Genomic DNA, 92,725 nt, shown 5'->3' on the forward strand with positions numbered 1-92,725 from the left:
TTGTACGGTGGTGTGAGAGGACGGAGGCCGTGAGGCCTCCTCCTACTCGATTGGTGTCGCTAGTTCAATGAGAGTGAGCGGAAGGAAGAGTAGAATGAATCTCAGAGACAAAAAAGACCGCACGAGGCGGTCTTTATAAAAGTGAGTGTAGGGCTCTTTAACTACAAACCTAATTACAGAACCATGGCTGCAATCCAACCGAATACGATCAGTGGGATGTTGTAGTGCAGGAATGTTGGAACTACGGTTTCCCATACGTGCTCGTGTTGACCATCAGCATTTAGACCAGACGTTGGACCTAATGTTGAGTCAGAAGCCGGAGAGCCCGCATCACCAAGTGCAGCAGCTGTACCTACTAGAGCGATTGTTGCCATTGGCGAGAAGCCAAATGCTGCTGCTAATGGAACGTAGATAGTTGCAAGGATTGGAATCGTAGAGAACGAAGAACCAATGCCCATAGTAACCAATAGACCAACAATTAGCATAAGTAGTGCTGCTAGAGGCTTGTTGTCGCCAATGCTTGTTGAAAGTGCTTCAACCAGAGATTCAACGCCACCTGTTTGCTTCATAACTGCCGCGAAACCTGCTGCTGCAATCATGATGAAACCGATCATTGCCATCATGTGAACGCCCTTGGTGAAGACATCTTGTGTCTCTTTCCAAGCAATAACGCCACCGAAGGTAAATACCATGAAACCCGCTAGAGCACCGATGATCATAGAGCCAGTCGATAGTTGAACTGTTAGCGCTGCTACGATACCAGCTGCTGCTACTAGGATGTGCTTCTTGTTGATCTCTTTCACTTCTGTTGAAACAACAGTGTGAGAGGTTTCTTTGTATTGGCGAGGCTTACGGTAAGTAAAGAATACTGCAGTAAGAAGACCGAAGATCATGCCCGCAGCGGGTAACAACATCGCCATTGGCACTTGGCTTGCTACTACGTTTTCAAGACCATTGTCGTGAAGGTTTTTAAGCAGAATGTTGTTTAGGAAGATGCCACCAAAACCAATCGGTAGCACCATGTAAGGTGTAATCAGACCAAAAGTAAGTACACACGCAACTAGACGGCGGTCTAGGTTCATTTTTGCGAATACGCCTAGTAGAGGTGGGATTAAGATTGGGATGAAGGCGATATGTACTGGAATCACGTTTTGCGAAGACATGGTCACTAAGATCAACGACGCAAGCATGCCGTATTTAAGACCAGTCGATGCCGCACTGTTCTCTTTGCCGTGAATGCGTTTGATAACACTTTGAGCAAGGAGATCTGTGATACCAGAACGTGAGATAGCAACAGCGAATGTACCAAGCATAGCGTAGCTAAGTGCAATCGTTGCACCGCCGCCTAATCCACTTTCGAAAGCCGCGACTGCGTCGTTCAAGCTCATACCAGAGGCTACGCCACCGATAATTGCACTGAACGTCAGAGCAACGACTACGTTTACGCGCATCAAAGCTAAAACAAGCATGATGCAAACTGAAATTACAACAGGATTCATATTATTCTCGGGATGTTGTGTTTTTTATGAAGGCAATACGAAAAAACGTTTACCGACTCTATTTTTTATTCTTCGTCAACAAGAGGCCAACCACCAAGGGCTTTCCATTTGTTTACAATGCCGCAAAATAACTCTGTGGTTTTTTGCGTATCATACAAAGCAGAGTGTGCTTCTTTGTTGTCAAATTCCATCCCTGCAGTGCGGCAAGCTTTAGCCAAAACGGTTTGACCGTAGGCAAGACCACTAAGAGCTGCAGTGTCAAAAGTAGCAAATGGATGGAAAGGGACGCGTTTAAGCTTACAGCGCTCACTTGCCGCATTAACGAAGTTCAAATCGAATGTAGCGTTGTGAGCAACCATGATTGCGCGACTGCAATCTGAAGCTTTTTGTTCTTTTCTCACTAGCTTGTAGATTTCTTTAAGGGCTTCTTGTTCCGACACAGCACCACGTAATGGGCTAAATGGGTCTTTAATTCCGTTAAAGTCTAATGCTGCCTGCTCTATATTTGCGCCTTCAAAAGGCTCAATGTGAAAATGAAGCGTTGATGCAGGGTGCAGATCTCCGTTCTCATCCATTTTTAATGTAATGGCACAGATTTCTAATAATGCATCGGTTTCAGCGTTAAACCCTGCGGTTTCCACGTCGATGACCACTGGAAAATAGCCGCGAAAGCGTTTTTTTAGGGTCAGAGCTTCGTTTTCTACAGTCATGTTAGCCCAAATAAGTGTGATTAAGGCTGCATTATTGCAGATAATAGCAGTGATAAAAACTAGGGAAGGGCAATAAATCTTAAATTACCCAACCCATTACGGCTTGATAATTGCATATTTAAACGTGAGAGAAAAATGCGGCAATTGGCTGCATTGTTAAACGAATTGCTTAAGAGATACTCCACTTTATGAAGAAACAACTCATAACAGGTTCAATGCTATTTTCGCTACTTGTGTCGTCATCGGTCATGGCACAAGAAAAGCGTTACGGAGCATCTCCTCAACAGTCGACATGGGAGATGGTAGCCAACACGCCACTTGAATGTCGCTTGGTCCACCCAATTCCAAACTTTGGTGATGCTGAGTTCTCATCTCGCGCGAGTAAAAAAATCATTTTGGACTTTGAGCTTAAAATGCGCCGTCCAATGGGTGCGACGCGCAATGTAAGCTTGATCTCTATGCCGCCACCTTGGCGTCCGGGTGAAAGTGCTGATCGTATGACAACCATTAAGTTCTTCCAGCAATTTGACGGCTATGTCGGCGGTCAAACAGCTTGGGGCATCTTGAGTGAGTTGGAGAAAGGGCGTTATCCGACATTCAGCTACCAAGAGTGGCAGAGCCGAGATCAACGTATCGAAGTGTCGTTGTCGTCGGTGTTGTTCCAAGAAAAATACAATGTGTTCAGTGACTGTGTTGCTAACCTGCTGCCTTACAGCTTTGAAGATATCTCTTTCACTATTTTGCATTACGACCGCAACAGCGACCAGCTGAACAAGTCGTCGCGCAAAAGGCTGAGCCAGATTGCCGATTACGTTCGCTATAACCAAGACATCGACCTTGTGTTGGTGGCAACGTACACCGACTCTGTCGACAGCAAAGGGATTAGCCAAAACCTTTCAGAGCGCAGAGCAGAATCGTTAAGAGAGTACTTCAAATCTCTAGGCCTGCCAGAAGATCGTATCCAAGTGCAAGGCTATGGCAAGCGTCGTCCGATTGCGGACAATAACTCGCCAATTGGTAAAGATAAGAACCGACGTGTTGTGATCTCTTTAGGTCGCACACAGGTTTAAGCTAAACAACAGCTTGTTTTGAAATGACAAAGCCCGTCTAGATGACGGGCTTTTTTATGTTTTAAATTTGGAGTCGTTGTTTTAACGGAACTTGTTTAATTCAAGCGGAAGCGGGCGATCATTTCACAGTTGGTCGCGGTATCGATCTTTTCCACCATAGAGGCAATTTTAGGGTTTGGGTGGCGTTTCATGAAATCGATCAGCGCTTTCTTACAGCAACCAATAGAATCGATAAAGCTTGAACATTGAGTATTAGGGCACTGAGGGATCAGTGTGAGTACCTTTTCAGAAGCCAGTTGAAGATACTTGAGCTCGTATTCAGTGTCGCCAGCCCAACGCCAGAATTGAGCAAGATTGTGGCAAGAAATCACCGAGATCAGTAAGCGTTCATCGGCTTGAATATCGGTGCGTTCTGTAATTTCTTCACTTAAGTTCAAAGCCTGCTGATAATGAAGAATACTTCGTACAGGATCGTCGAGCTGCAATGCAGTATCGGCAAGTAACGTGTGTTTTTCCCATTCGCTAATCATTGTATTACCTCACTAATCAATAGGTGGTTAATTTAAATGATAATCATTATCATGTAAAGTTTCATCAATGAGATTGTTAAGAATAATTGGTAAAGAATATCGATTATGGTGAGAGTGATAAAAAAGAAGCGAGCATAGTGCTCGCTTCGTTTTTCATTTCTTCAGGCGTTCAAACCCAACTTCTCAAAGAGGTTAAGGAATTAACCTTCTAGACCTGCGCTTGCTTGTTTGTTCTGAATCAGCTCAATCATGTAGCCATCAGGATCTTTCACGAACGCAATGTGTGTAGAGCCGCCTTTAACCGGACCCGCTTCTCGCGTTACGTTGCCGCCAGCTGCTTTAATCGCATCACACGTTGTGTAGATGTCATCAACACCGATAGCAACGTGACCAAAAGCAGAGCCAAGATCGTATTCCGTGGTGCCCCAGTTGTAAGTCAGCTCAATCACTGCGCCTTGAGATTCGTCGCCAAAGCCAACGAAAGCCAGTGTGTATTCGTACTCTTTGTTTTCGTTCTTACGTAATAGCTGCATGCCCATTACATTGGTGTAGAACTCGATAGACTTGTCTAGATCACCCACGCGTAGCATGGTGTGTAAAATACGACCGTTTGACATGATTTGCTCCTAGCTTGTTATTGGTTGTTTCTTTTAAAGCACTATATATGAGCAAGCTCATAAGCAACACCAAAGAGATGATGAGTTTGGTCATATTTTCTTATTCTCATCATCTATCTTACTCTCCCCCTCTGCCTTTTTTCTTATTTGTATTACAATAAATTAAAGAGAGACGGCCTTATTAATTTGTCAGTCACTAGCGCTTAATTCGCAGTTTTGCATAAATAGTAAGTTTGAGTGTTGGTCTTTTTTGTAATGGCCAAGAATGGCCTTGGTTGTTGAATTGTGACTTATATCTCCATCTTGTTGCTGATTTCCTTTCGTTTTTACAATTGGCATCTAACTTTCCATTTTATCAATTTATGATTACGCCAACATATCCCTGTTTATAGAAAGGTTATTCCGATGTTTTACTTCGTTATTAAGGAATTTTCGATAAAATACGCCGATAACTAATGATTTTTACGAAAGTGAAAAGGGTGTCTATTTTTTGTGCTTATCTTTTTTAAACAATAGTTTGGGCTTGTATTGTTTGTTTTATGTTTGATGTTTGATGTGGTTGTGTTTTCAAAGTAGTTGTCAAGTGTGTATCAAGTGTATCTTTTGCGATCTTTGCTAAATAGACAATCCTTACTATATAGTTTTTCAAGCGCACCAAATCGACTAAATATTCACTTTTGATTTGTGCGATTTTTCTATCATATAAGAATAAGTATTATTTTATTACATTAGCCTCGGCGTGAGGCATTGATGTGGAGTACTCAAATGACGAGTAAATGGTTTACACAACAAAGTTCAGATGTTTTAAACGAACTGAACGCAGATCAAACGACAGGTTTATCAACTTCTGAAGCGGATGCACGCTTAGAGAAGCACGGCACTAACGAACTGACTGCACAAGAGTCAGCTTCTGCGTGGGAACTGTATATTCATCAATATAAAAACCCACTGATTTTTATTCTAGCTGTTGGTGCAATCGTTTCTTGGTCTACTGGCCACGCGATTGATGCTATTGCTATTGCAGTGATTATCCTTATCAATACTGGTATCGCGTTCTGGCAAGAATTTAAAGCTCAGAAAGGGATGGAAGCGCTAAAAGAAATGGCAGCTCCAGAAGCCGAAGTGATGCGCGATGGTAAATGGATCAGTGTTCCAGCTAAAACCCTCGTTCCTGGTGACATCATCAAAATTAATACTGGCGATATTCTGCCTGCTGATGTTCGTATTCTTGAGTCAAACCGTCTGACGGTAGATGAGGCTGCACTGACCGGTGAATCTGAGCCAGTGAATAAGCAGTCTGAACGCCTTGAAGATGAGACCCTTGGTCTTGGCGATCAGAAAAACATGGGCTTCATGACAACAATCGTGACTACAGGTACAGGCCTTGCTGTGGTAACAAGCACAGGTATGCAAACTGAAGTTGGTCACATCGCTGATATGATGAACCAAACGGAAGAGACGAAAACACCAATGCAAGAGCGTATGGACACCATCGCACTCGCATTATTGGTTGTTGCTCTTGTGGTTGTTGCTATTGTTTGTGCTATCGGTGTTTACCACGGTATGCCATGGTTAGAAATCCTAACAACAGGTATCTCTTTATCGGTTGCCGCTATTCCTGAAGGTTTACCAACGGTGGTTACTATCGTATTAACGATGGGCTCGACTAAGATGGTTAAGAATAATGCTTTGGCTAAACAGCTAGCAGCAATCGAAACGCTTGGTTCTACAACCGTTATCTGTTCAGATAAAACCGGTACGCTAACACAAAACCAAATGCAGGTGATGAAAGCGTACGATGTGTCTGGTCGTTACTGGGATGTGTCAGGTAAAGGTTTTGATCCTAAGGGTGAATTCATTACCAAAGGTCACAATGTCGAAGCGACAAACAGCCCTGCAATGATGAAAGGTCTTGTTGTTGCAACGCTTTGTAACGATGCTGAATATGTAAATGCTGATGGTAAATGGACGGTTCGTGGCAACCCGACAGAAGGTGCACTAATTGTTGCAGCTGCAAAAGCAGGTCTTAAACAAGATGAAATGCTATCAACGGGTGGCTACTCAATCGTTAAGAAGTTCCCGTTCGATTCTGGTCGTAAGATGGCTTCTGTTATCGTTCGTGACCCACAAGGTAAGCACTTCCTAGCATTGAAAGGTGCGCCAGATGTTGTTCTTGGTAAATCAACCAGCTTCATGGTTGACGGTGGTTTCGTACCAACGGTTGGCTGTGAAGTTTCAGGCAACTTGGCTCTCGATACCGCACCGTCTCAAGAGCTTCATTTAAACTTTGAAGCGGCAATCCAAACCTTTGGTGGTGATGCTCTGCGTACACTTGCCGTTGGTTTCCGTGAATTAAAAGAAGAAGAGCTTGAGTTAGATTTCCCTGAGCTTGAAAAAGACGTCAGCATCCTGGGTATCTATGGCATCATGGATCCACCACGCCCAGAAGTACGCGATGCAGTAAATAGCTGTTATAGCGCTGGTGTTCGTACGGTAATGATTACCGGTGACCACGCAGTCACGGCAGCAGCGATTGCTCGTGAAATCGGAATCATCCGTAGCGAAGACGATCTAGTGGTAACGGGTGCTGAGCTTGACCAAATGGATGACGAGAAGCTGTTGTCTATCTGTTCTCAGGTTGCAGTATTTGCCCGTGTTACTCCAGAGCACAAGCTGCGTATCGTAAAAGCGCAGCAAGAGAACAATGAAGTTGCCTCTATGACCGGTGACGGCGTGAACGATGCGCCAGCACTGCGTCGTGCAGACATTGGTGTTGCGATGGGTATTACAGGTACGTCTGTTGCGAAAGACTCAGGTGACCTTATCCTGTTGGATGACAACTTCAGTACTATCGTGAAGGCGGTACGTCAGGGTCGTCAAATTTTCGATAACCTACGTAAGTTTATCCGCCAAGCACTTACAGCGAACGTGGGTGAGGTTTCGGTAATCCTATTTGCATTCCTACTCATGGGACCAGATGTAGTACTTCCGCTAACTCCACTAATGATTTTATGGGTTAACCTCGTTTCTGATGGTCTACCAGCACTCGCACTCGGTGTTGAGCCAGAAGAGAAAGATCTCATGGAGCGTAAGCCAGGCAAACGTGACCAAGGCTTCTTCTCTAATGGTCTAGGCGCTCGTATCCTAACTCGTGGTCTCGCATTAGGTGGTCTAAGCTTTGTGACATTCTCTTACGCACTCGACGGTGGTTACAGTGCTCAATACGCACAAACCGTTGCGTTTTTAACACTGATCTTTGCTCAACTTTGGAGCTTGTTCGATGCACGTACGTTTACAACGATTTATCGTAAGAATCCGTTCACTAACCACTACCTACTTGGTGCGGTGGCAGTATCGGCTATCTTGTCTTTAAGCGTTGTGTACACAAGCTTCGGTCAGTTGGTATTCAGCACAGAAGCGCTAGAGTTTAATCACTTAATATCGTTAATCTTCATTGCAGCAGTACCAACATTTGTTCTATCTGCTATCAAAGAAGTGACTAAAGTGGAGTTTATCTAAGACAGACTTCTTAGCTAAATAATTGAATCCCGCCATAAAAGGCGGGATTTTTTATGCCTGTTGTCTTGGGAACGCAGAATTAGAAGTGAAAACTTATGTAGAGGCGGATTCTAGAGAGTGGCAATAAAAAAGCAGCGCTTTAAGCGCTGCCGTATTGATTAATCGTTGTGAACGGAAAGACTAATCTTCGCTCTTTTCTTTGAATTCACAGAGGTCTTCAATGATACAGCTGCCACAGCGTGGTTTACGTGCGACACAGGTGTAACGTCCATGAAGAATGAGCCAATGGTGGACATCCAGTTTGAATTCTTTTGGGATAACTTTAAGTAGTTTTGCTTCGACATCGTCGACGGTTTTACCCATCGCTAGCTTAGTGCGGTTTGATACACGATAGATGTGAGTATCAACGGCAATGGTTGGCCAACCGAATGCGGTATTTAACACTACGTTTGCTGTTTTACGACCGACACCTGGAAGGGCTTCTAATGCAGCGCGATCTTCCGGTACTTCACCATTATGTAGGTCAAGCAGCATACGACACGTTTTGATGGTGTTTTCTGCTTTTGAGTTAAATAGGCCGATGGTCTTGATATACTCTTTTAAGCCATCAACACCTAGGTCGAAAATTGCTTGCGGAGTGTTGGCTAAAGGGTACAGCTTATCCGTCGCCTTGTTCACGCTGACATCGGTTGCTTGTGCAGACAATAGAACGGCAATCAGCAGCTCGAATGGGCTGTTCCAGTTAAGCTCAGTCTCTGGCTTTGGATTGTTTTCTCTTAAACGCTCAAGTATTTCTACTCGTTTTACATTGTTCATAGCGACATTACTTTCAAATAGTTAGGGCATGAAGCTTGGATTGCTTCTGCTTTATCATCGGTTACGCGCTCTTATGAGCGTCATTATTATGTGTACTTGGTCAACCTATTTACCTGATGAGCGGTTGAGCTACTCAGCAGGGTTTAAGCTACCGTAACTTATTAGGCATTGGTAACGCGAGCGCGTTCAATGACTGGTTTTTCTTGTTTTGGTTGTCTAGATTTTGCTTGGTTATCGATGATATTTTTCAAAGCAATTAAGAAACCAACACCAATGAAGGCACCCGGTGGAAGCAGGGCTAACAAGAAGCTGTTATCAAATTGGAATATCTGGATTCGTAACACCGAAGCCCAGTCACCAAGCAGCAGGTCTGCGCCATCAAATAGGGTCCCGTTACCAATAATCTCACGCATCGCACCTAACACGACCAATACTGATGTCATGCCTAGACCCATCCAGAAACCATCTTGAGCCGCTGGTAGCACTTCATTTTTTGAAGCGAAGGCTTCCGCACGACCAATGATGATGCAGTTGGTTACGATCAGCGGGATGAAGATACCCAAAGAGAGGTAAAGCCCATAGGCGTAAGCGTTCATCAGCAATTGAACACAGGTTACTAGCGAGGCAATGATCATTACGAATACTGGGATACGTACTTCTTTTGGCACATGATTACGAACCAAAGAAACAGAAACGTTTGAGCCGACCAGTACAAGCAAGGTAGCAATGCCTAGCCCAAGTGCGTTAGTGACTGTTGACGATACAGCCAGCAGCGGACATAACCCAAGAAGTTGCACTAGGGCAGGGTTATTGGCCCACATGCCATTTTTGATCAATGTTTTATGGTCACTCATTATTCACCACCACAATTTAGAGGTTGAGCAAGCAATGCTTGGTTGTTTTGGTTAACGTACTGGACCGCTTGTTTGACTGACTTCACGACTGCTCTTGGCGTGATAGTAGCGCCAGTAAACTGGTCAAAATCACCACCGTCTTTACGAACCTTCCAACGGTCTAGATTAGAATCCGTCACTTGCTTACCTGCAAACGAAAGAATCCAATCACTCACACGCAGATCAATCTTATCACCCAAGCCCGGAGTCTCTTGGTGAGAAAGCACGCGAGTACCTAAAATAGTACCGTCAGTTTTCATTCCAACAATGACTTTAATCGCGCCATTGTAGCCGTCTGGTGCAATCGCTTCGATCGCAATCGCGCTTGGCTCACCATTAAGCTTAGCAATGTAAGCCGGCATCGCTTGCTCAGTACCAAGCTCTTCTGCTTGAACCAAAGTACAAGACGAAAACAGCTCGTTGTCGTGCTGATCGTGTGGGATCACTTGGTTAAGAACAGACAGTAACTGAGCCTGTTCTTGTTGTTTGATCTGATCTTTGGTCAGGTAGTGAGTTACCGCGACCAAACCCGTCGAAGCACACGCAAAAATCGCGAGTACAAGGCCGTTTTTCTTAATTGCATTTAGCATGGTATCCGCTCCCTTAGTGACCGTATGTGCGAGGTTTGGTGTAGTAGTCAATCAGTGGAACACACATGTTGGCTAACAATACAGCAAACGCCACGCCATCAGGGAAACCACCCCAACTGCGGATGATAAAGACTAAACCGCCGATCAGAGCGCCAAACACTAAGCGACCTTTGACTGTCGTGGATGCTGAAACTGGGTCGGTTGCAATAAAGAATGCACCAAGCATAGTCGCGCCAGACAGAAGGTGAATGGTTGGAGAAGCGGTTTCACCAGGAGTGAGCACTAAGAACACTAAGCTAAACAGAGTAAGACTGCCGATGAAAGCCACAGGGATATACCATTGAATAACACGTTGCTTAATCAGCACTAAACCGCCGATTAGGTAAGCAAGGTTTACCCACTCCCAGCCTACGCCAGCTAACCAACTAAATTGAGGTTGAGATAGTGCTTCTGAGGCAGTATTGCCTGCCGTTAATGCCGTTTTGAATGCATCAAGCGGCGTCGCCATTGTGGTGCCATCAATCCCTAAACGAGCTTGTTGTAGAGATAAGCCTTCATTATTGAAGCCAGTAAAGATCATCAAGAATGAGTCCACAAAACTGGTTGCTTCAGCGGTTAAGCTAGCTGGAGCATTCCAACTGGTCATCTGAACTGGGAACGAGATCAGCAAAACAACGTAAGCGACCATCGCTGGGTTAAATGGGTTTTGCCCAAGTCCGCCGTATAGGTGTTTCGCGATGACAATTGCGAAGAACATACCTATCACTAGAATCCACCACGGAGAGTGTGGAGGAATCGCGACACTCAGTAGCCAAGCGGTGACAACAGCACTGTAGTCACGTAGCGCCATCACTGGCGGGCGCTTTCTTAGCAGCATGATTGCTGCTTCAAAGGTAATCGCAAGTGCGATAGCAAATACTAACTGGATGAGCGTACCCCATCCGAAGAAGTAGGTTTGAGCTAGTAGACCTGGCAATGCACAAATAGCGACCCATTTCATCAGATCTGGGGTGCTTCTACGACTGTGTGCGTGCGGTGAGCTGGCGATAAAGAAGGCCACTACTCTTTCTCCTCATTATTCTTTTTATCTAGCTCTTGCTGTGCTTTTCTTGCTTTAGCACGAGCAATCGCGGCAGCAACAGCTGCTTTTTTAGGATCGACTGGTTCTTGTTGAGTTTCAGCTTCAACTTCAATCACTGGCTCAGGAGTTTCTGCTGTTTCGTCTTGCTTAGCCTGCTGTGCTTTCTTGGCTTTAGCACGAGCAATCGCGGCGGCAACTGCAGCTTTCTTAGGATCGACTGACTCTTGTTGAGTTTCAGCTTCCACTTCAACCACTGGCTCAGGAGTTTCTGCCGTTTCGTCTTGCTTAGCTTGTTGAGCTTTCTTCGCTTTAGCACGAGCAATCGCAGCAGCGACGGCAGCTTTCTTAGGGTCGACTTGCTCCGATTGAGTCTCGGTTTCAACTTCAACCACTGGTTCAGATGTTTCTGCTTGCTTCGCTTGCTGGGCTTTTTTGGCTTTAGCACGAGCGATAGCGGCAGTAACAGCATCTTTCTTGGCATCGCCGGATTTTTCAGCAGGAGCTTCAGCAGCAGATTCAGCTTGTTGAGCTTTCTTGGCTTTAGCACGAGCAATGGCCGCAGCGACAGCATCTTTCTTAGCATCGCCAGAGCTTTCAACAGGAGCATCCGAAGCAGATTCCGCTTGCTGTGCTTTCTTCGCTTTAGCGCGAGCAATCGCAGCAGCAACGGCGTCTTTCTTTGTATCGCCTGAGCTTTCAGCTGGAGCGTCGGAAGCAGATTCCGCTTGCTGTGCTTTCTTCGCTTTAGCGCGAGCAATCGCAGCAGCAACGGCGTCTTTCTTTGTATCGCCTGAGCTTTCAGCTGGAGCGTCGGAAGTAGATTCAGCTTGTTGAACTTTCTTGGCTTTAGCACGTGCAATGGCCGCAGCGACAGCATCTTTCTTAGCATCGCCAGAGCTTTCTGCCGGAGCCTCAGAAGCTGATTCAGCTTGTTGAGCTTTCTTCGCTTTAGCGCGAGCAATCGCAGCAGCAACGGCGTCTTTCTTCGTATCGCCTGAGCTTTCTGCAGGAGTATCCGTTGCTGCTTGTTGTGCCTTGCGCTCTCTCGCTTGACGCTTGCGCTCTTCACGCAGTTTAGACATTTCAGAGTTGTCTGGTTCAGCGCCTTCCGCTTTTTGAGCTGCAGCTTGTTTCGCTTTTGCCTTCGCAATAGCGGCAGCAACCGCAGGTTTCACTGCTGGTTCTTCATTCGGAGCCTGATCCGCAGCGGCTTTTTGTGCTTTAACACGAGCAATCGCAGCAGCAATAGCATCATCTCCGCCGGATGTTTTCATATCTTTACGGCGGTTATCTGCGGCTTTTTTAAAGCGGTTTTCACGTTCGGCTTTATCACGCTCCATACGAGCGTTCTTCTCTTCAAAACGAATCTTGGCGCGTTCTGCAGCAGCGGCTTCATCTTTTCGAGTTTTGATTTCAGCTTTTGCTTGGCGATAGTACTGAACAAGAGGGATTTCGCTTGGGCAGACAAATGCACATGCACCACATTCAATACAGTCTTTAATATTTAGCTCTTCACACTTATCCAACTCGTTGGCTTTGGCGTGCCATTGCAGTTGTTGAGGAAGTAGAGACGCAGGGCAAGCTTCAGCACATGCGCTGCAACGGATACATTCCATCTCGTAAGTGCTTGGTGAGATCTCACGACGCGTTGGCGCCAAAATACAGTTCGACGTTTTGGTGATTGGCACATTGGCATGCGGCAAGGTAAAGCCCATCATCGGGCCGCCCAAAATTAAACGCGGCAGTTTTTTATCTGCTTTGTAGCCAAACTCTTCAAGTAACTCATGTACTGGTGTGCCTAATAGCGCCCAAACGTTACGAGGTTGCTTAAAGGTTTTACCGGTTAATGTCACAACGCGGTTAACCACAGGTTCGCCGTCAATTACCGCTCGCTTAATCGAGTAAAGAGAGCCGACGTTCTGAACCAAAACACCAATGTCTGCAGGAATGCCGCCAGCTGGAACCTCTTTGTTGGTGAGGATCTTGATAAGTTGCTTCTCACCACCAGAAGGGTATTTGGTTGGGATAACGCGAATGACGATATCTTTGTCTTTCGCTGCAATCTCAAGTGCTTTTATCGCATCTGGTTTGTTGTCTTCAATGCCGATAACCGTCAGCTTTGGTTGAAGAATGTGTTCAACCACTTCGATGCCGTTTAATACTTCGTCGGCATGTTCTTGAAGCAACTTGTCATCAGAGGTGATGTAAGGTTCACATTCCGCAGCGTTGACGATCAAAATGTCGGTACGACCTAAGCCTGATTGAAGCTTCTTAGCCGTAGGGAAACCTGCGCCGCCCATGCCTGAAATACCAGCTTGGCGAATCACATCAAGCAGTTCGTCAGAAGTCTTTGTCGAAAAATCTTCAACTGGATTTTTTTCAATCCAAGTGTCTAGGCCATCAGGTTTAATAACCACGCATATTTCGCTCAAGCCTGAAGGGTGAGCGGTAGTTCGCGGTTCGATAGCGGTAATCACACCCGATGTTGGTGCGTGTACTGGCAAAGTAAAACCTGTGTCTAAGGCCGTAAGTTGCTGACCTTTTAACACAGTGTCGCCAGCAGCAACCAATAGGTTCCCCGGCTTACCGATGTGCTGTTTCACAGGAAGAACGATTTCTTCTGGAAGCCTTGCATGGACGATATCAGTAGTATTCGACTGTTTCTTGTTTTCAGCAGGGTGCACGCCACCAGGGAAGTTCCAAATAGAGCCCGTGCGAATTTGTTCAATTAAAGAGATCATACTAACCCTATGCTTTAGGCTCTGACGCAGTCGCATCAGTCGCTTGGTTAGTGATATCAGTAACAGGGATGATGTTCATCTGCCATTTCCAATTTTCAGTCGTTGTTGCCACTGGAATCATTTCAATACAGTCAGTAGGGCACGGTGCGACACATAGATCACAACCTGTACATTCATCTTTAATTACTGTGTGCAGTGCCTTGGTGCCACCAACAATGGCGTCAACAGGGCAGGCTTGAATACACTTGGTACAGCCGATACACATATCTTCGTGAATGAAGGCAACGGTTTTTACTTTGTTATCTAAGTCATGAGCGGAGTCTTCAACTTCTACGCCCATTAAATCTGCTAGCTTCTCAATGGTTGCTTGGCCGCCCGGAGGACATTTGTTGATCTTGTCTCCGTTAGCGATCGCCTCTGCGTATGGGCGACAGCCAGGGTAGCCACACTGGCCACATTGAGTTTGCGGTAAAATGGTGTCGATTTGATCGACGATAGGATCAGCTTCAACTTTAAAACGGATAGAAGCAAAGCCCAAAATAGCGCCAAAAACAGCGGCTAAAACGGCTAGCGCAATGATCGCAATTAAAATGGTACTCATGCTTATTTCACCAACCCAGTAAAGCCCATAAATGCCAGAGACATTAGGCCAGCTGTGATCATCGCAATCGATGCGCCTTTAAATGGCATTGGAACATCAGCAACCGCAATACGTTCACGCATCGCAGCAAATAGGATCAATACAAGAGAGAAACCAACCGCTGCGCCGAAACCATAGATGATCGACTGAATGAAGTTGTGGTTTTCATTGATGTTCAGAAGTGCCACACCTAATACCGCACAGTTGGTGGTGATAAGAGGTAGGAAGATACCCAGCAGGCGATAAAGAGTCGGGCTGGTTTTGTGAACCACCATTTCCGTAAATTGAACAACCACCGCGATAACCAAGATGAAACTCATGGTACGCAGATATTCAATACCCAGAGGGGTAAGGATGTAGGTTTCTACTAGGTATGCAGAGACTGACGCTAACGTTAGAACGAAAGTCGTCGCGAGGCCCATGCCAATCGCAGTCTCCAGTTTCTTGGAGACTCCCATGAAAGGACATAGCCCTAAAAACTTCACTAGCACAAAGTTATTGACCAGCACTGTGCCAACCAACAACAAAAGGTATTCGGTCATAATGGATTAATTCTTGAGATTCCGATCCCGATATTATCCTGCTTTGCTTACCTAATAACAACCAAGGATCACTAGGGATTTAGACACTTGGTGAAAAAATCAACGGGTAACCGTTTGATTAAGATGGATCAGGTTAAGTATAGGTGGGTATTTGCGGGGAATGAAAAATAAGATTAACTCAATGATAACTCATCGAATCAATCCTATTTTCTTTGTTGTAAAAAGTGTCGAGGAACGAAATGACTTAGTCTTTATGAACCTGAGCTTTCTCAATTAATGTTTCGAACAGAGGCTCTGCGCACCAAAATTGGCATAAATAGCTTATGTTCCGTGTGTTCTTTTGGCTCGTCACTTGTGAGTTGCAGAGATAGCTTAACCGCTTGATTAGCCATGACTTGAATTGGGTAACGAATGGTGGTCAATCGAGGGTAGATGAAGCGAGCAATGTGGCCGTCATCAAACCCAATAACTGATATATCTTCTGGAATACGAACGCCATTTTCTTGTAATAACGCCAAACAGCCTGCTGCCATGTAGTCGTTATACGTTGCAATGGCTGTGATATCTGTGTTTTTTGCCATTAAGTTAACCATGGCTTGCTCACCGCCTAGCTCGTCAGGTTCACCATATTCGATGTACTCATCGTTCGATTCAATACCGTGATCTTTTAATGCATCCAAATAGCCGCCTAAGCGGTCGTGAGCATCTTCAATATCGTGACTCGAGCAGATGTAGCCAATGTGTTTGTGGCCGTTTTTAATCAAATACTCAGTCGCGATGTAAGAGCCGCGGCGGTTGTCGAGAGCAATACAGCGGTTTTCGATATCGGGAACAATGCGATTGATCAGCACCAAGCCGGGCACTTCATTCGCTAGCTTAACCAATTCTTCGTCGCTAATGCCTTTGCTATGAACCACAAGTGATTCGCAGCGGCTGTTGATCAGCAAGTTAATCGCATTGCGCTCTTTGGTTGCGTCATGATACCCACTGCCAATCAGTAACTGTTTTTCTTGCTCACTTGCCACGGTATCAATAGCTTTGATCATCGAGCCGAAGAACGGGGCAGAAACATCATTAACCAGTACACCAATCGCGTTTGAAGATTTGCTGACCAATGCACGGGCGTTGGCATTTGGGCGATAACCGAGTTTTTCCATAGCGGCTTTTACCGCCGCAATTGCGGTTTCACTGGTGTGAGGTGCATTGTTGATTACTCGAGAGGTGGTCGCGATTGATACGCCTGCTTCCTTCGCAACATCTTTAATGGTAGCCATTCCGCTCTCTTATTCTGAATATAATGCTGTGTGCTGGTGGTTGGACATTTAACAACGGATAGTTAGCCAATTCAAATACTAAACATCAAATATGACGAGGTTTGATGGTTTATTTTTGGTTGGCTGATTAGTTTGAAAATAAAAAGCCAAGCTCTAGATTTGAGCTTGGCTTTTGAGTCACATTGGCGTGTGAGCTGTTGTCGCGTGAAGTAAGGTAATCACAGGTAACCCAAAGTAATAGGGAACCAAGTGGCTTTAGAGCAAACCACTTGGCCCGAATCTACTTACGATGCGCTTGTTAGCGTAACCTGATAACGATATTGATTGTCGGTGAGTTGAAACTCTTGGTGAACACTTGGACTCCAAGAATCATCACCACCAACGCCCATATGTTGGTTATCTACGCGTACATAGATTTTCTCTTCACGAGTCAGGTCATTGGTATGCTTAGCATCCGTTAATTGTTGCTGGCTGTACTGACTCACACTGAATGAAAAATCGCCTTCGATCCCGATATTTCCAACATTCAAGTTTTTGGTTCCGCAACGTAAACCGCTATCGGTTGGGAATATATACGGCGTGTGCATCTGATCCAGTGTCTGACTGTGTAAACCGAATCGAGCAGCAGCCAAACGGTCTGGATAGTTTTCAAAAGGACCTAATCCCTGCCACGAAACCGGAGTTTCATTGGCTGTTTCGATGGGTAAAGGCAGCTCCATTTCAAGGCCAATGCGCGGCATCGGTGGTAAGTGATCGGCTAAAGTGACATCAACCGCGATATTCATTTCACCTAAGTTATTTAAGGTGTATTGCCATTTTGTAATCGCTTGGATTTGGCCATTAAATTGGTAGGCGAATACTGACGTCACTTGTACTGAGTCTGCGAGTGCTTGCACGACACAACTTGTACACTGACGTTCCCATTGACCAATGCCTGCAAGTTCCCAGCGACAAGCCCATGCATTTGGGTCGATGTTGTCTATCTCACTGATACCAATATCGTTATCAAGTGGCGCGCGATAGAAGTTATCGACAGGTGCCTTGATAACTTGCGGTTGCCCATCAACGATCCAGTGGGTCAACAATCCACTCTCTGTATCCCATTGCCATTGATGTGTTTCATCTAGGCTAGACACGACGACTTTATTGTCTTGCTGATGTAACTGGGGAGCCAAAGCATTTGCCGTGATCGGGAGTTGCAAGCCAGCATGGTTACGTAAAGCAAATTGCTCCGTCGCACAAACATGGCCTTCTTCTGCCCACTTGGTTGAATGAGTCAGAGTAATATCGGTGTTGAGATGATATTCGGCTTGTGCTTTTGGTGTGAAAGCGAGGTCAATTACCAGCTCTTGTTTACTATCTTCAGCAACGGATAAGACTTGTTGCCCTGATTGAATCACGATGCCATTTTCGAGCAATTGCCAGCGTAAGATTTCATTGTCAGTCGCTCGGAACAGGTTTTCATTGGTTACCGTTAGGCGGCATTGATCTTCAGTTTGCTCTGCTAACGTCACATTGATCATTCTCTGGCAGTATTTCGCCTCTTCCAAGGTCGGGTGTACGCTGCGATCTGGGAAGATCAAACCGTTGATGCAGAACTGACGGTCGTTGATGACATCGCCAAAGTCTCCACCGTAGGCCCAGAAGTGTTCACCGTTTTCATCCCATTGGCTTAGTCCTTGGTCAACCCAATCCCAGATGAAACCGCCTTGTAGGCGAGGATATTCTCGGAATGCATCCCAGTAATCATTAAAGCTACCCAAACTGTTACCCATTGCGTGTGCGTATTCACAAAGAATAAGCGGGCGTTGCTCGTTAGGCAGAGAAACCCATTTCTTGATAGACCATTTTGGAACGGCATCGTCTTCGATAGTGCTGTTAACGCGTGCGTACATTGGCGCAATGATATCGGTCGCTGTGGTATTTGAACCACCGCCTTCATACTGTACCGGGCGAGAAGGGTCGTACTGTTTCGACCAAGCATACATCGCATTGTGGCTGCTGCCGTGCCCTGACTCGTTGCCCAAAGACCAGATGATGATAGAAGGGTGGTTCTTATCACGCATGACCATTTGCGTATAGCGACTCATATAAGCGTGTGCCCATTGCGGATCCGCAGACAAGCGATTCATAGGCTGCATGCCATGGGTCTCGATGTTCGCTTCATCACACACATATAAACCGTATTCGTCACACAGCTCGTACCATCGTGGGTGGTTAGGGTAGTGAGCGGTGCGCACAGCATTGAAGTTGTACTGCTTCATTAGACAGATATCGCGGATCATGTCTTCTTCTGTCATCACATGCCCCAACTCTGGGTGATGCTCATGACGGTTGACGCCGCGAATCAATAGCGGTTTGCCGTTTAGCTTTAGCTGACCGTCTGTCATTTCGACTTTACGGAATCCAACTTGATAAGCTTCACTTTCTATGTGGTTACCTTGCCTATCAAGCAATGACACGACAATTCGGTAAAGGTTAGGAACTTCTGCGCTCCATTTCTTCGGATCTCGAACATGAAGAGTTTGGAATACCACATCATCGTAGGTGCCACGCTCGTCAATTCGTCGATTATGAGGGCGATCGATAAGCGGTTCAGTCACCGCGTTTTCACCGTCAAACAGTTGAACCTGAACTTTGTAAGTGTCTGGTGCCGTAATTTTGGTGACAATAGACAGTGAACCATCGCGATAGCATGCGTCTAAGTCCGGCGTAACGAACACATCTTCAATGCACTGCTTTGGTTTAGCTAGTAAGGTCACATCACGGAAAATACCGCTTAGCCACCACATATCTTGGTCTTCTAAATAGCTACCATCACACCAACGTATCACCATGACAGAAAGCGTATTGTCGCCAACAGTTAGATACTGAGTTAAGTCGAACTCGGCAGGTAAGCGGCTATCTTGGCTGTAACCAACCCAATTGCCATTACACCAAAGATGAAAAGCGGAATTGACGCCATCAAAGATAATACGTTGGGTGTTCTTTAGGTCATTTTTAGTCAACGTAATTTGAGTGCGGTAACAACCGGTTGGGTTTTCTGCCGGTACAAACGGTGGGTTCACTTCAAATGGGTATTTTACGTTGGCGTAGATAGGTTTATCGTAGCCTTGCATTTGCCAGTTCGATGGTACGGTAATCTCGTCCCATTGTGAGTCATTGAAACTTGTTTCGATAAATTCACCGTCAACTTGTTCAGGTGCATCAAAGTATTTGAACTTCCATTGTCCATTAAGAGATTTACGTTGTGACTCAATGCCGTCTCGAGCGTGCTTAAGGTTGCGGTAGCTTGATAATGGGCTGTGCGCATTAAGGCAGTGGATATTCACAGACTGTGGGTTTTCCCAATCGCGTCTTTGGATGATGTTTGAAAATGCCTTCATGGTATTCCTACTCTTAAAGTGTTCAATATTGGTAATAATTCTATTAAGTCATCGGTCTTTTAAGCCGTGATGACCGTTATCAAATCGTTGGTTATGCGTATTGTTCTGTTGGCTTATTCAGCTATTCAGCGAGCTGTTTTAATAAATAATCTTTTGCTTCGGGTATGCCCTGTTCGGCCGCTTGATTAGCAATAAATGCAGCTTGTTTGATGTCATTGTTGTTTAGGGCTTGGTCAATGTCTTTTTGGATATTCAGCCATTGCGCCTTTTGATTGGTTTCAATTGTCTGATTTGATGGTTGAGAAACTTGCTTTGAACCTAAGGTTTCGGGTTCATTGTCGGATGAAACACCAAGCTCAGCCAATAGAGTCAAAACCGCACTGTTTGTTGATTTGCTCGCCGTAACATCAATGACACCTACGTTGCTCAACGTCGCAGTCAACGGCAGTTGCTTATTGCCAATAATCTGCTGAGATTCTGAATACAGATCTTCAGGATGAATTCGATTGATGGCGCTATCTAACTTAGTGCTATCGGCGCTGACCACAATAAATTGCGCGTTGTCTCGTTGAGGTTCGAGTGCAATTGATGCTTCAATTCTTTCTAACCCTTGCATCGCTGTCGGGTAGTAAGTGAAGTCGTTAGTACTGTATTGACCAAGCAGTCGCCATTGTTTGTCAAAGACATAAATAGACGGTGCGAATAGCGCATCATTTTTAATGTATGAACGAATGAGTAAGGACAGCGATTCTGTCGTGTCACTGATTTGGTACGCGATGGTCGGAAAGCGTTGGCTATCCGCTTGTGTATTGTCATTTAACAATGAAGAGGAAAGGGTCGGTAAATGACCGTCCATAATCACTTGTTGGTGGAATGGAACAGACAATTGCGTCATTGGCAGCGCACTTAGCTGAGAGCAGCATGCACTCTCATTGAAATCAGTATTAAGTTCCTTTTCAGGTATTCCGCTGCATGCGCTAACTGTGAGTGCCGCGACAATGATCACCAATGATTTTAATTTCATCTGATTGTTACCTTAGTAAAGGGGAAAACATCGGCTTTCCCCGTTAAATTGCTATTCCAGTGTTGAGCGTCAATTCGTTGATTGAACAGACGCTCGGGTGTGGTGGTTTACCACCAAGTCTCTACGTTGAAACCAAAGGTAATCTCGTCAACAGTCTCGGCATTGATGCTTGTTGCCGTTCCATAAGTCTCGTTACCACGATCCCATTCGTTGTTGGATTCAGAGTACGTCGCAAAAATACGAATAGATGGACGAGCCCATACCCCTTTTCCAGCTTGGAACATTTGAGCCACGGTCACTTTATACATATCGTTGGTGCCCGAGCCGTTTTGAGCTTCTACCGTTTCGTAACCCACCTCTAATGCTGTCGACATGTAATCTGTCCAAGCATATTGAGGACGAGCTCCGACACTGAACCACTTCTCACCATCGTTGTTATCTAGGTTTTTGTCTTGATAAGCGATGGAGTACATCACTTGAACATCTTCACTGATATTCAAGTCACCGTGGTTAAATAGGCGCCAGCTAGAACCATCGTGTTCCACACCCGTGCTGTATTTTCTGTTTGATCCACCTTCAGCACTCATTAATCCACCTGCCAACGCATCGGTACCATATTGGAAGGCCAAGGTGTTTGAACCGTAGTTCCAAGCTTGACGGTAAAGAGCAGAGAGCATTGCGCCAGAAGTAGTAATGTCTTTATCGTCGTAGCTTGAGTTCTGCGTGGTTACGTAGTTTAGGCCGAGTGTTAGGTCTGCTGTTTCACTTAGCTCAATGCCACTTAAGCGGGCATCGATGTTATGAAGGCTGCGTCCATCGTCACTTGAAGAGTTTGGTGCCATCCAAGCTAAATGAGCATCAGCAAAGCCGAGATCCCAATCTTCAATACCAAGACCGGTGCTGGATGTATCCCAGTACTTCACATCTATCATGTGGACTTCGTGGCGACGGTAAAAACGTTCACCTGCCCAAATTTTTGCGTTGGGTTGGCCGTCGATAAGCCCATGGCCTGCTGACCAAAGCTGAATCGTACTCACGTCTCCCCAGCTATCTCCACTGCCTAGATAAATCGTGGTGTCAAAATAGGCGTCATTGTCACGCCATACATCGGCTTTCACTCCCGCTTCCCACCAATTTAGTTCATTACCTAAACGGTAGTTACCGTAACCTTGGCCCGCTCGAATAACGTCGTTGCGTTCTCCTTTGCCGTCGTTATGTTGGTCATTATCGGTGTAGATGTTGCCCCATTTTGCATAACCAAAATACGTTACGTTCTCCACTGCAGCGAAGCTGACTAATGGGGCGAGGGACAGAGTGAATCCTAATGCTTTGACTAGCATTTTTTGTTTCATGAAGTGTCTCCATTATTTTTTATTTATGGATATTTTTATGTTTGAGTCCTAACTCGAGCGAGAGTGTAAATAAACTTTGGAAACGTTTTCATGATGAAGTTGGCATTTTTATGCTATTGATGGGTTTGTGATTATTTTGTGTGATTTTGATCTGATTATTGGGCTTGTATAGGTGTTTTTACGCTAGGTTTTGTGATTTTAAAGTGGAATCGTTTTCTTTACTCAGTGCTATGCGGTGGTTTAGAGGGAGTGATTATGCTGTTGGTTGTCTTGGAATTTGAGGTGAAGCGGGTTTGAGGTACTTTGAGTGTCGGGTTGTTCGAGGGCTTTGAGGAAAAGCAGCCCAGTTAATGATAACTGGGCTCGTGAGACAAGGAAGTAAGTATCAAAGCAAATGCAGCAGCAAGGCTACAAGCATCGTGTTCTGTACCGTCAAGCTGGAATGTAAAAGTTAGGACCCAGAGAGACACTTCATTGATGTACTCGAAGATCTAAGAATACGAGTGTGATGTGATCAGTTCAAGAGGAAATGTATTTTAGCCTATGTGTTAATGGGCACTTTGATTTAATGTACTGAATTTAAAAGATTAAATTGCCATTAATTATCGTTTTATATTGCTTTATTTAGAGTGGAAAGTTCAATTCTACCTAGAGGTAGGCAATATGAGATGGAATGGTGGTCAATCTAAATCTTTGAATTAGGAGCTATTTACCAAAGTTATCAGTCTTGAATATTTACTGGAAACGTTTTCATGATTTCGAGTTTGATCACAGAAACTCTGGGCTTAATAATTATGATACGGGGTAATTAAACGCGTTAAGGTTAAAAAAATGACGAATAAATCCCTAATTGATATTACCGGTCAACACTCGCAACTGATTGTAGAACTTGGCGATTTTGCCGAAATTCTTCATTGGGGAGCTCCCGTTCGTGGTGATTTAGCTAGCTTCCGTGTTTCTCTTGAAAGACCGGTTCCATACGGCCGCCTTGATAATGATGTTGCTATGTCTCTGAGCCCAGAGCTCGGGCGCGGTGTTTTCAGCAGTCCGGCATTAGAAGGGCACCGAGACGGATTGGACTGGGCGCCTGTTTTCTCTATTACGGATGTTCAACAAACACCATCTAGCCTAATCATTGAGAGTGAAGATATACGTGCAGGCTTACGTTTAACAACCGAGTTATGCCTCGATAAACATGATGTTGTGAAATCTCGTCACACCTTAACCAACGTTAAAGCCGGCCTTTATCAGGTGAACCGTCTCGCCAATACTTTGCCATTACCAGCAAGAGCTAATGAGTTGATGACGTACTACGGCCGCTGGGTACATGAGTTCCAAACGGTGCGTCAACCCTTACAGCAAGGGGGCTATCAGCAAGAAAATCGTCGCGGAAGAACGTCTCATGAACATTATCCAGCGATGGTTGTCGGTACCGCTAACTTTAATGAAATGGCAGGTGATGTGTGGGGGATTCACTTCGCTTGGAGTGGTAACCACAGACTGCGCGCGGATGTAAAAGCAGACGGTCGTCGCTACGTGCAAGCGGAAGTTATTTATCTACCGGGTGAGATTACATTGGATGAAGGTGAAAGCTTAACGACACCTTGGTTATATGCCAGTTTCAGTTCGGAAGGCTTAAATGGAATGAGCCATCAGTTCCACTCCCATGTGCGTTGTTCCATCTTGCCGGAGTCTTTCGCACAAAAGCCTCGACCTATCCATCTTAATACTTGGGAAGGCATCTATTTTGACCATGATCCTGATTATATTATGTCGATGGCTAGCCAAGCCGCGGATATGGGAGTAGAGCGTTTTATCATTGACGATGGCTGGTTCAAAGGGCGCTGCGGAGACAAGGCTGCGCTAGGGGATTGGTTCTTAGATGAAGAAAAATACCCAAATGGTTTAGATCCGATAGTTGAGCACGTTAATCAGTTGGGTATGGAGTTTGGATTGTGGTTCGAACCTGAGATGATCAATAAGGATTCTGACTTATACCGAGCCCATCCAGACTGGTTGCTTGCGGTTGACGGCTATGACCAACCAACGGGTCGTAATCAATATGTTATCGATCTTCAGAATCAACAAGCATTCGACTTTTTGTTTGAGCGTCTTGACCACTTCTTAAGTCAGTACAACATTGCTTACATTAAGTGGGATATGAACCGAGAAGTTGTACAACCTGCGCATCTAGGCAGGGCTGCGGCTCATCAACAAACCGCTCGTTATTATGAGTTGGTCGATAAAGTCCGAGAGAAGCACCCAATGGTTGATATTGAATCGTGTGCGGCTGGTGGTGGTCGTATCGATTTTGAGGTTCTTAAGCGTACGCAACGTTTTTGGGCGTCTGATAACAATGACGCGCTGGAAAGACAAACGATTCAGCGTGGGATGAGTTACTTCTTCCCCCCTGAGGTAATGGGAAGCCATATTGGTGCGAGCCACTGCCACAGCACTCGTCGTCGTCATAGTATTGAGTTTCGTGGTCTAACAGCACTGTTTGGTCATATGGGGATTGAATTAGATCCTGTGAAAGAAGTGCAAGAAGAGAAGCAGGGCTTTGAACACTACATCAAGCTACATAAGATGCTGCGCCCGTTACTGCATAGCGGGAGAACTTGGCGAGTTCCAACGGACGATAGTGCCCATCAAATCCATGCGGTCGTCTCCGAAGATGTGTCAGAAGCTGTGGTGATGATTGCACAGCTTGCGATGCCAACCAATTCATTGAGTGGTCATTTGCGTATACCTGGGCTAGATCCACAAAGTTTATACAAGGTATCTGTGATTGATAAACCGTCAAATTACGATGATATTGTGAATTATCAACCGCCATGGACAGAGTCTTGCTGTGAATTATCAGGTGCTTGGTGTGCCGAGGTGGGGCTAACGATGCCAATACTTGACGCAGAAACAGCGATGCTGATTAAGTTTGAACGTATCGAGTAAGTTTTAGCATAGGCTTTATATTTGATGAACCGCGTAGGTGAAATTACGCGGTTTTTTATTGCCTTTAATAAGCCGTCATGAACTATCAAATCAATTTGATGTGCCCGTATAGATTGGAGAACTGTAGGTATTCCCAGCGTGATACTGTACTTATGTAATCGTTCTCATGCGTTACTTCACACAATGAACTGTTTTGAGCACTTTAATTAGCGATATTCTCTATCAATTCGAGGGTTTTATTGTTCGATCTCTCACTTTGGATATTTGACTGAAAACGTTTCCATGGAGTGGTTGTTGATCACAGTATCTGTTCGTTGGAATGGTTACATTAGCATCGGACTTGATACTTGAGTGTTTTAAGAAGCGACCACAGAGTGGCTCTAAAACAGAACTTGAGTGGATAAATTATTATAAATAAAAGGTAAGCGTTTCAACGTCTGTTAGGAGATGAAGTTACGCGCCTGAAGGAAATACTATGTCTGATCAAATTACTCTACAAACCAAATTATCGTATGGACTTGGGGCTTTAGGTAAAGACTTTGCCTGTGCTCCAATCTACATCTTCTTAATGTTTTACTTCACCGATGTTGCTGGGCTGTCAGCGGCATTTGTGGGTACTATCTTTTTGGCCGCGCGCATTGTCGACGCGGTGACCGACCCAATGATGGGCGTTATCGTTGATAACACACGCTCTAAGTTTGGTAAATTCCGTCCTTGGATAGTGATTGGAACCCTGTTAAATGCTGTAGTGCTTGTTGGTCTTTTTAGTACGCATATGTTTGAAGGCACTACGTTATACATTTATGCAGCGGCTGCTTATATTCTGTGGGGCCTTACGTACACTATTATGGACATTCCATATTGGTCTTTGATTCCTGCACTATCGAGCTCTCGTCAAGAACGTGAAAAGCTGGTTGTTTGGCCACGATTATTTGCTAGCTTGGCGTGGTTTATTACGGGTACTTACGGGCTACATATTGTCGGTAAACTGGGTGACGGCGACCAAGGACAAGGTTTCTTCAACGTTGCTATGTTGATTGCTGTGCTGTTCGTGATGAGTGCATTCTTGATTGCTCGCAACGTAAAAGAAAAATCGGCACCAGCAAATGCGAAACCAGCTGAGCGTTTCAGCTTTAAAGATGTAATGGTTATCATTGGTAAGAATGACCAACTAAAAGCACTTATTGGTACCGTATTGTCGTTCCAAATAGCAAACTTGTTGGTGGGTGGTTTTGCGATTTACTACTTCTCTTACGCTTTAGGCAACGCTGACTTGTTCCCCGTTTATATGATGGTGGCAGGTATCGCTGAAGTTGCAGGCGTATTCTTGTTCCCTCGTATTGCATCAGTGTTACCACGCAAGCACCTATGGGTTATCGCTTGTGGCTTCCCAGTGCTGTCTTGTATCACTCTACTTATCATGGGCTTTATCGCTCCAGGTAACGCGATTCTAATCGGTATCGCAGGTGCTGCAATCAAGTTTGGTGTGGGTATCGCTAATGCACTGCAAACTGTAATGCTTGCCGATGTTGTTGATTACGGTGAACACAAAACAGGTCGTCGCAGTGAGAGTGTTATCTTCTCTGTTCAAACGATGCTTGTTAAGTTTGCAGGCGCGGCTGGTGGTTTTATTGTTGGTATGGGCTTGTCTGTGGTGGGTTATGTACCAAACGTGGAACAGTCTGACAGCACTATCATGGGGCTGCAGTTTATGATGGTAGGTTTACCAGCGATTCTAATGACGGTAAGTGCTCTTGTTTATAAGCGCTACTACCACCTGCATGAAGGATTTGATCAAGACCAAGCCGGTAAAGAGACTCAGACTCATGTTGTTACAGCAGAAGCATAACCGCTAAAACGACGTCTCATCTAGAATAACGCTCAGTTTAGTCACTAAGCCCAAACGCCTCCTTGTGAGGCGTTTTTTTATGGATGTGAGTTAATCAAAGCTGTGCCTGTAGGGCTTTTGTTTCGACTAAAACGCAAAAAGCCGCATCGAATGATGCGGCTTCTTTAAATTTGGCTCCCCTTGCAAGACTTGAACTTGCGACATACGGATTAACAGTCCGCCGTTCTACCAACTGAACTAAAGGGGAATTGCTTGTTAGCGACGCGAATTCTAATAATTGTCCGAATTTCTGTCAATAAAAAATATCAGAAAAAAGTAAGATAAAAAACTTTACTTTCTTGAACACCTTATTGGATTTAGCTTTGCTTTAGTTATCCACCAAAATTGTGGATAAGTGTGTGTGTGAAACTTTAACAACAATCATTGGGATAAATCGAAAAATGTAAAAATCTTATCTAAGTCAATGTATTTAAAAGGTTTATATCAAAATATCGCGATTGTATAACTTTTGTAGATTATAAACCGAACAGTAAAACAAGCGGTATTTTTAGATTTTTTGGGGAAAAGTAGTGGATTAAAAATCGAGTAATTTAGCTGAAGAGATCTTGCAGGGGCACGGATAATACCAAGTTCTAAAAATAAAAGCTATAACTGATATCTGATCTTAAGATGCATTTCTCTAGATAATAGTTGCAACGACACTCCACCTAGAGTGACAATGACCTGATTAAAAAAACAGTATGGAAATGGCGACCTATGAGCAAACTCTTTGACTTGGTATCGGACTACAGCCCGTCCGGTGACCAGCCGACGGCGATAACCAAATTATTAGATGGACTAGATTCTGGTTTGGCACATCAAACTCTATTAGGGGTAACGGGCTCTGGTAAAACCTTTACCCTTGCCAACGTCATTTCCCAATCTCAAAGACCTGCGATCCTATTAGCGCCTAACAAGACATTGGCGGCTCAACTTTACGGTGAGATGAAATCTTTCTTTCCAAACAATGCCGTTGAGTATTTCGTTTCTTACTATGATTACTACCAACCTGAAGCCTACGTTCCAACCACGGACACGTTCATCGAGAAAGATGCGTCTGTGAACGCTCATATTGAACAGATGAGGCTCTCGGCAACCAAAGCCTTACTAGAACGAAAAGACGCCATCATTGTGGCTTCTGTGTCGGCGATATACGGTCTTGGTGACCCTAAGTCGTATTTGAAGATGATGCTTCACTTGAGTCGTGGTGAGGTGATGGATCAGCGTGATATTTTGCGTCGATTGGCTGAGCTGCAATATTCAAGAAACGATGTCGCCTTTGAACGTGGTCAGTTCCGTGTTCGTGGTGAGGTGATTGATATCTTTCCGGCTGAATCTGACCAAGATGCGGTTCGAATTGAGATGTTCGATGACGAAGTGGACTGCATTAGTATTTTTGATCCTCTGACTGGTGCGGTGAAACAAAGAGACTTGCCGCGCTTTACGGTTTATCCAAAAACTCACTATGTAACGCCAAGAGAAAAAATCCTTGAGGCGATTGAGAACATCAAGGACGAACTGCGCGATCGTGCTCAATACTTAAAAGACAACAATAAGCTTTTGGAAGAGCAGCGTATCTCTCAAAGAACTCAGTTTGATATTGAGATGATGACTGAGCTTGGCTTCTGTTCCGGTATCGAAAACTATTCACGATACTTGAGCGGCCGTGCGGAAGGGGAAGCGCCGCCAACGTTATTTGACTACCTGCCTGATGATGGTTTGCTGATCATCGATGAGTCACACGTGACTGTGCCGCAAATTGGTGCGATGTATAAAGGTGACCGTTCTCGTAAAGAAACCTTGGTCGAGTTTGGTTTTAGACTGCCTTCTGCATTGGATAACCGTCCAATGAAGTTTGAAGAATTTGAGTCTATAGCTCCACAAACGATTTTTGTGTCGGCAACGCCGGGTAATTACGAGATTGAAAAATCCGATGGCGAGATTGCTGATCAAGTGGTGCGTCCTACTGGCTTGTTAGACCCGATCATTGAAGTAAGACCGGTCGCGACTCAGGTGGATGACTTGCTGTCTGAAATCAGAATCCGTTCAGTGAAAGAAGAGCGTGTTTTGGTTACCACGTTGACCAAGAGAATGGCAGAAGACTTAACCGAATACCTAAGTGAGCACGGCGTTAAAGTGCGTTACTTGCACTCGGATATCGATACCGTTGAGCGTGTAGAGATCATCCGAGACCTACGTTTGGGCAAGTTCGATGTGTTAGTGGGCATTAACTTACTTCGTGAAGGTTTGGATATGCCTGAAGTGTCGCTGGTGGCGATTCTTGATGCAGATAAAGAGGGCTTCTTGCGTTCTGAGCGTTCTCTGATTCAAACCATTGGTCGTGCTGCTCGTAACTTGGAAGGTCGAGCAATCCTTTATGGTGATTCGATTACTAAGTCGATGAGAAAAGCGATTGATGAAACCGATCGTCGTCGCGAGAAACAGCAAGCCTACAACGAAGAGCAAGGCATCACACCGCAAGCGTTGAAACGCAATATCAAAGACATTATGGAACTGGGTGATCTAACCAAGTCGAAGCAGCAGCGCCAATCGAAACAAGTTCCACTATCTAAGGTGGCAGAGCCTTCTGAAAGTTATGCAGTACTTACGCCGCAACAGCTTGATAAAGAGATCAGCAAGCTAGAATCTGCGATGTATCAGCATGCTCAGAATCTGGAATTTGAATTGGCCGCACAGAAGCGTGATGAAATTGATCAGTTAAGAAAGCAGTTTATTACCAACAGCTAATCTCACTTTTCGCTCGAGAATTGATCCCCCTCAACACAAGAATTGAGAGTGTTTCAGACAAAAAAACAGCCAGTAGTAAATGTTCTACTGGCTTACGTTTGTGAACAATCGGTCCACTAACAACGTCAGTTGGCTAGGTGACCCGAAGGTCATTTATACCGTTGCATCGTTCGTGCCAGATAGATAAAACATTGATTGTTTGAAGCAAGTAAAAAAACACACTACAAATACTGTGGCTAATTTGCATAATGCAAAGCGGAATGCGACTATAATAAGAAATGCAAATTATAAATGGCTAGGATATGCAATCAAAAACGCTAGATAACAAATCGAAGTATTTGTTGATGGTAGAGGATACCGCTTCGGTAGCAGCTTTATATCGCTCGTATCTTACACCGCTCGAAATTGATATCAACATTGTCGGCACTGGCCGCGATGCAATCGAGAGTTTGAATCATCGAATCCCAGACCTTATTTTATTAGATCTACGTCTGCCTGATATGACGGGTATGGACGTACTATTTGCTGTAAAACAAAAATACCCTGAAGTTCCAGTTATCTTCATGACGGCTCACGGCTCTATCGATACCGCTGTAGAAGCGATGCGTCATGGCTCTCAAGATTTCCTTATCAAACCGTGTGAAGCCGACCGACTCCGTATTACGGTGAATAATGCGATCCGCAAAGCCACCAAACTTAAAAATAGCTCGGAACACCCGGGAAACCAGAACTACCAAGGTTTTATCGGCAGCAGCCAAACCATGCAGCAGGTTTACCGAACTATCGATTCTGCTGCATCGAGTAAGGCGAGCATTTTCATTACTGGTGAAAGTGGTACCGGTAAAGAGGTATGTGCAGAAGCCATTCATGCGGCGAGTAAGCGTGGCGATAAGCCGTTCATCGCGATTAACTGTGCCGCTATCCCTAAAGACCTGATTGAAAGTGAGCTGTTTGGCCACGTTAAAGGTGCCTTTACCGGTGCTGCGACCGATCGCCAAGGTGCTGCTGAGCTTGCTGATGGTGGAACACTGTTCCTTGATGAACTGTGCGAAATGGACTTAGAGCTGCAAACCAAGCTGCTGCGCTTTATCCAAACCGGTACTTTCCAAAAAGTCGGCTCTTCGAAGATGAAGAGTGTCGACGTTCGTTTTGTGTGTGCGACCAACCGTGACCCTTGGAAAGAAGTACAAGAAGGTCGCTTTAGAGAAGATTTATACTATCGTTTATACGTGATTCCATTGCACTTGCCGCCATTGCGTGAGCGTGGTGAAGATGTCATCGAGATCGCGTATTCTCTGCTAGGCTATATGTCGGTCGAGGAGGGGAAGGCGTTTGTACGTTTTGCTCAGGAAGTACTTGATCGCTTTAATCAATATGAGTGGCCGGGTAACGTTCGTCAGCTACAAAACGTGTTGCGGAACGTGGTGGTTTTGAATAACGGCAAAGAGATTACTCTCAACATGCTTCCACCACCGTTGAACCAACCGATTGAAAACAGTCTGCGATTGAAAGAGAAGCAGAATGAAGACATCACGGTAAAAGATATTTTCCCATTGTGGATCACTGAGAAAACGGCTATCGAGCAGGCCATTAAAGCGTGTGATGGCAACATCCCTCGTGCGGCAGGTTTCTTAGATGTCAGTCCATCGACGATATACCGTAAGTTGCAAACGTGGAATGCGAAGCAGTAATCAACAAACAATAAGAAAATAATAATGACGAAAGTATTAAATCAGCAAAAAGTTGATGAGCTTGCCGGCGAAATAGGCCAAGAGAATGTCCCGGTTTTACTGGAAATCTTCTTAGGTGAGTTGAAAGGCTACTACGAACATCTAGAGATAAATAAAGCGTCGGATACGTCTAAGTACTTGGCTGATATAAGCCATGCACTTAAGAGCAGCGCAGCAAGTTTTGGTGCGGATTCTTTGTGTAGTTTTGCGATTAGCTTAGACGCAAAAGTGAAGCAAGCATTGCCTGTAACCGAGATTGATTTCCAAGATATGCAAGAGCTCCTGTTATCAACGTACACTGAATATCAGCAGTTGATGACGGATCTCTAAAGCGGCTAGTTATTAAAAAAGGAGCATGATGCTCCTTTTTTGTTTTTACTGGTCTCTGTCGTATAGCCTAAGCGACAAGCATTAAGCCAGTTGACCCCTAATCGCTTGTTGGAGTTTTAAACGGTCGTGTCGCCAATCTCGGTTAGGAGAGGCAAGATCAGTGGTCACACAATTCCATTGCCCTTCTAATTCAGGGTGTGGTTCATTGCCCAGTACAATGTCTATCTTTCTTGCCTTACAGGTACGTTCACACCACTCCAATTGTTCTTGAAGCGTCATTTTTCCTGCAGGGCCGTGTTCTGGCGAAAGGTTTTCAACAAAGATAACTTTTGCCTTGGTATTTTCCGCGATTGCTTTGCCAATTTCTGGCAGTAGCAGCGGGGGCATCACACTGGTTAAAAAGCTTCCTGGTCCAAGGACAATGCAGTCTGCTTGCTCAACTGCAGCAACAGCTTCTTTGGTTGCCGGTACTTCTGGAGATAAGTCCATCATGCGCAGCTTTTCTGTCATGTCATCAACGTTGGTTTCGCCAGTTACCCAACGACCGTCCATTGATAAAGCCGTTAGATCAGAAGGGTGCTCGGTCATTGGGACGATATTGACATCGACTTTGAGCATATTTCGAATTAGGTTAATTGCTTCCAATGGGCGAACGGAAAGGTTGTCTAACGCCGTTAGCATTAGGTTACCTAAGTTGTGACCATCGAGTTCACCTTGGCCGCGAAAGCGGTATTCGAACATCATCGAACTGATTGAAGGTTCTGTGATTAATTGGTTGATACAGTTACGAGTATCTCCCCAAGCGATACCACCTTGGCAGTCTCGAATTCGTCCGGTGGAACCACCATTATCTGTCGTTGCAACAATGCCAGTTGCGTTGTTACCAAAGTCTTTTAATGCAGCTAACATGCGACCTAAGCCATGGCCACCGCCGATTGCTACGACTTTCTTTGAAGAGTAAATATTCATTTATTGTTCTTGTTAGGTTATTACCAACTATAATTTAGGTTAAATGCTTCTCGCTATATACTCAACAAGAGTTATTTTGAGCGTTTGATACGTTTTTTTTGCCGATGTGACCCGTTTTTTACCATCAGAGCTAGATTCACGTACAAATATTAAGTATTTTATTACTCAGCTACTGCGCGTGTGAATATAACGCTCAGTTGCCATAACTCCGAGCTCTCGCATGCTAAGTCGCACAGTGGTATTTGCTGTACCGATACGCATCAAGAGCCAGTGACATGTTGTCACAAGGGCTTAATTGGAAATGATTATGCCTCCCGTGTTTGGAAAGGTGTTCCGTGGCGCAACAATTCGAAGATAGATTCCATCGCAAGTTTTATTACTTGCGCTTGTCGGTTACAGACGTCTGTAACTTTAAATGTACTTACTGCTTACCAGATGGTTACAAACCGTCAGGGCAAAAAAACTCGTCTTTTTTAAGTGTTCCCGAGATCAAACGCGTTGTTAAAGCGTTTGCAGATTGTGGTACCTCAAAGATCCGCATTACAGGCGGAGAGCCGAGTCTGCGTAAAGACTTTCCTGAAATCATACATACCGTTGCTTCTACTCCAGGCATCGAAAAAGTAGCCACCACAACGAATGGCTACCGCATGGAGAAACAAGTAGGGCAATGGCGTGATGCTGGTTTAACCCATATAAACGTGAGCGTGGATAGTTTAGATTCGCGCATGTTCCATCAGATCACTGGTGAGAATAAGTTTACTGAGGTTATGCGAGGCATTGATAAAGCGTTTGAGGTTGGCTTTGAACAAGTCAAAGTCAACGTCGTATTAATGAAAGACCTCAATAGTCAGGAATTACCAGCCTTCCTTAATTGGATCAAAGACAAACCTATTCAATTACGTTTTATCGAGCTGATGAAAACCGGCGAGATGGACGAGTTGTTCGATAAACATCATGTGTCTGGCGTTGCGATTCGCAACCAGCTTATTGCTAATGGTTGGCTGTTAAAAGTCAAAGCCGTTAACGATGGCCCGGCGCAAGTGTTTGTCCACCCAGACTACAAGGGTGAAATCGGTTTGATCATGCCTTACGAGAAAGACTTTTGTGAGAGTTGTAACCGACTGCGCGTTTCTGCGACCGGTAAACTTCACTTATGTCTGTTTGGCGACCATGGTGTTGAACTGAGAGATCTGATTCAAGAAGATCAACAAGAGCAAGAACTCATTGATCGAATTCAGGCTCAGCTTCAAACCAAGTCCGTTAGCCACTTCTTACACGATGGCAACAGCGGCATGACTCCAAACTTGGCGTCAATCGGCGGTTAACCCGCTACACACTCTAAAGCATTTTATCGCTCAGCTTCTTCAGGCTGGGCGAATCAGTCTAATGAAAAATTTATATAGGTGAACAAATGGGTCACGCAGAAAGCAAATTCCAAGCAGCAAACATCGCAGTACTAACGGTTTCAGATACTCGTACAGAAGAAAACGACACTTCAGGCGGTTACCTAGCAGAGCATGCTAAAGAAGCGGGTCACAACGTGGTTGATAAGCAAATCGTTATTGATGACATGTACAAGATCCGTGCGATCGTATCTAAATGGATCGCTGATGAAAGCGTACAAGCTATCATGATCACGGGTGGTACTGGTTTCACTTCTCGTGACAGCACGCCTGAAGCGCTTAAGCCACTGTTCGACAAAGAAGTAGAAGGCTTTGGTGAGCTATTCCGTCAAGTATCTTACGAAGAGATCGGTACTTCGACAATTCAATCTCGTGCGATTGCGGGTTTTGCTAACCACACGGTTATCTTTGCGATGCCAGGTTCTACAGGCGCTTGCCGCACCGGTTGGACTAAGATCATCAAGCAACAGATGGATGCTAGCCACCGTCCTTGCAACTTCATGCCACATCTTTCTGTATAAGGCGGTTTGAGCATGAGCCAATTTACACACATTAACGCGTCTGGCGAAGCAAACATGGTCGATGTATCGGCTAAAGCGGAAACGGTACGTGAAGCGAGAGCGGAAGCTTTCGTACAAATGTCTGCTGAAACGCTAGAGCTGATTGTTTCTGGTAGCCACCATAAAGGTGATGTTTTCGCAACGGCACGTATTGCGGGTATTCAAGCGGCGAAGAAAACTTGGGATCTGATTCCACTGTGTCACCCTCTACTATTAACTAAAGTAGAAGTGCAGCTTGAAGCTATCGAGTCTGAAAACAAGGTACGCATCGAATCTGTTTGTAAGCTTGCGGGTAAGACAGGCGTAGAGATGGAAGCGCTAACGGCTGCTTCTGTTGCTGCGCTGACGATTTACGATATGTGTAAAGCTGTTCAGAAAGACATCGTTATCGAGAACGTACGCCTGTTAGAGAAGACGGGTGGTAAATCAGGGCACTTTAAGGTGGAATCATGATTACTGTACTTTTCTTTGCTCAAACTCGTGAACTTGTTGGTGTGGACAGCGTTGAAGTTGATGCACAGTTCAAGACGATTGAAGCGATTCGCAGCCACCTTGTAGCACAAGAAGGTAAATGGGATATCGCTTTGGAAGAGGGCAAGCTTCTAGCTGCGCTTAACCAATCTATTGTGCCTTTGACTACTGAAGTGAAAGACGGCGATGAAGTGGCATTCTTCCCACCAGTGACCGGAGGCTAAGCATGGATCCAAGAGTATTAGTGACAGCTGAGGATTTCTATGTAGGCGACGAATACGACTACTTGGCTCAAGGTACAGCTGCCGGAGCGATTGTGACGTTCGTTGGTAAAGTGCGCGACATGAACCTTGGCGACAATGTGATAGGTTTGTCTCTGGAGCACTACCCGGGTATGACAGAGAAATCACTGAGCGAGATCTGTGATCAAGCTGAGGCACGCTGGCCAATCCAAAAGATGCGAGTTATCCATCGTGTTGGTGACCTAGATATCGGTGACCAGATTGTTTACGTTGGTGTATCCAGTGCACACCGCGGTGCGGCCTTTGAAGCCTGTGAATTCGTTATGGACTTCCTGAAAACCAAGGCTCCCTTTTGGAAAAAGGAACGCACGACCGAAACGACGCGTTGGGTTGATTCTCGTGATTCAGACACGAAAGCAGCGGAACGCTGGGAGAAGTAATTTCTCTTAAAGTGATGTTGCTTCAGCATTTACTCATTTGTATATGAGACAGTTAAAAACCGACCACTTAGGTCGGTTTTTTTGTACCTGCTATAAATCTATTTATAGATAATCATTGATTTGATAAATGATAATTCATTGTGGTTGCATATAAATTCAGCGCGTAATTTTGTCTTAATTGGTGCATTGGATAACCCGGTTTGGTGCAGAGCATTATGCTGTCTTGTATAAAGTGATTATCCTCACAAATAGTGTAGACGGTTTAGGTGATATGTGATGTGCAATTAGATTTCATGTGGCATTAATGTTAATTTGCCGACAGTGTTCTAGCATAAGATGCTAAATAAAAGTATCAATTCAGATACATCAACACTAAAGGCTGTTTTTTAATAAATCCCTATGTGTAATTCACTATTCATTAGGTTTTTATTAGAGATTTACACTATGACCTTGAGTAATTCGGAGAATTATCCGATTTTTTGCGACTTGTTTATGGCAAATTACTTCAATGGTTGATAGTGTGTGCCTCAATCTTTGTAAGGTTTTAGATTTTTATGCTTAAATTTTGAGCTAAATAAATCTAAATCACTGCCGTTCAGTGAACTTAGCAAAGAAGTCATGGATGCAATACGTAAAACTTGGAGTTTATTAAATGTACAAGAATAAAATCACTCAGGCCCTTCTTCTAGGTGCTGGTTTGGCAGTGGCTGCCACTTCTACTTTTTCTATCGCTGCTGAAGTTCCAGCAGGCACAGAACTAGCAAAAGCTCAGGAACTTGTTCGCGGTAACGGTACTGAAGTTGCAACTATCGACCCACACAAATCTCAAGGTGTACCAGAATCTCACGTAATTCGTGATCTTCTAGAAGGTCTAGTGAACCAAGACGGCGACGGCAACACTATCCCTGGTGTTGCGGAAAGCTGGGAAACGACAGACAACAAAACATTCACTTTCCACCTACGCAAAGACGCAAAATGGTCTAACGGCGATCCTGTAACAGCTCAAGATTTTGTATACAGCTGGCAACGTGCAGTTGATCCTGCAACGGCTTCTCCATACGCTTGGTACATGGAATACACCAAGATGGCGAATGCGAAAGATATCGTAGCGGGTAAGAAAGACAAGAGTGAACTAGGCGTTAAAGCAGTGGATGCAAACACTCTAGTTGTTGAATTAGAAACAGCGGTACCATACTTCGTAATGATGATGGGCCACACAACAATGAAGCCAGTACACCAGGCAACTGTTGAAAAATACGGTGACCAGTGGACTAAGCCAGAGCACTTTGTTGGCAACGGTGCATTCTCTGTTGATAAATGGGTTGTTAACGAGCGTCTAGTACTCAAGCGTAACGAACAGTACTGGGACAACGATAAAACAGTTCTTAACAAAGTAACGTTCCTACCAATCGAAAACCAAGTAGCGGAAATGAACCGTTTCCTATCTGGTGAAATCGATTTCACAAACGAACTTCCAACTGAGCACTTCAAGCGTCTTCAAAAAGAGTACGCAGAAGATGTATCTGTAGCGGGTAACCTATGTACTTACTACTACATCTTCAATACGAAGAAAGCACCATTTGATGATGTTCGTGTTCGTCAAGCAATCTCTTACGCGATCGACCGTGATATCGTAACAGGTGCTATCCTAGCGCAAGGTCAAAAACCTGCGTATTTCCTAACGCCTGAAATCACAGCTGGCTTCGATCCTGAGCTACCTGCTTACGGCAAGATGTCTCAGAAAGAGCGTAACGCAGAAGCGGAACGTCTTCTTGAAGAAGCGGGTTACGGTAAAGACAACCCACTTAAATTCAACCTGCTTTACAACACTTCAGAGAACCACAAGAAGATTGCTGTAGCGCTAGGTTCTATGTGGAAGAAAACACTGGGTCTTTCTGTAACACTTGAGAACCAAGAGTGGAAAACGTACCTATCTTCTAAAGATTCTGGTGACTTCGAAGTAGCACGTGCTGGTTGGTGTGGTGACTACAATGAAGCGTCTTCGTTCCTAACGCTAATGAAGAGTAACAACACTACCGGTGGTGTTCACTACGACAGCGCGGCTTACGACCAGATCATCGATAAAGCACTTAACTCAACTTCAGAAGAAGAGCGTAAAGCACTTTACCTAGAAGCTGAGGCGCTAATGGCAAACGACATGCCAATCGCTCCTATCTACCAATACGTTAAATCTCGTCTACTTAACCCGCATGTTGGTGGTTTCCCAATCAACAACGCGGAAGACAAGATCTTCTCGAAAGACCTATACATCAAAGCTCAATAATAAGCTTCGATTCTAAAAAGTTAATATAACTATAACGATACAGGCACTACATGCGCAGGGCGCGCATGTAGCGTCTTTCTAATTTTAATTGTCACAGACTGAAAGAGTGAGTTTATGCTTAAATTCATTATGAAACGGATATTTGAAGCGATTCCAACCATGTTGGTGTTGATCACTATATCTTTCTTTCTCATGCGTTTCGCACCGGGTAACCCGTTTTCAAGCGAACGTCCATTACCGCCAGAAGTTATGGCTAACATCGAAGCTAAATACGGCTTAGATAAACCAGTATTTGAACAATACACCACGTATTTGACAAATATCTTACAAGGTGACTTCGGCCCCTCGTTTAAGTACCAAGATTACACAGTAAATGAGCTGATCGCGGTTGCACTTCCAGTATCTGCGAAGGTAGGTTTCGTTGCCTTTATCTTCACACTATTGATGGGGGTCACTGTCGGGACGATTGCTGCCTTGAAGCACAACACCTGGGTCGACTACACCATAATGTCGACCGCCATGCTCGGGGTGGTAATGCCATCTTTCGTGTTGGCACCGGCGCTTATTTACCTTTTCTCCCTGCACTGGAACATATTCCCAGCAGGTGGTTGGCATGGCGGTACATTCATGTACATCGTGCTGCCTGTTATCGCGATGTCTCTTCTTTACGTAGCAACCTTTGCTCGTATTACTCGCGGTAGCATGATTGAAACGCTAAACAGTAACTTTATCCGAACTGCGCGTGCAAAAGGTCTAAGCTACCGTTATATCATTCTAAAACATGCACTTAAGCCAGCAATGCTACCTGTTGTTTCTTACATGGGACCTGCGTTCGTAGGTATCATCACAGGTTCAGTTGTTGTTGAAACCATCTTCGGCCTACCAGGTATCGGTAAGCTGTTTGTTAACGCCGCGTTTAACCGTGACTACTCGCTAGTAATGGGTGTAACCATCTTGATTGGTTTCCTATTCATCTTGTTCAACGCAATCGTTGATATTTTGCTAGCGCTTATTGACCCGAAAATTCGCTACTAACAGGGACGCATGGTTATGTTGAAGAAAAAAGAAAATTTAGAAGCGATCGAAAAGTTCTCTGAGAGCTTAGAGATTGAAGGTCGTAGTTTGTGGCAGGACGCGCGCATTCGTTTCATGCGAAACAAAGCTGCGATGGTGAGTCTGTTCATTCTTACGCTTATGGTACTGGCAGTTATCTTCTTACCAATGCTGGCTCAGTACACTTATGATGATACTGACTGGTACGCAATGCACGTTGGTCCGAATGCGGATCACTGGTTTGGTACCGATAGCTTAGGTCGTGATTTGTACGTTCGTACTCTTGTCGGTGGCCGCATCTCATTGATGGTTGGTGTGATGGGTGCCTTCGTAGCGGTACTGATTGGTACGCTTTACGGTGCAGCTTCAGGCTTCATCGGCGGTCGTACTGACCGAGTGATGATGCGTATCCTAGAGATCTTGTACGCAGTGCCATTCATGTTCCTAGTAATCGTACTGGTAACGTTCTTTGGTCGTAACATCGTCCTAATCTTCGTTGCTATTGGTGCGATTGCTTGGCTAGATATGGCGCGTATTGTACGTGGTCAAACGTTGAGCCTACGTAGTAAAGAGTTCATTGAAGCTGCACACGTATGTGGTGTAAGCAAATGGAAGATCATTACACGTCACATCGTACCGAACGTACTGGGTATCGTAGCGGTTTACTCTACGTTGCTTATTCCAAGCATGATCCTTACAGAATCATTCTTATCTTTCCTTGGTCTTGGTGTTCAAGAGCCTATGACAAGCTGGGGCGCATTGCTTCAAGAAGGTTCGCAAACAATGGAAGTTGCAATCTGGCAATTGACATTCCCTGCGGCATTCATGGTAGTTACGCTGTTCTGCTTTAACTACGTAGGTGATGGTCTGCGCGACGCGCTTGATCCAAAAGACAGATAACGAAATAGCAATTAAAAGCTATAAAAGATTAAGGAAGCAATAATGAGCTTATTAGATGTCAAAGATCTGCGCGTCGAATTTACCACACAAGATGGTATCGTAACCGCAGTAAACGACTTGAACTTCTCACTTAACCAAGGCGAAACGCTGGGTATTGTTGGTGAGTCGGGTTCAGGTAAATCACAAACGGTATTTGCACTGATGGGGCTGCTGGCTAAGAACGGCATCATCTCAGGCAGTGCAAAGTTTGAAGGCAATGAAATCCTCAACCTGCCTGAAAAAGCGCTGAACAAGGTTCGTGCTGAACAGATCGCAATGATCTTCCAAGATCCAATGACGTCACTGAACCCTTACATGAAAGTAAGTGATCAGTTGATGGAAGTACTTATGCTGCACAAAGGCATGGGTAAAGCAGAGGCGTTTGAAGAATCAGTACGCATGCTTGAAGCGGTTAAAATCCCTGAAGCACGTAAGCGTATCACCATGTACCCACACGAATTTTCTGGCGGTATGCGTCAGCGTGTGATGATCGCAATGGCACTGCTGTGTCGTCCTAAATTACTTATCGCTGATGAACCAACAACGGCACTGGATGTAACCATTCAAGCGCAAATCATGGAATTGCTGAACGAACTTAAAGATGAGTTCAATACGGCAATCATCATGATCACCCATGACTTGGGTGTTGTTGCTGGCTCATGTGACAAAGTACTTGTGATGTACGCGGGTCGTACAATGGAGTACGGCACGGTTGATGAAATCTTCTACGAGCCAAGCCACCCATATGCGGAAGGCCTGCTTAAAGCGATTCCTCGTTTGGATACCGAAGGTGAAATTCTACCGACGATTCCAGGTAACCCACCTAACTTACTTCGCCTACCAACAGGTTGTCCTTACCAAGACCGTTGTCACCGTGTAATGGACCGTTGTAAGCAAGAAGCACCGATTTTGCAGCCATTTGCTAAAGACCGTCAGCGTGCTTGTTTTTCAGATTGGGAGACTTGGACAAAATGAGTAAAGAATTACTATTAGATATTAAAGACCTGAAAGTTCACTTTAGCATTGCAGCTAAGTCTGCTTGGCCTTGGGCAAAACCATCAAACCTTAAAGCGGTTGATGGTGTTGATGTTCACCTTTACGAAGGAGAGACTCTGGGTGTAGTAGGTGAGTCTGGTTGTGGTAAGTCGACTTTTGCCCGTGCGATTATCGGCTTGGTTGAAGCGACTGAAGGTCAAGTGATGTGGTTAGGTCAAGACCTAACTAAGATGCAGGAAGTGAAGCGTCGTGAGACTCGTAAAGAGATTCAGATGATCTTCCAAGACCCGCTAGCATCGCTTAACCCACGTATGTCAGTAGGCGATATTATTGCTGAGCCTCTAGAGACTTTCTTCCCTGAACTTTCTAAACAAGAAGTGAAGGACAGAGTTAAAGAGATGATGGCAAAGGTTGGTCTACTACCCAACGTAATCAACCGTTACCCTCATGAATTCTCTGGTGGTCAGTGTCAGCGTATTGGTATTGCACGTGCGCTTATCTTGAAACCTAAGATGATCATCTGTGATGAACCTGTTTCTGCACTGGATGTATCTATCCAAGCTCAAGTAGTTAACCTTCTGAAGGAGCTACAAAAAGAGCTAGGTTTGTCTTTGGTATTCATCGCGCACGATTTGTCGGTTGTTAAACACATCTCTGATCGCGTATTGGTGATGTACCTAGGTAATGCGGTAGAACTTGGCGAATCAGATGCATTGTTCTCTGATCCTAAGCACCCATACACCAAAGCGTTGATGTCTGCAGTTCCAATTCCAGACCCACGCTTAGAGCGCAGCAAAACCATTCAGATGTTGGAAGGTGATCTCCCATCGCCAATCAATCCGCCATCAGGTTGTGTGTTCCGTACTCGTTGCCCACAAGCAACAGAGGCGTGTGCGCAAACTAAGCCAACGATTCAAGGCGATGACGTTCACGCAGTATCTTGCTTGCACGTACAAGTCTAGAGCCTATTTAAAACGGTTCAGCCTGTGACAGGCTTAAGCGCGACTAGTTATTAGAGTCGCGCTTTTTTTGTCTTAGGCTTATTGGTTCGCTCAACAAGCTTCATCAAAATATTCGAACAACTAAGCCAACTTCTTCTAGTTTTGAAAAAGTTGGCTTTTTTTATACTAGAGAAAAGTTTCGATGACAGAGGTTTGGATATGGGTAAGTTAGTTGAAGGTGTTTGGCACGATGTGTGGTACGACACCAAAGAAAGCGGTGGTAAGTTTGTTCGTGAAGATGCGGGCTTTCGTCACTGGATAGAGAACAAACCGGGCGCGCAGTTTGAGCCTGAAAGCGGCCGTTATCACTTATACGTATCATTGGCTTGCCCTTGGGCGCACCGAACCCTTATCTTCCGTGAGCTGAAAGACCTAACCGATCACATTGACGTGACGGTTGTTTGCCCAGACATGATGAGTGAAGGTTGGCAAATGGGGTTACCTGAACCTCTATTTGGCCATACCCGCATGCACCAAATCTACACTCAAGCCAAGCCTGACTACTCGGGTAGAGTAACGGTACCTGTGCTGTGGGATAAGAAAACCAACACCATTGTGAGTAACGAGTCGTCTGAAATCATTCGCATGTTTAACTCAGAGTTTAACGAGCTAACGGGTAACACCGATGATTACTACCCGTGGGAGTTGTCCAAGAAGATTGATGAGTGGAATGATTATATCTACCCAAACATCAACAACGGCGTATACCGAACCGGCTTTGCGACAACACAAGAAGCCTACGAAGAGGCGTATGAAGCGTTATTTGAAGCGTTAGATAAAGTGGATGCGCATCTTAGTGAGAAACGTTATTTAGCGGGAGAGCAGATTACTGAAGCGGATTGGCGGTTGTTCACGACCTTGGTTCGATTCGATGCTGTGTATGTGGGTCACTTCAAGTGTAACAAGCAACGAATTGCGGATTACAAACATATCCAAGGTTATCTAAAAGAGCTCTATCAAATAGAGGGTATTAAAGAGACGACGGATTTCTACCACATCAAGCGCCACTACTATTACAGCCATACGGGTATCAACCCGACTCAAGTGGTGCCTAAAGGGCCTGATCTGGATTTAGATTCGCCTCACGGACGTGGTTAGAATCATTAATTAATCCGCTTTTCTTCAGGCGTAAAAAAACCCTAGATAAACATCTAGGGTTTTTGCTTTCTGAAAAAGAAAATTAGTTAACTACTTTTTCTTCAGCTTGCGCAGCTTGGTCTGCTTGGATAGCCGTTAGAGCTACTGTGTAAACGATATCGTCTACTAGAGCGCCACGAGACAAGTCATTTACTGGCTTGCGCATACCTTGAAGCATTGGACCGATAGATACTAGATCTGCTGAACGCTGTACAGCTTTGTAAGTCGTGTTACCCGTGTTTAAGTCTGGGAATACGAATACTGTCGCTTTACCTGCAACTGGAGAGTTAGGCGCTTTAGAAGCGGCTACGTTTTCCATGATTGCTGCATCGTACTGTAGAGGACCGTCGATCACTAGATCAGGACGCTTCTCTTGAGCAAGTTTCGTTGCTTCACGTACTTTATCTACGTCTGCACCCTTACCAGATTCACCAGTAGAGTAAGAGATCATAGCAACGCGTGGGTCGATACCGAATGCCGCAGCAGAATCTGCAGATTGGATAGCGATTTCAGCAAGCTGTTCAGCTGTTGGATCTGGGTTGATCGCACAGTCACCGTATACAAGAACTTGATCAGGCAGAAGCATGAAGAAGATCGAAGATACGATAGAAGCATCAGGAGCAGTCTTGATGATCTGGAACGGAGGAACGATAGTGTTCGCCGTTGTGTGAACAGCACCAGAAACTAGGCCGTCAACTTCGCCAGCTTCAAGCATCATAGTACCTAGGAATACTGAATCTTCTAGCTTCTCACGAGCAACAACTTCAGTCATACCTTTAGCGCCACGAAGTTCTACTAGACGAGCTACGTAGTTTTCGCGAACTGATGCAGAATCGATGATCTCAACGCCAGCGCCAAGCTCAACACCTTGCTGCGCTGCAACGCGACGGATTTCTTCAGGGTTACCTAGAAGTACACACGTTGCGATACCGCGCTCAGCACAGATAGCCGCAGCTTTAACTGTACGTGGCTCATCACCTTCAGGAAGAACGATGCGCTTAGCCGCTTTACGAGCAAATTCAGTTAGCTGGTAACGGAATGCTGGTGGGCTTAGACGACGGATGCCTTGAGTACCTTCAGATAGAGAATCAATCCAAGGGCCATCAATGTGGCTTGCAACGTGATCGTTAACGAACTCGATACGCTCTTTATCGTCTGCAGGAACTTCTAGGTTGAAGCTCTGTAGGTTTAGAGATGTCTGCCAAGTGTTACCTTGAGCCTTGAAGATCGGTAGACCTGAAGCGAATGCTGGTGCACAAAGGTTAGCAATGCTTTCTGGAATGTCGTAACCGCCAGTAAGCAGGATTGCGCCAATCTCAACACCGTTTTTCGCAGCAAGAGCCGCAGCAACGATAACGTCAGGACGGTCTGCAGAAGTTACTAGCAGTGAGCCTGGTTTGAAGTGCTCAATCATGTGCGGTAGAGAACGTGCACAGAAAGTGATGCTCTTAATACGACGAGTTGAGATTTCACCTTCGTTAACGATTTCAGCGTTAAGGTGCTTAGCCATATCAACCGCACGAGTTGCGATTAGATCGATGCTCCATGGCACGCAGCCAAGAACACGGATAGGGCTAGAGTTGAAGATTTGCATTACTTCAAGGTTCGCTTGCTGAGCGCTGTCTGCATCATCAAAGATTTCAGATAGGTCAGGGCGAGTACGGCCAGCCTCATCAACAGGAGCGTTAAGCTTGTTGATGATTACGCCTTTGATGTTTTTGTTCTTAGTACCGCCGAAGTTAGAACATGCTACTTCTATACGCTCTTTAAGCTGCGTAGGGTTGTCAGTACCAGGAGTCGCAACGAATACGATCTCCGCGCCAAGTGTTTTTGCGATTTCCGCGTTCACTTGGTTAGCAAATGGGTGCTTACGAGTAGGTACTAGACCTTCGATTAGCGTAACTTCTGCGTCTTTGTTGATCTTGTTGTATTGCTCAACAACAGACTCAAGAAGCTCGTCCATTTTTTCGCTACCGATCAAAGCTTCAGCTTTAGTCATTGCGATTGGCTCACCAATCTTAATGTCGCTGTTTGCGCTGATGATAGTAGACGTTAGATCTGGTTGGTTACCACCGCTGCGAGGCTGAGCGATTGGCTTGTAGAAAGAAACACTTACGCCCTTACGCTCCATAGCGCGAAGAACACCCATGCTAACACTAGTAAGACCAACACCAGCGCTTGTAGGGATAAGCATAATAGTACGTGACATTGACGAACACCTTTGACTATTGGAAATAAAAAAAGCTCAACTGCTATTCCCACCGATATTTAAATTGGGGTAGGAATAGAAGTTGAGCCCCATTTTCTTGATATGAAAAACTGACTAGCTTCGAATGAAGCTAGTCAGGAAAATCAATTAAAGACCTGCTAGTTTCGCAGTGTCTTCAGCAATTACTAGCTCTTCGTTAGTAGAGATAACCATTGCAGGGATACGGCTGTTAGCTGTAGTGATAGTACCTTCGCCGCCGAAACGAGCTTTAAGGTTAGCTTCACCGTCAACTTCGATGCCGAAGATGCCTAGGCGGTTAAGAACCATTTCACGGATTGGGCCAGAGTTCTCGCCGATGCCGCCAGTGAAAGTGATTGCGTCTAGACGACCTTCTAGAGTTGCAGTGTAGCCAGCAACGTACTTAGCTAGACGGTGACAGAACACGTCCATTGCACGAGTTGCTTCTTCTTTCTCACCGTAGTTGTCTTCAACGAAACGACAGTCAGAAGTCACTTCAGTTAGACCCGCTAGGCCAGACTCTTTAGTTAGCATGTTGTTGATTTCTTCAACAGAGTAACCAAGAGCGTCGTGTAGGTGGAAGATGATCGCAGGATCTAGGTCACCACAACGAGTACCCATTACTAGACCTTCAAGAGGAGTAAGACCCATAGAAGTATCTACAGATTGACCGTTCTTGATAGCACATACAGAAGCGCCGTTACCTAGGTGACAGTTGATGATGTTAACTTCTTCAACTGGCTTGTTTAGTAGGCCTGCAACTTCACGAGTGATGAATAGGTGAGAGGTACCGTGCATGCCGTAACGACGGATGCCGTGCTCTTTGTACAGGTTGTACGGTAGAGCGTATAGGTAAGACTCAGAAGGCATTGTTTGGTGGAACGCAGTGTCAAAAACAGCAACGTTTTGTAGACCAGGGAAGTTCTGTTGAGCTGCTTCGATACCGATAAGGTGAGCTGGGTTGTGAAGAGGTGCGAAAGTCGCAGCATCTTGAATACCCTTAAGAACTTCATCAGTGATAAGTGCAGAAGAAGTGAACTGCTCGCCACCGTGTACGATACGGTGACCGATAGCGCCAAGGTTAGCTTTAAGCTCAGGCTTAGAAGCAAGAATAGTTTCTACCATGAAAGATAGTGCTTCTACGTGAGCTGCGCCCGCGCCTAGTTGTGCTTCATGCTTGCCATCAAGTTTCCACTTCATACGAGCTTCTGGAAGACCTAGACACTCAGCAAGACCAGTTAGGTGCTCTGCACCTGTTTCTGCATCAACAACAGCGAATTTAAGAGAAGAACTACCACAGTTTAAAACTAAAACTAGCTTAGACATTAATGACTACCTGTTTATTTTTCTGATCGAAATCAGTTAAGGATGAAAATTAATCTCAAGAATAGTCGAAGCACATAGGCTTGCGTACTAACCTTGGTCAAAAAAACGTTAATTTCCGTATAAAGTGAAAGCGCTCTTTATCAAAAAGAGGCTTGTGCATTCCTTGCAGAAGTCTTCCCAAAGTTGCTTAAATTGTAAATAAGGGCAACAATGAGATTGAGGTCTGCAAATAATAGCGATATTGTGCAAATATAACAAAAAAATTTGAAAGAATATTATTTTTCGTCAAATTTTTGTGTTTTTAGTTGATGGTTTCAACTTTTTTTTAATGGGAGACTCATATGAGCAATAGAGTTGGTTTAGCTAGTAGTTTAAAAGATGGCCAAAAGTACATGGATCTCTGGCCCGTCCGAAAAGAGTTAAACGCGATCTTCCCAGAACAGCGCATTATTAAAGCGACGCGTTTTGGCGTGAAAGTGATGCCTGCGATTGCCGCTATTAGTGTTCTTACACAAATGGTTTTTAATAATTACCAAGCGATGCCACAGGCTGTGGTTATGGCTTTGTTTGCAATCAGCTTGCCGCTTCAAGGCATGTGGTGGTTGGGCAATCGCTCAAATACACAACTTCCGCCGGCGCTAGTATCGTGGTACCGCGAACTGCATGAAAAGATCACTGAAACGGGTTTTGCGTTAGAGCCTATGAAGCCGCGCCCTCGCTATAAAGAATTGGCAATCATTTTAAATCGTGCCTTTCGTCAGTTAGATAAATCCTCAATGGAGCGTTGGTTCTAAAGAATCCCAGCTCTCCCTCTTGTCTGAGAACAACTATTCATCTTCTATAGCTTGTTCTCAGATTTGCTCCTCTTTTTGTTACCTCGCTTACTTTCCGTTTAGCTTACCTGTCCTTATTCACTTGGTTTCTTACCTTCCTCCGAAGTCAATATAACCTTTCTCACATAACTCGAGCCTTGTTGCATTTTTGTTAAATATCACTTCAAGTTATCAATGGTTACTGGTAATAATGTCAATAGTGATTTTGATGTTGTTCTCTTTGAGCGAGTAATGACGGGTAGAGCTTGATTCAGGGAGCGATAATGAGTTCTGTAAGAAAGGTATTGGCAGCGGTTTTAAGTTGCTTGATGTTGCTATGGACTGGCAATGCAATGGCAAACGTTGCCAAAGTGTCGGTTTCACAAGTTGTTGACCATCCAGATCTGAATGCGACACGTTTAGGGCTTCTTGAAGGATTGAGAGCCAATGGTTATGAACCCGGTAAGAACTTAGAATTCTCCTATGAAATGGCGAATGGTAACCCGGCTCAGGCAGCCAAGATTGCCAGAGAGCTCGTCAGTGAAAATCCACATGTACTTGTTGGTATCGCGACACCGACTTCACAAGCCTTAGTGTCGGCGACTCGCTCGATTCCTATCGTGTTTACCGCGGTTACGGATCCTATCGGCGCTAGGCTCGTTAAACAATTAGAAAAGCCGGGGCGTAATGTCACGGGGCTTTCTGACTTATCTCCGATCACTCAGCATGTGTCATTAATCAAAGAACTGCTCCCTGAAGCTAATTCAATCGGTGTAGTTTACAACCCAGCAGAAGCAAATGCCGTTGCGTTAGTTGGGTTATTGAGAAAGGCAACTCGAGATTTCGGTTATACACTTCACACCGAAAAAGCGCTGACTGTTGACGATGTCGAAGCAAAAGCAGAATCCATTGCTAAGAAGTCCGATGTTATCTATGCCTTGACCGATAATACGGTTGCAAGCGGCATGGAGGGTCTTATCAAAGCGGCTAACCATGCAGATACGCCAGTCGTCGCAGGCGCCACATCTTATGTCGGAAAGGGAGCGATTGCTGGTTTAGGTCTAGATTATTATGATGTTGGGGTTCAGACCGCGGATTATGTCGCAGCCATTCTGGAAGGACAGAAGCCCGGGAAGTTGAGTGTCAAAACTGCGCAGAGCTCTCAGCTGGTGGTCAACCTAGATGCTGCTCGTGAGCTTGGCGTGACAGTGCCTCAATCTGTGATTGAGCGTGCGGTCATTAGCCGGTGAATTGAGTTTGGTGTTAGGTGAGCTAATAGGCCATAAGTCATATTATTAACAGCATTGAAATGGGCTCAGATAACAAACTCACCTGCTCTATATGTTGGCGCTTCTCTATTTTATTCATTTGTAAGCGGTTATTTGACCGTTAGGTGTGTCGTTAATATCAATTTACATTATTTTACGTCGAGCGAATTGCCGATTAATGTAATAATATTAATGGGGAGAATGAAAATAGCTGAACGCTAAGAGCACATTATATGAAAGTAAATAGGCACTTTAGCCTAACCTTTGTTTTCGGGTTTCCCGCTGTGATCGCCGCGATGTTACTTGGCCTAATAGGAAAGAATCATTTTGACGCGGTAGAAAAAGATATCAGTAGTGAGTTTCATCGTATTGAAGATGTGTTCAAAAGAACCACAAAAGTGGCGACAGCCCTAGACTACAGCTTCTCCAACTATTATAAATCAGGAAACCCTCTCTTTCTTGATCACAACAAACATGTTGTGGATGGTCTTTGCCAAATCTGGCCTATTGATGTATTGCTACTTGCCGACGGTAAAACCTCAGACATTCCCTCTGTCGATATCGACTATATGCTAATTGGTCAAGAGTCTCTTTGTTCTGAAAGCAGTGATAGTTATAAGAGCGCGTCAGAAAAAATAGCGTTAGCTCCTATTCTTTCATTTTTATCCCAGCTTGATGAATACCATGCCGGCGTGCACTTTATTGATACGAGCGGCTATGTGATCTCTTCACCTGAAGGTTTTGCCAAAGGGCTGAGCAAAGAGTTACTCTCGACCATAAAGAGTCGTCCTTATTGGCAGAAAACAGCCAACAACCCTGACCAACTTACCCTTTCAGGCCCTGGTTATCGTTTTGATTCCCTTGACCGTATAATCAGTATGACGATCCCTGTATTCCATAAAGGCGTTCACCAAGGGATGCTGTCGGTGGATATTAATGCTGACAAGCTGCTCGCAAACTCGAATGAGCATCTTGCAGGTCGGATCGATATCATTGATACCACTTTAGCGACTCCGGTAGATTCTGCGGCTTTTTATCACGAGATCAAACTGGATGGTGTCTCGTCTCACCATGCGATGTATTACAAATTAGACATCGCGAAAGAGGTTGAGCACTTTTTCGTCTACGAGAAAGACAGTCTTATTGTTGCCATCATTGTGTATCTGTTCTCAGTAACCATCTTCTTCTACGTCAATTCCAATATTGAACGTGGTTACTTCAAAGATCTCGCAGCCAAAGACCCTATGACAGGGTTATTGAATCGTCGTGGCTTAGAAGCGTTCTGGCGTAGTGTAGAGCACGATCAACTGTTTGCATTAACCGTCTTCGATATTGATGATTTTAAGTCAATTAACGACACCTACGGCCACGATAAGGGGGATGATGTGATTCGTTATATGTCGCGTCAGATCAGCAACAGTATTCGAAGCAGTGACGTTGCTGCACGGTTTGGCGGTGAAGAGTTTGTCGTTTATATGAAAGGCGAAGATCGTGAAACTTTGATGAGAACATTAGAGCGAGTGAAGAATGCGATTTGTTCCACTTCAGCCGACATTATTCCAAATGGATTTACGGTGTCTGGCGGTGTCTGCATTGTTGAAACTGAGCAAAGTAAACTTAACTTCGATGAGATATTTAAGTACGCCGATGAAAAGCTGTACGTGGCTAAGACGACGGGCAAAGACCGTCTTAAATTTTAACCACGTTATTGAATCGATGCTTTGTATGAAAATGAAAATGAAAATGAAAGAGGGAAGAGCGAACGTGTCTACCAAGCAAAGCTTATTTGCACCGGTAAACACGTTTGTAGCGTTGGGTATTTAACCCTAAACATAATCTTAAACAGGTTGGCGGCGTTCTTCTTGATAACGCTGAAGGCGTTCTACAATCGGTGGCGCCTTTTTGAAAGTACGAATTTCTTTAAACAGTTCGTTCGCTTCAGGGTAGCCTTTACTTAGATAAACAAACCACTGCTTCACTCTATTGGGGTAGTACATGCCTTTGTCCCCTTTAATTTGAAACTCTGAATAGCGCAGCAAAAGTTCAATGACTTTATCCCACGGCATTTTCTGGTGGTTGTGCTTAACGACGTTACCAAGGTTTGGAATATTGAAAGCACCACGGCAGACCATTAATGAATCGACGCCTGTTGCTTCTATGCAATCTTGACCATCTTGATAGTTCCAGATCTCCCCATTAGCAATTAACGGCAGAGATGTTTTTTCTCTTATTTGATTGATGAAGTCCCATTTGATTTCGCTGGCTTTATAGCCGCCAACTTTGGTTCTTGCATGCACGGTGAGTTCGTCAGCTTTGGCTTGTTCTATGGCATCGACGATTTCAAAGCACTCTTCCGGATGCTCCCAACCTAATCGAATCTTTGCGGACACAGGAATGTGTGCCGGTACCGCTTCTCGACAGGCGTTCACCACTTGATAGATGAGCTCTGGCTCTTTTAGCAATGAAGCGCCACCATTACTTTTGTTGACCGCTTTTGCTGGGCAACCAAAATTAAGATCGATCCCTTTCGCGCCTAAGCTAGCAGCTTGAAAAGCATTCTCGGCCATCCAATTTGGGTGTTGCCCTAGAAGTTGGAGATGGATTGGCACACCAGCCATGGTCTGAGAGCCTTGATGTAGCTCAGGGCAAATACGGTGGAACACATGCGGGGGAAGAAGTTGATCTACGACGCGCACAAACTCTGTCACACAGAGATCGTAATCATTAATCTCTGTGAGAATTTCACGCATTAGGTGGTCTAGAACGCCCTCCATAGGGCCAAGTATTACGCGCATGTTGCTTTACCAAAACTGAATGAACCGAATAATTCGAGGCGTGATTGTACGGTGTGCTTACAGAATTGTCACTATGAGTGTGGTGCATGTCTTAATGATGGTTTCGTCTCTTAATAGCGACATCTTTGGGAGGATGGCGTTATAATATCGAAAATGCCCAATATCCAGAGCTTTCATGACATATCAATTATTAAGCCTACCAGAATCAATCACTGACATTACTCCGCAGTTTATGGAAGGTGCAATCCTTGCCTCTAACTTAGCGACCAAACCACTCGATCCAGAAGAGTGGCTGGTTATCGTTGCGCCTGAAGCGGGTAAAGAGCTGGTAACAACGGTGACAGAACAGATTAATCGCCAGCACAACCTGATTCAGCGTAATGAATACCTATTAACAGACGTACTGGCTGAAGGTGACTTTAACGAACAGTTCGCTGATTTTTCTGAAGGCTTCATGATGGTTTGGCCAACAGTGGAAGAGCAGTGGCAGAGCGTGACAGTCGCGGATGGTACTCTGCGCATGTTGCAAGCGCTCTTAACCACCTTGATGCTTGCGATTGATGAAGAGCAAACTCAACAACAAATGATCGCTGCAGGGCTTACTAACCCACCATCGCTTGCCGATTTAGTGGGTCAAGTCGATCTGATGATCTCAGAAGTGGCAATGGCAGCGGATGAAGCTATGTTGGGCAATAAGTCCCAGAGCGTGAACCCGTTTAAAGACATTGGTCGAAACGACCTTTGCCCTTGTGAAAGCGGCAAGAAGTTTAAACAATGCTGCGGTAAAAGCAGCTAATCACGGCTTGTTGAGCAACTTAGTTTGTGTGAATAACAGACTCTCTTAATATGTTCAAAAGCTTAAGTAATAAAAAAGTCGACCTCGTGGTCGACTTTTTTGTTGTCCAAGTGTCAACGGCTTACTGCAAGTCCTTTTTCGACTTCACAAATTGAGAAATAACCACAATACCGAAAGCAACCAAGTTACCTGCAAAGATAATTACTAGCCACTGAGGCATAGAAAGATCGAAGAACTGCCACACAACCTTGCTGCAATCGCCGTAAGCCTCAAACATCCACGGAGCCCATTGGTTTAAAGGCGCCCAGCTAGGGAAGGTTACGAATAAGTCGCAGGTTGCGAAAGGGGACGGATTGAACTGGTAATCGACGTGCTCTAAAGCAAGCATCAAACCTTTGTATGCGCCAAATCCCCAGCTAGCAAGGCCTAACCAGCGTGATATTGGGTTATTCGGGGCAATCGCACCAATCATGGCGGCAACACCGATAGCGAGCATAGCAACGCGCTCATAGATACACATCACGCAAGGACCAAGCATCATCACGTGTTGGAAGAAGAGAGCGCACGCTTCAAAAAAGACAATAAAAGCCAGCAGTAAAAGCCAAGATAAACGTCCCTTAGAGAAGTCTTTGATCATTGCTAAAAAGTTCACGAATTGAATCCTGTCTATAAAATAAAAAAGCCCTGATTACTCAGAGCTTTTTATCTTGGATAAGTTTCCTAATCAACTAATATTTTTGATTAGTTAGTTATAGTTATTTTGGTTTGCGACACAGTGTTTAGCTTAGTGACCACCAGAGATAACTGGAGCAACGACTTCACCAGTGCGTTGAATGATCCAACCTGCGTCGTAGAACCATGCTGTCATTGGCTCTACGAAGAACACAATGCCTGCTAGGCCAACCAGTGCCAATACGATGGTGTATGGCAACGCCATGATAACCATGCGACCGTAAGACAATCTAATTAACGGAGCAAGTGCTGATGTTAATAGGAATAGGAATGCAGCCTGGCCGTTTGGCGTTGCAACAGAAGGTAGGTTAGTACCAGTGTTGATAGCAACAGCAAGTAGGTCGAACTGATCACGAGTGATGATGCCTTCAACCAGTGCAGTTTTCACTTCGTTAATGTAAACCGTACCGACGAACACGTTATCTGAAACCATCGACAAAATACCGTTGGCAATATAGAAGAGTGCGAGCTGTGCGCCTTTATCTTCAACGTGAAGTACTGCATCGATGACTGGCTTAAATAGAGCTTGGTCGATGATCACAGCAACAACAGCGAAGAAAACGGCAAGAAGTGCAGTAAATGGCAGCGCTTCTTCAAAGGCTTTACCCATAGAGTGTTCTTCAATAACACCCGTAAATGCTGTAGCTAAGATGATCACAGACAGGCCAATCAAACCTACTTCAGCAACGTGAAGTGCAAGGCCGACGATAAGCCAAACTGCGATTGCACTTTGAACCCATAGTTTTGCTACGTCTTGCTTTGTGCGGTTTGCACGTTCTTTGTTGTCAAACTCAACTAAGATTTGGCGAACATTCATTGGTAGTTGAGCACCGTAACCAAACACTTTGAATTTCTCGACAAGTGTACAAGTTAAAATACCGCAGAAGAAAACAGGTAGTGTTACTGGCAGCATACGGATGATAAATTCACCGAACTCCCAACCTGCTTGCTTAGCAATTACCAAGTTTTGTGGTTCTCCTACCATGGTCATTACACCACCCAGTGCTGTACCCACACCAGCGTGCATTAGCAGTGAACGTAGGAAAGCACGGTAGTTTTCTAGGTCATCACGAGTTAGCTCTGAGATCTCTTCATCATGAGTATGATCGTGCGAAGACGTTGTGCCCTTGCCTGATGCAACCTTGTGGTAGATAGAGTAGAAGCCGACCGCAACGCTAATAACTACGGCGATTACTGTTAGTGCATCTAGGAATGCTGATAAGAAAGCGGCAGCAACACAGAAGGCAACGGAGAGTAAAATTTTAGATTGGATGCCAAGCAAGATCTTCGTGAAAATGAACAAAAGCAGTTCTTTCATGAAGTAAATGCCAGCAACCATGAATACGAGCAAGAGTAATACAGGAAGGTTTGCTTGCAGCTCGTGATAAACCATTTCTGGTTTGGTCATGCCAATGGCGACTGCTTGAATAGCTAATAGACCACCCGGTTGAAGTGGGTAGCATTTGAGAGCCATAGCTAGAGTGAAAATAAACTCAACCACCAATAGCCAGCCCGCAACAAATGGGTCAACTAGGAAGAAAACAAACGGGTTGATGATTAAAAAGGAAATGATGGCAAGTTTATACCAATCAGGAGCTTTACCAAGGAAGTTCTTGATAAAAGCGTTTCCGAGAGACATCGGCATGTTAATACTCTTTTATGTTGATTATGAATAGACAAGCAATACAACATTTTGAGAATCGAGCTATAGAAATTGTTAAAAACTATGACTAACAGTGACTTAGAAAAACTACATTCCATGTAATGTTCTGTGGTCTTGCCAAGTCACTCCCTTAGAAACTCAAGCACTGCTTATTTTTGAGCGCAACTTTACTCTTAGATAACATTTAGTCAACAGGAAAAGCCCTGTAGCCCTAAAAATACCTCTTTTTTGTTGAGAAACGCGATCAAAGTAGCGCAAGCATACCACTTAAAATGTGATAAAAACCGACTAGAATCAATATTTCAGCGAAATGATTGAAAATTACAGAATAACGACGGCTTATATATGATTATTACAACTTAATATTGCAAATTAATAGCTTTAAAAATATGACCAATCCCATTGATTTTAAAGAAAAATTGTTGTGTTAACGGTTTGTTTAAATGGTGGTTTAGAGTCGCTTGCTTTACAAACCTGAGGTGCAAACGTGTGCTGAACTTTAGAGTTATAACTCTAACGGTGTTTAGGGTGAGTAAAATTTTTGAGGGTGTTTCCGCTAGGTGTGAACTAGTGGTATGATGAGTAAATTAGAACAGAATAATTAAATTGGATTGAAGTGTAGATGGTCATTAAGGCGAAGAGCCCGGCAGGATTTGCAGAGAAGTATATCATTGAAAGTATTTGGAATGGCCGTTTCCCTCCAGGTTCTATCTTGCCCGCAGAGCGTGAGCTTTCTGAGCTGATTGGTGTTACACGTACTACGCTTCGTGAAGTACTACAACGTCTTGCTCGTGATGGTTGGTTGACAATCCAACATGGCAAACCAACTAAAGTTAACCAGTTTATGGAAACCTCAGGTCTTCATATCCTTGATACGCTAATGACGTTGGACGTTGATAACGCAAGCAAAATGGTAGAAGACCTGCTTGCTGCTCGTACTAATATCAGCCCGATCTTTATGCGTTATGCATTCAAAGCAAACAAAGAAGCTTCAGAGCGTACTATCAGTAACGTGATTGAATCTTGTGAAGCGCTACTTGCGGCACCAACTTGGGATGAGTTCCTAGAATCGTCGCCATACGCTGACAAGATCAAACAAGCGGTAAAAGAAGATTCAGAAAAAGATGAAGCGAAACGTCAGACGATCTTAATCGCGAAGACTTTCAACTTCTATGATTACATGCTTTTCCAACGTTTGGCATTCCACTCAGGCAACCAGATTTACGGCCTGATCTTTAACGGTGTGCGTAAACTTTATGACCGTATCGGTAGCTACTACTTCTCTAACCCAGAAGCACGACGTTTAGCGATGGACTTTTATAAAGAGTTGTTCATTATCTGTGAAAGTGGCGAGCGCGAAACTTTGCCATTAGTGATTCGTAACTACGGTATCGCAAGTGCACAAGTTTGGAATGAAATGAAAACGACATTGCCGACGAACTTCACTGAAGACGACAGCTAAGGCATAGGTTTACTATTGTTGTTCCTGTTTAGTCAGTGACGTAAAGAAAACGAAAAAGCGGCGAGATAATTCAATTATCTTGCCGCTTTTTATTTATCTGTCGTTACTAGAAAATTATCAGTGGGTCAGTTACTTACCTATGACGAGTAATTTATCTATGTGTAGCAACTTAAAATTTATCTAGGAGTAGTAACTTAACCCGCAAACTCTTCTGAGTCTGGACGGTTGGTAAATTGCACACCGTTTAGAAAATCGCAAAGTAGTTGGTCTTCACACACTTTGTAGTTTTTGTTTTCTGGCTTGCGGAAGTAAGCGCCGATTTCGTACTTGCTCAAGCTAATGCCAACCACTTCTAGTACGTCCAAAACATCTTCTGCTTTCATGTTTAATGCGATACGAAGCTTCATGAAGATCATGTTGTTCGTCAGTGCAACTTCAGGTTTAGGTTGCTCGCCTTCTTTTTTGCCACGCTTAAGGTTGATGAAACCATTTAGGAATACCGCTAACTCTTTATCTTTCATCTTAGAGCATGACTTGTCGTTGTCATCTTTTAGCCAGTTAATCACTTGGTCATGAGCAACAGTCACATCAGCTTGTTCGATAGCTTTGATGATTTGTGCATTTTTAAGGTTTAGTGCGTGTTGAATACGACGCAAGATTTCGTTGTTAGTCACTGGGGATTCCTAAAAAGGGTTTTAGAGTAAAGAGGTGTTGGTTTAGCCTATTTTTGTCGACGAACCAATTTCTACTCTACATAGCATAGTTGACGGCGACTCTAACAGAGAACGCTAATTTTCGGTAGATATAAAAAATCCCCAATGCTGATTAACTCTTTCAAGTCAAAAATGCATTAGGGATTTAGTGATGGGTGCTTGTTATCTGACTGGAGTCAGAATTACATTACACGCATACCAGGTTGAGCACCTTCGTGTGGCTCAAGGATCCATAGGTCGCTGCCGCCAGGGCCCGCTGCTAGGATCATGCCTTCAGACATACCAAACTTCATCTTACGAGGTTTTAGGTTTGCTACCATTACAGTTAGCTTGCCTTCTAGCTCTTCAGGTTTGTATGCTGATTTGATACCAGAGAATACTTGGCGAGTCTCACCACCGATGTCTAGTTGGAACTTCAGTAGTTTGTTCGCTTTTGGTACTTCTTCACAAGAGATGATACGAGCGATACGCATGTCTACTGCTGCAAAGGCATCGAACTCAATCTCGTCTGCGATTGGCTCTTTGTCTAGCTCAGTTTGGCTTGCTTGCTCTTTTTCAGTTTCTGCTTTTTCTTTCGCTGCTGCTTCAGCGGCTGCATCTTCTTTAGAAGACTCAACCATTGCTTCCACTTTCTTAGGGTCAATGCGGTTGAATAGCGCTTTGAACTTAGTGATCTCGTGATCAGTTAGCGGAGTAGCAATCGCTTCCCACGTTAGCTCTTCGTTTAGGAAAGCTTCAGTGCGAGCTGCAAGCTCTGGCATCACTGGTTTCAGGTAAGCCATCAGTACGCGGAATAGGTTAATACCTACAGAAGAAACTTGTTGAAGCTCAGCTTCTTTGCCTTCTTCTTTTGCAAGAACCCAAGGTGCTTTTTCGTCGATGTACTGGTTAGCTTTATCCGCTAGTGTAGTGATTTCACGGATAGCACGGCTGAATTCACGAGTTTCGTATAGCTCACCGATACGCTCAGCAGCAGCAACGAATTCGTTGTATAGCTCAGGCTCTGCAAATTCAGCAGCTAGCTTGCCTTCAAAACGCTTAGTAATGAAGCCAGCGTTACGAGAAGCTAGGTTAACAATCTTGTTTACTACGTCAGCGTTTACACGTTGAGTGAAGTCTTCAAGGTTAAGATCTAAGTCATCGATGCGGCTGTTTAGTTTCGCAGCGTAGTAGTAACGTAGACACTCAGGGTCTAGGTGGTTTAGGTACGTGCTTGCTTTGATGAATGTGCCTTTCGACTTAGACATCTTCGCACCGTTCACTGTTACGTAGCCGTGTACGAATACGTTGTTTGGCTTACGGAAACCTGCGCCGTCTAGCATTGCTGGCCAGAATAGGCTGTGGAAGTAAACAATGTCTTTACCGATGAAGTGGTAAAGCTCAGTTGTGCTGTCTTTCTTCCAGTATTCATCGAAGTTTAGATCGTCACGTTTGTCACATAGGTTCTTGAAAGAAGCCATGTAGCCAACAGGTGCGTCTAGCCATACGTAGAAGAACTTGTCTTTTTCGCCTGGGATTTCAAAGCCGAAGTAAGGTGCATCACGTGAGATATCCCACTGTTGCAGACCAGACTCAAACCATTCCTGCATTTTGTTTGCAGTTTCATTCTGTAGAGAGCCAGAACGAGTCCACTCTTTAAGCATGCTTTCGAACTGAGGTAGGTCGAAGAAGAAGTGCTCAGAGTCTTTCATTACTGGAGTTGCGCCAGAAACCGCTGATTTAGGGTTAATTAGCTCAGTTGGGCTGTATGTCTCACCACAGTTATCACAGTTATCACCATACTGGTCTTCTGCTTTACACTTAGGGCAAGTACCTTTTACGAAGCGGTCTGGCAGGAACATCTCTTTCTCAGGATCGAAAAGCTGAGAAATAGTGCGGCTAGAAATGAAGCCGTTCTTTTTAAGTTCTAAGTAGATGTGAGAAGCCAGTTCACGGTTCTCTTCGCTGTGTGTGCTGTGGTAGTTATCAAAGCTGATATCAAAGCCAGCGAAGTCTTTTTGGTGCTCTTCACTAACAGCAGCGATCATCTCTTCTGGCGTGATACCCATCTGTTGAGCTTTAAGCATAATTGGCGTGCCGTGAGCATCGTCAGCACAGATGAAGTTTACAGTGTTGCCACGTAGACGCTGGTATCGAACCCAGATATCAGCTTGGATATGCTCAAGCATATGGCCAAGGTGAATAGAGCCGTTAGCGTACGGAAGCGCACAAGTTACCAAAAGTTGTCTTGGATCAGTTGCCATACTTAATAATTCGCTTTTTTGATAGGTATAAATTTGAGAGGTAATACTACTTTATAACGTGTGATACGCCAAGGTATCAGACTAAGGATTCCCCTAGTTTTTTAGGGGTTCAGTCTTCATCTCGTGGGTGATAGCATAAATAAAAAAAGGAGTCCGAATGCGTAACTTTACTTCTAAGCAAGATTTCTGTTCATGGTTGAATGAGTTCGAGTCACCAATCCTCATCCCAGAGTGGGCGCTACACCAAAATATTGTATCGGTTGATCCGCGTGGATCATTTGTTATCACCTTACCTTTTGCCGCTAATCAGCTTGCGGTTGAATTGGAACAGTGGATTCACTCTCAGATTGAACAACAGCTTGTTAGCGCTTTTCAGTTTGAAGTGAAGGTGAAGCCGTCTGCGTTAGAAACCACGGTTGCGACACCATTGAAGGGGGTGAAGAACATCATCGCCGTGACATCTGCAAAGGGTGGGGTGGGTAAATCGACCACTTCAGTCAACCTTGCTTTGGCTTTATCTAAGTCTGGTTCAAAAGTGGGTTTGTTGGATGCGGATATCTATGGTCCTTCTGTACCTATGATGCTTGGCCAATTAGATGCGAAACCAGAAGTCCAGAATAACAAGTGGATGATGCCAATCGAAGCGCACGGTATTTTCACTCACTCTATCGGTTATCTTGTGTCGAAAGATGACGCTGCGATTTGGCGCGGTCCAATGGCGGCCAAGGCTTTAGGTCAGCTTGTTAACGAAACCGTATGGCCAGAGTTGGATTATCTAGTTATTGATATGCCACCGGGCACGGGCGATATTCAGCTGACGTTATCGCAACAGATCCCAGTGACCGGGGCTGTAGTGGTGACCACTCCTCAAGATTTGGCGCTAGCGGATGCACGTAAAGGCGTAGCGATGTTTGATAAGGTGAGTGTGCCAGTCGCAGGCTTAGTTGAAAACATGAGCTATCATATTTGTAGTCACTGTGGTGAGAAAGAGCATATCTTTGGTGCTGGTGGTGCCGAAGCTATGTCAGAAGAGTTTTACCTCGATATTTTGGCACAGATCCCTCTTCATATTGATGTGCGAGAAGATATCGATGCAGGTTGCCCGACGGTGATTCGTCGTCCAGATAGTGAACATACACGTCACTACTTAGAGCTTGCAGAGAATGTGGCTGCGAAGATGTTCTGGACCGGCAAGGCGAGACCAGAAGCGATTAACTTTTCTTTGGTTGAATAGCGAAAGATAATCAAAAAGTTGTGTTAATCATATTGGATTAGATAAATAGCGGTTGGATTTAGGCTGATAGCCATTGGGGTTGTGCAAATAGTTGTAGGCAAGTTATTTGAAAGCAAACGATTGCATTCATTAAATGCATTGATATCATCAATTTGACTGCAATTAGCTAAAATGGCGACTAGAATCTATGTGCTTTAGCCCCTATAATCAGGCGGTTTATCTCTTCCCACCACCAAACCATATCGGGTGCAAAATTAATGTCTGATAATAATCAATGTGTCATCGTAGGTATCGCTGGCGCTTCAGCTTCAGGAAAAAGTCTGATTGCTAGTACAATTTATAATGAATTGCGCGAAAAAGTAGGCGACCATCAAATTGGTGTTATCACGGAAGATTGCTATTACAGCGACCAAAGCCACTTGAGTATGGAAGAGCGTGTTAAAACTAACTACGATCACCCAAATGCACTAGATCATGATCTTTTATGTGAACATCTACAGCAGCTAATGAGTGGCAACGCCGTAGAAGTTCCTGAATACAGCTACACAGAGCACACACGTACTTCTGAAACGACTACACTTACTCCAAAGAAAGTGATCATTTTAGAGGGTATTCTGCTTCTAACAGACCCGCGTCTTCGTAAACTAATGCACGCAAGTGTGTTTATGGATACACCATTAGACATCTGTCTATTACGCCGTGTTAAGCGTGATGTAGAAGAGCGTGGTCGTACAATGGACACTGTACTTAAGCAATACCAAGAAACAGTACGTCCAATGTTCATGCAGTTTATCGAGCCTTCAAAACAACATGCAGACATCATCGTTCCTCGTGGTGGTAAAAACCGTATTGCGATTGATGTGCTAAAAGCGCACATTGCGAAGTTGTTGAAGTCTTAATCGAATAAAATTTTGCCTAAGTGACTCACTTAGCTTTATTTTTTACCGAATCAGTGGCACTTTTATAGTGCCACTTTCTTTTGGAATCTAAGCAAGGAATATGCGGATGAAGAAACTACTCATTTTCATAGCTGTACCAGTGTTTGTTGTCGTTGCAGCAATTCTGGCACTAGTGCTGTTAGTGAATCCCAACCAATTTAAGCCATTAATTGTCGAACAAGCCCAAAAACACACAGGCCTAGAGCTAGTGATCGAGGGTGATATCAGCTGGCAATTCTTCCCATCCATTGGCTTTGAACTTGGTCAAACTGAATTACGCAACCCTGAAGGTTTTACGCAACCTAACCTATTTAAGGTTGATACCGTTGGCGTTGACGTTTCGGTTACTCCGCTATTTAGCAACCAACTAGAGATCGGCAACATTACTCTAGATGGTGCAGAATTCTATTTAGAAACGCTTAAAGATGGTCGCAAGAACATTGATGCACTAACGCAAGCGTCAGCGCCTCAAGAATCTGAGCCTGCAGCAGGCACAAGTTCTGAATCAGCGCCTGCCCCTCAAGAGCAAACTACCACAGACGCATCGGGTTGGACGATCAACCTTGCAGGCGTAACTGTATCAAACGCATTGTTTGAAATGGACGACAAGCAAGCGGGTTCATTCACTAAGCTATACGATGTGTCTTTGAATCTTTCTGAGTTTGCCGTTGATACATGGACAACCGCGACATTTGCGGCTTCTGGTGAGAACAATCAACAGAAGTTCTCTGCACAAGGCAGTGCAGAATTCAAATTAGCTGAAGGCTTTGCAAGTTACGCACTTCGTAATATCGACTTAAACGCTAAGTTCAATGATCCAGCGACGTCGATTGAGTCAGCAAAAATTGGCTTGAATACGTTTGAGTTCGATAAGGTAAACCAACTGACTTACGCTGTAATCGGTAATGCAGCTGGCCTTGACCTTGATCTTAAAGGTGGCGGTGAACTTACTGTTGATAGCGCGATTTCAAAAGTAACGCTGAACAAGTTAACGTTAGACTCAACATTCAAAGGCGACACGCTTCCTCAGTCTCCAATGAAAGTCGACATGCTGTCTGACTTAAGCTTCGATCTTAACAAGAGCCACCTGAGCTTTGTGTTAGAGAAGCTACAAGCTAACGCTATTGCATTAGACGGTAAAGCAGACGTAATCCTATCTGAAATACCAAAGGTTCGTTTCTCTCTTCATAGCCCGAATATTGATTTAGATGAATTCTTAGGCTTAGGCAATACAACAGAAACAGCGAGCACAGCGCCTTCTGGTTCTGCTGGTGGTTCAACGTCAAGTTCTGGTAGTTCAGATCCAGCTAAAGAAGTGGAACCTGATCTGTCGGCTCTGAAAACGTTAGACGTGAAAGGTGACATCACGATTGATAAGTTCAAGGCGAACAACGCGAAGATGCAGAATGTTAAAACCGCATTTTCGGTTAACCGTGGTATCGCAGAGCTAACCTCATTCACCTCGAATCTTTACCAAGGTTCTATTTCTGCTACTGCAAAGTTAGACGCTCGTAAAACACCAGCGACTTACACGGCTAAGAAGAAAATCAAAGGCGTGAAAGTACAACCGTTACTGGTTGATGTTGCAGATAACGATATGCTGGAAGGTACCGGTAATATTGATGTCAACGTGAAAGGTAAGAGTCTAACTCCGACGGGTATCAAGAAAAACCTAGTCGGTACTATCGCGATTAACTTTGAAGATGGTGCAGTTAACGGCATCAACGTAGCTCAACTGATTCGAGAAAACTACGCTAAGATCAAGGGCGAGAAAGTTGAAAGCACAAATGAAGCTCAAAAAACGGACTTCAGTGCAATGAAAGCGACACTGAAGGTCGACAAAGGTTGGGTTTCAACGAACGACTTATCGGCACAGTCACCACTGCTACGCGTGACAGGTCAAGGTAAAGCAAACTTCATTAATGAAACGGTCGACTTCCTTGTACGTACATCGATTGTTGGTTCGCTTGAAGGTCAGGGCGGTAAGAACATTGATGACCTGAAAGATGTGACTATCCCAATTAAGGTAACAGGTCAGTGGGCAGCCCCGAAATTTGCACTTGTTTTTGATGATGTATTGAAACAGAAAGCACAGAAAGAAATTGATCGTGGTTTAGAAAAGTTAGACGAAAAGTACGGTGACAAGATCAAAGATGAGAAAACAAGAGACGCAGTAAACGGTCTACTAAAAGGTTTGTTTAACTAGTCTTCATCTCATTTAAAAATGAACAAAGCGCCACTCCTGTTGTAGGAATGGCGCTTTTTATTTTTGGCTCGATAATACTCAAGAGAGATTCCCTATGACACTCGTCCCTCGCTCTAGGGAATGACGATAGGCCGTCGTCCTTTGTTCAAGAGCGTAACGGCCTAGTGGTCGTCATCCTCGAGAGGGAAGAATGACCGAGTCGGGGATCTCTGGTTGAAGGTGATTACCAGTCAACGCCTTGTAGCGCTTTAACACCAGATTCAAAAGCGTGTTTCACATTGCGAACTTCAGATACTGTATCTGCTATCTCAGTAAGAGTACGGTGCGCGCCACGACCTGTAATGATGACAGACTGCATCTTCGGGCGGTTATTCAACGCCTCAACCACTTCATCGAGTTCGATGTAACCGTAGCTAACCATGTAAGTCAGTTCATCAAACAGAATCACATCGATCGACTCATCAGCCAGCATGCGTTGGCACTCTTTCCATACACGCTGCGCAGCTTCAATATCTTGCGCTTTGTTCTGAGTTTCCCAAGTAAAGCCTGTGCCCATGACTTGGAACTCGACATCAAGCTTTTGCAGAACGTTTTTTTCGCCGTTATCCCAGGTACCTTTAACAAACTGAGCAACGGCGCATTTCTTACCATGACCAACTGCACGTGTAATCGTACCAAAACCGGATGTTGATTTACCTTTACCGTTCCCCGTGATGACCAGCAATAGGCCTTTTACTTCTTGTGCTGCAGCGACACGTGCATCGACTTGTTCTTTTACTTTCTGTTGTCTTGCTTTGTGGCGTTGTTCTTTGTTGTCTTCAGTCGACATAACAAATCCTTTTAAGTTGTGATTGCGTCTATCATAGCCTAACTTAACGATAGCAAAAACCATCGGAAGAACAGGTGATTAGGGATGAAAAAGATACTCGTAGTTTGTATGGGGAATATTTGCCGCTCGCCAACAGGTGAAGCGGTGCTAAGGAAGAAAGCGCAACAGCTGGATATTGATGTTGTGGTCGACTCTGCGGGGACGATTGGTTTTCATCAAGGCAACCCGCCAGACTCGCGATCCAAATCTGCAGGAGAGAAGCGAGGCTACAGCTTTAAGGGGATTACTTCTCGTAAAGTGGTAGATAATGACTTCGAAGAATTTGACCTGATACTCGCGGCCGATAGGGCGAATTTAGACGACTTAATGAGCCAATGCCCAGTTCACCTCCAATACAAGCTCGCATTATTTTTGAGTTTTGGAGAGTCACAATATCAAGAGATCCCCGATCCGTATTATGGTGAGGGAAATGGTTTTGAATTGGTGTTGGATTTAATCGAAGAGTCTAGCGAAGCGATACTGCGTTCGATGTAGTGTAGGAACAATGTACGTCGTTTTGTTATCAGCGTAAGGGCTGACCGAGAGGTATAAAAAAGGCCGACATTGAATGTCGGCCTCTCTAAATCTAACTTAAAGCTACAGCTAAGATTACTTAGACATTACTTTGTAGATTGGGTCTTCTGCAACGTTCGCTTCAACTAAGCTACCTGCTTTGTGCAGCATAGCAACACAGTCTTGGCTTAGGTGGCGAAGGTGAAGTGTTTTACCTAGCGCCGCGTAACGGTCAGCAATCGTGTCGATCGCTTCAATTGCAGAGTGGTCAGTCACGCGTGAGTTTGCGAAATCAACGATTACATCTTGTGGATCGTTGTATGCGTCAAACAACTCTAGGAAGTTAGCCGTTGAACCAAAGAAGATTGGGCCGTTAACTTTGTACTCTTTTGAGCCTTCAGCGTTTACTGATGTATCTGCGTAGATGTGTTTAGCATGTTGCCAAGCAAACATTAGCGCAGAAGCGACAACACCAACACCTACTGCCACAGCAAGATCAGTCAGTACTGTTACTACGGTAACAAGAACGATAACGAAGAAGTCTTGTTTAGGAACGCGACGCGCAAGCTTGAAGGTTGCCCATTCAAATGTGCCGATAACAACCATGAACATTACGCCCACAAGTGCTGCTAGAGGAATCATTTCAATCAGTGCAGAACCGAACAGGATGAACATCAGTAGTGCAACTGCGGCGACGATACCTGAAAGACGACCACGACCACCTGAGTTTACGTTGATCATCGATTGACCGATCATCGCACAACCACCCATCGCACCGAATACAGAACACGTTACGTTAGCCATACCTTGACCAACACATTCACGGTTAGATTGACCACGAGTGTTTGTCATTTCGTCTAGTACTGTCAGTGTCAGCAGAGATTCAATCAGGCCGATAGCCGCAAGGATAATTGCGTAAGGCAGGATGATCTGTAGTGTATCTAAAGAAAACGGAACAGCAGGAATTGAGAATGTTGGAAGAGAGCCCGCTAGCGTAGCAGCTTCGTCACCAGACATTGTACGTAGGAAGTCGACAACAGTGCGAGTTTCAAGGTCAAGACCCACAACCAAAGCCGTTACTGTAACAATAGCAACTAATGAAGATGGTACTGCTGTTGTTAGCTTAGGTAGGAAGTGGATGATAGCCATTGTAAGGGCTACTAGACCTAGCATTAGTGTCATTTGACCGCTTGGTAACCAAGTCAACGCACCTGTTACGTCTGGCGCTTTAAATTGACCAAGTTGAGCTAGGAAGATAACAATGGCCAAACCGTTCACGAAACCAATCATTACTGGGTGTGGAACGATACGGATAAATTTACCTAGTTTAAATACACCTGCTGCAATTTGCAGAAGGCCAGCCAGCATAACGGCTGCGAATAGGTATTGAACACCATGGGTTGCCACTAGGCTCACCATTACAACGGCCATTGCGCCGGTTGCGCCAGAAATCATACCTGGACGGCCGCCAAAGACAGAAGTGATTAAACCTACGATGAATGCTGCATAAAGACCAACCATTGGGTCAACGCCAGCAACAAAGGCGAATGCTACAGCTTCAGGTACCAGAGCCAGGGCTACTGTAAGACCTGAAAGCACGTCATTCTTTACAGAGTGCTTTGAAAATTGTGGGAATTCGAACATGTTTGCTCAGCTATGCTTAAGATGGATTTACCGACACGGGTGTATTGCGTAGCCAAACAGTGATGGAAAAGAGCGGCAATAGCGAAGTGTCGAAAAGATAAGTGCGCGAATGCTACCCAAAAATGTGATTAAGTTCAAGGTTGAACCTAACTTTGAGTAATATATCTGTTAATTTTTATTCGATTAGTAGATATGAAAAAGGCTGCTTTAATAAGCAGCCTTTGATTCTATTTACTCGCGATTACCTATCAGTAATCACTAGTAGTTTGGCTTAGTCATCGCCGCGCCAGCTTTGTTCGACGCTGCCTGACTGCCTGCACCTTTCGATACAAAACGTTCAGTGCGGAACGGAGCTGCAATCACTTCAATCTCTTTGATCTCTTGAGGACCAGGAGCTTTAGTCATTGGTGAACCGGCTTGCTTCTTAGCAACAGCTGCCTTTGGTGCCGCTTTAGGAGCTTCTGCTTTAACAACAGGTGCTTCTTCAACTTTTGCACTTTCAGCTTTAGGCGCTTCAGCTTCAACAACTGGTGTTGCTTCTGCTTGCACAGCTTCTGCTACAACAGGCGCTTCAACTTTCGTCGCTTCTGCAATCACTGGAGCTTCAACTTTCGCGGTTTCAACAACCACTGGTGCTTCTTCAACGACTGCAGGAGCTTCAACTACAGCAGGAGTCTCAGCTACTTGAGCTTCAACAGCAGCATCTTCACGACGGATGATAACTTTACCCATTGCAAGCTCTGGACATGCGAAGCCGCCAGTCATTGCTACGTTGCTTTGTTGTGCCGTCTCTAGAGCAACATTCTGCTCTTGAACAGATGTTTGATCTTCAGCTGCTACTTGAACTTCAGCCACTTCAGGCTTTGCCTGCTTGTGGTGAGGTTTTGGAATGAAGCGAGGCATCACTTTACCCATAGCCATCTCTGGAGAAGCTACACCACCTTTACGTAGGCGGAATGGGTTAGGGCGACGATCACGACCGCGACGACGACGTTGACCACTTGCACGTAGGTGACGTGGAGAACGACGGTTACGACGTTGTTTCGGCTCTTCCTGTTCAGTTTGCTCTGCATTCGCTTGAGTTGCTTCTACTTGTTCCGCAACTTTTTGCTCTTGAGCTACTGACTGTTCTTTTGAAACAGATAGTTCTTTAGCAGCAACCTGCTCTTTTGAAGCGTTATCTTCAGCTTGAGCTTGTTGGTCTTTAACACGAACTTGCTTGTTCAGTTTACGACGCTGACGACGCTCTTTAATCTTAGCTGCTTTCGCTTCAGGTTTAGCCTTAGGCGCTTCCGGTTTACCAGCTTGTGCTTCTGCTGCTAGCTGTAGACCTTCTTCTGCTAATTTAGATGGTGCTTGCTCTTCGCGTTGCTTCTGCTCATCACGTGGCTTGTTGCGACGGTCTTGCTTAGGCTTGCGAGGCTGACGAGTTTGCTGTGGAGCTGCTTCTTTTTGCTCTTCAGGCTTCTCATCACGAGCTGGCTTACGGCGGCGTTTGTTGTCACGGTTTTCGTTACGATTGTCACCACGTTCACCACGGTCGTTACGCTGTTCGCCACGCTCACCACGTTGGTTACGACGACGGTTATCGTTACGATCACGGCGTTGACGGTTGCCGTTGTTACGATTGTTTTTAGGTTTTTCTTCTTCTTTCTTCTCTTCTTCTTTTTTCTCTTCTTGAGTTGAAGAGCCAAATAAGAAGCTACCGATAGCTTTGAAGAAACGACCAATTAGGCCTGGTTCTTGAGTCGCTGCTGGTTCAGCTTTCTTCTCTTCTACAGCTTTAGGTGCTGGAGCAGGAGTTGGTGCTGATTGAGCAGGAGCTGCGAAGCCTTTCAGAGCAGGTTCTTCGATCTTCTTAGGACGAATAGTCTGTTCAGCAGGCTCTTTGCTTTCCGCTTCTTTTAGAGCTTCTAGCTTGTTAGGCAGCAAGTAAGATAGTAGATCGAACTCTTCACCTTCACGAACACGGATAACCTCAAAATGCGGCGTTTCCATGTCTGAGTTAGGAACAACAGTGATCTTAACTTCTTGGTTCTTCTCGATGTGGTTTACTGAGCGACGTTTTTCGTTCAGAAGGTAAGAAGCGATTGGAACAGGCACAACAGCAAGTACTTGTGCTGTGTTGTCTTTTAGAGCTTCTTCTTCAATCAAACGTAGAACAGAAAGTGCTAGAGATTCGTTATCACGAACAACACCAGTACCTGTACAACGAGGACAAATGTGGTGGCTTGCTTCTGCTAGTGATGGGCTCAAACGTTGACGAGACATCTCTAGAAGACCAAAGCGAGAAATACGACCAATCTGAACACGTGCGCGATCTAAACGAACGGCATCACGTAGACGGCTTTCTACTTCGCGTTGGTGGCGAACCGGGGTCATATCGATAAAGTCGATTACAACAAGACCACCTAGGTCACGTAGACGTAATTGACGTGCAATTTCATCGGCAGCTTCTAGGTTAGTGTTAAGTGCTGTTTCTTCAATATCGCCGCCCTTTGTTGCACGAGCAGAGTTGATATCGATAGAAGTCAGTGCTTCTGTTGGGTCGATTACGATAGAACCACCAGATGGAAGACGAACTTCACGTTGGAAAGCAGATTCGATCTGGCTTTCAATCTGGTAATGGCTGAATAGTGGCACTTCACCATCGTATTTCTTAACGCGATTCATGAAATCTGGGCGTATTAATTGAATGTGCGCTTGTGCACGTTCAAAAATAGTATTGCTGTCGATTAGAATCTCGCCAATATCACGACGTAGGTAGTCACGAATTGCGCGAACAATAACGTTACTCTCTTGGTGAATTAGGAAAGGAGCTGTATTTGAATCAGAAGCTTGCTTGATAGCGCCCCAATGGTTCAATAGAACATTCAGGTCCCACTCTAGCTCTTCTGCGCTTTTGCCAACACCCGCTGTACGCACGATTAAGCCCATACCTTGAGGAAGCTCAAGAGTGCTTAATGCTGCTTTCAGTTGAGTGCGTTCATCACCTTCGATACGACGAGAAATACCGCCAGCACGAGGGTTATTAGGCATAAGAACTAAGTAACTACCAGCCAAAGAGATGAAAGTTGTCAGTGCAGCACCTTTGCTACCACGTTCTTCTTTCTCTACTTGTACGATTACTTCTTGGCCTTCTTTTAGCACTTCTTTAATGCTAGGACGGCCTTGGTATGTATAACCTTCAGGGAAGTATTCGCGGGCAATTTCTTTAAGAGGGAGGAAACCGTGACGTTCTGCGCCGTAATCAACGAATGCCGCTTCTAGGCTTGGTTCAATACGGGTAATACGTCCTTTGTAGATATTCGCTTTCTTTGACTCGTGACCTGGACTTTCGATATCTAGATCGAACAGTCGTTGGCCATCAACCAAAGCGACACGCAACTCTTCTTTTTGAGTTGCGTTAATTAACATTCTTTTCATTTAGAAGTTCTCATTGTCTTTTCTTATTTTCATCATTGTTCTTATCGCTTTATTTCGTTTCTCATGGTGCCAGATCCCATGGCTTTATCGGTGCAGCCTCCCGGCTGGAGAGGGATGCTCTGGGGCACGTCAGTCATCATAGGGAGTTAGCCTATGATCCGCGATGTGGCGGTGAATACTCAACATGAGTGTACGTGAGTAGAGCGATAAGGAACTCAGTTGACCGTGTCTTACGCCGATTGCAGCACTGTCTAATCTGAGTTATCTACTCATTTACTTGCTTATGAATGGTTAGCTGTTTAAATAATAGTCAAACCACTGATAGCAGCTGTGAACTATAGCAGCGGTCGGTAAACACAGCAATCTGCTTTGTCGGAATGCTGTAAAAAAAACAGTTTTTGTTTGGGTTTTGATAGCTCTAACTCACTGTCTATAAATAATTTATCAATTGATATTTTAATTTGCAGGAATCTTGGTGCTTTTTTGTTCGAAGAATCAAAGAAATATAGAACTTCGGCGACCATTTTGGGATAGATCGGTAAGGATTAGGGATAAATAAGTTCGGAATAGGGCTAAGAAAATCTCAATTATCAAAAGTGACAGTGATACAATAACGCAATGAGCGAAATTAGAACCCAAGTCCAATTCGTCGACATTGACGAAGATATGGCTGGTCAGCGTATTGATAACTTCTTACGCAACCAATTAAAAAACATCCCGAAAAGCATGATTTACCGAATCGTGCGTAAAGGCGAAGTCCGCGTAAATAAAAAACGCATTAAGGCTGAGTACAAACTAAAAGCTGGCGATTTAGTTCGTATCCCTCCGGTTACTATTGAAGAGAAAACAGAAGAGAACGTGCCGAGCACGAAACTCAACAAGGTTTCAGAATTAGAACAGTGCATCATTTATGAAGATGATCACATGCTAATTCTTAACAAACCGTCTGGCACTGCTGTTCATGGTGGTAGCGGATTAAAATTTGGCGCGATTGAAGCATTACGTGCTCTTCGCCCTGATGCTCGTTTTCTTGAATTAGTGCACCGTATCGATAGAGATACGTCTGGCATTTTGCTTGTTGCTAAGAAGCGCTCGGCGCTAAGACACCTTCAAGCACAGTTCCGTGAAAAAACGGTTCAAAAATACTACTTCGCTTTAGTTATGGGCGAATGGAAGAACAGCTGCAAAGTCGTCAACGCACCTTTGTTGAAAAATGAAGTGAACAGCATTGTTCGAGTTAACCCGAATGGTAAAGCTTCTGAAACCCGTTTTAAGGTTTTAGAAAAATTCCAAGAGGCGACGTTGATTCAAGCAAGCCCAATTACAGGCCGAACACACCAAATTCGTGTGCACGCTCAGTATACTGGTCACCCAATTGCTTGGGATGATCGCTACGGTGATTGTCGTTTTGACGCTTACACGGGTAAGGTTGGTCTTGATCGTCTGTTCCTACATGCAGCAAACATCAAGTTCACACACCCAGGTAGTGAAGAGAAGATGGATATCTCGGCGCCAATGGAAAGAAGGCTAGAGAAAGCCCTAACTGGTTTACGTAAGCTTTAAGAAGATACGAGATACGAGATACGAAGGTATAGAGTGCCTCTAAATTTGTTCTTCAGTATCCATAAATGAGAAAGGTTGACGAATATCGTCAACCTTTTTTGTTTTCATCTGTTGTAGAAGATCCCCAAGTCGCTCGTTCCTCGCTCTTGAGGATGACGACTTTTTAAAATCACGCTCTATATCATTAGTTGGTTAGATAAAATTGCGTGTTCCGCCATTCCCTAGACTGACGAAGGAAGGAGTAGGGATCTCTAACAAAGAGAGCGTATCCGTTATAGTACACCCATTCCTTGCGCTTCTAACATATCGACTAGATCGATCAGCGGTAAGCCGATCAAAGTATTTGGGTCTTTCCCTTCCATCTGTTTAAACAACGCGATGCCTAACCCTTCACACATAAAGCTACCTGCGCAGTAATAAGGCTGCTCTTTCTCAACATAACTAATGATCTGTTGCTTAGTTAAATCGCGGAAATGCACTACAAAGGTGTCGAGACGCGTGTCAGCTTCATTGGTTTCGTTGTTCCAAACCGAAAGCCCAGTATAAAAAGTAATGCTCTTGCCGCTTTGACGAGATAACTGCTCGATCGCTTTTTCTCGAGTGTGAGGCTTACCAATGATCTCTCCATCAATTACGCAAACCTGATCAGAACCAATGACTAAGCTAGGTTGCTCCACAACACAAGACTTAGCTTTGGTCTCAGCAAGACGCATCACTAACTGTTGTGGTGTCTCTTCTGGAAGCGGCGTTTCATCGCAGTCTGGCTTGGCTGTAATGAAGCTTAACTGTAGTTTTTTGAGGATCTCTTGCCTAAATGGTGATGTAGAGGCTAAAACTAGTTGGTAATTTCTCATTTTAATTTACAATTCAAGGAAGCATTTATCTCAGGATAACGTAACTTGTCCTGCTATTCATAATGCTCTGAATAGGAAAGGCAGGAAAGTACATTTTTTTTGCCATTTCCTTTGACTAAACACGATTTGGAAGATAAGATTCGCGCCCTATGCAAAAGGAAAAAATACCGCGTACAGTTGATCCGGCAAGAACGGCTCAAAAACGACTCGATATGGATGGTATCATCCAGGTCAGTCTTTTGAAGCGTTTAACTGAAGCAACTGAAGGCGTAAAACGTGACGCGCAAGTCTCAATGTCATTTGGGCTTGATGAACAACGATTAGTCGTTATCTCTGGTAAAGCTAACGTCGAAGTCGATTTAGAGTGTCAACGTTGTAATGAGGTTTTCGCACATGAGTGCGATGTCCAATTTACTTATACTCCTGTTTACAGTGAGAAAAGTGAAGAGGAAGCACCGGAAGAGTACGATTTGGTAGATCTGAACGAGTACGGTGAGTTAGACCTGATTCAATTAGTTGAAGACGAGTTCATCCTTGGATTGCCACAAATAGCAATGCACGACGATGCGAAATGTAGCGTTAACTCAAATAACTTGGTGTTTGGTGAACTTCCTGAAGAAATTGAGGAAGACAAAAAGCCGAATCCATTTGATGTTTTAAAAAGCTTAAAGAAGTAATTGCTTCTTTAAGAATTTACATAGGAGTAGGGTCAATGGCCGTACAAAAGAGCAAGAAATCACGTTCAATGCGTGGCATGCGTCGTTCACACGATGCGCTAACTACAGCTGCACTTTCTGTAGACGCAACTTCAGGTGAAACTCACCTACGTCACAACGTGACTGCCGAAGGTTTCTACCGCGGCAAAAAGGTTATCAACAAGTAAGGTTGACCTTTGCAAAATCTAACCGTTGCGCTTGATGCAATGGGCGGGGACTTCGGTCCTCGTGTAACAGTGCCTGCCGCCGTGCAGGCACTGTCGTATTTCCCAGAGCTAAAAGTCATTCTAATAGGTGATCGAAACGCGATCACATCTCAATTATCTTCATTAGGTCGAATGCCTGATTCTCGTTTGAGTATCCAGCATTGTGATCGAGTCATTTCCAATTCTGAAAAACCTTCACTAGCCTTACGTAATAGTCAGGGTAGCTCTATGCGTGCCGCTATCGATCTGGTTGCCGAATCACAGGCTGATGCTTGTGTGAGTGGTGGCAACACTGGCGCTCTGATGGCTTTATCCCGTTTCAGACTCAAGCTTCTTCCCGGTATTGATAGGCCTGCATTGGTTTCAGCTTTGCCTACTGCATCCGGAAATCGCACATGGATGCTTGATTTAGGGGCGAACGTTTCTAGTGACGCAGATTCACTCTTTCAGTTTGCTGTCATGGGCAGTGCATTAGCAGAACAACATTTAGGTCGCGCACCACGTGTCGCTATCTTGAATATCGGTGCAGAAGAAATTAAAGGCAATGACCTTGTAAAACGATGCGCTGAAATGTTGTCTAATACTCAGTCTGTGAACTTCATAGGCTATATTGAAGGTAATCAATTACTTCAAGATGCTGCTGATGTCGTCGTATGTGATGGTTTTGTGGGCAATGTCTGCTTAAAAACGTGCGAAGGTACGGCTCAGCTCTTTATTGATAAGCTAAAAACGCGCATGATGGCTTCAACAATAAAGGGTTGGATAGCCAGAATGCTGTTTTCTGAGCTATTTACTGAATTAAAAACCTTGAACCCCGACCAGTATAACGGCGCAAGTTTGTTAGGATTGCGCGGCATTGTCATTAAAAGTCATGGAAGTGCTGATGTGTCTGCAGTCGTCAACGCGATTGGTGAAGCAGTACACGAGGTCAAACGACAAGTCCCCAGCCGCATTAGCGATCGTTTGGAAGCGGTTTTACTCGAGAGGCATTATTAGTCTTCATGTATAGCAAAATTTTAGGTACTGGCAGCTACTTGCCATCTCAGGTGCGTACTAACGCAGACTTAGAGAAAATGGTAGAGACTAGCGATGAGTGGATCGTTGCTAGAACTGGTATTAAAGAGCGTCGTATTTCAGCGGAAAACGAAACCGTTGCTGATATGGCGTTTTACGCTGCTGAAAATGCCATTGAAATGGCAGGTATCGACAAAGAAGAGATTGATTTAATCATCGTTGCGACAACCAGCAGTAGCCACACATTCCCGTCTTCGGCATGTCAGGTACAAGGCAGGCTTGGTATCAAAGGCTGCCCTGCGTTTGATTTGGCTGCGGCGTGTTCTGGTTTTGTCTACGCACTGTCTGTTGCTGATCAACACATCAAGACTGGCATGTGTAAGAACGTTTTGGTAATTGGTGCTGATGCACTGTCAAAAACCTGTGATCCGACTGACCGCTCTACTATCATCCTATTTGGTGATGCAGCAGGCGCGGTGGTTGTTGGCGCAAGCGAAGAGCCAGGTATTTTGTCTACTCATATTTACTCTGATGGTAAGTACGGTGAGCTTCTAAGTCTAGAAGTACCAGAGCGCGGCGGTGATGCAGACAAATGGCTGCACATGGCGGGCAACGAAGTATTTAAAGTGGCGGTAACTCAGCTTTCTAAGCTAGTTAAAGACACCTTAGCGGCGAACAATATGGATAAGTCAGAGCTTGATTGGTTAGTTCCACACCAAGCGAACTACCGTATTATCTCGGCTACCGCTAAAAAGCTGACGATGTCGCTTGATCAAGTAGTGATTACTCTTGATAAGCACGGCAACACGTCAGCAGCTACCGTACCAACGGCCCTAGATGAGGCTGTTCGCGACGGGCGAATTAAACGTGGTCAAACGCTTCTACTTGAAGCATTTGGCGGCGGCTTCACTTGGGGGTCTGCGTTAGTTAAATTCTAACCCCAAGCGATAATCAACAAACAAGGCACATAACTTATGTGCCTTATTCAATTTTTTGCTTTGCTTAAAGGAAAATTACAATGAGCAAGTTTGCTATCGTATTCCCAGGCCAAGGCTCTCAAGCTATCGGTATGCTTGCTGACCTAGGCGAACAGTATGATGTTGTAAAACAGACATTTGCTGAAGCTTCAGAAGCACTTGGTTACGATCTATGGGCATTGGTTCAAGATGGTCCAGTAGAAAATCTAAATGAAACTTTTCGCACTCAACCGGCTCTACTAACAGCGTCTGTTGCAATTTGGCGTGTATGGCAAGAGCTTGGCCTAGAGCAACCTGTAAATCTAGCAGGTCACAGCCTAGGTGAGTACTCTGCACTTGTATGTGCTGGCGTTATCGACTTTAAAGAAGCGATCAAGCTGGTTGAATTGCGTGGTCAATTGATGCAAGAAGCGGTTCCTGCAGGTGTTGGCGCAATGTACGCAATCATCGGTCTAGACGATGAAGCGATTGCTAAAGCGTGTGAAGAAGCTGCGCAAGACGAAGTTGTGTCTCCAGTTAACTTTAACTCTCCTGGCCAAGTTGTTATCGCGGGTAACAAAGCGGCAGTAGAGCGTGCTGGTGCACTTTGTAAAGAAGCGGGCGCTAAGCGTGCACTTCCGTTACCTGTTTCAGTGCCGTCTCACTGTGCACTGATGAAGCCAGCAGCAGACAAGCTAGCAGTGGCTCTAGAAGCTCTAGAGTTCAACACGCCGGCATTGCCTGTTATCAATAACGTTGATGTTATTGCTGAAACAGACCCTGCAAAAATTAAAGACGCACTTGTTCGTCAGCTGTACAGCCCAGTTCGTTGGACTGAAGGCGTACAAGCGATGAATGAGCAAGGCGTTGAGAAGCTACTTGAATTAGGCCCTGGTAAAGTTCTTACTGGTCTAACAAAACGAATCGTAAAAACTATGACAGCTGCTGCAGTTAATGACACTGCATCACTAGAAGCTGCTAAGTAAATAACCACTTAATAGAGAAGTTATGATGAATTTAGAAGGCAAAGTTGCACTAGTTACAGGCGCAAGCCGTGGCATCGGTCGTGCAATCGCTGAACTTTTAGTTGAGCGTGGTGCTAAAGTTATCGGTACTGCGACATCTGAAGGCGGCGCAGCTGCAATCAGCGAGTACCTTGGTGAGAACGGTAAAGGTCTTGCTCTTAATGTAACGGATACTGACTCAATTGCTGCTACACTGAAAACCATCAACGATGAATTCGGTGCGATTGACATTCTAGTTAACAACGCAGGTATCACTCGTGATAACCTACTGATGCGTATGAAAGACGACGAATGGAATGACATCATCGATACTAACCTAACGCCTATCTTCCGCATGTCTAAAGCTGTATTGCGTGGCATGATGAAGAAACGTCAAGGCCGTATCGTAAACGTTGGTTCTGTAGTAGGTACTATGGGTAACGCTGGTCAAGCTAACTACGCAGCTGCAAAAGCAGGCGTAATTGGTTTTACTAAATCAATGGCTCGTGAAGTTGCGTCTCGTGGCGTTACAGTGAACACTGTAGCTCCTGGTTTCATCGAAACTGACATGACTAAAGCGCTAAATGATGACCAACGTGCAGCAACTTTGGCGAATGTACCAGCAGGTCGACTAGGTGACCCTCGCGAAATCGCTGAAGCTGTGGTATTTTTGGCGTCACCTGCGGCAGCTTATATCACAGGTGAAACACTTCACGTCAATGGCGGTATGTACATGGTGTAAATTATGTGCAACATTTGTGCATGATTTAAGTCAAGATCATACGTAATTTCGGTTAAAATCGTGAAAATTGTGGTTTGACCAGAAAAGTTGACCTTGCAACTTTCAATAGATTGAATAAACTACGGAAAACATCGCATAAAGCGAACTCTGTAAAGGAAAAGAAAAAATGAGCAACCTCGAAGAACGCGTAAAGAAAATCATTGTTGAACAGCTAGGTGTAGACGAAGCTGAAGTTAAAAACGAAGCTTCTTTCGTTGATGACCTAGGTGCAGATTCTCTAGACACAGTAGAGCTAGTAATGGCTCTAGAAGAAGAATTTGACACTGAAATCCCAGATGAAGAAGCTGAGAAAATTACTACTGTTCAAGCAGCTATCGATTACGTAACTAGCGCTCAGTAATAATCTCTCCCAGGCGGTCACCTCGACCGCCTGTGTTTTATCTAACTCATCTATCCTCATCTTAAATCACCTCAATCCCCGGAGTGTAAAATCGTGTCCAAGCGTCGTGTAGTTGTCACTGGCATGGGTATGTTGTCACCGGTAGGCAACACTGTAGAATCTTCTTGGAAAGCCCTGCTAGCTGGTCAAAGTGGTATCGTTAATATCGATCATTTTGATGCAACCAATTTCTCAACTCGTTTTGCAGGTCTAGTTAAAGACTTTAACTGCGAAGAGTATATGACTAAAAAAGATGCTCGTAAGATGGACTTGTTCATCCAGTACGGCGTCGCAGCAGGTATTCAAGCTTTAGATGATTCAGCCCTAACTATTACTGAAGAAAACGCTCCTCGTGTAGGCGTTGCTATCGGTTCTGGTATTGGTGGTCTTGGTTTGATCGAAGCCGGTCACAAGGCTCTAACTGAAAAAGGCCCTCGTAAGATCAGCCCGTTCTTCGTACCGTCGACGATCGTGAATATGATTGCTGGTCACATGTCTATCATGCGTGGCCTACGCGGTCCAAACATCGCGATTTCTACTGCATGTACGACTGGCCTACATAACATTGGTCACGCGGCTCGTATGATTGCATACGGCGATGCAGACGCAATGCTAGCGGGTGGTGCTGAAAAAGCATCAACTCCACTAGGTATGGGCGGTTTTGGTGCGGCTAAAGCACTTTCTACTCGTAACGATGAGCCTCAAAAAGCTTCTCGTCCATGGGACAAAGGCCGTGATGGCTTCGTTCTTGGCGACGGTGCAGGCATGATGGTTCTTGAAGAGTACGAACATGCGAAAGCTCGTGGCGCTAAGATTTACTGTGAGCTAGTTGGCTTCGGTATGTCGGGTGACGCTTACCACATGACATCTCCAAGTGAAGATGGCTCAGGTGGCGCACTAGCAATGGAAGCGGCTATGCGTGATGCTGGCATTACTGGTGAACAAATCGGTTATGTAAACGCACACGGTACTTCGACTCCTGCAGGTGACGTAGCGGAAGTTAAGGGCATCAAGCGTGCTCTTGGCGAAGCAGGCAGCAAGCAAGTATTGGTTTCTTCTACGAAATCAATGACAGGCCACCTTCTAGGTGCTGCTGGTTCTGCTGAAGCTATCATCACGGCTATGTCTTTGGTTGACCAAATTGTTCCACCAACAATCAACCTAGATGATCCTGAAGAAGGCTTAGATATTGACTTAGTACCTCACACTGCGCGTGAAGTTAGCAACATGGAATATGCTGCATGTAACTCATTCGGTTTCGGTGGTACAAACGGCTGTTTGATCTTCAAAAAGATTTAATCATCTTATTAAAGACGTAAACACTCGTAGATAGTCACAATTAGACTTGTTTTTAAACGGCTTGATGCTTTAGCATTGAGCCGTTTCTTTTTATGGGGAAAAACATGTTTTGGGTTGATGGAGAAAGCCAGCAAACTATCGATATTTTGGATCGCTCGTTTCAGTACGGAGACGGCTGTTTTACGACAATGCTCGTGAGTGATGGTGAGATACAACATCTTCACGATCATCAGCACCGTGTCGACGAGTGCCTTAAAGCACTACGCATTTCTGCTCTTGATTGGGATGTTGTTAGTCTTTGGCTCGATACTGCGCTTCAACACATCCAACATAACGCTCTTCATGGCACAAAGAGCCTTGATGGTTCAAAGAAGCTCCATAACGCCAACAAGCCTCATAATCAAAAAGCAGGGATCAAGCTGCACGTTAGTCGTGGAGCGGGTGGGCGTGGCTACAGTACCAAGAATATCGCCAAGCCGACAATCACCATCAGTACCTTTGATTACCCAAGCCATTATTCAGCGTGGCAAGACTCCGGTGTTGAACTCGGTATCTGCCATCAAGCGCTAGGTTTGAGCCCACTACTGGCTGGCCATAAGCACAATAATCGCCTTGAGCAGATTTTGATGAAAGATGAAATGGATCAAGCTAATGAAGTGGATGGTGTGGTTCTTGATATATCGGGCAATGTGATTGAAACCACCATGGCCAATCTGTTCTGGCGCAAAGGTCAGTCGATATACACACCTCAACTCACTCAAAGTGGTGTCGCGGGGGTTATGCGTAAGCAAGTGTTAACCGCGCTGAATCAGGCTGAACTTTCCGTTACAATTAGTGACTACTGCTTATCTCAACTCATGCAAGCTGATGAGGTTTTCATGACAAACTCCATTTTAGGGGTTGCCCCAGTTACCCGTATTAGTGATACCCAATTTAACATTGGAACCGTTACTCGTAGCCTTCAAGGACAACTAAACTCGTGATCAAAAAGTTATTTATTTTTATTATCTTGTGCTTAATTGCAGCCGGTGCTGCTGGTTTTTATGTTTACAACCAAGCGCAAGATAACCTGAAACAAGTTATTCAATTAGAAAAACCACAAGTCGTGACTGTTGCTTCAGGTAGCAGCTTTAACCGCGTTCTAGCCCAGTTGATTAACGAGGGGCTGTTTGAGGCTTCTCCTTACGAGAAATTAATCCGTAAGTTACATCCTGAGCTTGTAGACGTAAAAGCGGGTACTTTCCTGCTTGAACCGGGTTTAACCTTAGAGCAAGCGCTACAGGTGCTTGTAGAAGGGAAAGAACACCAGTTTACTATTACCTTTGTTGAAGGCAGTCGTTTTGACGAATGGCTTGTTCAGCTAAAAGACAGCGAATTCATTCAACAGACATTGGATGGCGTTTCTGAAAAAGAGATCGCTGAAAAGTTGGGTATTGAAAACGAAAAGCTAGAAGGTCTCTTCTTAGCAGAAACGTATCACTACACCTACGGCACCACTGATTTAGATTTGTTGAAGCGCGCGCATCGAGACCTAATGAGCGTGGTGAATGAAGAGTGGGAAAATCGAGCGGATAAGCTGCCTCTTAAATCGCCATACGAAGCGTTAATTCTTGCATCTATCATTGAGAAAGAGACCGCTGTTGCGTCAGAACGTGAGCGTGTTTCTTCTGTGTTTGTTAACCGTCTAAACAAGCGTATGCGTTTGCAAACTGACCCAACGGTTATCTATGGCATGGGTGACAGCTACGATGGCAACATCCGTAAGAAAGACTTACGCACGCCAACGCCTTACAACACCTATACAATGAGTGGCTTGCCACCGACACCTATCGCTATGGCAGGCAAAGCGTCTATCAACGCGGCGTTGAATCCAGAGAAGAGCAACTACTTGTATTTCGTTGCGAGTGGAACAGGTGGTCACGTATTTTCAAAGAGTTTGACTGAGCATAACCGTGCAGTGCGAGCTTACTTAAAGCAATTAAGAAAAAACAGATAAAGAAATAATTATGAATCAGTCGAAATTTATCGTGGTTGAAGGCCTTGAAGGCGCTGGCAAAAGCACAGCAATCAATGCCATCGTTGAGACATTAAAAGCATCGGGTGTTGAAGATATTGTTAATACTCGCGAGCCGGGTGGTACTGTCTTAGCTGAAAAGATGCGTTCATTGGTTAAAGAAGAGCACGAAGGCGAGAAGCTTCAAGACATGACTGAATTGCTGTTGATGTATGCAGCACGTGTTCAATTAGTCGAGAACGTCATCAAGCCGGCGCTCGCCAATGGTCAATGGGTATTGGGTGATCGTCATGATATGTCTTCACAGGCATACCAAGGTGGTGGTCGCCAGATCGCGCGCACGACTATGGAATCACTGAAAGCAACCACGCTAGGCGGCTTTAAACCCGATCTAACGCTATATTTGGACCTAGACCCTAGAGTAGGGCTAGAGCGTGCTAGAGGCCGTGGTGAGCTTGATAGAATTGAAAAGATGGACATCTCATTTTTCGACCGCACGCGTGAGCGCTATCTAGAAATTGCAGAACAAGATGATTCTGTACTTGTGATTAACGCGCAGCAAGAAATTGAGCAAGTAGCCGCTGATATTAAAGTCGCGCTAACTGCTTGGCTCGACAAACAGTAGGTAGTCATGGCTGAAGTGTATTCTTGGCTCACACCGGTATGGAGTGAGTGGAAAAAAAGTCTCGATGCGGAGCGTTTTCCTAACTCTGTGATTGTTAATGCACCGGAAGGGCTCGGCGTTGATGCTTTGATTAGCCAACTTACCGACGCATTGATGTGCACGAACTATGAAAGCGAGTCGTGCGGGTTTTGCCACAGCTGTGAGTTAATGAAGTCGGGCAGTCATCCTGATTTTCATGTGATCTCACCCGAGAAAGAAGGTAAGTCGATCACGGTTGATCAAGTGCGTGCCAGTAACCGCTGGGCTCAAGAGTCTTCTCAGTTAGGTGGTTTGCGCGTTATTTTGCTTAACCCTGCTGAAGCAATGAACGAATCGGCTTCCAACGCACTATTGAAAACTCTGGAAGAGCCATCAAGCAAGTGCATCTTCATTCTGTCTACTCGTAACAGTAATCGCTTAATGCCGACTATTATTAGCCGTTGTCAGCAATTCAATGTGGTTAGTCCGCAGTTAGAGACAGCATCAGCGTGGTTAGATGGTGAAGTGGGCAAAGCGGTACCGCAGTATATTTTAGCACTCAATGACAACGCGCCTTTAAAAGCAAAAGCGATGTTTGAGCAAGGTGGCGTTGAAGCTTCAACAAAAGCGCTCGATGGCTTTGTGAATGTGATAAAAGGCACTCAACCTGACATGCTAAAGTTCTCTACAGAGCTTAGCAAAGACCCTTTGATTCAACTTGGCTGGCTTTGGCATCTATTGTCAGATGTACAGAAGCTGCATTTTGGTTTGGCGAATCAGGCTTTCACTCCGAGTGCGAAAGCACTGTGTGAGGCGATGTCTTATCAAAGTGCTTATGCAGCATCGAATAAACTGCTGACATTGATTGAGCAGTTAAAGCAACACCCTGGGCTCAATACGGAGCTACTCATAATGAATTGGCTGATAGCCACTTGCGAGGAAACATGTTCGTAGATTCCCACTGTCATTTAGACAAACTGGATTACCAAGATTTACACACCAGCGTAGAAGATGTGGTTAACAAGGCGAAGGCTGCTAATGTAGACCAATTGCTTTCTGTCGGTGTGACACTCGATTCGTTTGAAAATATGCTCGAGATGATCTCGCCGTTTGATAACGTTAAAGCCTCTTGTGGCGTTCACCCTCTCGATGTTGAAAGTGATTTCAGCCTAGAGACAATGCGTGAATACGCGAGCAACCCTAAGGTTGTGGCGATTGGAGAGACAGGTTTAGATTATCACTACCAACCAGAGACGGCGGAGCTGCAACAGCTACGATTTAAGCAGCATGTTGAGTTAGCCGTTGAGCTGAATAAACCTTTGATCATTCACACTCGTAACGCACGTGAAGACACATTAGCTATTTTACGTGATGGCGGAGCTGAGAAGTGTGGCGGTGTGATTCACTGCTTTACCGAAGATCAAGCATTCGCAGAAGCAGCAATGGAACTAGGTTTCTATATCTCAATTTCAGGCATTGTGACCTTTAAGCAGGCTACAGAACTTAAAGAAGTTGTTAAAAACCTACCGCTAAACAGGTTGCTGATCGAGACGGATTCTCCATACTTGGCGCCCATTCCATATCGTGGAAAGCAGAATCAGCCTGCATATGTCGTCGAAGTGGCGGCCTACATTGCGCAATTAAAAGGTGTGTCGATGAAAGAGGTTGCCGAACAAACGACCAAAAATTACCAAAAACTTTTTTTGCGATAAAAATCTAAGTAAACAAATAAAAGGGAGCAAAAGCTCCCTTTTTGTGTTTTTGATCACCAAAAATACGTTTTTTTTTAATGTTTACGAATTATGTTGAACTTGAGAGCGCTAATTATAACATTTGTAATTTTGTTACTAAAAATAACATTCGCTCCTATTTTATTTACCCAGTAAAATAATAGGGCTCTTGAAAAATACTTATATATTTCAATGCATTAAAAACTTGTAAAGCATTGCATTTCTAGATTTGACATGTGATCCAAGACGTGTTTTGAAACTAAATTTCGTAAGTGACTAGAAAGTTAGTTCCCCATCAATATATATTTAGCGGCAGAAAATATAATGCAATACATGGTTACATTTTCGCAGGGTGCTAACATATAGGCTACGGGGGTGTGCCGTTAGAACCCAATATAATTATTTTATCTTTATCAGGAGCATAAACATGTTTAAGAACCTTTTTGCTAGCCTGCAGAAAGTTGGTAAGTCTCTGATGCTTCCAGTATCAGTTTTACCAGTTGCGGGTATTTTGCTAGGTGTCGGTGCAGCAGATCTTCCTTTCATTCCAGAAATCGTTTCAAACTTAATGGAACAAGCTGGTGGTTCAGTATTCGGTCAAATGGCACTACTGTTCGCAGTAGGTGTTGCACTTGGCTTTACTAACAACGATGGTGTAGCGGGTCTAGCTGCTATCGTTGGTTATGGCATCATGACTGCTACACTTGGCGTAATGGCTGGTGTAATGGGCGTTGATAAAATCGATACTGGTGTACTAGGTGGTATCCTAGTCGGTGGTGTTGCTGCTTGGGCATTCAACCGTTTCTTCCGTATTCAACTACCAGAGTACCTTGGCTTCTTCGCTGGTAAGCGTGCTGTGCCAATCATCACAGGTTTCTCTGCGATTGGTCTAGCAATCCTACTATCTGTAGTATGGCCACCAGTTGGCGGCGCTATCTCTGCGTTCTCTGATTGGGCTGCTCACCAAAACCCACAAGTGGCGTTTGGTATCTACGGTATCGTTGAGCGTTCTCTAATTCCATTTGGTCTTCACCACGTTTGGAACGTACCTTTCTTCTTTGAAGCTGGTACTTGTGTAAACGCTGCTGGCGAAACTCAAAACGGTGTTCTTACTTGTTACTTAGTTGCTGATGACGCATCTCGTGCAGCGGGCAATGGCTTCGGTCAGCTAGCTGGTGGTTACATGTTCAAGATGTTCGGTCTACCTGCTGCTGCAATCGCGATTGCACACTCAGCTAAGCCTGAAAACCGCGCTAAAGTAATGGGCATCATGGCTTCTGCTGCGTTGACTTCATTCCTAACGGGTATCACTGAACCAATCGAATTCTCTTTCCTATTCGTTGCTCCAGTACTGTACGCAATCCACGCTCTACTAGCTGGTTCTGCATACGTTCTTGCGAACACTCTAGGTTTTGTACACGGTACATCTTTCTCACACGGTCTAATCGACTTCCTAGTTCTATCTGGCAACGCGTCTAAGATGGGCCTAATGGTTGTATGTGGTATTGCTTACGCTGCAATTTACTACATCGTATTCCGCACTGTGATTAAAGCTCTAGACCTTAAAACTCCAGGCCGTGAAGACGAGACTGAAGAAGAGTCAGTTGCGACTGGTTCTGAACTTGCTGGTGAGCTAGTTGCTGCATTCGGTGGCAAAGCGAACATCACTGGTCTTGACGCTTGTATTACTCGTCTACGTGTTGCAGTAGCTGATACAGCTCTTGTTGACCAAGACAAGCTGAAGAAACTAGGCGCTGCAGGTGTTGTAGTAGTAGCGGGTGGCGTACAAGCTATCTTCGGTACTAAGTCTGACAACCTTAAGACAGACATGGATGAGTGGATCCGTAACAACGGTTAATTCTCTGATTCAATAAATTGAAAGGAGGCCGAAAGGCCTCCTTTTTTGTTTTCTGCTCTATGAAAGATCTATTGTGCTTAATCTCCATTAACTCAGATACTTATCATTCAACTCGATCAGTTGATGGTTGCTCTTAAATTTTTCGTGTCTTTTATCTTTTACCTAGCGATGACACCTTTCGTTATTATTCCAGTAAACTACCGCTTTTAAACACAGTCTGAGAATATTATGAAACATCGTTACTTGATCGGCCTTATGTGCTGCAGCGGAGCCTCGTTTGCTCACGCTTCTGAAGCTCCAGCTTTGGAAGTTGGACTTGCCATTGACCAAGACCTGAGTTTCGTTGTGGAATTTGATCAGAAATACCGTGCTACGATTGGCAATGACGGCGCTGCCTTTGATTACATTTTGAAGCGTGGTCAGTTCGAGACTGAAGCTCCGTTGAGCTGGTACGTCGGTGCTGGTGCTTGGGCTGAATGGAATGACGACTTTGGCTTACGCTTGCCGTTAGGCGTGAAAGTGAATTTCTACGAAGGTTGGAATGCTTACGCTCAAGTTCACCCTGAACTCGATATGTATAAAGGTGTTGAGTTGCAAGTGGGCGGCGCTTTAGGTGTTACCTATAAGTTCTAACCTGAACTAAAACCGTTTTAATAATGAAAAAACCAGCATTTAGCTGGTTTTTTAGTTTGGGCCGATCTTATATTTTTGCTTCATTGAGCCGCTTAGAAAGTAAAACTCAGTCCGACATTGGCTTGGAATTGGTTCATCCAGTCGGTATCAAAGCGAATGATGCACTCTTGCCCGTTATTTGGGATATTACAAACACCGGAGGTATCGTTGTCGACAACCGTGCCTAACCAACGTACTTGTGTGTTCAACGCTAGTCGGTCACTAAATTTGTACTCTAAGCCACCAAAGATAGAAGTTGAGAATCCATACTTATCTTTTGCCCAGTCTACATCGACGTAAGAAGCACCCAGGCCTAGCCCTAGATAACCCGACAACACAGGCGAAGCAGGGTAGTAGATGCTGCTTTGAAGGTGCAGGTATTGGATGGAGGAGCTTAGGTTAAGCGTTTCTAATTCCGAGCTCTGATTGGAGTAGAAGAAGCCGATGCGTCCTTTTTCAAGTGGCGTTTCAATGGCAAAGGTGTAATTTTCAGAGCCTTTCATGTCATAGGTTTTACCGTCCTGGTCTTCGACACTGCCACCGCCGGTATAACCTACCATAGGTGTAATGATGATCTCCGGCGAAGCATACGCGCTTGAAACGGAGAGAAGCGTAATCAGTGCCATCATATTTGCTTTGTTATTCATGAGTATATCCTTATCCATACACTTACTAATTGTGATGGTTACATCAATATTGTGCGACTAATTTCGACGATTCTTGAAGATACTTCACACACCTGATAGTACTTAAATAGAGACTCGACAAATTAATAATAAACCAGAGGTGTCTATGGACCATAATCTGAAAAATGCCCTACAAATTACCGTGTTTATCTACATGATCATTCTTTCATTTGGCTTTATTGCGATTGGTAGTTAATACCATCTATTGCGAGGCTGAGTTTTGATACTCAGGGAATAATGAATAGTGGGATTATAACCAATATTGATACAGCAATAGACTTGGATTATTACGCTAAGTTTATTGCTGGAAAAACAGCACTGGTCGCTCAAGGTGGCGGACAGAGAAGTATTTTTACTTCTGGAGTGCTGGATGCCTTTCTTCTCTCAAATTTTGACCCCTTCGACGAATTTTTTGGTACCTCAGCAGGTGCTCTCAACTTATGTGCTTATCTGTGCCGTGATAAAGGCCTTGGACGTTCTTTTGTTCTCGACCTCACAACCTCACCAGAGTTCTTCAATCTCTTTTCCTATATACGACACAGAAAGAACCTAGGATTAGAATGGGCGCTAGAACAAATCATGGCTTACCCATATAAGCTCGATCTGGATTTAGGGCGACAAACGCTAGGCGATCGCCACTTCTATGCGGCTGTAACGGATTCCAAAGACTTACGAGACCACTACTTCCCATTATTGGGCGAAGATTGGTACAAGGTGATGATTGCGACCTGTGCTATTCCTCGCTTGTACAATGACGAAGTCTTTATTGGTGACAGTGCTTATGTGGACGGTGGTGTATCGGCGTGTATCCCAGTTCAGGAAGCGTGGCGAAGACAAGCTCGTTCTATTGTGGTGATTCGTACTGAGCCAGTGGTGGAGGAAGGTAATACCCATTTGGTTGAAGCACCAGTTAAGGGATCTTCAGTCAAAGCGCCTAAACCTATATCTGCAGAAGAACTGGAGTGGTTCCGCGAATCTTTCGACAGTGTTCAAGGCCATTGGCAACAGAAAGTGGAACAGTGGAAAACCGACTGGACCTCTTTCTTCCAACAACAAATTATGCGCTCAAAAGAGCAGAAGCGTGACCGTGGGCATTTAGACCTGCTGAACGGTGGTCGCTGGCTATTTGGTGCAGATGATATTTATCGCTTAAGTCATTTAATCGGAGATAAGTTTGATTCAGGGTTGGCTGACATGCTGATGGTGCATTATCAGACCTACTCATTGACTCAGGATTTTTTGAATTCGCCACCAGACGACGCGTTTGTGGTTCAGATAGCACCTAGTCAAACGCTTAAATCGAGCTCATTAATGAGTCATAAAGATGATTTACTGCATGATTACGAATTGGGTTTAGAAGCCGGTTACCGATTTGTGGAGACCTATACCTCAACGGAAAATGCTCGCAACTCGCATATGCCACAGTTAGCCACCATTGCTGCGGGTAACTAATTCCCGAAGTTGATGAGCTAGCATGCTGTGAGCTCGTTATGCTGTTTAAGCAGATTGTAGTGAGTCGTGTTCTGAAATGAAAAAGGGTTATTGAACTTGGTTCGATAACCCTTTTAAGTTTTTGAGATTAGGCGAATCGTTTCGCCTTAAGGTCAAATATTAGGTGACAGGCAAGATTCTCATACAGTTGGTTGACCCTGCTACATCCATAATGTCTCCTTGGGTGACGATCACTAGGTCGCCAAACTTAAGGTATCCTTCTTCTTTCAGGCAATCTAACGTTGATAGTGCAATATCAAAGCTGTCTTTGGCTTCTGTCTCGAAGTAGATAGGTGTTACACCTCGGTACAAGGTACAGCGATTAAGCGTTCCTTCGTTACGAGACAGCGCGTAAATAGGCATGTCAGCACTTAGGCGAGACATCATCAGTGCGGTGCGGCCTGACTCGGTGAGAGTGACAACGCCTTTAATGCCTTCCATATGGTTTGCAGAGTAGATGGTCGCCATCGAAACGGTTTCTTCGGCAGTAACAAAGGTGCGGTCAATACGGTAATTGGATTGGTTATTAATGCCTGCCATTTTTTCCGCACCAATACAGACTTCAGCCATCGATTTTACGGTCTCGACTGGGTAGTCACCAGCTGCAGTTTCACCAGACAGCATCACAGCATCGGTGCCATCGAGTACGGCGTTGGCAACATCCATAACTTCGGCACGGGTTGGCATTGGCGCAGAAATCATTGATTCCATCATCTGAGTTGCGGTGATGACAGTTCGGTTAAGCGCTCTGGCACGGCGTATAAGCTGTTTTTGTACTCCGACTAACTCAGGGTCGCCAATTTCCACTCCGAGGTCACCACGAGCCACCATGACCACATCTGAGGCCATTATGATGTCATCCATGTTCTCAACTGTAGCTACTGTCTCTGCTCGCTCCACTTTTGCGACGAGGTGAGCTTCTAAGCCTGCTTCTCGTGCAAGCTGACGAGCATAGTGCATGTCTTCACCATTACGAGGGAAAGACACCGCTAGGTAATCCACTTTGATTTGTGCGGCGGTGACGATGTCGCGCTTGTCTTTTTCTGTTAGCGCTTCTGCGGAAAGGCCACCCCCTTTTTTGTTGATGCCTTTGTTATTTGAGAGTGGGCCGCCAATGATGACTTCGGTATGAACGCGACAGCCTTCCACTTTGGTTACTTTGAGTTGAACACGACCATCGTCAAGCAACAGTATATCGCCGGCGGATACGTCGTTAGGCAGTTCTTTGTAATCAAGGCCAACGGCTTCTTGATTGCCTTCACCTAAACCTAGGCTGCTATCGAGAGTGAACAGGTCGCCTACGGCAAGTTGGATTTTGCCATCTTTGAATGTCGACACACGAATCTTGGGACCTTGTAAGTCTCCGAGAATGGCGATTTGAGTACCGTGTCTTTTTGCTATTGCTCTGACTTTTTCTGCGCGTTGTATATGGTCGTCGCTGGTGCCGTGAGAGAAGTTCATACGAACAATATTGGCACCGGCTTTGATGATCTCTTCAAGCACGTTACCTTTATCAGTAGAAGGGCCTAGCGTTGTGACGATTTTCGTTTTTCTTAATTCGGCTGTCATGAATACTCCTAGAGTGAGGCCAAGTAATCTTTTAAAAGACTGAATTAAGTATATGCATTAATTGATAATTTATTGGGAGCTAGGAGGATATTTCTTGATTTGCCTTTAATTATTGAATTCAGGGCTCAAATGCGATGTTTTATTCTGAAAATTAAGTCGCAAATTATCGATGTGGGTGTTAATTTTCCTCGAACTATTTGACTCGATACACAAAGATTCATGTATATACGTGATACTGGTCACGGCGATATACCAAGTGACTTCACAATTACTTCGCAAAGTAAAAAAATTACCTCGTTGATGATTTCTGGAGCGTAAAATGTACATGGCTCAACCGGGCCATATTGATCATATCAAACAGGTCAATGCTGGTCGTGTATATAAACTAATTGACCTTAAAGGTCCTATTTCTCGTATCGATCTGTCCAAGCAAAGTGAGTTGGCTCCGGCGAGTATTACTAAAATTACCCGTGAACTCATTGAAGCTCACCTTATTCACGAAACGACGGTTCAAGAAGCCACGACTCGTGGGCGTCCTGCTGTCGGTCTGCAAACCAATAACGAAGGTTGGCAATTTTTGTCGATGCGTCTTGGTCGCGGATACTTGACGATCGCGCTCCATGAATTGGGCGGCGACGTGCTTATCGATACCAAGATTGATATCCATGAACGTGATCAAGACGATGTGCTTGCGCGTCTTCTCCATGAAATCGATGAGTTCTTCCAAACCTATGCCGAGCAACTCGACAGGGTGACGAGTATCGCTATCACACTGCCAGGTCTGGTGAATTCAGAGCAAGGTATTGTGTTGCAGATGCCGCACTATAACGTTGAAAACTTAGCGTTGGGGCCGGAGATCTACAAAGAAACCGGTTTGCCAGTTTTTATTGCCAATGATACCCGAGCGTGGGCATTAGCAGAAAAGCTGTTTGGTAACTCACAAGACAACGACAACTCTGTTCTTATCTCGATTCACCACGGTTTAGGTGCCGGGATCATTCTTGATGGTCGCGTTCTGCAAGGACGTCACGGTAACATCGGTGAGTTGGGGCATATCCAGATCGACAAGGAAGGCAAGCTTTGCCACTGTGGTAATCGAGGCTGTTTAGAAACGGTGGCGAGTTCTCAGGCAATCCGTGAGCAAGTCAAAGAGCGATTGGTAAATGGTGAAGAATCAACGCTAACGGTGTTTGAAGACGTCACTATTGAACAGATCTGTGCTGCCGCTGCTAATGGGGATCCGCTGGCTGTCGAAGTGATTGAACAGTTAGGCCGTTATCTAGGTTCTGCGATTGCGATTGTGATTAACCTGTTCAACCCAGAGAAAATCTTGGTGGGTGGTGTTATCAATCAGGCGAAGAGCGTGTTATACCCGGCGATTCAAAAGTGTATCGAAGAGCAGAGTCTATCGGTTTACCATAAAGACTTAGAGCTGGTGGAATCTCGTTTTTATAAGCAGGCAACCATGCCAGGTGCTGCGCTCATCAAGCAGGCCTTATACGATGGCCAACTGTTAATGAAAGTTATTGAAGGTTAACCCCTTTTTCTCGTCTTGTAGCCTTACCTTGAACCTTTCCATGTACTTAAGCTTTGTATAACATCATTTGCTGTACTTAGTTTAAGCATTCTGTGCATTGGCGCTTTGCTTTAACCTATTGAAGTAGGCTATTGTAGCCACAGTTATTATTTGTCACTAAGGTGTTGTATGTCTGGCGTTTTAAATTCGGTTGATCAGAGAACCAAACTGGTCGGTGAAAACCGTCTGGAACTCTTGTTATTCAGCTTAAATAGTCGTCAACTATTTGCGATTAACGTATTTAAAGTGAAAGAAGTCCTCAAAGTGCCAGTACTCACTCGCTTACCGGGCTCTCATCATCATATTACGGGTGTTGCGTCTTTACGTGGTGAATCGGTGCCTGTTATCGATTTACGCAGTGCCATTGGCTTTCCGCCATCTCGTGCGGAGTCTCAAGAGAGCAACCTGATTATTACGGAATACAACCGAACCGTACAAGGTTTCTTGGTTGGGCAAGTTCGTAATATCGTGAACACGACATGGACAGAAATCCAGCCGCCGCCAAAGACAACAGGCCGTGCAAACTACCTAACCGCTATTACGCATATTCAAGAAGAAGAGCAGCACAAGATCGTCGAGATCATCGATGTTGAGAAAGTGTTGGCTGAGATCATTGATTACGATGTCTCGATCTCTGAAGGCGTTTTAGATGAACAATTAGCTCAGGAGATGATAGGACGCAATGTGCTTATCGTTGATGACTCTTCAACAGCGCGTAATCAGATCAAAGGCACCTTGTCGCAGTTGGGTTTGAACATTATTGAGTGTTGTGATGGCTTAGAAGCACTGACCTTACTTAAGGGCTGGTGTGATGAAGGCAAAGAAATCAATCAAGAAATATTGTTGATGATCACCGATGCTGAAATGCCTGAAATGGACGGCTACAAGCTGACACACGAAGTACGTACTGACCCAAGAATGCATGACCTATTCATCACGCTAAATACTTCATTAAGTGGAAGTTTTAATGAAGCTATGGTTGAGAAAGTAGGGTGTAACCGCTTTATTTCTAAGTTCCAGCCAGACCTCTTGGTTGAAGTGACTCAAGAGCGAATGCGTCAGATTTTATAATTAATGCTGCTGTACGGTTTGTTTTGAGTGACCTTATAGAAAGCGCTTGCTAATATTCACGCAGCATATTTTTCTTAACGAAATATGCTCAACTACTAGCGTAATTTTTCACACGCAATCTAAGGTAGTTCCTCTTAATGATATGGTTAACGTCTAAAGTCGTCATGACTTTGAGCTTATTACTGTATAGGGAATTTAAGAAAAGACGTACGGAAGCTGAAGTTGAGTCATAACTCAACAACTGGAATTGAAGGGAAGCGGATGCTTCCCTTTTTCGTTTGTGCGCCGAGCATGGCGTTGATCTAGGAGGTGAAAGTCCTCTACGGGCTCAG

General features: G+C 44.7%; 76 protein-coding genes, 1 tRNA gene and 1 riboswitch. Of the genes, 47 read left to right on the top strand and 30 right to left on the bottom strand.

What is annotated here, in order from left to right:
* Positions 1 to 173 precede the first annotated feature (173 nt).
* A complete protein-coding gene (locus tag AB6E52_RS08685; RefSeq protein WP_029235135.1) occupies positions 174 to 1,499 on the bottom strand; it encodes a Na+/H+ antiporter family protein in 1,326 nt (441 codons plus the stop codon).
* 65 nt (positions 1,500 to 1,564) lie between these two features.
* Entirely contained in the window at positions 1,565 to 2,209 is a 645-nt protein-coding gene (gene rnt, locus AB6E52_RS08690) for a ribonuclease T (RefSeq protein ID WP_017061178.1), read from the bottom strand.
* A gap of 188 nt (positions 2,210 to 2,397) precedes the next feature.
* Between rnt and motY the strand changes: the two genes are divergently transcribed.
* Positions 2,398 to 3,279, top strand: coding sequence for a flagellar protein MotY (gene motY / locus AB6E52_RS08695; protein WP_017063457.1), 882 nt, complete (start codon positions 2,398 to 2,400; stop codon positions 3,277 to 3,279).
* Positions 3,280 to 3,374: 95 nt separating this feature from the next.
* Here motY and AB6E52_RS08700 read toward each other — a convergent pair whose 3' ends face one another.
* Positions 3,375 to 3,809: a DUF2753 domain-containing protein gene (locus tag AB6E52_RS08700; RefSeq protein WP_004734047.1), complete on the bottom strand. Its 435-nt coding sequence runs from the start codon at positions 3,807 to 3,809 to the stop codon at positions 3,375 to 3,377.
* A 200-nt stretch (positions 3,810 to 4,009) separates the two neighbouring features.
* Positions 4,010 to 4,426, bottom strand: a complete 417-nt coding sequence (gene gloA / locus AB6E52_RS08705; protein ID WP_004734046.1) for a lactoylglutathione lyase — start codon at positions 4,424 to 4,426, stop codon at positions 4,010 to 4,012.
* Between the two features lie 765 nt (positions 4,427 to 5,191).
* Between gloA and AB6E52_RS08710 the strand changes: the two genes are divergently transcribed.
* The gene (locus AB6E52_RS08710; RefSeq protein ID WP_102321073.1) at positions 5,192 to 7,945 is read left to right on the top strand and encodes a cation-transporting P-type ATPase; all 2,754 of its coding nucleotides are present in this window, start codon (positions 5,192 to 5,194) and stop codon (positions 7,943 to 7,945) included.
* Between the two features lie 180 nt (positions 7,946 to 8,125).
* Here the strand turns inward: AB6E52_RS08710 and nth are convergent, their stop codons facing one another.
* The 11 genes from nth to AB6E52_RS08765 form a co-directional block, all read right to left on the bottom strand.
* Entirely contained in the window at positions 8,126 to 8,761 is a 636-nt protein-coding gene (gene nth / locus AB6E52_RS08715) for an endonuclease III (RefSeq protein WP_017061172.1), read from the bottom strand.
* Between the two features lie 161 nt (positions 8,762 to 8,922).
* Positions 8,923 to 9,615: an electron transport complex subunit E gene (locus AB6E52_RS08720; protein ID WP_012603531.1), complete on the bottom strand. Its 693-nt coding sequence runs from the start codon at positions 9,613 to 9,615 to the stop codon at positions 8,923 to 8,925.
* Positions 9,615 to 10,244 carry an electron transport complex subunit RsxG gene (rsxG, locus tag AB6E52_RS08725; RefSeq protein ID WP_017061171.1) on the bottom strand — a complete coding sequence of 210 codons (630 nt, stop codon included), beginning with the start codon at positions 10,242 to 10,244 and terminating at the stop codon, positions 9,615 to 9,617. Before rsxG ends, AB6E52_RS08720 begins: the two co-directional genes overlap by 1 nt.
* 13 nt (positions 10,245 to 10,257) lie before the next feature.
* Entirely contained in the window at positions 10,258 to 11,304 is a 1,047-nt protein-coding gene (gene rsxD / locus AB6E52_RS08730) for an electron transport complex subunit RsxD (protein WP_102321072.1), read from the bottom strand.
* Complete coding sequence (gene rsxC / locus AB6E52_RS08735; protein WP_372134413.1) at positions 11,304 to 14,066, bottom strand: electron transport complex subunit RsxC; 2,763 nt, start codon at positions 14,064 to 14,066, stop codon at positions 11,304 to 11,306. Before rsxC ends, rsxD begins: the two co-directional genes overlap by 1 nt.
* 7 nt (positions 14,067 to 14,073) lie before the next feature.
* Entirely contained in the window at positions 14,074 to 14,667 is a 594-nt protein-coding gene (rsxB, locus tag AB6E52_RS08740; RefSeq protein WP_004734040.1) for an electron transport complex subunit RsxB, read from the bottom strand.
* 2 nt (positions 14,668 to 14,669) lie between these two features.
* A complete protein-coding gene (gene rsxA / locus AB6E52_RS08745; protein WP_004734039.1) occupies positions 14,670 to 15,248 on the bottom strand; it encodes an electron transport complex subunit RsxA in 579 nt (192 codons plus the stop codon).
* A gap of 269 nt (positions 15,249 to 15,517) precedes the next feature.
* Positions 15,518 to 16,522 carry a substrate-binding domain-containing protein gene (locus tag AB6E52_RS08750; protein WP_102321137.1) on the bottom strand — a complete coding sequence of 335 codons (1,005 nt, stop codon included), beginning with the start codon at positions 16,520 to 16,522 and terminating at the stop codon, positions 15,518 to 15,520.
* A gap of 284 nt (positions 16,523 to 16,806) precedes the next feature.
* On the bottom strand, positions 16,807 to 19,908 hold the full coding sequence (locus AB6E52_RS08755) for a beta-galactosidase (protein WP_102321136.1): 3,102 nt from the start codon (positions 19,906 to 19,908) through the stop codon (positions 16,807 to 16,809).
* Positions 19,909 to 20,029: 121 nt separating this feature from the next.
* Positions 20,030 to 20,932 (bottom strand): MalM family protein, encoded by a 903-nt coding sequence (locus AB6E52_RS08760; RefSeq protein WP_102321135.1) that lies wholly within the window; start codon positions 20,930 to 20,932, stop codon positions 20,030 to 20,032.
* 107 nt (positions 20,933 to 21,039) lie between these two features.
* Positions 21,040 to 22,284 carry a carbohydrate porin gene (locus AB6E52_RS08765; protein WP_102321134.1) on the bottom strand — a complete coding sequence of 415 codons (1,245 nt, stop codon included), beginning with the start codon at positions 22,282 to 22,284 and terminating at the stop codon, positions 21,040 to 21,042.
* 831 nt (positions 22,285 to 23,115) lie between these two features.
* Here AB6E52_RS08765 and AB6E52_RS08770 point away from each other — a divergent pair.
* A complete protein-coding gene (locus AB6E52_RS08770; RefSeq protein WP_102321133.1) occupies positions 23,116 to 25,233 on the top strand; it encodes an alpha-galactosidase in 2,118 nt (705 codons plus the stop codon).
* 475 nt (positions 25,234 to 25,708) lie between these two features.
* Positions 25,709 to 27,082: a melibiose:sodium transporter MelB gene (gene melB, locus AB6E52_RS08775; RefSeq protein WP_102321132.1), complete on the top strand. Its 1,374-nt coding sequence runs from the start codon at positions 25,709 to 25,711 to the stop codon at positions 27,080 to 27,082.
* A 171-nt stretch (positions 27,083 to 27,253) separates the two neighbouring features.
* On the opposite strand, the gene AB6E52_RS08780 is transcribed toward melB, so the two are convergent.
* Positions 27,254 to 27,329: transfer RNA gene (locus tag AB6E52_RS08780), tRNA-Asn, on the bottom strand.
* Between the two features lie 509 nt (positions 27,330 to 27,838).
* On the opposite strand from AB6E52_RS08780, the gene uvrB reads away from it, so the two are divergent.
* From uvrB to luxU, 3 genes are all read left to right on the top strand, one after another.
* Positions 27,839 to 29,869 carry an excinuclease ABC subunit UvrB gene (gene uvrB / locus AB6E52_RS08785; RefSeq protein WP_017066592.1) on the top strand — a complete coding sequence of 677 codons (2,031 nt, stop codon included), beginning with the start codon at positions 27,839 to 27,841 and terminating at the stop codon, positions 29,867 to 29,869.
* 302 nt (positions 29,870 to 30,171) lie between these two features.
* Positions 30,172 to 31,560, top strand: a complete 1,389-nt coding sequence (gene luxO, locus AB6E52_RS08790; RefSeq protein WP_004734031.1) for a quorum-sensing sigma-54 dependent transcriptional regulator LuxO — start codon at positions 30,172 to 30,174, stop codon at positions 31,558 to 31,560.
* A gap of 24 nt (positions 31,561 to 31,584) precedes the next feature.
* Positions 31,585 to 31,929, top strand: coding sequence for a quorum-sensing phosphorelay protein LuxU (luxU, locus tag AB6E52_RS08795; RefSeq protein ID WP_017063462.1), 345 nt, complete (start codon positions 31,585 to 31,587; stop codon positions 31,927 to 31,929).
* Positions 31,930 to 32,010: 81 nt separating this feature from the next.
* On the opposite strand, the gene AB6E52_RS08800 is transcribed toward luxU, so the two are convergent.
* Positions 32,011 to 32,898 (bottom strand): YvcK family protein, encoded by an 888-nt coding sequence (locus tag AB6E52_RS08800; RefSeq protein WP_017079312.1) that lies wholly within the window; start codon positions 32,896 to 32,898, stop codon positions 32,011 to 32,013.
* A gap of 194 nt (positions 32,899 to 33,092) precedes the next feature.
* Positions 33,093 to 33,245: riboswitch (molybdenum cofactor riboswitch) on the top strand.
* On the opposite strand from AB6E52_RS08800, the gene moaA reads away from it, so the two are divergent.
* The 11 genes from moaA (at position 33,234) to AB6E52_RS08855 (ending at position 43,385) form a co-directional block, all read left to right on the top strand.
* Positions 33,234 to 34,223 carry a GTP 3',8-cyclase MoaA gene (gene moaA, locus AB6E52_RS08805; RefSeq protein ID WP_009848642.1) on the top strand — a complete coding sequence of 330 codons (990 nt, stop codon included), beginning with the start codon at positions 33,234 to 33,236 and terminating at the stop codon, positions 34,221 to 34,223. It overlaps the preceding riboswitch by 12 nt.
* 86 nt (positions 34,224 to 34,309) lie before the next feature.
* Positions 34,310 to 34,822, top strand: coding sequence for a molybdenum cofactor biosynthesis protein B (gene moaB, locus AB6E52_RS08810; RefSeq protein ID WP_004734027.1), 513 nt, complete (start codon positions 34,310 to 34,312; stop codon positions 34,820 to 34,822).
* Positions 34,823 to 34,834: 12 nt separating this feature from the next.
* The gene (gene moaC, locus AB6E52_RS08815; RefSeq protein ID WP_004734026.1) at positions 34,835 to 35,314 is read left to right on the top strand and encodes a cyclic pyranopterin monophosphate synthase MoaC; all 480 of its coding nucleotides are present in this window, start codon (positions 34,835 to 34,837) and stop codon (positions 35,312 to 35,314) included.
* Positions 35,311 to 35,556, top strand: coding sequence for a molybdopterin synthase sulfur carrier subunit (moaD, locus tag AB6E52_RS08820; RefSeq protein ID WP_017632501.1), 246 nt, complete (start codon positions 35,311 to 35,313; stop codon positions 35,554 to 35,556). Before moaC ends, moaD begins: the two co-directional genes overlap by 4 nt.
* Before the next feature lie 2 nt (positions 35,557 to 35,558).
* Complete coding sequence (moaE, locus tag AB6E52_RS08825; protein WP_102321131.1) at positions 35,559 to 36,014, top strand: molybdopterin synthase catalytic subunit MoaE; 456 nt, start codon at positions 35,559 to 35,561, stop codon at positions 36,012 to 36,014.
* Positions 36,015 to 36,666: 652 nt separating this feature from the next.
* Positions 36,667 to 38,298 (top strand): ABC transporter substrate-binding protein, encoded by a 1,632-nt coding sequence (locus AB6E52_RS08830; RefSeq protein ID WP_102321130.1) that lies wholly within the window; start codon positions 36,667 to 36,669, stop codon positions 38,296 to 38,298.
* 114 nt (positions 38,299 to 38,412) lie between these two features.
* The gene (gene oppB, locus AB6E52_RS08835; RefSeq protein ID WP_017062174.1) at positions 38,413 to 39,333 is read left to right on the top strand and encodes an oligopeptide ABC transporter permease OppB; all 921 of its coding nucleotides are present in this window, start codon (positions 38,413 to 38,415) and stop codon (positions 39,331 to 39,333) included.
* A gap of 15 nt (positions 39,334 to 39,348) precedes the next feature.
* The gene (gene oppC, locus AB6E52_RS08840; protein WP_017062173.1) at positions 39,349 to 40,251 is read left to right on the top strand and encodes an oligopeptide ABC transporter permease OppC; all 903 of its coding nucleotides are present in this window, start codon (positions 39,349 to 39,351) and stop codon (positions 40,249 to 40,251) included.
* Positions 40,252 to 40,293: 42 nt separating this feature from the next.
* A complete protein-coding gene (locus AB6E52_RS08845) occupies positions 40,294 to 41,265 on the top strand; it encodes an ABC transporter ATP-binding protein (RefSeq protein ID WP_012603544.1) in 972 nt (323 codons plus the stop codon).
* Positions 41,262 to 42,248 (top strand): murein tripeptide/oligopeptide ABC transporter ATP binding protein OppF, encoded by a 987-nt coding sequence (gene oppF, locus AB6E52_RS08850; protein ID WP_017062172.1) that lies wholly within the window; start codon positions 41,262 to 41,264, stop codon positions 42,246 to 42,248. Before AB6E52_RS08845 ends, oppF begins: the two co-directional genes overlap by 4 nt.
* Before the next feature lie 198 nt (positions 42,249 to 42,446).
* Entirely contained in the window at positions 42,447 to 43,385 is a 939-nt protein-coding gene (locus tag AB6E52_RS08855) for a glutathione S-transferase family protein (protein WP_102321139.1), read from the top strand.
* An 82-nt stretch (positions 43,386 to 43,467) separates the two neighbouring features.
* Here AB6E52_RS08855 and pta read toward each other — a convergent pair whose 3' ends face one another.
* Both pta and AB6E52_RS08865 read right to left on the bottom strand, forming a co-directional pair.
* Positions 43,468 to 45,633: a phosphate acetyltransferase gene (pta, locus tag AB6E52_RS08860; protein ID WP_017062170.1), complete on the bottom strand. Its 2,166-nt coding sequence runs from the start codon at positions 45,631 to 45,633 to the stop codon at positions 43,468 to 43,470.
* 147 nt (positions 45,634 to 45,780) lie between these two features.
* On the bottom strand, positions 45,781 to 46,977 hold the full coding sequence (locus AB6E52_RS08865) for an acetate kinase (protein ID WP_017107306.1): 1,197 nt from the start codon (positions 46,975 to 46,977) through the stop codon (positions 45,781 to 45,783).
* Positions 46,978 to 47,318: 341 nt separating this feature from the next.
* On the opposite strand from AB6E52_RS08865, the gene yfbV reads away from it, so the two are divergent.
* The 3 genes from yfbV (at position 47,319) to AB6E52_RS08880 (ending at position 50,757) form a co-directional block, all read left to right on the top strand.
* Positions 47,319 to 47,771, top strand: coding sequence for a terminus macrodomain insulation protein YfbV (gene yfbV / locus AB6E52_RS08870; RefSeq protein WP_017062168.1), 453 nt, complete (start codon positions 47,319 to 47,321; stop codon positions 47,769 to 47,771).
* Between the two features lie 302 nt (positions 47,772 to 48,073).
* Positions 48,074 to 49,039, top strand: a complete 966-nt coding sequence (locus AB6E52_RS08875) for an ABC transporter substrate-binding protein (RefSeq protein ID WP_017062167.1) — start codon at positions 48,074 to 48,076, stop codon at positions 49,037 to 49,039.
* A 251-nt stretch (positions 49,040 to 49,290) separates the two neighbouring features.
* Positions 49,291 to 50,757 carry a sensor domain-containing diguanylate cyclase gene (locus AB6E52_RS08880; RefSeq protein WP_017069188.1) on the top strand — a complete coding sequence of 489 codons (1,467 nt, stop codon included), beginning with the start codon at positions 49,291 to 49,293 and terminating at the stop codon, positions 50,755 to 50,757.
* A gap of 138 nt (positions 50,758 to 50,895) precedes the next feature.
* Here AB6E52_RS08880 and dusC read toward each other — a convergent pair whose 3' ends face one another.
* Complete coding sequence (gene dusC / locus AB6E52_RS08885) at positions 50,896 to 51,852, bottom strand: tRNA dihydrouridine(16) synthase DusC (RefSeq protein WP_017069187.1); 957 nt, start codon at positions 51,850 to 51,852, stop codon at positions 50,896 to 50,898.
* 175 nt (positions 51,853 to 52,027) lie between these two features.
* On the opposite strand from dusC, the gene AB6E52_RS08890 reads away from it, so the two are divergent.
* Entirely contained in the window at positions 52,028 to 52,648 is a 621-nt protein-coding gene (locus AB6E52_RS08890) for a YecA family protein (protein WP_017062164.1), read from the top strand.
* A 121-nt stretch (positions 52,649 to 52,769) separates the two neighbouring features.
* Here AB6E52_RS08890 and dsbB read toward each other — a convergent pair whose 3' ends face one another.
* Both dsbB and nhaB read right to left on the bottom strand, forming a co-directional pair.
* Positions 52,770 to 53,285 carry a disulfide bond formation protein DsbB gene (gene dsbB / locus AB6E52_RS08895; RefSeq protein ID WP_029235613.1) on the bottom strand — a complete coding sequence of 172 codons (516 nt, stop codon included), beginning with the start codon at positions 53,283 to 53,285 and terminating at the stop codon, positions 52,770 to 52,772.
* A 147-nt stretch (positions 53,286 to 53,432) separates the two neighbouring features.
* On the bottom strand, positions 53,433 to 55,025 hold the full coding sequence (gene nhaB / locus AB6E52_RS08900) for a Na(+)/H(+) antiporter NhaB (RefSeq protein WP_017069185.1): 1,593 nt from the start codon (positions 55,023 to 55,025) through the stop codon (positions 53,433 to 53,435).
* Positions 55,026 to 55,665: 640 nt separating this feature from the next.
* Here nhaB and fadR point away from each other — a divergent pair.
* Positions 55,666 to 56,505, top strand: coding sequence for a fatty acid metabolism transcriptional regulator FadR (gene fadR, locus AB6E52_RS08905; protein ID WP_017062161.1), 840 nt, complete (start codon positions 55,666 to 55,668; stop codon positions 56,503 to 56,505).
* Positions 56,506 to 56,699: 194 nt separating this feature from the next.
* On the opposite strand, the gene AB6E52_RS08910 is transcribed toward fadR, so the two are convergent.
* Together AB6E52_RS08910 and metG are read right to left on the bottom strand one after the other, a co-directional pair.
* A complete protein-coding gene (locus AB6E52_RS08910; protein ID WP_010437231.1) occupies positions 56,700 to 57,179 on the bottom strand; it encodes a DUF1456 family protein in 480 nt (159 codons plus the stop codon).
* Positions 57,180 to 57,400: 221 nt separating this feature from the next.
* Complete coding sequence (gene metG / locus AB6E52_RS08915) at positions 57,401 to 59,461, bottom strand: methionine--tRNA ligase (protein ID WP_017069184.1); 2,061 nt, start codon at positions 59,459 to 59,461, stop codon at positions 57,401 to 57,403.
* 157 nt (positions 59,462 to 59,618) lie between these two features.
* Between metG and apbC the strand changes: the two genes are divergently transcribed.
* From apbC to AB6E52_RS08930, 3 genes are all read left to right on the top strand, one after another.
* Positions 59,619 to 60,695 carry an iron-sulfur cluster carrier protein ApbC gene (apbC, locus tag AB6E52_RS08920; RefSeq protein ID WP_048613198.1) on the top strand — a complete coding sequence of 359 codons (1,077 nt, stop codon included), beginning with the start codon at positions 59,619 to 59,621 and terminating at the stop codon, positions 60,693 to 60,695.
* 257 nt (positions 60,696 to 60,952) lie between these two features.
* Positions 60,953 to 61,594, top strand: coding sequence for a uridine kinase (gene udk / locus AB6E52_RS08925; protein ID WP_004734002.1), 642 nt, complete (start codon positions 60,953 to 60,955; stop codon positions 61,592 to 61,594).
* Between the two features lie 106 nt (positions 61,595 to 61,700).
* Positions 61,701 to 63,839, top strand: coding sequence for an AsmA family protein (locus tag AB6E52_RS08930; protein WP_102321129.1), 2,139 nt, complete (start codon positions 61,701 to 61,703; stop codon positions 63,837 to 63,839).
* A gap of 223 nt (positions 63,840 to 64,062) precedes the next feature.
* On the opposite strand, the gene cobO is transcribed toward AB6E52_RS08930, so the two are convergent.
* Positions 64,063 to 64,668: a cob(I)yrinic acid a,c-diamide adenosyltransferase gene (cobO, locus tag AB6E52_RS08935; RefSeq protein ID WP_017062158.1), complete on the bottom strand. Its 606-nt coding sequence runs from the start codon at positions 64,666 to 64,668 to the stop codon at positions 64,063 to 64,065.
* Positions 64,669 to 64,752: 84 nt separating this feature from the next.
* Here cobO and AB6E52_RS08940 point away from each other — a divergent pair, with 84 nt between their 5' ends.
* Positions 64,753 to 65,202, top strand: coding sequence for a low molecular weight protein-tyrosine-phosphatase (locus tag AB6E52_RS08940; protein WP_017067202.1), 450 nt, complete (start codon positions 64,753 to 64,755; stop codon positions 65,200 to 65,202).
* 114 nt (positions 65,203 to 65,316) lie between these two features.
* Here the strand turns inward: AB6E52_RS08940 and AB6E52_RS08945 are convergent, their stop codons facing one another.
* Both AB6E52_RS08945 and rne read right to left on the bottom strand, forming a co-directional pair.
* The gene (locus tag AB6E52_RS08945; RefSeq protein ID WP_017062156.1) at positions 65,317 to 66,864 is read right to left on the bottom strand and encodes a SulP family inorganic anion transporter; all 1,548 of its coding nucleotides are present in this window, start codon (positions 66,862 to 66,864) and stop codon (positions 65,317 to 65,319) included.
* Between the two features lie 258 nt (positions 66,865 to 67,122).
* On the bottom strand, positions 67,123 to 70,290 hold the full coding sequence (rne, locus tag AB6E52_RS08950) for a ribonuclease E (RefSeq protein ID WP_102321128.1): 3,168 nt from the start codon (positions 70,288 to 70,290) through the stop codon (positions 67,123 to 67,125).
* 618 nt (positions 70,291 to 70,908) lie between these two features.
* Here rne and rluC point away from each other — a divergent pair.
* Complete coding sequence (rluC, locus tag AB6E52_RS08955; RefSeq protein ID WP_102321127.1) at positions 70,909 to 71,853, top strand: 23S rRNA pseudouridine(955/2504/2580) synthase RluC; 945 nt, start codon at positions 70,909 to 70,911, stop codon at positions 71,851 to 71,853.
* A gap of 272 nt (positions 71,854 to 72,125) precedes the next feature.
* Here rluC and AB6E52_RS08960 read toward each other — a convergent pair whose 3' ends face one another.
* Complete coding sequence (locus AB6E52_RS08960) at positions 72,126 to 72,707, bottom strand: nucleoside triphosphate pyrophosphatase (RefSeq protein ID WP_017067204.1); 582 nt, start codon at positions 72,705 to 72,707, stop codon at positions 72,126 to 72,128.
* 149 nt (positions 72,708 to 72,856) lie between these two features.
* On the opposite strand from AB6E52_RS08960, the gene yceD reads away from it, so the two are divergent.
* The 15 genes from yceD (at position 72,857) to AB6E52_RS09035 (ending at position 85,961) form a co-directional block, all read left to right on the top strand.
* Positions 72,857 to 73,384, top strand: a complete 528-nt coding sequence (yceD, locus tag AB6E52_RS08965; protein WP_017062153.1) for a 23S rRNA accumulation protein YceD — start codon at positions 72,857 to 72,859, stop codon at positions 73,382 to 73,384.
* Positions 73,385 to 73,419: 35 nt separating this feature from the next.
* On the top strand, positions 73,420 to 73,590 hold the full coding sequence (gene rpmF, locus AB6E52_RS08970) for a 50S ribosomal protein L32 (RefSeq protein WP_004737376.1): 171 nt from the start codon (positions 73,420 to 73,422) through the stop codon (positions 73,588 to 73,590).
* Between the two features lie 9 nt (positions 73,591 to 73,599).
* Complete coding sequence (gene plsX / locus AB6E52_RS08975) at positions 73,600 to 74,625, top strand: phosphate acyltransferase PlsX (protein ID WP_017062152.1); 1,026 nt, start codon at positions 73,600 to 73,602, stop codon at positions 74,623 to 74,625.
* A 5-nt stretch (positions 74,626 to 74,630) separates the two neighbouring features.
* Complete coding sequence (locus AB6E52_RS08980; protein ID WP_102321126.1) at positions 74,631 to 75,581, top strand: beta-ketoacyl-ACP synthase III; 951 nt, start codon at positions 74,631 to 74,633, stop codon at positions 75,579 to 75,581.
* Between the two features lie 80 nt (positions 75,582 to 75,661).
* Positions 75,662 to 76,585 (top strand): ACP S-malonyltransferase, encoded by a 924-nt coding sequence (gene fabD, locus AB6E52_RS08985; RefSeq protein ID WP_017630537.1) that lies wholly within the window; start codon positions 75,662 to 75,664, stop codon positions 76,583 to 76,585.
* A 25-nt stretch (positions 76,586 to 76,610) separates the two neighbouring features.
* A complete protein-coding gene (fabG, locus tag AB6E52_RS08990) occupies positions 76,611 to 77,345 on the top strand; it encodes a 3-oxoacyl-ACP reductase FabG (RefSeq protein ID WP_029235138.1) in 735 nt (244 codons plus the stop codon).
* Between the two features lie 166 nt (positions 77,346 to 77,511).
* Positions 77,512 to 77,745, top strand: coding sequence for an acyl carrier protein (acpP, locus tag AB6E52_RS08995; RefSeq protein WP_004737381.1), 234 nt, complete (start codon positions 77,512 to 77,514; stop codon positions 77,743 to 77,745).
* Between the two features lie 93 nt (positions 77,746 to 77,838).
* The gene (gene fabF / locus AB6E52_RS09000; protein ID WP_102321125.1) at positions 77,839 to 79,083 is read left to right on the top strand and encodes a beta-ketoacyl-ACP synthase II; all 1,245 of its coding nucleotides are present in this window, start codon (positions 77,839 to 77,841) and stop codon (positions 79,081 to 79,083) included.
* A 104-nt stretch (positions 79,084 to 79,187) separates the two neighbouring features.
* Entirely contained in the window at positions 79,188 to 80,066 is an 879-nt protein-coding gene (gene pabC / locus AB6E52_RS09005) for an aminodeoxychorismate lyase (RefSeq protein ID WP_065583975.1), read from the top strand.
* On the top strand, positions 80,063 to 81,079 hold the full coding sequence (gene mltG, locus AB6E52_RS09010; protein ID WP_102321124.1) for an endolytic transglycosylase MltG: 1,017 nt from the start codon (positions 80,063 to 80,065) through the stop codon (positions 81,077 to 81,079). Before pabC ends, mltG begins: the two co-directional genes overlap by 4 nt.
* Before the next feature lie 10 nt (positions 81,080 to 81,089).
* Entirely contained in the window at positions 81,090 to 81,722 is a 633-nt protein-coding gene (gene tmk / locus AB6E52_RS09015; protein WP_017062148.1) for a dTMP kinase, read from the top strand.
* A gap of 6 nt (positions 81,723 to 81,728) precedes the next feature.
* Positions 81,729 to 82,694 (top strand): DNA polymerase III subunit delta', encoded by a 966-nt coding sequence (locus AB6E52_RS09020; protein WP_017062147.1) that lies wholly within the window; start codon positions 81,729 to 81,731, stop codon positions 82,692 to 82,694.
* On the top strand, positions 82,685 to 83,452 hold the full coding sequence (locus tag AB6E52_RS09025; protein ID WP_017063483.1) for a TatD family hydrolase: 768 nt from the start codon (positions 82,685 to 82,687) through the stop codon (positions 83,450 to 83,452). The genes AB6E52_RS09020 and AB6E52_RS09025 overlap by 10 nt, the downstream gene beginning before the upstream one ends.
* Positions 83,453 to 83,897: 445 nt before the next feature.
* Positions 83,898 to 85,328 carry a PTS glucose transporter subunit IIBC gene (gene ptsG, locus AB6E52_RS09030; protein WP_017062145.1) on the top strand — a complete coding sequence of 477 codons (1,431 nt, stop codon included), beginning with the start codon at positions 83,898 to 83,900 and terminating at the stop codon, positions 85,326 to 85,328.
* 228 nt (positions 85,329 to 85,556) lie between these two features.
* Complete coding sequence (locus AB6E52_RS09035; RefSeq protein WP_102321123.1) at positions 85,557 to 85,961, top strand: hypothetical protein; 405 nt, start codon at positions 85,557 to 85,559, stop codon at positions 85,959 to 85,961.
* Positions 85,962 to 86,053: 92 nt separating this feature from the next.
* Here the strand turns inward: AB6E52_RS09035 and AB6E52_RS09040 are convergent, their stop codons facing one another.
* The gene (locus AB6E52_RS09040; protein ID WP_017067207.1) at positions 86,054 to 86,647 is read right to left on the bottom strand and encodes an outer membrane beta-barrel protein; all 594 of its coding nucleotides are present in this window, start codon (positions 86,645 to 86,647) and stop codon (positions 86,054 to 86,056) included.
* Between the two features lie 145 nt (positions 86,648 to 86,792).
* Between AB6E52_RS09040 and AB6E52_RS09045 the strand changes: the two genes are divergently transcribed.
* Positions 86,793 to 86,882 carry a YnhF family membrane protein gene (locus AB6E52_RS09045; protein ID WP_100214626.1) on the top strand — a complete coding sequence of 30 codons (90 nt, stop codon included), beginning with the start codon at positions 86,793 to 86,795 and terminating at the stop codon, positions 86,880 to 86,882.
* Between the two features lie 41 nt (positions 86,883 to 86,923).
* The gene (locus AB6E52_RS09050) at positions 86,924 to 88,138 is read left to right on the top strand and encodes a patatin family protein (protein WP_017063485.1); all 1,215 of its coding nucleotides are present in this window, start codon (positions 86,924 to 86,926) and stop codon (positions 88,136 to 88,138) included.
* Between the two features lie 159 nt (positions 88,139 to 88,297).
* On the opposite strand, the gene pyk is transcribed toward AB6E52_RS09050, so the two are convergent.
* On the bottom strand, positions 88,298 to 89,746 hold the full coding sequence (pyk, locus tag AB6E52_RS09055) for a pyruvate kinase (protein ID WP_102321122.1): 1,449 nt from the start codon (positions 89,744 to 89,746) through the stop codon (positions 88,298 to 88,300).
* Positions 89,747 to 90,065: 319 nt separating this feature from the next.
* Here pyk and AB6E52_RS09060 point away from each other — a divergent pair, with 319 nt between their 5' ends.
* Positions 90,066 to 91,283 (top strand): ROK family protein, encoded by a 1,218-nt coding sequence (locus AB6E52_RS09060; RefSeq protein ID WP_017062140.1) that lies wholly within the window; start codon positions 90,066 to 90,068, stop codon positions 91,281 to 91,283.
* Positions 91,284 to 91,451: 168 nt separating this feature from the next.
* Positions 91,452 to 92,393: a chemotaxis protein CheV gene (locus AB6E52_RS09065; protein WP_102321121.1), complete on the top strand. Its 942-nt coding sequence runs from the start codon at positions 91,452 to 91,454 to the stop codon at positions 92,391 to 92,393.
* Positions 92,394 to 92,725 lie beyond the last annotated feature (332 nt).

Origin of the sequence: Vibrio sp. 10N.247.311.13 (assembly GCF_041467595.1) — a bacterium.
Classification (GTDB): Bacteria; Pseudomonadota; Gammaproteobacteria; order Enterobacterales; family Vibrionaceae; genus Vibrio; species Vibrio crassostreae_C.

Excerpts from the sequence above, each read along its gene's own strand:
- AB6E52_RS08685 (WP_029235135.1), bottom strand. The coding sequence starts at position 1,499 with ATGAATCCTGTTGTAATTTCAGTTTGCATCATGCTTGTTTTAGCTTTG.
- rnt (WP_017061178.1), bottom strand. The coding sequence starts at position 2,209 with ATGACTGTAGAAAACGAAGCTCTGACCCTAAAAAAACGCTTTCGCGGC.
- motY (WP_017063457.1), top strand. The coding sequence starts at position 2,398 with ATGAAGAAACAACTCATAACAGGTTCAATGCTATTTTCGCTACTTGTG.
- AB6E52_RS08700 (WP_004734047.1), bottom strand. The coding sequence starts at position 3,809 with ATGATTAGCGAATGGGAAAAACACACGTTACTTGCCGATACTGCATTG.
- gloA (WP_004734046.1), bottom strand. The coding sequence starts at position 4,426 with ATGTCAAACGGTCGTATTTTACACACCATGCTACGCGTGGGTGATCTA.
- AB6E52_RS08710 (WP_102321073.1), top strand. The coding sequence starts at position 5,192 with ATGACGAGTAAATGGTTTACACAACAAAGTTCAGATGTTTTAAACGAA.
- nth (WP_017061172.1), bottom strand. The coding sequence starts at position 8,761 with ATGAACAATGTAAAACGAGTAGAAATACTTGAGCGTTTAAGAGAAAAC.
- AB6E52_RS08720 (WP_012603531.1), bottom strand. The coding sequence starts at position 9,615 with ATGAGTGACCATAAAACATTGATCAAAAATGGCATGTGGGCCAATAAC.
- rsxG (WP_017061171.1), bottom strand. The coding sequence starts at position 10,244 with ATGCTAAATGCAATTAAGAAAAACGGCCTTGTACTCGCGATTTTTGCG.
- rsxC (WP_372134413.1), bottom strand. The coding sequence starts at position 14,066 with ATGATCTCTTTAATTGAACAAATTCGCACGGGCTCTATTTGGAACTTC.
- rsxB (WP_004734040.1), bottom strand. The coding sequence starts at position 14,667 with ATGAGTACCATTTTAATTGCGATCATTGCGCTAGCCGTTTTAGCCGCT.
- rsxA (WP_004734039.1), bottom strand. The coding sequence starts at position 15,248 with ATGACCGAATACCTTTTGTTGTTGGTTGGCACAGTGCTGGTCAATAAC.
- AB6E52_RS08750 (WP_102321137.1), bottom strand. The coding sequence starts at position 16,522 with ATGGCTACCATTAAAGATGTTGCGAAGGAAGCAGGCGTATCAATCGCG.
- AB6E52_RS08755 (WP_102321136.1), bottom strand. The coding sequence starts at position 19,908 with ATGAAGGCATTTTCAAACATCATCCAAAGACGCGATTGGGAAAACCCA.
- AB6E52_RS08760 (WP_102321135.1), bottom strand. The coding sequence starts at position 20,932 with ATGAAATTAAAATCATTGGTGATCATTGTCGCGGCACTCACAGTTAGC.
- AB6E52_RS08765 (WP_102321134.1), bottom strand. The coding sequence starts at position 22,284 with ATGAAACAAAAAATGCTAGTCAAAGCATTAGGATTCACTCTGTCCCTC.
- AB6E52_RS08770 (WP_102321133.1), top strand. The coding sequence starts at position 23,116 with ATGACGAATAAATCCCTAATTGATATTACCGGTCAACACTCGCAACTG.
- melB (WP_102321132.1), top strand. The coding sequence starts at position 25,709 with ATGTCTGATCAAATTACTCTACAAACCAAATTATCGTATGGACTTGGG.
- uvrB (WP_017066592.1), top strand. The coding sequence starts at position 27,839 with ATGAGCAAACTCTTTGACTTGGTATCGGACTACAGCCCGTCCGGTGAC.
- luxO (WP_004734031.1), top strand. The coding sequence starts at position 30,172 with ATGCAATCAAAAACGCTAGATAACAAATCGAAGTATTTGTTGATGGTA.
- luxU (WP_017063462.1), top strand. The coding sequence starts at position 31,585 with ATGACGAAAGTATTAAATCAGCAAAAAGTTGATGAGCTTGCCGGCGAA.
- AB6E52_RS08800 (WP_017079312.1), bottom strand. The coding sequence starts at position 32,898 with ATGAATATTTACTCTTCAAAGAAAGTCGTAGCAATCGGCGGTGGCCAT.
- moaB (WP_004734027.1), top strand. The coding sequence starts at position 34,310 with ATGGGTCACGCAGAAAGCAAATTCCAAGCAGCAAACATCGCAGTACTA.
- moaC (WP_004734026.1), top strand. The coding sequence starts at position 34,835 with ATGAGCCAATTTACACACATTAACGCGTCTGGCGAAGCAAACATGGTC.
- moaD (WP_017632501.1), top strand. The coding sequence starts at position 35,311 with ATGATTACTGTACTTTTCTTTGCTCAAACTCGTGAACTTGTTGGTGTG.
- moaE (WP_102321131.1), top strand. The coding sequence starts at position 35,559 with ATGGATCCAAGAGTATTAGTGACAGCTGAGGATTTCTATGTAGGCGAC.
- AB6E52_RS08830 (WP_102321130.1), top strand. The coding sequence starts at position 36,667 with ATGTACAAGAATAAAATCACTCAGGCCCTTCTTCTAGGTGCTGGTTTG.
- oppB (WP_017062174.1), top strand. The coding sequence starts at position 38,413 with ATGCTTAAATTCATTATGAAACGGATATTTGAAGCGATTCCAACCATG.
- oppC (WP_017062173.1), top strand. The coding sequence starts at position 39,349 with ATGTTGAAGAAAAAAGAAAATTTAGAAGCGATCGAAAAGTTCTCTGAG.
- AB6E52_RS08845 (WP_012603544.1), top strand. The coding sequence starts at position 40,294 with ATGAGCTTATTAGATGTCAAAGATCTGCGCGTCGAATTTACCACACAA.
- oppF (WP_017062172.1), top strand. The coding sequence starts at position 41,262 with ATGAGTAAAGAATTACTATTAGATATTAAAGACCTGAAAGTTCACTTT.
- AB6E52_RS08855 (WP_102321139.1), top strand. The coding sequence starts at position 42,447 with ATGGGTAAGTTAGTTGAAGGTGTTTGGCACGATGTGTGGTACGACACC.
- pta (WP_017062170.1), bottom strand. The coding sequence starts at position 45,633 with ATGTCACGTACTATTATGCTTATCCCTACAAGCGCTGGTGTTGGTCTT.
- AB6E52_RS08865 (WP_017107306.1), bottom strand. The coding sequence starts at position 46,977 with ATGTCTAAGCTAGTTTTAGTTTTAAACTGTGGTAGTTCTTCTCTTAAA.
- yfbV (WP_017062168.1), top strand. The coding sequence starts at position 47,319 with ATGAGCAATAGAGTTGGTTTAGCTAGTAGTTTAAAAGATGGCCAAAAG.
- AB6E52_RS08875 (WP_017062167.1), top strand. The coding sequence starts at position 48,074 with ATGAGTTCTGTAAGAAAGGTATTGGCAGCGGTTTTAAGTTGCTTGATG.
- AB6E52_RS08880 (WP_017069188.1), top strand. The coding sequence starts at position 49,291 with ATGAAAGTAAATAGGCACTTTAGCCTAACCTTTGTTTTCGGGTTTCCC.
- dusC (WP_017069187.1), bottom strand. The coding sequence starts at position 51,852 with ATGCGCGTAATACTTGGCCCTATGGAGGGCGTTCTAGACCACCTAATG.
- AB6E52_RS08890 (WP_017062164.1), top strand. The coding sequence starts at position 52,028 with ATGACATATCAATTATTAAGCCTACCAGAATCAATCACTGACATTACT.
- dsbB (WP_029235613.1), bottom strand. The coding sequence starts at position 53,285 with ATGATCAAAGACTTCTCTAAGGGACGTTTATCTTGGCTTTTACTGCTG.
- nhaB (WP_017069185.1), bottom strand. The coding sequence starts at position 55,025 with ATGCCGATGTCTCTCGGAAACGCTTTTATCAAGAACTTCCTTGGTAAA.
- fadR (WP_017062161.1), top strand. The coding sequence starts at position 55,666 with ATGGTCATTAAGGCGAAGAGCCCGGCAGGATTTGCAGAGAAGTATATC.
- metG (WP_017069184.1), bottom strand. The coding sequence starts at position 59,461 with ATGGCAACTGATCCAAGACAACTTTTGGTAACTTGTGCGCTTCCGTAC.
- apbC (WP_048613198.1), top strand. The coding sequence starts at position 59,619 with ATGCGTAACTTTACTTCTAAGCAAGATTTCTGTTCATGGTTGAATGAG.
- udk (WP_004734002.1), top strand. The coding sequence starts at position 60,953 with ATGTCTGATAATAATCAATGTGTCATCGTAGGTATCGCTGGCGCTTCA.
- AB6E52_RS08930 (WP_102321129.1), top strand. The coding sequence starts at position 61,701 with ATGAAGAAACTACTCATTTTCATAGCTGTACCAGTGTTTGTTGTCGTT.
- cobO (WP_017062158.1), bottom strand. The coding sequence starts at position 64,668 with ATGTCGACTGAAGACAACAAAGAACAACGCCACAAAGCAAGACAACAG.
- AB6E52_RS08940 (WP_017067202.1), top strand. The coding sequence starts at position 64,753 with ATGAAAAAGATACTCGTAGTTTGTATGGGGAATATTTGCCGCTCGCCA.
- AB6E52_RS08945 (WP_017062156.1), bottom strand. The coding sequence starts at position 66,864 with ATGTTCGAATTCCCACAATTTTCAAAGCACTCTGTAAAGAATGACGTG.
- rne (WP_102321128.1), bottom strand. The coding sequence starts at position 70,290 with ATGAAAAGAATGTTAATTAACGCAACTCAAAAAGAAGAGTTGCGTGTC.
- rluC (WP_102321127.1), top strand. The coding sequence starts at position 70,909 with ATGAGCGAAATTAGAACCCAAGTCCAATTCGTCGACATTGACGAAGAT.
- AB6E52_RS08960 (WP_017067204.1), bottom strand. The coding sequence starts at position 72,707 with ATGAGAAATTACCAACTAGTTTTAGCCTCTACATCACCATTTAGGCAA.
- yceD (WP_017062153.1), top strand. The coding sequence starts at position 72,857 with ATGCAAAAGGAAAAAATACCGCGTACAGTTGATCCGGCAAGAACGGCT.
- rpmF (WP_004737376.1), top strand. The coding sequence starts at position 73,420 with ATGGCCGTACAAAAGAGCAAGAAATCACGTTCAATGCGTGGCATGCGT.
- AB6E52_RS08980 (WP_102321126.1), top strand. The coding sequence starts at position 74,631 with ATGTATAGCAAAATTTTAGGTACTGGCAGCTACTTGCCATCTCAGGTG.
- fabD (WP_017630537.1), top strand. The coding sequence starts at position 75,662 with ATGAGCAAGTTTGCTATCGTATTCCCAGGCCAAGGCTCTCAAGCTATC.
- fabG (WP_029235138.1), top strand. The coding sequence starts at position 76,611 with ATGAATTTAGAAGGCAAAGTTGCACTAGTTACAGGCGCAAGCCGTGGC.
- acpP (WP_004737381.1), top strand. The coding sequence starts at position 77,512 with ATGAGCAACCTCGAAGAACGCGTAAAGAAAATCATTGTTGAACAGCTA.
- pabC (WP_065583975.1), top strand. The coding sequence starts at position 79,188 with ATGTTTTGGGTTGATGGAGAAAGCCAGCAAACTATCGATATTTTGGAT.
- tmk (WP_017062148.1), top strand. The coding sequence starts at position 81,090 with ATGAATCAGTCGAAATTTATCGTGGTTGAAGGCCTTGAAGGCGCTGGC.
- AB6E52_RS09020 (WP_017062147.1), top strand. The coding sequence starts at position 81,729 with ATGGCTGAAGTGTATTCTTGGCTCACACCGGTATGGAGTGAGTGGAAA.
- AB6E52_RS09025 (WP_017063483.1), top strand. The coding sequence starts at position 82,685 with ATGTTCGTAGATTCCCACTGTCATTTAGACAAACTGGATTACCAAGAT.
- ptsG (WP_017062145.1), top strand. The coding sequence starts at position 83,898 with ATGTTTAAGAACCTTTTTGCTAGCCTGCAGAAAGTTGGTAAGTCTCTG.
- AB6E52_RS09035 (WP_102321123.1), top strand. The coding sequence starts at position 85,557 with ATGAAACATCGTTACTTGATCGGCCTTATGTGCTGCAGCGGAGCCTCG.
- AB6E52_RS09040 (WP_017067207.1), bottom strand. The coding sequence starts at position 86,647 with ATGAATAACAAAGCAAATATGATGGCACTGATTACGCTTCTCTCCGTT.
- AB6E52_RS09045 (WP_100214626.1), top strand. The coding sequence starts at position 86,793 with ATGGACCATAATCTGAAAAATGCCCTACAAATTACCGTGTTTATCTAC.
- AB6E52_RS09050 (WP_017063485.1), top strand. The coding sequence starts at position 86,924 with ATGAATAGTGGGATTATAACCAATATTGATACAGCAATAGACTTGGAT.
- pyk (WP_102321122.1), bottom strand. The coding sequence starts at position 89,746 with ATGACAGCCGAATTAAGAAAAACGAAAATCGTCACAACGCTAGGCCCT.
- AB6E52_RS09060 (WP_017062140.1), top strand. The coding sequence starts at position 90,066 with ATGTACATGGCTCAACCGGGCCATATTGATCATATCAAACAGGTCAAT.
- AB6E52_RS09065 (WP_102321121.1), top strand. The coding sequence starts at position 91,452 with ATGTCTGGCGTTTTAAATTCGGTTGATCAGAGAACCAAACTGGTCGGT.